The organism is Citrobacter sp. BIDMC107 (genome assembly GCF_001037575.1).
Taxonomy (GTDB): domain Bacteria; phylum Pseudomonadota; class Gammaproteobacteria; order Enterobacterales; family Enterobacteriaceae; genus Citrobacter; species Citrobacter freundii.
The window spans coordinates 629,976-733,545 of sequence record NZ_KQ089848.1 but is presented as its reverse complement, the minus strand read 5'-3'; the positions used below and the strand labels follow the sequence as shown (position 1 = coordinate 733,545).

Annotated in this window: 84 protein-coding genes, 2 tRNA genes and 1 pseudogene (1 of these 87 running past the window's edge); 47 read left to right on the top strand and 40 right to left on the bottom strand. The window is 51.8% G+C overall.

The genetic code is table 11. The annotated features are described in order from the left end of the window. Window positions 1-165 precede the first annotated feature (165 nt). From SK39_RS03545 to SK39_RS03535, 3 genes are all read right to left on the bottom strand, one after another. Window positions 166-253: transfer RNA gene (locus SK39_RS03545), tRNA-Ser, on the bottom strand. Between the two features lie 149 nt (window positions 254-402). Further along, entirely contained in the window at window positions 403-1,080 is a 678-nt protein-coding gene (locus SK39_RS03540) for an isochorismatase family protein (RefSeq protein ID WP_003035382.1), read from the bottom strand. A gap of 16 nt (window positions 1,081-1,096) precedes the next feature. Further along, on the bottom strand, window positions 1,097-1,957 hold the full coding sequence (locus SK39_RS03535; protein ID WP_003035384.1) for a pirin family protein: 861 nt from the start codon (window positions 1,955-1,957) through the stop codon (window positions 1,097-1,099). Window positions 1,958-2,065: 108 nt separating this feature from the next. Here SK39_RS03535 and SK39_RS03530 point away from each other — a divergent pair, with 108 nt between their 5' ends. Beyond that, on the top strand, window positions 2,066-2,977 hold the full coding sequence (locus SK39_RS03530; protein ID WP_003847025.1) for a LysR family transcriptional regulator: 912 nt from the start codon (window positions 2,066-2,068) through the stop codon (window positions 2,975-2,977). A 79-nt stretch (window positions 2,978-3,056) separates the two neighbouring features. On the opposite strand, the gene infA is transcribed toward SK39_RS03530, so the two are convergent. The 5 genes from infA to trxB all read right to left on the bottom strand — a co-directional run bounded on the left by infA (window position 3,057) and on the right by trxB (window position 8,881). Further along, entirely contained in the window at window positions 3,057-3,275 is a 219-nt protein-coding gene (infA, locus tag SK39_RS03525; RefSeq protein ID WP_002211347.1) for a translation initiation factor IF-1, read from the bottom strand. Between the two features lie 285 nt (window positions 3,276-3,560). Then, the gene (gene aat, locus SK39_RS03520) at window positions 3,561-4,265 is read right to left on the bottom strand and encodes a leucyl/phenylalanyl-tRNA--protein transferase (protein WP_048216656.1); all 705 of its coding nucleotides are present in this window, start codon (window positions 4,263-4,265) and stop codon (window positions 3,561-3,563) included. Window positions 4,266-4,309: 44 nt separating this feature from the next. Then, a complete protein-coding gene (cydC, locus tag SK39_RS03515) occupies window positions 4,310-6,031 on the bottom strand; it encodes a heme ABC transporter ATP-binding protein/permease CydC (RefSeq protein ID WP_048216655.1) in 1,722 nt (573 codons plus the stop codon). Further along, window positions 6,032-7,798 (bottom strand): heme ABC transporter permease/ATP-binding protein CydD, encoded by a 1,767-nt coding sequence (gene cydD / locus SK39_RS03510; protein WP_048216654.1) that lies wholly within the window; start codon window positions 7,796-7,798, stop codon window positions 6,032-6,034. A 114-nt stretch (window positions 7,799-7,912) separates the two neighbouring features. Further along, window positions 7,913-8,881 (bottom strand): thioredoxin-disulfide reductase, encoded by a 969-nt coding sequence (gene trxB, locus SK39_RS03505; protein ID WP_003035727.1) that lies wholly within the window; start codon window positions 8,879-8,881, stop codon window positions 7,913-7,915. Between the two features lie 547 nt (window positions 8,882-9,428). Between trxB and lrp the strand changes: the two genes are divergently transcribed. From lrp to SK39_RS03465, 8 genes and pseudogenes are all read left to right on the top strand, one after another. After that, window positions 9,429-9,923 (top strand): leucine-responsive transcriptional regulator Lrp, encoded by a 495-nt coding sequence (lrp, locus tag SK39_RS03500; RefSeq protein ID WP_002439523.1) that lies wholly within the window; start codon window positions 9,429-9,431, stop codon window positions 9,921-9,923. Between the two features lie 134 nt (window positions 9,924-10,057). After that, complete coding sequence (ftsK, locus tag SK39_RS03495; RefSeq protein WP_048216653.1) at window positions 10,058-14,080, top strand: DNA translocase FtsK; 4,023 nt, start codon at window positions 10,058-10,060, stop codon at window positions 14,078-14,080. A 111-nt stretch (window positions 14,081-14,191) separates the two neighbouring features. Continuing rightward, window positions 14,192-14,803: an outer membrane lipoprotein periplasmic chaperone LolA gene (gene lolA / locus SK39_RS03490; protein WP_003836912.1), complete on the top strand. Its 612-nt coding sequence runs from the start codon at window positions 14,192-14,194 to the stop codon at window positions 14,801-14,803. Between the two features lie 10 nt (window positions 14,804-14,813). Next, window positions 14,814-16,157, top strand: a complete 1,344-nt coding sequence (gene rarA, locus SK39_RS03485; RefSeq protein ID WP_003836910.1) for a replication-associated recombination protein RarA — start codon at window positions 14,814-14,816, stop codon at window positions 16,155-16,157. A gap of 92 nt (window positions 16,158-16,249) precedes the next feature. After that, window positions 16,250-17,542 carry a serine--tRNA ligase gene (gene serS, locus SK39_RS03480; protein WP_003836908.1) on the top strand — a complete coding sequence of 431 codons (1,293 nt, stop codon included), beginning with the start codon at window positions 16,250-16,252 and terminating at the stop codon, window positions 17,540-17,542. Between the two features lie 236 nt (window positions 17,543-17,778). Continuing rightward, complete coding sequence (gene dmsA, locus SK39_RS03475) at window positions 17,779-20,223, top strand: dimethylsulfoxide reductase subunit A (protein ID WP_032948932.1); 2,445 nt, start codon at window positions 17,779-17,781, stop codon at window positions 20,221-20,223. A gap of 10 nt (window positions 20,224-20,233) precedes the next feature. Beyond that, window positions 20,234-20,851: pseudogene (locus SK39_RS03470) on the top strand (DMSO/selenate family reductase complex B subunit). 1 nt (window position 20,852) lies between these two features. After that, window positions 20,853-21,716: a dimethyl sulfoxide reductase anchor subunit family protein gene (locus SK39_RS03465; RefSeq protein WP_046671306.1), complete on the top strand. Its 864-nt coding sequence runs from the start codon at window positions 20,853-20,855 to the stop codon at window positions 21,714-21,716. Window positions 21,717-21,825: 109 nt separating this feature from the next. On the opposite strand, the gene ycaC is transcribed toward SK39_RS03465, so the two are convergent. Further along, window positions 21,826-22,452, bottom strand: a complete 627-nt coding sequence (gene ycaC / locus SK39_RS03460; protein ID WP_003035746.1) for an isochorismate family cysteine hydrolase YcaC — start codon at window positions 22,450-22,452, stop codon at window positions 21,826-21,828. Between the two features lie 384 nt (window positions 22,453-22,836). Here ycaC and SK39_RS03455 point away from each other — a divergent pair, with 384 nt between their 5' ends. Together SK39_RS03455 and SK39_RS03450 are read left to right on the top strand one after the other, a co-directional pair. After that, complete coding sequence (locus SK39_RS03455) at window positions 22,837-23,985, top strand: MFS transporter (protein ID WP_003836902.1); 1,149 nt, start codon at window positions 22,837-22,839, stop codon at window positions 23,983-23,985. A gap of 213 nt (window positions 23,986-24,198) precedes the next feature. After that, window positions 24,199-25,620: an amino acid permease gene (locus SK39_RS03450; protein WP_032936350.1), complete on the top strand. Its 1,422-nt coding sequence runs from the start codon at window positions 24,199-24,201 to the stop codon at window positions 25,618-25,620. A gap of 43 nt (window positions 25,621-25,663) precedes the next feature. On the opposite strand, the gene pflA is transcribed toward SK39_RS03450, so the two are convergent. The 4 genes from pflA to ycaO all read right to left on the bottom strand — a co-directional run bounded on the left by pflA (window position 25,664) and on the right by ycaO (window position 31,955). Continuing rightward, a complete protein-coding gene (pflA, locus tag SK39_RS03445) occupies window positions 25,664-26,404 on the bottom strand; it encodes a pyruvate formate lyase 1-activating protein (RefSeq protein WP_003035751.1) in 741 nt (246 codons plus the stop codon). A 185-nt stretch (window positions 26,405-26,589) separates the two neighbouring features. Further along, complete coding sequence (pflB, locus tag SK39_RS03440) at window positions 26,590-28,872, bottom strand: formate C-acetyltransferase (RefSeq protein ID WP_003035753.1); 2,283 nt, start codon at window positions 28,870-28,872, stop codon at window positions 26,590-26,592. Window positions 28,873-28,931: 59 nt separating this feature from the next. After that, window positions 28,932-29,789, bottom strand: a complete 858-nt coding sequence (focA, locus tag SK39_RS03435) for a formate transporter FocA (RefSeq protein ID WP_003035756.1) — start codon at window positions 29,787-29,789, stop codon at window positions 28,932-28,934. Window positions 29,790-30,194: 405 nt separating this feature from the next. Beyond that, the gene (gene ycaO, locus SK39_RS03430) at window positions 30,195-31,955 is read right to left on the bottom strand and encodes a 30S ribosomal protein S12 methylthiotransferase accessory factor YcaO (RefSeq protein WP_016149860.1); all 1,761 of its coding nucleotides are present in this window, start codon (window positions 31,953-31,955) and stop codon (window positions 30,195-30,197) included. Window positions 31,956-32,091: 136 nt separating this feature from the next. Here ycaO and SK39_RS03425 point away from each other — a divergent pair, with 136 nt between their 5' ends. The 13 genes from SK39_RS03425 to SK39_RS03365 all read left to right on the top strand — a co-directional run bounded on the left by SK39_RS03425 (window position 32,092) and on the right by SK39_RS03365 (window position 47,063). Further along, a complete protein-coding gene (locus SK39_RS03425; RefSeq protein ID WP_003847009.1) occupies window positions 32,092-32,784 on the top strand; it encodes a DUF421 domain-containing protein in 693 nt (230 codons plus the stop codon). 212 nt (window positions 32,785-32,996) lie between these two features. Next, window positions 32,997-34,085, top strand: a complete 1,089-nt coding sequence (gene serC, locus SK39_RS03420) for a 3-phosphoserine/phosphohydroxythreonine transaminase (RefSeq protein ID WP_003847007.1) — start codon at window positions 32,997-32,999, stop codon at window positions 34,083-34,085. Between the two features lie 69 nt (window positions 34,086-34,154). After that, window positions 34,155-35,438, top strand: a complete 1,284-nt coding sequence (aroA, locus tag SK39_RS03415) for a 3-phosphoshikimate 1-carboxyvinyltransferase (RefSeq protein ID WP_016149864.1) — start codon at window positions 34,155-34,157, stop codon at window positions 35,436-35,438. 171 nt (window positions 35,439-35,609) lie between these two features. Next, a complete protein-coding gene (gene cmk, locus SK39_RS03410; protein WP_003035772.1) occupies window positions 35,610-36,293 on the top strand; it encodes a (d)CMP kinase in 684 nt (227 codons plus the stop codon). A 113-nt stretch (window positions 36,294-36,406) separates the two neighbouring features. Continuing rightward, window positions 36,407-38,080 (top strand): 30S ribosomal protein S1, encoded by a 1,674-nt coding sequence (rpsA, locus tag SK39_RS03405; protein ID WP_003035776.1) that lies wholly within the window; start codon window positions 36,407-36,409, stop codon window positions 38,078-38,080. A gap of 159 nt (window positions 38,081-38,239) precedes the next feature. Further along, window positions 38,240-38,524 carry an integration host factor subunit beta gene (ihfB, locus tag SK39_RS03400; protein ID WP_003035780.1) on the top strand — a complete coding sequence of 95 codons (285 nt, stop codon included), beginning with the start codon at window positions 38,240-38,242 and terminating at the stop codon, window positions 38,522-38,524. A gap of 206 nt (window positions 38,525-38,730) precedes the next feature. Next, window positions 38,731-40,995: a ComEC family protein gene (locus SK39_RS03395; RefSeq protein WP_048216652.1), complete on the top strand. Its 2,265-nt coding sequence runs from the start codon at window positions 38,731-38,733 to the stop codon at window positions 40,993-40,995. A gap of 36 nt (window positions 40,996-41,031) precedes the next feature. Then, a complete protein-coding gene (gene msbA / locus SK39_RS03390; RefSeq protein ID WP_003035784.1) occupies window positions 41,032-42,780 on the top strand; it encodes a lipid A ABC transporter ATP-binding protein/permease MsbA in 1,749 nt (582 codons plus the stop codon). Next, window positions 42,777-43,754, top strand: a complete 978-nt coding sequence (gene lpxK / locus SK39_RS03385) for a tetraacyldisaccharide 4'-kinase (RefSeq protein WP_048216651.1) — start codon at window positions 42,777-42,779, stop codon at window positions 43,752-43,754. The genes msbA and lpxK overlap by 4 nt, the downstream gene beginning before the upstream one ends. A gap of 41 nt (window positions 43,755-43,795) precedes the next feature. Then, window positions 43,796-45,028 (top strand): winged helix-turn-helix domain-containing protein, encoded by a 1,233-nt coding sequence (locus tag SK39_RS03380; RefSeq protein ID WP_003836884.1) that lies wholly within the window; start codon window positions 43,796-43,798, stop codon window positions 45,026-45,028. Between the two features lie 51 nt (window positions 45,029-45,079). Next, window positions 45,080-45,262: a protein YcaR gene (gene ycaR, locus SK39_RS03375; protein ID WP_003035793.1), complete on the top strand. Its 183-nt coding sequence runs from the start codon at window positions 45,080-45,082 to the stop codon at window positions 45,260-45,262. Then, entirely contained in the window at window positions 45,259-46,005 is a 747-nt protein-coding gene (kdsB, locus tag SK39_RS03370) for a 3-deoxy-manno-octulosonate cytidylyltransferase (protein ID WP_003035796.1), read from the top strand. The genes ycaR and kdsB overlap by 4 nt, the downstream gene beginning before the upstream one ends. Window positions 46,006-46,169: 164 nt before the next feature. Beyond that, a complete protein-coding gene (locus SK39_RS03365; RefSeq protein ID WP_003035798.1) occupies window positions 46,170-47,063 on the top strand; it encodes a YcbJ family phosphotransferase in 894 nt (297 codons plus the stop codon). A gap of 117 nt (window positions 47,064-47,180) precedes the next feature. On the opposite strand, the gene elyC is transcribed toward SK39_RS03365, so the two are convergent. Then, complete coding sequence (gene elyC / locus SK39_RS03360; protein WP_016149868.1) at window positions 47,181-47,945, bottom strand: envelope biogenesis factor ElyC; 765 nt, start codon at window positions 47,943-47,945, stop codon at window positions 47,181-47,183. A gap of 135 nt (window positions 47,946-48,080) precedes the next feature. Between elyC and cmoM the strand changes: the two genes are divergently transcribed. From cmoM to SK39_RS03325, 7 genes are all read left to right on the top strand, one after another. Beyond that, window positions 48,081-48,884, top strand: a complete 804-nt coding sequence (cmoM, locus tag SK39_RS03355) for a tRNA uridine 5-oxyacetic acid(34) methyltransferase CmoM (RefSeq protein ID WP_003035803.1) — start codon at window positions 48,081-48,083, stop codon at window positions 48,882-48,884. Then, window positions 48,877-50,199 (top strand): chromosome partition protein MukF, encoded by a 1,323-nt coding sequence (gene mukF, locus SK39_RS03350; protein ID WP_003836877.1) that lies wholly within the window; start codon window positions 48,877-48,879, stop codon window positions 50,197-50,199. The genes cmoM and mukF overlap by 8 nt, the downstream gene beginning before the upstream one ends. Beyond that, a complete protein-coding gene (gene mukE / locus SK39_RS03345) occupies window positions 50,180-50,884 on the top strand; it encodes a chromosome partition protein MukE (RefSeq protein WP_003035809.1) in 705 nt (234 codons plus the stop codon). The genes mukF and mukE overlap by 20 nt, the downstream gene beginning before the upstream one ends. Further along, window positions 50,884-55,344, top strand: a complete 4,461-nt coding sequence (gene mukB, locus SK39_RS03340; protein WP_048216650.1) for a chromosome partition protein MukB — start codon at window positions 50,884-50,886, stop codon at window positions 55,342-55,344. The genes mukE and mukB overlap by 1 nt, the downstream gene beginning before the upstream one ends. A gap of 245 nt (window positions 55,345-55,589) precedes the next feature. After that, window positions 55,590-57,341 carry a L,D-transpeptidase gene (gene ldtD / locus SK39_RS03335; RefSeq protein ID WP_003846982.1) on the top strand — a complete coding sequence of 584 codons (1,752 nt, stop codon included), beginning with the start codon at window positions 55,590-55,592 and terminating at the stop codon, window positions 57,339-57,341. Between the two features lie 177 nt (window positions 57,342-57,518). Next, window positions 57,519-58,067: a peptidoglycan L,D-endopeptidase MepK gene (gene mepK, locus SK39_RS03330; protein WP_003035820.1), complete on the top strand. Its 549-nt coding sequence runs from the start codon at window positions 57,519-57,521 to the stop codon at window positions 58,065-58,067. 28 nt (window positions 58,068-58,095) lie between these two features. Beyond that, a complete protein-coding gene (locus tag SK39_RS03325) occupies window positions 58,096-58,743 on the top strand; it encodes an MBL fold metallo-hydrolase (protein ID WP_003836868.1) in 648 nt (215 codons plus the stop codon). Between the two features lie 53 nt (window positions 58,744-58,796). On the opposite strand, the gene aspC is transcribed toward SK39_RS03325, so the two are convergent. The 4 genes from aspC to pncB all read right to left on the bottom strand — a co-directional run bounded on the left by aspC (window position 58,797) and on the right by pncB (window position 64,618). Next, a complete protein-coding gene (gene aspC / locus SK39_RS03320; protein WP_016149870.1) occupies window positions 58,797-59,987 on the bottom strand; it encodes an aspartate transaminase in 1,191 nt (396 codons plus the stop codon). Between the two features lie 183 nt (window positions 59,988-60,170). Then, a complete protein-coding gene (ompF, locus tag SK39_RS03315; RefSeq protein ID WP_016149871.1) occupies window positions 60,171-61,247 on the bottom strand; it encodes a porin OmpF in 1,077 nt (358 codons plus the stop codon). Between the two features lie 600 nt (window positions 61,248-61,847). Next, window positions 61,848-63,248, bottom strand: a complete 1,401-nt coding sequence (gene asnS / locus SK39_RS03310) for an asparagine--tRNA ligase (protein WP_032936329.1) — start codon at window positions 63,246-63,248, stop codon at window positions 61,848-61,850. Window positions 63,249-63,415: 167 nt separating this feature from the next. Continuing rightward, window positions 63,416-64,618 (bottom strand): nicotinate phosphoribosyltransferase, encoded by a 1,203-nt coding sequence (gene pncB, locus SK39_RS03305; RefSeq protein WP_003836860.1) that lies wholly within the window; start codon window positions 64,616-64,618, stop codon window positions 63,416-63,418. Between the two features lie 266 nt (window positions 64,619-64,884). Between pncB and pepN the strand changes: the two genes are divergently transcribed. Continuing rightward, window positions 64,885-67,497: an aminopeptidase N gene (gene pepN / locus SK39_RS03300; protein ID WP_032936314.1), complete on the top strand. Its 2,613-nt coding sequence runs from the start codon at window positions 64,885-64,887 to the stop codon at window positions 67,495-67,497. 71 nt (window positions 67,498-67,568) lie between these two features. Here the strand turns inward: pepN and ssuB are convergent, their stop codons facing one another. From ssuB to ssuE, 5 genes are read right to left on the bottom strand one after another with little or no spacing between them, the layout of a single operon-like run. Continuing rightward, window positions 67,569-68,336, bottom strand: a complete 768-nt coding sequence (gene ssuB / locus SK39_RS03295; RefSeq protein ID WP_032936311.1) for an aliphatic sulfonates ABC transporter ATP-binding protein — start codon at window positions 68,334-68,336, stop codon at window positions 67,569-67,571. Further along, complete coding sequence (gene ssuC, locus SK39_RS03290; protein ID WP_032936308.1) at window positions 68,333-69,124, bottom strand: aliphatic sulfonate ABC transporter permease SsuC; 792 nt, start codon at window positions 69,122-69,124, stop codon at window positions 68,333-68,335. Before ssuC ends, ssuB begins: the two co-directional genes overlap by 4 nt. Window positions 69,125-69,134: 10 nt before the next feature. Then, entirely contained in the window at window positions 69,135-70,280 is a 1,146-nt protein-coding gene (gene ssuD / locus SK39_RS03285) for an FMNH2-dependent alkanesulfonate monooxygenase (RefSeq protein ID WP_048216649.1), read from the bottom strand. Continuing rightward, window positions 70,277-71,251, bottom strand: coding sequence for a sulfonate ABC transporter substrate-binding protein (locus SK39_RS03280; protein WP_048216648.1), 975 nt, complete (start codon window positions 71,249-71,251; stop codon window positions 70,277-70,279). Before SK39_RS03280 ends, ssuD begins: the two co-directional genes overlap by 4 nt. Beyond that, the gene (gene ssuE / locus SK39_RS03275) at window positions 71,244-71,819 is read right to left on the bottom strand and encodes an NADPH-dependent FMN reductase (protein ID WP_048216647.1); all 576 of its coding nucleotides are present in this window, start codon (window positions 71,817-71,819) and stop codon (window positions 71,244-71,246) included. The genes SK39_RS03280 and ssuE overlap by 8 nt, the downstream gene beginning before the upstream one ends. Before the next feature lie 367 nt (window positions 71,820-72,186). Here ssuE and pyrD point away from each other — a divergent pair, with 367 nt between their 5' ends. Next, the gene (gene pyrD, locus SK39_RS03270) at window positions 72,187-73,206 is read left to right on the top strand and encodes a quinone-dependent dihydroorotate dehydrogenase (RefSeq protein WP_048216646.1); all 1,020 of its coding nucleotides are present in this window, start codon (window positions 72,187-72,189) and stop codon (window positions 73,204-73,206) included. Window positions 73,207-73,371: 165 nt separating this feature from the next. Then, entirely contained in the window at window positions 73,372-73,914 is a 543-nt protein-coding gene (gene zapC, locus SK39_RS03265; protein WP_003035852.1) for a cell division protein ZapC, read from the top strand. Here the strand turns inward: zapC and SK39_RS03260 are convergent. Further along, window positions 73,911-75,017 (bottom strand): YcbX family protein, encoded by a 1,107-nt coding sequence (locus SK39_RS03260; RefSeq protein ID WP_048216645.1) that lies wholly within the window; start codon window positions 75,015-75,017, stop codon window positions 73,911-73,913. The genes zapC and SK39_RS03260 overlap by 4 nt on opposite strands. Window positions 75,018-75,115: 98 nt before the next feature. Between SK39_RS03260 and rlmKL the strand changes: the two genes are divergently transcribed. From rlmKL to rmf, 6 genes are all read left to right on the top strand, one after another. Further along, window positions 75,116-77,224: a bifunctional 23S rRNA (guanine(2069)-N(7))-methyltransferase RlmK/23S rRNA (guanine(2445)-N(2))-methyltransferase RlmL gene (rlmKL, locus tag SK39_RS03255; protein ID WP_003035856.1), complete on the top strand. Its 2,109-nt coding sequence runs from the start codon at window positions 75,116-75,118 to the stop codon at window positions 77,222-77,224. Window positions 77,225-77,236: 12 nt separating this feature from the next. Continuing rightward, on the top strand, window positions 77,237-79,144 hold the full coding sequence (locus SK39_RS03250) for an ABC transporter ATP-binding protein (protein ID WP_003836846.1): 1,908 nt from the start codon (window positions 77,237-77,239) through the stop codon (window positions 79,142-79,144). 14 nt (window positions 79,145-79,158) lie between these two features. Then, window positions 79,159-80,412 (top strand): membrane integrity-associated transporter subunit PqiA, encoded by a 1,254-nt coding sequence (gene pqiA, locus SK39_RS03245; protein WP_048216644.1) that lies wholly within the window; start codon window positions 79,159-79,161, stop codon window positions 80,410-80,412. A gap of 4 nt (window positions 80,413-80,416) precedes the next feature. Continuing rightward, on the top strand, window positions 80,417-82,057 hold the full coding sequence (pqiB, locus tag SK39_RS03240) for an intermembrane transport protein PqiB (RefSeq protein WP_003836843.1): 1,641 nt from the start codon (window positions 80,417-80,419) through the stop codon (window positions 82,055-82,057). Next, entirely contained in the window at window positions 82,054-82,617 is a 564-nt protein-coding gene (gene pqiC, locus SK39_RS03235; RefSeq protein ID WP_032936292.1) for a membrane integrity-associated transporter subunit PqiC, read from the top strand. The genes pqiB and pqiC overlap by 4 nt, the downstream gene beginning before the upstream one ends. A 256-nt stretch (window positions 82,618-82,873) precedes the next feature. Then, window positions 82,874-83,041, top strand: a complete 168-nt coding sequence (rmf, locus tag SK39_RS25345) for a ribosome modulation factor (protein WP_003035871.1) — start codon at window positions 82,874-82,876, stop codon at window positions 83,039-83,041. A gap of 107 nt (window positions 83,042-83,148) precedes the next feature. Here the strand turns inward: rmf and fabA are convergent, their stop codons facing one another. Continuing rightward, complete coding sequence (gene fabA / locus SK39_RS03230; RefSeq protein ID WP_003035875.1) at window positions 83,149-83,667, bottom strand: bifunctional 3-hydroxydecanoyl-ACP dehydratase/trans-2-decenoyl-ACP isomerase; 519 nt, start codon at window positions 83,665-83,667, stop codon at window positions 83,149-83,151. Window positions 83,668-83,735: 68 nt separating this feature from the next. After that, the gene (locus tag SK39_RS03225; RefSeq protein ID WP_048216643.1) at window positions 83,736-85,496 is read right to left on the bottom strand and encodes an AAA family ATPase; all 1,761 of its coding nucleotides are present in this window, start codon (window positions 85,494-85,496) and stop codon (window positions 83,736-83,738) included. Between the two features lie 185 nt (window positions 85,497-85,681). On the opposite strand from SK39_RS03225, the gene matP reads away from it, so the two are divergent. Beyond that, the gene (gene matP / locus SK39_RS03220) at window positions 85,682-86,134 is read left to right on the top strand and encodes a macrodomain Ter protein MatP (RefSeq protein WP_003035881.1); all 453 of its coding nucleotides are present in this window, start codon (window positions 85,682-85,684) and stop codon (window positions 86,132-86,134) included. 91 nt (window positions 86,135-86,225) lie between these two features. Here matP and ompA read toward each other — a convergent pair whose 3' ends face one another. Continuing rightward, a complete protein-coding gene (gene ompA, locus SK39_RS03215; RefSeq protein ID WP_003836839.1) occupies window positions 86,226-87,284 on the bottom strand; it encodes a porin OmpA in 1,059 nt (352 codons plus the stop codon). A gap of 357 nt (window positions 87,285-87,641) precedes the next feature. Continuing rightward, on the bottom strand, window positions 87,642-88,151 hold the full coding sequence (gene sulA / locus SK39_RS03210; protein WP_003035886.1) for an SOS-induced cell division inhibitor SulA: 510 nt from the start codon (window positions 88,149-88,151) through the stop codon (window positions 87,642-87,644). Window positions 88,152-88,368: 217 nt separating this feature from the next. On the opposite strand from sulA, the gene SK39_RS03205 reads away from it, so the two are divergent. Beyond that, window positions 88,369-88,983, top strand: a complete 615-nt coding sequence (locus SK39_RS03205) for a TfoX/Sxy family DNA transformation protein (RefSeq protein ID WP_032936287.1) — start codon at window positions 88,369-88,371, stop codon at window positions 88,981-88,983. Here the strand turns inward: SK39_RS03205 and yccS are convergent. Both yccS and SK39_RS03195 read right to left on the bottom strand, forming a co-directional pair. Further along, on the bottom strand, window positions 88,961-91,114 hold the full coding sequence (gene yccS, locus SK39_RS03200; RefSeq protein ID WP_032936477.1) for a YccS family putative transporter: 2,154 nt from the start codon (window positions 91,112-91,114) through the stop codon (window positions 88,961-88,963). The genes SK39_RS03205 and yccS overlap by 23 nt on opposite strands. Window positions 91,115-91,132: 18 nt before the next feature. Then, window positions 91,133-91,579: a YccF domain-containing protein gene (locus SK39_RS03195; RefSeq protein WP_003035892.1), complete on the bottom strand. Its 447-nt coding sequence runs from the start codon at window positions 91,577-91,579 to the stop codon at window positions 91,133-91,135. A gap of 125 nt (window positions 91,580-91,704) precedes the next feature. On the opposite strand from SK39_RS03195, the gene helD reads away from it, so the two are divergent. Further along, window positions 91,705-93,759, top strand: a complete 2,055-nt coding sequence (gene helD, locus SK39_RS03190) for a DNA helicase IV (RefSeq protein WP_032936286.1) — start codon at window positions 91,705-91,707, stop codon at window positions 93,757-93,759. A gap of 32 nt (window positions 93,760-93,791) precedes the next feature. Here helD and mgsA read toward each other — a convergent pair whose 3' ends face one another. Next, window positions 93,792-94,250: a methylglyoxal synthase gene (mgsA, locus tag SK39_RS03185; protein ID WP_003035897.1), complete on the bottom strand. Its 459-nt coding sequence runs from the start codon at window positions 94,248-94,250 to the stop codon at window positions 93,792-93,794. Window positions 94,251-94,343: 93 nt separating this feature from the next. Continuing rightward, on the bottom strand, window positions 94,344-95,006 hold the full coding sequence (gene csgI, locus SK39_RS03180) for a curli synthesis inhibitor (RefSeq protein WP_003836835.1): 663 nt from the start codon (window positions 95,004-95,006) through the stop codon (window positions 94,344-94,346). 172 nt (window positions 95,007-95,178) lie between these two features. Between csgI and SK39_RS03175 the strand changes: the two genes are divergently transcribed. Beyond that, window positions 95,179-95,592 carry a CoA-binding protein gene (locus SK39_RS03175; RefSeq protein WP_003035903.1) on the top strand — a complete coding sequence of 138 codons (414 nt, stop codon included), beginning with the start codon at window positions 95,179-95,181 and terminating at the stop codon, window positions 95,590-95,592. 61 nt (window positions 95,593-95,653) lie between these two features. Here SK39_RS03175 and hspQ read toward each other — a convergent pair whose 3' ends face one another. Both hspQ and rlmI read right to left on the bottom strand, forming a co-directional pair. Then, the gene (hspQ, locus tag SK39_RS03170) at window positions 95,654-95,971 is read right to left on the bottom strand and encodes a heat shock protein HspQ (RefSeq protein WP_003035905.1); all 318 of its coding nucleotides are present in this window, start codon (window positions 95,969-95,971) and stop codon (window positions 95,654-95,656) included. Window positions 95,972-96,028: 57 nt separating this feature from the next. Next, window positions 96,029-97,219, bottom strand: coding sequence for a 23S rRNA (cytosine(1962)-C(5))-methyltransferase RlmI (gene rlmI, locus SK39_RS03165; RefSeq protein WP_032936284.1), 1,191 nt, complete (start codon window positions 97,217-97,219; stop codon window positions 96,029-96,031). Between the two features lie 94 nt (window positions 97,220-97,313). On the opposite strand from rlmI, the gene yccX reads away from it, so the two are divergent. Then, window positions 97,314-97,595 carry an acylphosphatase gene (yccX, locus tag SK39_RS03160; protein ID WP_003836833.1) on the top strand — a complete coding sequence of 94 codons (282 nt, stop codon included), beginning with the start codon at window positions 97,314-97,316 and terminating at the stop codon, window positions 97,593-97,595. On the opposite strand, the gene tusE is transcribed toward yccX, so the two are convergent. Both tusE and yccA read right to left on the bottom strand, forming a co-directional pair. Next, window positions 97,592-97,921, bottom strand: a complete 330-nt coding sequence (tusE, locus tag SK39_RS03155; protein WP_003035914.1) for a sulfurtransferase TusE — start codon at window positions 97,919-97,921, stop codon at window positions 97,592-97,594. The two genes, yccX and tusE, sit on opposite strands and share 4 nt — an antisense overlap. An 88-nt stretch (window positions 97,922-98,009) precedes the next feature. Beyond that, the gene (gene yccA / locus SK39_RS03150) at window positions 98,010-98,669 is read right to left on the bottom strand and encodes an FtsH protease modulator YccA (RefSeq protein WP_003035917.1); all 660 of its coding nucleotides are present in this window, start codon (window positions 98,667-98,669) and stop codon (window positions 98,010-98,012) included. 270 nt (window positions 98,670-98,939) lie between these two features. Between yccA and SK39_RS03145 the strand changes: the two genes are divergently transcribed. Both SK39_RS03145 and SK39_RS03140 read left to right on the top strand, forming a co-directional pair. Next, a complete protein-coding gene (locus SK39_RS03145) occupies window positions 98,940-100,568 on the top strand; it encodes an ABC transporter substrate-binding protein (protein ID WP_032936281.1) in 1,629 nt (542 codons plus the stop codon). Between the two features lie 142 nt (window positions 100,569-100,710). Continuing rightward, a tRNA-Ser gene (locus SK39_RS03140) sits at window positions 100,711-100,798 on the top strand. 153 nt (window positions 100,799-100,951) lie between these two features. Here the strand turns inward: SK39_RS03140 and SK39_RS03135 are convergent. The 4 genes in view from SK39_RS03135 to SK39_RS03120 are tightly spaced (at most 27 nt apart) and all read right to left on the bottom strand, a layout consistent with a single transcriptional unit that may run on beyond the window. After that, window positions 100,952-101,755: a cytochrome c1 gene (locus tag SK39_RS03135; protein WP_032936279.1), complete on the bottom strand. Its 804-nt coding sequence runs from the start codon at window positions 101,753-101,755 to the stop codon at window positions 100,952-100,954. 2 nt (window positions 101,756-101,757) lie between these two features. Further along, complete coding sequence (locus SK39_RS03130; protein ID WP_032936278.1) at window positions 101,758-102,918, bottom strand: cytochrome b; 1,161 nt, start codon at window positions 102,916-102,918, stop codon at window positions 101,758-101,760. Between the two features lies 1 nt (window position 102,919). Beyond that, window positions 102,920-103,471 (bottom strand): ubiquinol-cytochrome c reductase iron-sulfur subunit, encoded by a 552-nt coding sequence (gene petA, locus SK39_RS03125; RefSeq protein ID WP_003846882.1) that lies wholly within the window; start codon window positions 103,469-103,471, stop codon window positions 102,920-102,922. A 27-nt stretch (window positions 103,472-103,498) separates the two neighbouring features. Beyond that, window positions 103,499-103,570, bottom strand: partial view of a pseudoazurin gene (locus SK39_RS03120; protein WP_003035925.1) — the 3' portion only. It continues 369 nt past the right edge of the window; only the last 72 of its 441 coding nucleotides appear in the window; the start codon falls outside the window, past its right edge — the gene reads right to left on this strand; it ends in the stop codon at window positions 103,499-103,501.

Here is a 103,570-nt window from a genome sequence, read left to right as displayed (position 1 = left end):
ATTGACTCGCTTCGCTCGCCCTGCGGGCAGCCTGTTCGCTGCGCTCTCAGTCTGTCCAACTGGCTGCGCCAGTAGTCGAACCCCGGTCCGGGCTTCTCATCCCCGCCAGGCTATGCAATATGCGAAAAAAAAGCCCGTACTTGCGTACGAGCTCTTCTTAAAATATGGCGGTGAGGCGGGGATTCGAACCCCGGATACGTTGCCGTATACACACTTTCCAGGCGTGCTCCTTCAGCCACTCGGACACCTCACCATATTGTATTGCTGCCTGACCGCTTGGGGGGCAACGGGGCGCTACTATAGGGAGTTGCGCTAAAACGGTCAAGCAGAATTTACGTGTTAACTCTCGTTTGGTTACGCAATATACATATTCCTCCGTCCAGGCAGGCGCGGAGGATAGGATTAGCGCTGAGAGTCCAGTTTTTCGCCGTTGGTCACGACTTCCTGGGCTTTACTGTAGCTCTCGATCAGCAACTGATAAGCCGGGAAGACTTTGGTATACACTTCCGCCCATTCGGCGGCGTCTTCACGGTTCCATGTGCCCTGAATTTCAGAAGCGACGGCGGCGGTATCCATCGGCACGACGCCAGCCTGAACAACGCGAGCCAGGGTGATTTCCTGCGCCATTTTGCTGTAAGTACCGGAAGCGTCAATCACTGCGAAGACCTTATAGCCTTCCGCAACCGCGCTGATAGCAGGGAAAGCCATGCACACGCTGGTAATCGTACCGGCGATAATCAGCGTCTTACGACCTGTTGCTTTGACCGCCTTCACGAAGTCTTCGTTATCCCAGGCGTTGATTTCGCCTTTACGCGCCACGTATTGGGCATGCGGCGCATTGGCGTGGATCTCAGGGATCAGCGGGCCGTTAGGTCCCTGCGGTACGGATGCCGTGGTAATCACCGGTATCTTCGCCAGGGTCGCCATTTTAGCCAGTGCGGCGGCACGCGCACGTAGTTCTGGCATTGGCATGTCGCCGACGGTCTGGAACAACCCGCTCTGATGATCGATAAGCAGCATGACGGAATCATTTACATCGATGACCGGACGTGAACCATTAAAGTTTGCAGGACTGGACATATTCTTCTCCTTCGATTCAGATTTGGCCAAAGCGGCCGGAGTTAAAATCGCGTACGGCTTCAGCGATTTCTTGTTTCGTGTTCATTACAAACGGACCGTAACCTACAATCGGCTCGTTCAACGGTTCTCCAGAAAGCAGCAGCACGCTGGCGTCGCTGGAGGCTTCAATATGCAGCGTTTTCCCTTGCTGGCTCAGCACCACCAGTTGCGCTTCGCTGGCAGACGTAGTGCCGTTTACGGTGATATTCCCTTTCAATACCACCAGCGCAGTGCTCCATCCTTCCGGCTGGGACAACGTGAGCTGATGATTACGTTGTAAACGCATATCCCAAACGTTCAGCGGCGAGAAGGTATGTGCCGGGCCTTTTGTATCCTGATAGCTGCCCGCAATCACCCGAACGCTTCCTGCTTCATCAGGCAGGGCGACAGAGGGGATCACATCGCTGCTGATGCCCTGGTAACCCGGAACGGCCATTTTGTCTTTTGCTGGCAGATTGACCCACAGCTGTACCATTTCCAGTTCGCCGCCCTGACGGGTAAATTCTGGTGAATGGAACTCTTCGTGTAATATTCCTGCACCCGCAGTCATCCACTGCACGTCGCCGGGGCCGATAATGCCGCCGCGACCGGTTGAATCACGGTGTTCAACTTCGCCGCTGTAAACGATGGTCACCGTCTCAAAACCACGGTGAGGGTGCTCGCCTACGCCGCGTTTTTCGTTACCCGGCGTAAACGTATGTGGACCGGCGTAATCCAGCAGCAGGAACGGACTTAGTTGCTCAGCATGAGACTGGTAAGAAAACATCGAGCGAACCGGAAATCCATCGCCAACCCAGTGCGGGCGAGGTGCGGTGTAGACGCCTGTTACGTGTTTCATTTGTGTCTCCTCAGTGGCGTTATCTTGATGTGAATAAGCTTATATTCATGACAGCGAGCTGAGTAGTAGCTAAAATAGTTCTCACTGTCTCATAAATAGGACAATTAGATGACGAAGCCAGATCTCAATGATTTTGCATGGTTTGTGCATGTTGTAGAGGAAGGAGGATTCGCGGCGGCGGGTCGGGCGCTTGATGAACCGAAATCAAAACTAAGCCGACGGATAGCGCAACTGGAAGAGAGGCTGGGAGTTCGACTGATTCAGCGAACCACCCGCCAGTTTAACGTGACGGAAGTGGGGCAAACCTTTTACGAACACTGTAAGGCGATGCTGGTGGAAGCGCAGGCGGCGCAGGATGCCATTGCCGCGTTACAGGTTGAACCGCGTGGCGTGGTGAAGTTGACGTGCCCGGTCACGTTGCTGCATGTGCATATCGGGCCGATGCTTGCTCGTTTTATGGCGCGTTATCCTGACGTATCAGTGCAACTGGAGGCGACAAATCGTCGTGTTGACGTCGTTGGAGAAGGTCTGGACGTGGCGATTCGCGTCAGGCCCAGACCATTTGAGGATAGCGACCTGGTGATGCGTGTGCTGGCGGACAGGGGGCATCGTTTGTATGCCAGCCCGCAGTTAATCGAGCAAATGGGGGCGCTACACTCTCCGGCGGAGCTGACTCGCTGGCCTGGTTTGAGTCTCGCCTCGGGCAAACATGTACATCGTTGGGAGTTATTTGGCCCGCAGGGCGCGCGGGCAGAGGTGCATTTCACGCCGCGAATGATTACCACCGATATGCTGGCGCTACGTGAAGCCGCAGTTGCCGGTGTGGGGGTAGTGCAGCTTCCGCAACTGATGGTAAAAGATCAATTAGCCGCGGGTGAACTGGTGGCGTTGCTCGACGGTTGGGAACCGAAGCGAGAAATTATTCACGCAGTCTTTCCATCACGCAGGGGATTATTGCCGTCAGTGCGCGCTTTAGTAGATTTCTTAACGGAAGAATATGCGCGGATGATTGAGGATTAAATACATATCCTCAGCCCACAAAAAAGGCCGGTTAAACCGACCTTTTATTATCTGGACGCCATTCGGGCGTTAAAAACAATCAGCGACTACGGAAGACAATGCGGCCTTTGCTCAGGTCGTACGGGGTCAGCTCAACAGTCACTTTGTCGCCCGTCAGGATGCGGATATAGTTTTTGCGCATTTTACCGGAGATGTGTGCAGTAACCACGTGACCGTTTTCTAACTCTACGCGGAACATGGTATTAGGTAACGTATCGAGAACGGTACCCTGCATTTCAATATTGTCTTCTTTGGCCATCTAATCCTCTGGGGTATCACTACCGTAATTTGAACCGGCAAGATAATGCCGAAGTTCTTTTAATAAGTAAAGATTTGTGCGTTTAAAACACAGCAAATCGGGTTTGGCGCATTACTCTAACCACACACGGCAAAGCCGCACTTAAAGCGCAACGTGTAAGGGAACGAGGAGATAAACGATAGGCGTTGCCTGACGCGAACTGTTCCTTAACGGCGGCGGGGTAATGGGCTAAACCAACTCTGCGCGACAATTATAACACCCCGACAAAAAATGTGCCGAAAACATTCACCCCTGAGGCGAAAATAACGTCCTGGGAACCCAGAAATGGCTCGGTAGCCGCTGCTGACGCAGTCTGCTCAGGTGTTCAAGGTACTCCCGACGAGGGGTTTCGACGGCGCCCAGCGAAGCTGTGTGGCTATTTAATACCTGGCAGTCGATTAATTTTCCGCCCTGACGGATAAATTCAGCGCAAAAAACAAGCAGTGCTGTTTTGGACGCATTTTCCTGACGGCTGAACATTGATTCGCCACAAAATAGTGTACCTTGCGCTACGCCATACATACCGCCCACTAATTCATTTTTTCGCCACACTTCAATGGAGTGCGCATGGCCCAGTTCGTGCAGGCGATGGTAGGCGTCCACTACATCATGCGTTATCCAGGTGCCTTCTTCCCGGTCGTTCGCGCAGCCTTCAATCACCTGACCGAACGCGTAATTGAGCGTCACGCGATAAGGCGAGCTTTTATGAAAGCGTTTCATGCTGCGGCTGAGATGAAATTTCTCGGGCCAAAGAATGGCGCGTGGATCGGGCGACCACCAAAGGATGGGGTCGCCAGGTGAAAACCACGGGAAAATTCCGCGCTGATAGGCCATTAACAGTCGGGCTGGGCTGAGATCGCCGCCAAGCGCCAACAAACCGTTAGGCTCGCGTAAAGCGCCTTCCGGTGAAGGGAAGGCTATAGAATGGCGGGACAATTGCACCAGGCGCATGACAGCGAAACTCCACTACGCGAGTTTGATCGTTCAATAATAGCTTACAGACGTTGCTTAAACTGGTAATAACGTCCCTGCCGGGCTAACAAATCTGCGTGATTACCTTGCTCAATAATGTGTCCGTTGTCCATCACTATTATTTGATCAAAACGTGACAAGCCGCGCAGACGATGTGTCACCATCAATACGGTTTTATCACGCATGGCATCGCCAATTAATTCAAGCATTTGGCTTTCTGTTGTTGCATCAAGCCCTTCGGTCGGTTCGTCCAGCAGCATCAGTGGGGCATCGTGCAATAAGGCACGAGCGATAGCCAGACGACGAAGTTCGCCACCAGAAAGCTGTCGACCCCCTTCGCCTAACCAGGCGTTGAGTCCATCACCCTCAAGCAGTTTGTCCAGACCGACGCGGCACAGCATCGCGGATAATGTGTCATCACTGGCGTGCGGTGCCGCCAGTAGAAGATTGTCGCGAAGCGTCGCGCTGAACAGGTGCACGCGCTGTGGCACGACGCTGATGCTCTGGCGCAGCGTGGTTTCACTGAGGGCTGAAATCGGCTGCTCATTAATCAGAATTTCGCCGTGCTGCGGATCCCATGCACGGGTAAGCAATTGCAGTAACGTTGACTTACCGCATCCGGTGCGACCGAGAATCGCAATATGCTCACCGGGCTGAGCCTGCAGGGAAAGGGTGTCGAGCGCTTTTTGTGCTTGTCCCGGATAACTGAATGATACATCGCGTAGTGTGAGAGTGACCTGCTCAGAAACCGGGAAACCGGCATCCGGGAAGGTGACTTCTGGCTGCTGTTCAGTCAGTTCGGTGATGCGCAGCGCAGAGGCAATAACCTGTCCGAGATGCTGAAACGCGCCGGTGACGGGTGCTAATGCTTCAAATGCGGCCAGCGCACAGAAGACAAACAGCGCGATCAGCGCACCAGGCTGGGTATTGCCACCTACGCCACCTGAGGCCATCCATAACATCACAACCACTGCCAGTGCGCCGACTAACAGCATGACCGCCTGTGATAGCGCCGTTAATTCAGACTGACGTCGTTGAGCTTCATGCCACTGCAACTCGGTGGCTTCCATTTGGGCGCGGTAACGTTCACTGGCACCAAAGATGGTCAGTTCAGCCTGGCCCTGCAGCCAGGATGTTAACTGCTGACGATACTGCCCACGTAAATGCGTCAAGCTTTGCCCGGTGCTTTTACCTGCCTGATAAAAGAGTGGGGGCAAGATAAATAAGGTCAGCAGCATAATACCGCCGAGAGTAATAGCTAGCGTGAAATCGAGAACGCTTAGCCCCAGCGTGACCACCATGATGACGACAAAAGCGCCTACAAGCGGGGAGAGCACGCGTAAATAGAGATGATCGAGCGTGTCGACATCCGCCACCACGCGATTAAGCAATTCACCTTGTCCATAACGGGACAGGCCAGCAGGAGAGAGCGGCAGCAGTTTGCTGAAGGTATATATACGCAAATGTTGCAGCACGCGGAACGTCGCGTCGTGGCTGACCAGTCGCTCGAAATAGCGGCCCGCGGTGCGGGTGATTGCCGCACCGCGTACCCCGGCGGCAGGGAGCATATAGTTAAAACTGTAAATCCCGGTGACACCCACCACAGCAGAAGCCGACAGGAACCAACCGGAAAGCGTCAGCAAACCAATACTTGCCAACAGTGTGACGATCGCCAGAACGATCCCCAGGGTTAACATCCATTTGTGACGTTTATACAGCGTCAGATAAGGTAGCAAAGCGCGCATTTAGATGTCCTCCTGACGATGAGCCAGTAATGTCGCAAACGCCCCGTTGGCTGCGCTAAGTTCGGCATAAGTGCCTTGTTCAACGATCTGTCCTTCCTGCATCACCCAGATAGCATCCCAGTCGGCAAGGTCTTCAAGTTGGTGTGTCACCATCAGCGTAGTCTGGCGGCGTGACGCTGCGTTCAACGCTTGCATCACGCGTTGTTCGCTGTGTGCATCCAGGCTGGCGGCGGGTTCATCCAGCAGCAGCAACTGACACGGATTGAGTAAGGCGCGAGCCACGGCAACGCGCTGCGCTTGTCCGACAGAAAGTCGAGCCGCCTGATCGCCTACTGGTGTATCTACACCCTGCGGCAGTAGCGGTAAAAACTCACTGACCCAGGCGCTGTCGAGTGCGGCCTGCAGCTGTTCTTCGCTGGCATCGGGGCGAGCAAGCAGCACGTTATCGCGTAACGTGGCGGCAGGGAGCTGCGGATTTTGTCCAACCCAGGACAGCTGTTTGCGCCAGCAATCAGGCGACAGGTCGCGTAGTTCAAAGCCGTTAATTCGCAGCGATCCCTGATAAGAGAGAAATCCGGACAGGACATTGAGCAACGAACTTTTGCCGGAGCCGCTGCGGCCAACCAGCACCGCGCGTTGGCCCGCTGGCAGGGTAAAGTTGAGCGGGCCTGCAAGCACTTTACCTTCCGGCGAGGTGATGACCAGATCTCGTGCTTCAATTGAAACAGCTTCTTTTGTTGTCAGCTCAATGTCGCCACGCTCAGGATGTGCAAGCGGGGTTTCCATGAAGGTTTTCAGACTGTCTGCTGCACCAACGGCTTGTGCTTTGGCGTGATAAAACGTGCCCAGATCGCGCAGGGGCTGGAAAAATTCCGGCGCCAGAATGAGCGCGAGGAAGCCGGCAGCTAATGTGACACCTGTGCCGTAGTGTCCAAAATCGAGTTCGCCAAGGTAGGAAAAACCGAAGTAAACCGCGACCAGTGCGATGGACAGGGAGGTAAAGAACTCAAGGACACCGGATGACAGGAAAGCCAGGCGCAGGACTTCCATAGTGCGCTGGCGGAAATCCTGTGACGCAGCGCGGATGCTTTCCGTTTCGGCTTCACCGCGACCAAAGATTCTTAGCGTCTCCATGCCACGCAGGCGGTCGAGGAAATGGCCGCTGAGGCGAGCAAGAGCCTGAAAATTGCGGCGGTTAGCGTCGGCAGCACCCATACCAACCATCGCCATAAACAACGGGATCAGCGGGGCAGTTCCAAGCAGAATAAGGGCGGCCACCCAGTTTGACGGGAATACCGCCGCCACGATCAATAAGGGGACGCATACGGCCAACGCCATTTGCGGCAGATAACGTGCATAGTAATCATGCATATCGTCAATCTGCTCCAGGATCAACGTGGCCCAACTCCCGGCCGGTTTGCCTTGTATCCAGGCTGGACCTGCCTGTTGCAGACGGTCAAGCACCTGGCGGCGAATTTCAAAGCGAATATGCTGTCCTGCGTGAAACCCGACCCGTTCGCGTAACCAGACGACCCATGCCCGCAGGATGAAAATCAATACCAGCACGATGAAAGGAAGCAGAAGCGCCTCTCGGGGAATATTGGCCATGATCATATGGTCCAGAATTCGGGCCATGAGCCAGGCCTGAGCGACAATTAACAGGCCGCTCACGAACCCCAACAGGCGCGAAATGTTCAGCCATCGTTGGGAAATTACACTTTGCTGTTTTAACCAGCGGATCAGCTCTTTTTGACGGGTTTTATTCATTGCACGCTTAGCAGGTGAGTTATTGGAATTTTTGGGCAGGGCAATGTTACAACGAGGCAAAAATAAAGGCGACTTATAGTCGCCTTTTTTACTTTTGTTACTGATTTGTAAAACTTATTTGCAAGCGTCCGCCAGACCGTCGAGATAACGTTCTGCATCAAGCGCGGCCATACAGCCCGTGCCCGCAGAGGTAATCGCCTGGCGATAAATATGGTCCATCACGTCACCGGCTGCGAAGACACCCGGAATGCTGGTTTGAGTGGCATTGCCGTGAATACCGGACTGAACTTTGATGTAGCCGTTTTCCAGTTCAAGCTGACCGTCGAAAATAGCGGTATTCGGGCTGTGACCGATAGCGACAAATAACCCGGCAACGTCCAGTGATTCCACGTTGTCAGTGTTTTGCGTATCGCGCAGACGCAGTCCGGTTACGCCCATTTGATCGCCGGTCACTTCTTCCAGCGTGCGGTGGGTGTGAAGCACGATGTTGCCGTTTTCAACTTTATCCATCAAACGTTTGATGAGAATTTTCTCCGCGCGGAAGCTGTCGCGACGGTGAATCAAATGCACTTCAGATGCGATATTCGCCAGATATAGCGCTTCTTCAACAGCGGTGTTGCCGCCGCCGATCACCGCAACTTTTTGGTTACGGTAGAAGAAACCGTCGCAGGTCGCGCAGGCGGAAACGCCACGGCCTTTGAATGCTTCTTCTGAAGGCAGACCCAGGTAACGTGCTGAAGCGCCGGTGGCGATGATCAGTGCGTCACAGGTGTATTCACCGCTGTCGCCGGTCAGACGGAAAGGACGGTTTTGCAGATCAACTTTGCTGATGTGATCAAAAATGATTTCAGTGTCAAATTTGGACGCATGTTCGTGCATACGCTCCATCAGCAGCGGGCCAGTAAGATCGTGCGGATCGCCAGGCCAGTTTTCCACTTCTGTTGTTGTGGTCAACTGACCACCTTTTTCCATACCGGTAATCAGTACCGGTTGCAGGTTCGCGCGTGCAGCGTAGACCGCAGCGGTATATCCCGCAGGGCCAGAGCCCAGAATAAGAAGTTTACTGTGTTTGGTTGCGCCCATGAGATCCCCATAGTTGTTGGCAGGCAATGAGCAGGATTGTAGGGAATTTACAGACGTAAAAAAAGAGTATGGCGATTTTGTTAACAATATGTGTAATAGCAGAAACCGATGAACGGGGTGATCAGCCGTAATACTATAACGATTTCTACTTAAAATCGGTCAGTTATAAGGTGATAAAATGACGATTTTCCATCACTGCGAATGAATAACTGGCATGTTGTACTAAAAATCGATGTTTTGCTTTGACAATCCCCTGCTGTTTTGCGAAAACATTCAAGGAAGAAAAAAACTGTGTCATGTATGTGCTGCATAATCATGCATGTAGATACCATGTTTACCGTGTTAGCGAAATCTACGCATGGTGTGGACAGATGCCATTCGTGATGTCGATAGCCGCCGACAGGCAACGGTCTTCTCACCATAAACCCAGACATTGCGAACCGAAAATCCCTCTGGGTTGCGGTTTATTTTGATGGGTAGCGACTCTGAACAGTGATGTTGGTAGAGTCAGGCAGGAGTAGGGAAGGAATACAGAGAGACAATAATAATGGTAGATAGTAAGAAGCGCCCTGGCAAAGATCTCGACCGTATCGATCGTAACATTCTTAATGAGCTGCAAAAGGATGGGCGTATTTCTAACGTCGAGCTTTCTAAACGTGTGGGACTTTCACCAACGCCCTGCCTTGAGCGTGTGCGTCGGTTGGAAAGACAGGGTTTTATTCAGGGCTATACAGCGCTGTTAAACCCGCATTATCTGGATGCATCACTTCTGGTTTTTGTTGAGATTACTCTGAATCGTGGCGCCCCGGATGTGTTTGAACAATTCAACTCTGCAGTACAAAAACTTGAAGAAATTCAAGAGTGTCATTTGGTTTCCGGTGATTTCGACTATTTGCTGAAAACACGCGTACCGGATATGTCGGCATACCGTAAGCTGTTGGGGGAAACCCTGCTGCGTCTGCCTGGCGTGAATGACACACGTACTTATGTAGTCATGGAAGAAGTCAAACAGAGCAATCGTCTGGTAATTAAGACGCGCTAACACGGAACAGGTGCAAAATCGACGCAGTTTGATTACACTCCTGTTAATCCATACAGCAACAGTGCCGGGGTAACCCGGTGCTGTTGTCCGTTTTAGCATCGGGCAGGAAAAGCCTGAAACCTGGAGAGCCGTTTTTGAGCCAGGAATACACTGAAGACAAAGACGTCACATTGACGAAGTTAAGCAGCGGGCGCCGACTTCTGGAAGCGCTACTGATCCTTATTGCCCTTTTTGCCGTCTGGTTGATGGCTGCCTTACTCAGCTTTAACCCTTCGGATCCCAGTTGGTCACAAACCGCATGGCATGAACCTATCCATAATCTGGGGGGAATACCCGGAGCATGGTTGGCGGACACGCTGTTCTTTATTTTTGGCGTCATGGCCTACACCATTCCCGTCATCATTGTTGGCGGTTGTTGGTTTGCCTGGCGACACCAGGCCAGCGACGAATACGTCGATTATTTTGCCGTCTCGCTGCGCATTATTGGCGTTCTGGCGCTGATTCTCACTTCCTGCGGGCTGGCCGCAATTAACGCCGATGACATCTGGTATTTCGCCTCTGGCGGCGTGATCGGCAGTCTGCTCAGCACTACGCTACAACCTTTACTGCACAGCAGCGGCGGCACGCTGACGTTGTTGTGCATTTGGGCGGCGGGATTAACGCTGTTCACCGGTTGGTCATGGGTGAGCATTGCGGAAAAACTGGGCGGCTGGTTACTCAATATCCTGACGTTTGCCAGCAACCGTACCCGCCGCGACGATACCTGGGTCGATGACGAAGAATATGAAGATGAAGAAGAGTCTGTCGATGCCGCTGATGGCAAACCCCATGAATCGCGTCGGGCTCGTATTCTGCGCGGTGCGTTAGCGCGCCGTAAGCGTCTGGCAGAGAAATTTACCAACCCGCTTGGTCGTCACACCGATGCGGCGCTGTTCTCCGGCAAACGCATGGATGATGAAGACGAAATTGAATACAGCGCCCGTGGCGTGGTTGCCGATCCTAACGATGTGCTGTTTTCCGGCAATCGCGCGACGCTGCCTGAATATGACGAGCTTGACCCACTGCTTAACGGCCACTCGGTGACCGAGCCTGTGGCTGCAGCAGCTGCAGCTACAACGGCCGCTCAGGCCTGGAGCGCGCCGGTAGATCCGTTGCTGCAAACCTCGCCCGTGACCAACACTGTTATGGAGCAACCGGCCCCAGCCGTAGCCTGGCAATCCGCACCAGGCCCGCAAACCGGTGATGCCGCGATTGCACCAACGCCTGAAGGTTATCCGCAACCAGCCCAGTACGCGCAACCTCCGGTGCAGCAGCCGTATGAGCCATGGCAACAGCCGGTTGTGGAGGAGAGTCCGCAGCCGCAATATTACGCACCGCAGCCGGAACCTGTTTATGCGCAGCCAGTCGCACCGCAGCCGGAACCTGTTTATCAGCCAGAGCCTGTGCTGCAGCCTGTCTATCAACAGGATCCGACCTCTCAACAGAACGCCACATTCCAGCAGCCTACTTATCAGCCGGAGCCTGCGCCGCAACCTGTTTATCAGCAGGAATCAATCCCTCAACAGAGCACTACGTTTCAGCAGCCAGTGGTTGAACAACCGCTTGTGGTGGAACCTGAGCCCGTGGTTGAAGAAGTTAAACCGACTCGTCCGCCGCTCTATTACTTTGAAGAAGTCGAAGAGAAACGTGCGCGTGAGCGTGAGCAACTGGCCGCATGGTATCAGCCGATTCCAGAACCTGCTCAGGAGCCTGAGCGTATTAAACCGTCTACGCCATCTATGCCGACGACTGCATCCATACCGCCCGTTGAGTCTGTTGCTGCTGTTGCACCGCTGGCTGCCGGTGTAAAAAGCGCCGCGTTAGGGGCGGGGGCAGCGGCAGCTGCACCTGTCTTTAGCCTTGCGGGCAGCGGTGCGCCGCGTCCGCAGGTGAAAGAGGGGATTGGCCCGCAGTTACCGCGCCCAAATCGTGTGCGCGTGCCTACTCGCCGGGAATTGGCGTCGTATGGCATCAAACTGCCGTCACAGCGTATGGCTGAAGAGAAAGCGCGCGAAGAGCAGCTTGATACAGATGCGTACAATGACGATGAAATGGATGCAATGCAGCAGGACGAGCTGGCACGCCAGTTCGCTCAGTCGCAGCAGCATCGTTATGGCGAAGAGTATCAGGACGATACCCACCAGACTGATGACGAAGATTCAGCCGCAGAAGCGGAACTGGCTCGCCAGTTTGCTTCTTCTCAGCAGCAGCGTTATTCCGGTGAACAGCCTGCCGGAGCGAATCCGTTCTCGCTCGATGACTTTGAATTTTCGCCAATGAAAACGCTGGTAGATGAGGGGCCGCATGAGCCACTGTTTACGCCTGGCGTGATGCCGGAGCCTGCGCCGCAGTACCAGGAACCTGTTGCACCGCAGCAGCATTATCAGCAACCGGCGCAGCCTGTTGCACCGCAGCAGCATTATCAGCAACCGGCGCAGCCTGTCGCACCGCAGCAGCATTATCAGCAACCGGCGCAGCCTGTCGCACCGCAGCAGCATTATCAGCAGCCGGCGCAGCCTGTTGCACCGCAGCAGCATTATCAGCAGCCAGCGCAGCCTGTTACACCGCCGCCGCAGGATAGTCTGATCCATCCGCTGCTGATGCGTAATGGCGACAGCCGTCCGGCGCACCGTCCAAGCACGCCGCTGCCATCGTTAGATCTGCTTACACCGCCGCCGAGCGAGGTTGAGCCGATAGATACGTTCGCGCTGGAGCAAATGGCACGTCTGGTGGAAGCGCGTCTGGCGGATTTCCGCATTAAAGCCGATGTGGTGAACTACTCTCCAGGCCCGGTGATTACCCGCTTTGAGCTTAATCTGGCTCCTGGGGTTAAAGCGGCGCGTATTTCCAATCTGTCGCGAGATCTGGCGCGTTCATTGTCGACCGCAGCGGTACGTGTGGTCGAGGTTATTCCAGGCAAACCGTATGTCGGACTGGAGTTACCGAATAAAAAACGTCAAACCGTTTATCTGCGTGAAGTACTGGATAACGCTAAATTCCGTGATAACTCATCTCCGCTGACTGTGGTGCTGGGTAAAGATATTGCGGGCGAACCGGTGGTGGCCGATCTGGCAAAAATGCCGCACCTGCTGGTAGCAGGGACAACCGGATCCGGTAAGTCTGTTGGGGTGAACGCCATGATCCTCAGCATGCTCTACAAGGCGCAGCCGGAAGACGTTCGCTTTATCATGATTGACCCGAAAATGCTGGAACTGTCGGTTTATGAAGGCATTCCGCATCTGCTGACCGAAGTCGTGACCGACATGAAAGATGCTGCTAACGCCTTGCGCTGGAGCGTCAATGAAATGGAACGTCGCTACAAGCTGATGTCGGCGCTTGGCGTGCGTAACCTTGCCGGTTATAACGAGAAAATCGCCGAAGCCGCCCGCATGGGGCGTCCGATTCCGGACCCTTACTGGAAGCCGGGTGACAGTATGGATGTTCAGCATCCGGTGCTGGAAAAACTGCCGTATATTGTTGTGCTGGTGGATGAATTCGCCGACCTGATGATGACGGTTGGCAAAAAGGTGGAAGAACTGATTGCTCGTCTGGCGCAAAAAGCGCGTGCGGCGGGGATCCACCTGGTGCTGGCAACCCAGCGACCGTCGGTTGACGTTATCACCGGACTGATTAAAGCGAACATTCCAACGCGTATCGCCTTTACCGTGTCCAGTAAAATTGACTCGCGTACCATCCTTGACCAGGGCGGAGCGGAATCGCTGTTAGGTATGGGTGACATGCTCTATTCCGCACCGAACTCGACGATCCCTGTGCGTGTTCACGGCGCCTTTGTCCGCGACGAAGAAGTTCACGCAGTGGTACAGGACTGGAAAGCGCGCGGTCGTCCACAATACGTCGACGGCATTACTTCTGACAGCGAAAGCGAAGGAGGCGGTGGCGGTTTTGATGGTGGCGAAGAGTTGGATCCGCTGTTCGATCAGGCGGTAAACTTTGTGACCCAGAAACGCAAAGCCTCAATCTCCGGCGTCCAGCGTCAGTTCCGCATCGGCTACAACCGAGCGGCGCGCATCATCGAGCAGATGGAAGCGCAGGGTATTGTCAGCGAACAAGGGCATAATGGTAATCGTGAAGTGCTGGCTCCGCCGCCCTTCGAATGATTGCAAAGTTAAGTAATTCAGTATTTTCTACTTTCCTCATGCTGATTTTTGGCCTGAAATGGATAGCAGAGGGATCTCCCCGTTGGGAGTGACGTATTTTGAGGAATAACGATGAAAAGAATCGCAATCACCTGTGCATTACTGTCGAGCTTTGTGGTGAGCAGCGTCTGGGCTGACGCTGCCAGCGACCTGAAAAGCCGTCTGGATAAAGTCAGTAGCTTCCATGCCAGCTTTACTCAGAAGGTCACGGACGGCAGCGGCGCATCGGTGCAGGAAGGTCAGGGTGATTTATGGGTTAAACGTCCTAATCTGTTTAACTGGCATATGACTCAGCCTGATGAGAGCATCCTGGTTTCCGATGGGAAAACGCTGTGGTTCTTTAACCCGTTTGTTGAACAGGCGACCGCGACCTGGCTGAAAGACGCCACGGGCAATACGCCGTTCATGCTGATCGCGCGTAACCAGGCCAGTGACTGGCAGCAGTACAACATTAAGCAAAACGGCGATGATTTCGTGCTGACGCCAAAAACCAGCAGCGGTAACCTGAAGCAGTTTACGATCAATGTTGGGCGTGACGGGACGATCCATCAGTTTAGCGCCGTTGAGCAAGACGATCAGCGCAGCAGCTATCAGCTGAAATCTCAGCAGAATGGTGCGATTGAACCTTCCAAATTCACCTTTACCCCGCCGCAAGGTGTAACGGTTGACGATCAACGTAAGTAGAGGCGTGTGAGTGAGCAATCTGTCGCTCGACTTTTCTGATAATACCTTTCAGCCACTGGCCGCACGTATGCGGCCAGAAAATTTAGCGCAGTATATCGGCCAGCAGCATTTGCTGGCTGCGGGTAAACCCTTGCCGCGCGCTATCGAGGCGGGGCACCTGCACTCCATGATTTTATGGGGGCCGCCGGGGACGGGAAAAACTACGCTTGCCGAAGTCATTGCCCGTTACGCCAACGCCGATGTCGAACGCATTTCGGCGGTTACGTCTGGTGTAAAAGAGATTCGTGAAGCGATTGAGCGTGCGCGTCAGAACCGTAACGCTGGTCGGCGTACGATCCTGTTTGTTGACGAAGTTCACCGTTTTAATAAAAGCCAGCAGGATGCGTTTTTACCGCATATTGAAGACGGTACCATCACGTTTATTGGCGCCACCACCGAAAACCCCTCGTTTGAACTGAACTCGGCGCTGCTGTCACGCGCACGCGTTTACTTACTGAAATCGTTAACCACCGACGATATTGAACAGGTGCTGGACCAGGCGATGTCAGATAAAGCGCGGGGTTACGGCGGCCAGGATATCGTACTGCCGCCAGAGACGCGTCGGGCTATTGCCGAACTGGTTAATGGTGACGCGCGCCGGGCGCTGAATACGCTGGAAATGATGGCCGATATGGCCGAAGTTGATGATTCTGGCAAGCGTGTATTGAAACCAGAATTGCTCACTGAAATTGCCGGTGAGCGCAGCGCACGCTTCGATAATAAAGGCGATCGTTTTTACGATCTCATCTCCGCATTACATAAGTCGGTTCGCGGCAGTGCACCGGATGCAGCGCTTTATTGGTATGCGCGCATCATTAGTGCAGGCGGTGACCCGCTGTATGTTGCTCGTCGCTGCCTGGCAATTGCCTCTGAAGATGTGGGCAATGCCGATCCTCGCGCCATGCAGGTGGCAATTTCCGCATGGGACTGCTTTACCCGTGTGGGACCAGCGGAAGGCGAACGTGCGATTGCTCAGGCGATTGTTTATCTGGCCTGCGCGCCGAAAAGTAATGCAGTTTACACCGCCTTCAAAGCTGCGCTGGCTGATGCACGTGAACGTCCGGATTACGACGTGCCGGTTCACCTGCGCAATGCGCCGACGAAGCTGATGAAGGAGATGGGCTACGGTCAGGAGTATCGTTACGCCCATGATGAACCAAATGCCTATGCCGCCGGAGAAGAGTACTTCCCGCAGGAAATGGCACAAACGCGCTATTATCACCCCACAAACAGAGGTCTTGAAGGCAAGATTGGCGAAAAGCTCGCCTGGCTCGCCGGACAGGATCAAAATAGCCCTATAAAACGCTACCGTTAGTGTTATCGTTGCGGTAATGTTGTCTCTGTATCTCTGTGACCGCAGGCTGTGGTCACTTTCTCCTATTTTAATTCGATAAGCACAGGATAAGCATGCTCGATCCCAATCTGCTGCGTAATGAGCCAGACGCAGTCGCAGAAAAACTGGCAAGCCGGGGCTTTAAGCTGGATGTAGATAAGCTGCGCGCTCTTGAAGAGCGTCGTAAAGTTCTGCAGGTACAAACTGAAAACCTGCAGGCAGAGCGTAACTCTCGATCGAAATCCATCGGCCAGGCAAAAGCGCGCGGGGAAGATATCGAGTCTTTACGTCTGGAAGTGAACAAACTGGGCGAAGAGCTGGATGCCGCGAAAGCTGAACTTGATACCTTACAGGCCGAGATCCGCGATATTGCGCTGACCATTCCTAACCTGCCAGCGGACGAAGTTCCGGTGGGTAAAGATGAAAATGACAACGTCGAAGTCAGCCGCTGGGGTACACCACGTGAGTTTGATTTCGAAGTGCGCGATCACGTTACTCTGGGTGAAATGCACACGGGTCTTGATTTCGCCGCGGCGGTTAAGCTGACTGGCTCTCGTTTCGTTGTTATGAAAGGCCAGATCGCACGCATGCACCGTGCGCTGTCTCAGTTTATGCTGGATCTGCATACCGAACAGCATGGTTACAGCGAAAACTACGTTCCGTATCTGGTTAACCATGACACGCTGTACGGAACAGGCCAACTGCCGAAATTTGCTGGCGATCTGTTCCACACCCGTCCGCTGGATGAAGAAGCTGACAGCAGCAACTATGCGCTGATCCCAACTGCAGAAGTGCCGCTGACCAACCTGGTGCGTGACGAAATCATCGACGAAGATGCGCTGCCGATCAAAATGACTGCGCATACGCCGTGCTTCCGTTCTGAAGCAGGTTCTTACGGTCGTGATACCCGTGGTCTGATCCGTATGCACCAGTTCGATAAAGTTGAGATGGTGCAGATCGTTCGCCCGGAAGATTCGATGGATGCGCTGGAAGAGATGACCGGTCATGCTGAGAAGGTCCTGCAACTGTTGGGTCTGCCGTATCGCAAGATCATCCTGTGCACTGGCGACATGGGCTTCGGCGCATGCAAAACCTACGATCTGGAAGTGTGGATCCCGGCGCAGAACACCTATCGTGAAATCTCCTCTTGCTCCAACGTGTGGGATTTTCAGGCTCGTCGTATGCAGGCGCGTTGCCGCAGTAAATCCGACAAAAAGACCCGTTTAGTACATACGCTGAATGGTTCTGGTCTGGCGGTAGGACGTACGCTGGTTGCGGTAATGGAAAACTATCAGCAGGCTGATGGCCGCATTCAGGTTCCGGAAGTGTTGCGTCCGTACATGAATGGCCTGGAATTCATCGGCTAAGCTACCTTTCCCTGCTAAAAAAGCGCCTCCGGGCGCTTTTTTTATGCCTGTTTGACGCTGGACAATAACATCTACCTCCATAGGAGTAATACTGCCTTCAAATGAAAGTCAGTATTTATCTCTGTCTTTTCGCAAATTCAGTATCTACCAGTCTTTATATCGATAGTAACGTTATATAAAAATCTATACAACGGATATTTGCCTTTTGTTTATTGTGAGCAGCAGAGTGAGCCACTATGAAAACTAAGATCCCCGATGCCATGCTGGCAGCTGAGGTTAGTCGCCGAGGTTTGGTGAAAACGACGGCGATAGGCGGACTGGCGGTGGCCAGTAGCGCGTTTACCCTGCCATTTACCCGTATTGCAAATGCTGCAGAAGCCCTTAATCCAACACAGGCCAGTGAGAAAGTCATCTGGAGCGCGTGTACGGTGAACTGTGGTAGCCGCTGTCCTCTGCGTATGCACGTGGTAGATGGTGAAATAAAGTATGTTGAAACCGACAACACCGGTGATGACAACTACGACGGTTTGCATCAGGTACGCGCCTGTCTGCGAGGTCGCTCCATGCGTCGTCGCGTCTATAATCCCGATCGTCTGAAATACCCGATGAAACGCGTCGGCAAGCGTGGCGAAGGTAAATTTGAGCGTATCAGCTGGGATGAAGCCTACGACATCATTGCCAGCAATATGCAGCGTCTTATCAAAGACTACGGCAACGAGTCTATCTACCTGAACTACGGCACAGGTACGCTGGGCGGCACCCTGACACGCTCCTGGCCACCGGGCAAAACGCTGGTAGCACGTCTGATGAACTGCTGCGGTGGCTACCTGAACCACTACGGTGACTACTCTTCAGCGCAAATCGCTGCCGGGTTGAACTACACCTACGGCGGCTGGGCAGACGGTAACAGCCCGTCAGACATTGAAAACAGCAAGCTGGTGGTTCTGTTCGGGAATAACCCAGGTGAAACCCGTATGAGCGGGGGTGGGGTAACCTATTACCTTGAACAGGCGCGACAGAAATCCAATGCCCGCATGATCATTATCGATCCTCGCTACACGGATACTGGTGCGGGTCGTGAAGATGAGTGGATCCCCATCCGTCCTGGTACGGATGCCGCGCTGGTAAATGGGCTGGCGTATGTTCTGATCACCGAAAACATGGTTGATCAACCGTTCCTTGACAAATATTGCGTAGGTTACGACGAGAAAACCTTACCGGCAGATGCACCGAAAAACGGTCACTATAAGGCGTATATTCTTGGGCAGGGCAAAGACGGTATTGCCAAGACCCCGGAATGGGCAGCGCAAATTACCGGGATTCCTGCTGAACGAATCGTCAAACTGGCACGTGAAATCGGTAGCGCTAAACCGGCATACATCAGCCAGGGGTGGGGACCGCAGCGTCATGCTAATGGTGAAATAGCGACCCGCGCCATTTCTATGCTGGCTATTCTGACCGGTAACGTTGGGATTAACGGCGGCAACAGCGGGGCGCGTGAGGGCTCATACAGTTTGCCGTTTGAACGTATGCCTACGCTGGAAAACCCTGTAGAAACCAGTATCTCGATGTTTATGTGGACGGACGCCATTGAGCGAGGTCCGGAGATGACGGCGCTGCGTGACGGTGTTCGTGGTAAAGATAAACTCGATGTTCCGATTAAGATGATCTGGAACTATGCGGGTAACTGCCTGATTAACCAGCACTCCGACATCAACCGCACACACGAAATCCTACAGGATGATAAGAAGTGCGAGATGATCGTTGTCATCGACTGCCATATGACCTCCTCGGCGAAATACGCGGATATTTTGCTGCCGGACTGTACCGCTTCGGAGCAGATGGACTTCGCACTGGATGCCTCCTGCGGGAATATGTCGTATGTGATTTTCACCGATCAGGCGATCAAACCACGCTTCGAATGCAAGACTATCTACCAGATGACCAGCGAGCTTGCGAAACGCCTTGGCGTTGAGCAGCAGTTTACAGAAGGTCGCACTCAGGAAGAGTGGATGCGTCATCTGTACGAGCAGTCGCGCAAAGCGATTCCTGAACTGCCAACGTTTGAAGAATTCCGCAAGCAGGGGATCTTTAAACAGCGCGACCCACAAGGGCATCACGTGGCGTACAAGGCGTTCCGTGAGGATCCTGACGCCAATCCGCTGACTACTCCGTCAGGTAAGATCGAAATTTATTCGCAGCAACTTGCCGAGATCGCGGCGACCTGGGAACTGCCGGAAGGTGATGTGATTGATCCACTGCCGATTTATACCCCAGGATTTGAAAGCCTGAACGATCCGCTGGTGGAGAAATTCCCTCTGCAACTGACCGGTTTCCATTACAAGTCTCGTGTCCACTCGACCTATGGCAACGTGGATGTTCTGAAAGCATCCTGCCGTCAGGAAATGTGGATCAACCCGATGGATGCGCAGAGACGCGGCATTAACAACGGCGACAAGGTGCGCATCTTTAACGATCGTGGTGAAGTGCACATCGAGGCTAAAGTAACGCCGCGTATGATGCCTGGCGTGGTGGCACTAGGCGAAGGGGCGTGGTATGACCCGGACGCAAAACGCGTGGACCAGGGCGGTTGTATTAACGTCCTGACGACCCAGCGTCCGTCTCCTCTCGCGAAGGGGAACCCATCACACACGAACCTTGTTCAGGTTGAAAAGGTGTAAGGAGTAACCGATGACAACCCAGTATGGATTTTTTATTGATTCCAGCCGTTGCACCGGTTGCAAAACCTGCGAACTGGCCTGCAAAGACTTCAAAAATTTAACCCCGGAAGTCAGCTTCCGCCGCATTTATGAATACGCGGGCGGTGACTGGCAGTAGGATAACGGCGTCTGGCATCAGAACGTCTTTGCCTATTACCTCTCCATTGCGTGTAACCACTGCGAAGACCCAGCCTGTACCAAGGTGTGTCCGAGTGGCGCCATGCACAAACGTGAAGATGGCTTTGTCGTTGTCGATGAGGATGTGTGCATTGGCTGTCGGTATTGCCACATGGCCTGTCCTTACGGCGCGCCGCAGTACAATGCTGAAAAAGGGCATATGACTAAATGCGATGGCTGCCATGAGCGCGTCGCTGAAGGTAAGAAACCTATCTGCGTCGAGTCCTGTCCACTGCGTGCGCTGGATTTTGGCCCAATTGATGAACTGCGCAAAAAACACGGTGCTTTGGCTGCGGTTGCACCACTACCGGGCGCGCACTTTACCAAACCGAGTATTGTCATCAAACCTAACGCCAATAGCCGCCCGACCGGGGATACCACAGGTTATCTGGCCAATCCGAAGGAGGTGTAAGATGGGAAGTGGATGGCATGAATGGCCGCTGATGATCTTCACGGTCTTCGGACAGTGTGTGGTTGGTGGCTTTATCGTTCTGGCGCTGGCGTTGATGAAAGGTGACTTACGTCCAGAATCGCAGCAGCGCGTGATTGCCTGCATGTTTGGGCTGTGGGTATTAATGGGCATTGGCTTCATTGCTTCTATGCTCCACCTGGGCTCACCGATGCGCGCCTTTAACTCGCTCAATCGCGTAGGGTCTTCGGCGTTGAGTAACGAAATTGCCAGCGGTTCAATCTTCTTTGCCGTTGGTGGTATCGGCTGGCTGCTGGCCACGTTGAAAAAAATGTCGCCCGCATTACGCAATCTGTGGTTAGTTGTCACCATGGTGCTGGGTGTGATTTTTGTCTGGATGATGGTACGAGTTTATAACACCATTGATACTGTGCCGACCTGGTACAGCGTCTGGACTCCGCTGGGCTTCTTCCTGACGATGTTTATGGGCGGTCCGCTGCTGGGGTATCTGTTACTGAGAATTGCTGGCGTGGATGGTTGGGCGATGCGCCTGCTGCCGGCAATTTCAGTGCTTGCTCTGGTCGTAATCGCCATCATGTCTGTCATGCAGGGGGCTGAACTGGCGACGATCCACAGTTCTGTTCAACAGGCTTCTGCGCTGGTTCCGGATTACGGCTCGCTGATGGCGTGGCGGATTGTGGCGCTGGCATTAGCGTTGTGCTGCTGGATTGTACCGCAAGTGAAGGGCTACCAGCCTGCTGTTCCGCTGCTTTCCGTGGCGTTTATTTTGCTGTTAGTCGGCGAGCTGATTGGTCGTGGCGTGTTCTACGGGCTGCATATGACAGTCGGTATGGCGGTGGCGAGTTAATCCAAACTATGCCGGATGGCGGTTTGCGTCTTATCAGGCCTACAGATCTGTAGGTCTTAAAGCTGCGCGTCATCAGGCAATATGCCAGGCCAGGGCTTTCGCCCTGGTTTTACTTCTGCTTAGTTAACGTGTCGTAGCTGGTCATCAGATTGCGGTAGTCCGGAATGTGATTCGAGAACAGCGTTGCCAGACCTTCGATATCGTTGCGCCAGTCGCGGTGCAGCTCGCACGCTACTCCGAACCATGTCATCAACTGAGCGCCTGCTTGAGACATCCGATCCCAAGCTGAATGACGGGTAATTTCATTAAATGTGCCTGAAGCATCGGTTACCACAAAGACGTCAAAGCCTTCTTCAATAGCTGAGAGCGCAGGGAAGGCGACGCAAACTTCCGTCACGACACCAGCGATAATCAGCTGCTTTTTGCCGGTCGCTTTCACTGCCTTCACGAAATCTTCGTTATCCCATGCGTTAATGTTTCCTGGGCGAGCAATATAGGGCGCATCGGGAAATTGCGCTTTCAGTTCCGGTACCAGCGGCCCGTTTGGTCCTGTCTCAAAACTGGTTGTCAGAATGGTTGGGAGGTTGAAGTATTTTGCTAAGTCACCCAGGGCTAGCACGTTGTTTTTAAATTTATCGGGATCGATATCCCGAACCAGAGAGAGCAGGCCTGCCTGATGGTCGACCAGCAGTACTGCCGCATTATCTTTATCAAGTCTTACGTAAGGTTTAGTCATGATATTTCTCCTGTTCAGCTCAGTGGGGGAAATTTGATGAGTTTAAGTCTACGAAAAGAACGATATCTGGAGTAGATGCCTAAATAAGAACTCACTGTTCTATTTTGAAGACAATGCAGCTCAGCATCCCGCATTGAGTTTAGTAAGAAATAAAAGTAAGGGTAATCCATGAAATTTTTCGACTGAACGTAACGCGAGATTTTTGTTTTAGATCAATAAAAACAAGCAGATGTGATTTTGTATTTTTTATCTATTCACATTAAGAATCAGTAATGCAAATCGATCGACCAGAAAGCGCCTCAGCCCTCTGATTACGCCGATTGACAATGTTTTTAGCAGTGGCATGATGCGCATGAAATTTGAACTTCCTCACGGTTTTTATTCATGTCCACCTATACCCGTCCCGTCATGCTATTGCTGTGCGGGCTACTTCTGTTGACCCTGGCGATCGCCGTGTTAAACACGCTCGTCCCGCTTTGGCTCGCCCATGAAAATCTGCCCACCTGGCAGGTAGGCGTGGTGAGCTCGTCCTACTTTACCGGTAATCTGGTAGGGACGTTGTTGACAGGGTATTTAATAAAACACCTTGGTTTTAACCGCAGCTATTATATCGCCTCGCTTATTTTTGCCGCGGGCTGTGTCGGGCTGGGGATTATGGTGGGATTCTGGAGCTGGATGACCTGGCGTTTTATCGCTGGTGTTGGCTGCGCCATGATTTGGGTGGTGGTGGAAAGCGCGCTGATGTGCAGCGGGACTTCGCGTAATCGCGGACGTTTGCTTGCCGCCTATATGATGATCTATTACGTGGGGACGTTTTTAGGCCAACTGCTGGTGAGTAAAGTATCCACGGAATTGATGAATGTCCTGCCGTGGGTGACGGGTACTATCCTGGCGGGTGTTTTGCCACTGCTGTTTACGCGCATTGCCAATCAGCAGGGTGATGAGCAGCAGTCTACGCCTATTGTTTCCATGCTGAAACTCCGCCAGGCGCGTCTGGGCGTGAATGGCTGTATTATTTCCGGGATTGTGCTGGGGTCTTTGTATGGCCTGATGCCGCTGTATCTCAATCATCAGGGGGTGAGTAACGCCAGCATTGGTTTCTGGATGGCGGTCCTGGTAAGTGCAGGTATTCTGGGGCAATGGCCGATTGGCCGTCTGGCGGACAAGCTGGGACGTCTGTTGGTTTTACGCGTCCAGGTCTTCGTGGTGATCGTCGGGAGTATCGCCATGCTGAATCAGGCGGCGATGGCGCCAGCGTTGTTTATGTTGGGTGCGGCAGGCTTTACCCTCTACCCGGTCGCGATGGCCTGGGCCTGTGAAAAGGTGGAGCATCATCAGCTGGTCGCCATGAATCAGGCATTGTTATTGAGCTATACCGTGGGCAGTCTGCTGGGTCCTTCATTTACAGCGATGCTGATGCAGAATTATTCAGATAGCTTGCTGTTTATCATGATCGCCAGCGTATCGTTTATTTATTTACTGATGCTGTTGCGTAAAACGGGCCATACACCCAATTCTATTGCGCACATTTGACCTGATTTAACAGCATATGAACAGGTTCCCATACATACTGTTTATGTATGCTTTATGGGAACCTGCATTATTTAATCACACACTTCTTTCCTGAAAATAAAGTGTGCAGAAGGTTATAGTTTTACATCCTGCCGTTTCCGCTCGCTCATTTTACCGCGCATAATCCCACGCCTCATTTATTTATAATCATAAAGCTTCCACGAAGGATTGCGTATGGCTGGTGTGCAGGAAAAACAATTGCGATGGTACAACATTGCATTGATGTCTTTTATTACCGTTTGGGGTTTTGGCAACGTCGTTAACAACTATGCCAATCAGGGATTAGTTGTTGTCTCCTCTTGGATCTTTATTTTCGCGCTCTATTTTATACCTTATGCGTTGATCGTCGGGCAGCTTGGCTCAACTTTTAAAGAGGGTAAAGGCGGCGTCAGTACCTGGATTAAACATACCATGGGGCCAGGGCTGGCTTATCTTGCTGCATGGACCTATTGGGTTGTGCATATTCCTTATCTGGCGCAAAAACCGCAGGCTATTCTGATTGCGCTGGGATGGGCGCTGAAGGGCGATGGTTCGTTGATTAAAGAGTACACCGTCGTGGCGTTGCAGGGGCTGACACTGGCGCTGTTTGTCTTTTTCATGTGGGTTGCGTCCCGTGGCATGAAGTCGCTGAAAATTGTTGGGTCAGTTGCAGGCATCGCGATGTTTGTGATGTCCATTTTGTATGTCGTGATGGCGGTAACTGCGCCTGCAATTACGGATGTGCAGATAGCGACAACTAATATCACCTGGGAATCGTTTATCCCGCACATTGATTTTACCTACATTACCACGATCTCCATGCTGGTCTTTGCCGTGGGCGGCGCGGAGAAAATTTCGCCATACGTTAATCAGACACGTAATCCGGGCAAAGAATTTCCGAAAGGGATGCTCGTTCTGGCTGTTATGGTGGCGGTATGTGCGATTCTCGGATCGCTGGCTATGGGAATGATGTTTGACTCCCGGCATATTCCAGATGATCTGATGACGAATGGTCAATATTACGCCTTCCAGAAACTGGGTGAGTATTATGGTATGGGTAATTCGCTGATGGTTATTTACGCGATTGCCAATACGCTGGGACAGATTGCGGCATTGGTATTTTCTATTGATGCACCGCTTAAAGTTCTGCTGGGTGATGCTGATCGTAAATATATTCCCGAGAGCCTGTGTAAAACCAACGCTTCCGGTACGCCGGTAAATGGTTATATTCTGACGCTGGTGCTGGTAGCGATTCTGATTATGTTGCCAACACTGGGAATTGGCGACATGAACAATCTGTATAAATGGCTATTGAATCTTAACTCTGTCGTGATGCCATTGCGTTATTTATGGGTGTTTGTGGCATTCATTGCCGTTATTCGTCTGTCGCAAAAATATAAATCAGAATATGTCTTTATTCGCAACCGATCGCTTGCGATGACCGTGGGGATCTGGTGCTTTGCCTTTACCGCATTTGCCTGTCTGACCGGGATTTTCCCGAAAATGGAAGCCTTCACCCCTGAGTGGACATTCCAGCTCACGCTGAATATTGTGACGCCATTTGTGCTGGTTGGACTGGGATTGATTTTCCCGTTACTGGCGAGAAGAGGGCGTTAAGGCAGAGTCAGGTGGGTAACGTATCTGTTACCCACCATAAAACTCAATACATCACTTTATGTCCATATTGCTCGAGAATACCCTTCACGCGCTCCATGGTCTCTTTCTTCGGCGGTTTGACGCCATCCAGTTTGTACTCTTCGCCCATTGCCACCCATTTGTGTTTGCCTAGCTCGTGGTAAGGCAGCAGCTCGATTTTTTCAACGTTGCCCATATCGCGGGTAAATTCGCCAAGGCGGTGTGCGGAGTCGTCATCGTCAGACCAGCCAGGTACGACAACATAGCGGATCCACACTTTGATGTCTTTGTTGGACAGGTAACGCGCGAACTCGAGTGTACGATGGTTAGACACACCCACCAGATTCTGATGGATTTCATCGTTCATTTGTTTGAGATCGAGCATGACCAGGTCGGTGACTTCCAGCAACTCATCGATCACCGGATCGTAGCGGCGAACAAAACCGTTAGTATCCAGACAAGTATGAATACCTTCTTTTTTACAGGCCCGGAACCAGTCACGTACGAATTCAGCTTGCAAGATAGCTTCGCCGCCAGACGCTGTCACGCCGCCTCCGGAGGCGTTCATAAAGTGGCGGTAGGTCACCACCTCTTTCATTAATTCGTCAACGGTAACTTCTTTACCGCCGTGCGTATCCCACGTGTCGCGGTTATGGCAATACAGGCAGCGCATCAGGCAGCCCTGAAAGAAGGTAATAAAACGGATGCCCGGGCCATCAACAGTGCCACAGGATTCAAAGGAGTGAATGCGACCAATAACTGACATTGCGGTGTTTCTCCAGGTGTGGCCCATCCGGGGCCAGTGTTAGTGCACAGTTATTAACTGTGTCGAGTCTGTTTTGGCTGCTATCCATAAGTATAGATGGCTGACAAAGCAGGCTATTAAAAAGGCCCCACTTACGTGGAGCCTTTATTGTACGCTTTTTAAAGTACGATTTCAGTCAAAACCAATTACATGGTCTGAGTGAAGGTACGAGTGATAACGTCCTGCTGCTGTTCTTTAGTCAGGGAGTTAAAACGTACTGCGTAGCCAGAAACGCGGATGGTCAGCTGCGGATATTTTTCCGGATGTTCCATCGCATCCAGCAGCATTTCACGGTTCATGACGTTCACGTTCAGGTGCTGACCACCTTCGATGGACGCTTCGTGGTGGAAGTAACCATCCATCAGACCCGCCAGGTTGGTCTTACGAACTTCGTCGTCTTTACCCAGAGCGTTCGGAACGATAGAGAAGGTGTAAGAGATACCATCTTTAGCGTAAGCAAACGGCAGTTTAGCAACGGAGGTCAGAGAGGCAACAGCACCTTTCTGGTCACGGCCGTGCATTGGGTTAGCACCCGGTCCGAACGGCGCGCCAGCACGACGACCATCTGGGGTGTTACCAGTTTTCTTACCATAAACCACGTTAGAGGTGATGGTCAGAACAGACTGAGTCGGGATAGCGTTACGATAAGTAGTCAGTTTCTGAATTTTCTTCATGAAACGTTCTACCAGGTCAACCGCCATGTCATCAACGCGAGAGTCGTTGTTACCAAACTGCGGGTATTCGCCTTCGATTTCGAAGTCGATAGCCAGACCGTCTTCGTCACGAATCGGTTTAACTTTCGCATATTTGATTGCAGACAGGGAGTCAGCAGCAACGGACAGACCAGCGATACCACACGCCATGGTGCGGATAACGTCACGGTCGTGCAGCGCCATCAGAGAGGCTTCGTAGCTGTACTTGTCGTGCATGTAGTGGATAACGTTCAGTGCAGTGACGTACTGTTTAGCCAGCCAATCCATGAAGTGATCCATGCGGTCCATAACTTCGTCGAAGTTCAGAACGTCGCCTTTGATCGGTTCAGATTTAGGACCAACCTGCATTTTCAGTTTTTCATCAACGCCACCGTTGATTGCGTACAGCATGGTTTTCGCCAGGTTTGCACGCGCACCGAAGAACTGCATTTGTTTACCAACAACCATCGGGCTTACGCAGCAAGCGATAGCGTAGTCGTCGTTGTTGAAGTCCGGACGCATCAGGTCATCGTTCTCGTACTGCAGAGAAGAGGTGTCGATGGACACTTTAGCGGCGAATTTCTTGAAGTTCAGAGGCAGTTTTTCAGACCACAGAACAGTGATGTTCGGCTCCGGAGAAGGCCCCATGGTGTACAGGGTGTTCAGGAAGCGGAAGCTGTTTTTGGTAACCAGAGTACGGCCATCAACGCCCATACCACCGATAGATTCAGTTGCCCAAATCGGGTCACCGGAGAACAGTTCATCATATTCAGGAGTACGCAGGAAGCGAACCATACGCAGTTTCATGACCAGGTGGTCGATCATTTCCTGTGCGTCTTGCTCGGTGATTTTGCCTGCTTTCAGGTCACGTTCGATGTAAGCATCCAGGAAGGTGGATACGCGACCGAAGGACATTGCTGCACCGTTCTGAGATTTAACAGCGGCCAGGTAGCCGAAGTAAGTCCACTGGATAGCTTCCTGAGCGTTGGTAGCCGGACCAGAGATATCGCAGCCATATTTAGCAGCCATTTCTTTGATCTGACCCAGAGCGCGGTGCTGTTCAGCAATCTCTTCACGCAGACGGATAGTTGCTTCCAGGTTTACGCCGTTTTCCAGATCGGACTGCAGAGAGACGAACTGAGCGTATTTGTCTTTCATCAGGTAGTCGATACCGTACAGCGCAACGCGACGGTAGTCACCGATGATACGGCCACGGCCATACGCATCTGGCAGACCAGTCAGAACACCGGATTTACGGCAGTTCAGAATGTCTTTGGTGTAAACATCGAATACGCCCTGGTTGTGGGTTTTGCGGTATTCGGTGAAGATTTTTTTCAGCATCGGGTCCAGTTCGCGATTGTACGCTTTGCAGGAACCTTCAACCATTTTGATGCCGCCAAACGGAATGATCGCACGTTTCAGCGGAGCTTCAGTCTGCAGACCAACAATCTTCTCGAGCGCTTTGTTGATGTAGCCAGCGTCGTGAGAAGTGATGGTAGAAGCAACGGAGGTGTCAAAGTCAACAGGCGCGTGAGTGCGGTTTTCCTGTTTAACGCCTTCCATCACGCTGTCCCACAGTGCAGTGGTCGCATCAGTTGCGCCAGCCAGGAAGGACTCGTCACCCTCATATGGAGTGTAGTTTTTCTGAATGAAGTCACGTACGTTTACTTCATTCTGCCAGTCACCTTTGGTAAAACCTTCCCAGGCTGTGGCTAACTTTTCATTAAGCTCGGACATGTAACACCTACCTTCTTAAGTGGATTTTTTATTTACTGCGTGTAATGGGCATCATCAGATTAATGATGATCGTTACCACGCAGATAAATGACCCAGTATGTCAACCCGACCAACAAACCGCCGCCGATAATGTTACCGATCGTAACCGGAATCAGGTTATCGGTGATGAAATTCATCACGGTCAGGTGAGAAAAATTCTCCGGAGAAGACCCAACTGCGGTCCAGAATTCCGGGGTGGCGAAATCGCGTATTACAATACCCATAGGGATCATAAACATGTTTGCGATACTGTGCTCAAAACCGCTGGCAACAAACATTGCGACCGGTAATACCATGATAAACGCTTTGTCCATTAGGCTGCGGCCCGAGTAGCTCATCCATACGGCCAGACACACCATCAGGTTAGCCAGGATGCCAAGACTTACCGCCTCAACAAAAGTATGGTGCACTTTGTGGTCGGCTGTTTGTAGGACGTTGAGCCCCCACGCGCCGTTGGCGGTCATGTATTCGCCGGAAAGCCACATCAATAGCACGAAGAGCAAGCAACCCACCAGGTTACCGACATAAACGTTAAGCCAGTTTTTAGCCAATTGGCCCCAGGTAATACGACCACTGGCTTTTGCTACGACAATCAATACGGTTGAGGTGAAGAGGTCTGCGCCGCAGACAACACAAAGAATCAGCCCCAGGGAAAAGCAGATACCACCTACTAATTTTGCCATGCCGAAAGGCATAGTTCCGGTACCGGTTGTGGCGGTGATATAGAAAACAAAGGCAATTGAAATGAATACACCGGCAGTAATTGCCAGATAGAACGTCTTAAGCGGATGTTTCGTTGCTTTATAGACGCCTGCTTCTTCGGCAACTTTGGCCATTGCAGCAGGTAGAATAAGATCAAAAGGGTTGTCAGCTTTCACACTAACTCTCTCTTTATTAAGTCGGCGACGAGATACTAACAAAGCATTATAGATGAGAATTTGATATAGATCATATCTCGCCTGGCTTATAGGCCCGCAAGACGCATGGTTTTTATGCGATTACGGAGTAACTTGTTGATTATCCATATAAAAATAAATTTTAAAAATTATAAAGTGAGTTGAATTTTTTCTTTTTGTCTCCTGTCAGACGGTTAATTAAAATGGAGTAATTGAGATAAAAAACCACATTAATATGCTAATTTTTTTAATATCAACTACTAATATTTAACCTTGTTTTTACATTTATTTTCCGATTTGACCAAAATAAAAAAACAGGGCGCTTAAAGCGCCCCGTAATATATCCCAGACAATACTTTTAGCCTACTTAGCGCAGGCTGACTGTCATTATTTTGACCAATGTGCCGCTTTCGCGCGCTGCAGTTTTTCATAGGCTTTCAGCAGAGACTGATGCGCCGGGAAAGCTTGCAGATCGTTATCAACGGTTTGCAACCCGTAGAATGGCGCTTCGCCACTCAATGCCGCACTTGCCGCTTCAACCGCCTCTGCGCCGTACATGCGGACAAATGCGTTCAGATATTGCAGCGGCTGACGGTCCTCTTCCTGAGACAGCAGCAACAATGTTTGCAGGCAGCGATAGTAGTTTGCACGTTCCGCGCTAAAGACGGAGGCGTTAAATTCCATCGTCCATTCTGTCCACACCAGCGCCTGCTCCAGATCGCCACCGGCCAGCGCCAGCATCACTTTAAGCTCGCCAATACGCAGGGTGTACCAACCGTTATCCGCACCGGTCGCCAGACCGAGTAGCTCGCGTACGCGGGTGAAGTCGTCAAACCCTTCTTCATCCAGTTGTTCGATCAGATTGAGATAGTCTTCTTTATCCCATTCGCTGCCCGGCAGAGAGAGAATGGTGTCACGCAGATGGGCGCCCATAGCGTTGTTAGCTAACCACAGATCTTCTGCCGGATAGATGTCAGACATTCCCGGCACAATAATGCGGCACGCGTAAACGCTCAGGTGCTCATAGTCAGCGATATACACTTCTTTATCTTCAGCATTGAAGATGGCCATCAGAGTGGCGAACTCTTCTTCCGTGGTGCCAGAGAAATTCCAGTCAACGAACGGATAGTCGGCATCCTGCTTGAACAGATCCCATGAGATCAAACCGCTGGAATCGATGAAGTGAGTTTCAAGGTTGGTATGTTCTGCCACTTCCTCATCGTCGAAGGTCGGTGGGGTGAAGACATCAAGATCTTTCAGACCACGGCCCTGCAGCAGTTCAGTGACGGTACGCTCCAGCGCCACGCCGAAATCCGGGTGTGCGCCGAAGGAAGCGAAGCAGGTACCGTTGGTCGGGTTGAACAGGACAACGCAAATCACCGGATACTTGCCGCCCAGCGAGCCATCGTAGGCGAAAATTGGGAAACCTTCCGCTTCCAGTGTGGCGATGGACTCCACCACTGCCGGATAGCGCGCCATCACCTCGGCCGGGATTTCCGGCAGGCTGATGCTTTCGGCGATAATACGGTTCTTCACATGACGTTCAAAGACTTCAGACAGGCCCTGAACGCGCGCTTCGTTAGGCGTGTTACCCGCGGACATGCCGTTAGAAACATACAGGTTGCCGATAATATTCATCGGAATATAGACAGTCTGGTTATCCGACTGACGGGTAAACGGCAGGCCGCAGACGCCACGTTCTTCATTACCAGACTGCAGATCGATAAGCATGCTGCCAGTCAGTTCGTTATCTGGATCGTAAAACGCACGCAGACGTGCATCCAGTAAACCTTCTGGTACATCGTCTTCTTCTGTCAGCGGGAACCATTTTTCGTTCGGATAATGCACGAACGGGCCATTGGCGATAGTTTCGCCCAACCAGAAATCCGCAAAGAAATAGTTAGTCGACAGACGCTCAAAATATTCGCCCAGCGCGGAAGCCAACGCCGCTTTTTTCGTCGCGCCTTTACCGTTGGTGAAGCACAGCGCGCATTCTTTGTCGCGAATATGTACAGACCAGACGTTAGGGACGGGATTCAACCACGAGGCTTCTTCAATTTGAAAACCGAGGTCGAGCAATTTTTGCTGGAAGCGAGCGATGGAGTCTTCCAGAGCGGCATCTTTGCCGGGGATAAATGTTTGCGTCATGAAAATCACTTTTGTCGTACGGAAAGCGCGCAATGATACGGGTTTTCAATGAACGGCGCTATCGCCGCCGGAGCTCAGGCGTAAATAAAAGCATTGGCTATGCTTTCTTACAGCCAACTACGTTTAGAGCATATTAATGAAAGCTTTCGATTTGCACCGTATGGCGCTTGATAAGGTGCCCATGGATTTTCTGGGGGAAGTTGCGTTACGCAGCCTCTACACCTTTATATTGGTTTTTCTGTTTTTAAAAATCACCGGACGTCGCGGCGTACGCCAGATGTCGCTTTTTGAAGTGCTGATCATCCTTACGCTGGGTTCTGCAGCGGGAGACGTGGCATTCTATGACGATGTCCCGATGCTGCCAGTGCTGGTGGTTTTTATTACTCTTGCTGTGCTGTATCGGTTGGTGATGTGGCTAATGGCGCATAGTGAAAAAATGGAGGACCTGCTGGAGGGCAAACCCGTCGTGATCATTGAAGACGGCGAGCTGGCATGGTCAAAGCTCAATAGTGCCAATATGACGGAATTTGAATTCTTTATGGAACTGCGTTTGAACGGCGTGGAGCAATTGGGACAGGTGAAACTGGCTATTCTGGAGACGAATGGACAAATCAGCGTCTACTTCTTTGCCGATGAAGACGTAAAGCCGGGGCTCAGTATTTTACCTAAGCACTGTACGCAACGATTTAAAGTAATGCCTGAAGCAGGAGACTATGCCTGTATACGTTGTAGCGAAGTGGTGCAAATGAACGCCGGAGATCATCAATTATGTCCACGCTGTGCAAATCCAGAATGGTCGAAGGCCAGTCGGGCAAAACGGGTTACCTGACAGCAAAAATCTCGGTTTTTACCCGTCAATCCGATAGATTCTGTTGTGTGACCAATGACACATTTTTACCCTGGTCAGTTTTACCCATTGCGGCGCGTGTCACTGAATGATAAAACCGATATCCACAGGAATAACTTATACCAATGTCTGTCACCGGATTATCGTCAATGACAGGATGTTGATTGGACAACAACACAACGTGGTGAGGGGAAATGGCTCAGGTCTTTAATTTTAGTTCAGGTCCGGCAATGCTACCGGCAGAAGTACTTAAACTGGCTCAACAGGATCTTCGCGACTGGAACGGTCTTGGCACGTCGGTGATGGAAATTAGCCACCGTGGCAAAGAATTCATCCAGGTCGCCGAGGAAGCGGAGCAGGATTTTCGCGATCTTCTTAGCATCCCCTCCAACTATAAAGTGTTGTTCTGCCATGGCGGTGGTCGTGGGCAGTTCGCGGGTATCCCGTTAAATATTCTGGGTGATAAAACCACCGCGGATTACGTCGATGCCGGTTATTGGGCCGCCAGTGCAATTAAAGAAGCGAAAAAATACTGCACACCAAACGTTATTGATGCCAAAGTCACCGTGGACGGCCTGCGTGCTGTTAAGCCGATGAGTGAATGGCAGCTTTCTGATAACGCGGCGTACCTGCACTATTGTCCGAACGAAACTATCGATGGCATTGCGATCGATGAAACGCCGAATTTTGCCAGCAACGTTGTGGTCACGGCGGATCTGTCCTCTACCATTCTTTCCGCACCGCTTGACGTTAGCCGTTATGGCGTAATTTATGCCGGTGCACAGAAAAACATCGGCCCGGCCGGCCTGACGATTGTCATCGTCCGTGAAGATTTGCTGGGTAAAGCTCATGTATCATGCCCGTCAATCCTCGACTATACCGTGCTGAATGACAACGATTCCATGTTCAATACGCCGCCAACCTTTGCCTGGTATCTGTCTGGCCTGGTCTTTAAATGGCTGAAAAAGCAGGGCGGTGTTAATGCAATGGATAAGATTAACCAGCAAAAAGCGGAACTGCTGTACGGCGTAATTGATAACAGCGATTTCTACCGTAACGATGTGGCGAAATCCAACCGTTCACGCATGAACGTACCGTTCCAGCTGGCTGACAGCGCACTGGATAAACTGTTCCTGGAAGAGTCTTTTGCTGCGGGCCTGCATGCGCTGAAAGGGCATCGTGTGGTCGGCGGTATGCGTGCGTCCATCTACAATGCAATGCCGCTTGAAGGTGTAAAAGCACTGACCGATTTCATGGTCGATTTTGAACGCCGTCGCGGCTAATCTGCTGTACTTTTCATCCCCACAGCCCGTCTGTGGGGTTTTTATGTCTGTTTTTGAGAGTCGAGTTTCATGGAATCCCTGACGTTACAACCCATTGCGCGGGTGGATGGCACAATCAATCTGCCTGGATCCAAAAGTGTTTCTAACCGCGCTTTGCTGCTGGCCGCATTAGCCAATGGCACCACTGTCCTGACCAACCTGCTGGACAGCGATGATGTTCGCCATATGCTTAATGCTCTGAATGTGTTAGGGATTAGCTATACCCTTTCTGCTGATCGTACCCGCTGCGAGATTATTGGCAATGGTGGTGCATTACATGCGCAAGGCTCAGTGGAACTGTTCCTTGGTAATGCCGGAACCGCAATGCGCCCGCTGGCCGCAGCGCTATGTCTGGGCAGCAATGACATCGTGCTGACGGGCGAACCGCGCATGAAAGAGCGCCCGATTGGTCATCTGGTTGATGCGCTGCGCCAGGGCGGAGCCAAAATTGACTATCTGGAGCAGGAAAACTATCCACCTTTACGTCTGCGCGGTGGCTTTACCGGTGGCCAGGTTGAGGTAGACGGTAGCGTTTCCAGCCAGTTCCTCACTGCGCTGCTGATGACTGCGCCGCTTGCGCCGCAGGATACGACGATTGCAATTAAAGGTGACCTGGTATCCAAACCTTACATTGATATCACACTGAACCTGATGAAAACGTTTGGTGTTGAAATTGAAAATCAAAACTACCAGCGCTTTGTCGTGAAGGGGCAGCAGCAGTACCAGTCACCGGGTGCATACCTGGTTGAAGGCGATGCTTCTTCCGCTTCCTATTTCCTCGCGGCGGGTGCCATTAAAGGCGGTACGGTAAAAGTTACCGGGATTGGCCGTAACAGCATGCAGGGTGATATTCGTTTTGCCGATGTACTGGAAAAAATGGGTGCTACCATTACATGGGGCGACGATTTTATTGCCTGTACTCGCGGCGAGTTGAACGCAGTGGATATGGATATGAACCATATTCCTGATGCGGCGATGACCATTGCAACGGCGGCGCTGTTTGCGAAAGGCACCACAACATTACGTAATATCTACAACTGGCGCGTCAAAGAGACCGATCGTCTGTTCGCGATGGCGACGGAGTTACGCAAAGTGGGCGCGGAAGTGGAAGAGGGGCATGACTTTATCCGCATCACCCCGCCTGCAACATTGCAATTTGCGGACATCGCGACCTACAACGATCACCGCATGGCGATGTGTTTCTCGCTGGTGGCGCTGTCTGACACGCCTGTGACCATTCTTGATCCAAAATGTACCGCCAAAACTTTCCCGGATTATTTCGAACAGCTGGCGCGTATTAGTACTCCTGCCTGATTTCATTGCCGCACTTTCGGGTGCGGCACATTCTGACATCTCCGATTGCCTATTTATTCTACACTCAGCTTCAATGATTCTGCATTTTTCACACAAAGATAACGATCATTAGCGTTGGCGCGTATAATGCGCGGCGTTCACGTTAATGTACGTCCGTTTAAGGAGAAAAAGATGACGGCAATTGCCCCGGTTATTACCATTGATGGCCCAAGCGGTGCAGGAAAAGGCACCTTGTGCAAGGCAATGGCGGAAGCATTGCAGTGGCATCTGTTAGATTCAGGCGCGATCTACCGCGTACTGGCGCTCGCAGCGTTACATCACCATGTTGATGTCACTTCTGAAGATGCTCTGGTACCGCTTGCCTCACACCTGGATGTGCGTTTTATCTCAACAGACGGCAACCTTGAAGTCATTCTTGAAGGTGAGGATGTCAGCGGTGAAATCCGTACCCAGGAAGTGGCGAATGCCGCCTCTCAGGTCGCGGCGTTTCCTCGCGTGCGTGAAGCGCTTTTACGTCGTCAACGCGCATTTCGCGAAACCCCAGGTCTGATTGCTGATGGACGTGATATGGGGACCGTGGTGTTCCCGGATGCGCCGGTGAAAATTTTTCTGGACGCCTCCTCGCAAGAACGTGCGCATAGACGTATGCTACAGTTGCAGGAGAAGGGCTTTAGTGTTAACTTTGAACGCCTTTTGGCCGAGATCGAAGAACGCGATTATCGCGATCGTAACCGTGCTGTAGCGCCGCTGGTTCCTGCTGCTGATGCTTTAGTTTTGGATTCAACCCGATTAAGCATTGAGCAAGTGATTGAAAAAGCGTTACAATACGCGCGCCAAAAACTGGCTCTCGCTTAAGTGCGACCGAATTTGCAGTACCCCCGTTGCAATGGATTGACAGCGGGTATGTTAAACAACCCCATCCGGCATGGAGCCAGGTGGACGTTAAATATGAAACCTGAAGATTAAACATGACTGAATCTTTTGCTCAACTGTTTGAAGAATCCTTAAAAGAAATCGAAACCCGTCCGGGTTCCATCGTTCGTGGTGTTGTTGTTGCTATCGACAAAGACGTAGTACTGGTTGACGCTGGTCTGAAATCTGAGTCCGCCATTCCGGCAGAGCAGTTCAAAAACGCCCAGGGCGAGCTGGAAATCCAGGTTGGTGACGAAGTTGACGTTGCTCTGGATGCAGTAGAAGACGGCTTCGGTGAAACCCTGCTGTCCCGTGAAAAAGCTAAACGTCACGAAGCTTGGATCACGCTGGAAAAAGCTTACGAAGAAGCTGCAACCGTTACTGGTGTTATCAATGGCAAAGTCAAGGGTGGCTTCACTGTTGAGCTGAATGGTATTCGCGCGTTCCTGCCGGGTTCCCTGGTAGACGTTCGTCCGGTCCGCGACACGCTGCACCTGGAAGGCAAAGAGCTTGAATTCAAAGTAATCAAGCTGGATCAGAAGCGTAACAACGTTGTTGTTTCCCGTCGTGCCGTTATCGAATCCGAAAACAGCGCAGAACGCGATCAGCTGCTGGAAAACCTGCAGGAAGGCATGGAAGTTAAAGGTATCGTTAAGAACCTCACTGACTACGGTGCATTCGTTGATCTGGGTGGCGTTGACGGCCTGCTGCACATCACCGACATGGCATGGAAACGCGTTAAGCATCCGAGCGAAATCGTAAACGTTGGCGACGAAATCACTGTTAAAGTGCTGAAGTTCGACCGCGAGCGTACTCGTGTATCTCTGGGCCTGAAACAGCTGGGCGAAGATCCATGGGTAGCTATCGCTAAGCGTTATCCAGAAGGTACCAAACTGACTGGTCGCGTGACCAACCTGACCGACTACGGCTGCTTCGTTGAAATCGAAGAAGGCGTTGAAGGCCTGGTTCACGTTTCCGAAATGGATTGGACCAACAAAAACATCCACCCGTCCAAAGTTGTTAACGTTGGCGACGTAGTGGAAGTTATGGTTCTGGATATCGACGAAGAACGTCGTCGTATCTCCCTGGGTCTGAAGCAGTGCAAAAACAACCCATGGCAGCAGTTCGCGGAAACCCACAACAAGGGCGACCGTGTTGAAGGTAAAATCAAGTCTATCACTGACTTCGGTATCTTCATCGGCCTGGACGGCGGCATCGACGGCCTGGTTCACCTGTCTGACATCTCCTGGAACGTTGCAGGCGAAGAAGCAGTTCGTGAATACAAAAAAGGCGACGAAATCGCAGCAGTTGTTCTGCAGGTTGACGCAGAGCGTGAGCGTATCTCTCTGGGCGTTAAACAGCTCGCAGAAGATCCGTTCAACAACTGGGTTGCACTGAACAAGAAAGGCGCAATCGTAAACGGTAAAGTCACTGCAGTTGACGCTAAAGGCGCAACCGTAGAACTGGCTGACGGCGTTGAAGGTTACCTGCGCGCTTCTGAAGCTTCACGTGACCGCGTTGAAGATGCAACTCTGGTTCTGAGCGTAGGCGACGACGTTGAAGCTAAATTCACCGGCGTTGATCGTAAGAACCGTGCAATCAGCCTGTCTGTTCGTGCTAAAGACGAAGCTGATGAGAAAGATGCAATCGCAACTGTTAACAAACAGGAAGATGCTAACTTCTCTAACAACGCAATGGCTGAAGCTTTCAAAGCAGCTAAAGGCGAGTAATATCGAGTGCTCTAAATCCTTTGTGCTGTTAACGGCACAAAGGATGACGAGTAGCTTGACAGATTACAGGATTCGTCCTGTAATCAATGACAAAGGGCGGCTACGGCCGCCCTTAATCAATGCAGCAGCTAATTATGCCTTTAAGGAACCGGAGGAATCATGACCAAGTCAGAATTGATTGAAAGACTTGCAACCCAGCAACCTCATATTCCCGCGAAAGCGGTTGAAGATGCAGTTAAAGAGATGCTGGAACATATGGCCTCGACTCTTGCGCAGGGCGAGCGTATTGAAATCCGCGGTTTCGGCAGCTTCTCTTTGCATTACCGCGCACCACGCACCGGACGTAATCCGAAGACCGGCGATAAAGTGGATCTGGAAGGGAAATACGTTCCGCACTTTAAACCAGGTAAAGAACTGCGCGACCGCGCCAATATTTACGGTTAAGTTTTTAGCGAGACTTAACGCCGAGAAAAGCACCCACATGGGTGCTTTTTTCATTTCTGTGCGCCTATCCTGGAATCCTCATCCCAGTTAATTTGTACGTTACAACCCCCACTAAATGTCTGCGGAACTCAGGTCGTATAACGATAAATTGATGCCAGACAATCGTCGAAGAGTACTGCACACTCCCTGTAACAGGGAGGTTATTGATGAAAATAACAACGGTGAGTACGTGTGCATTATTCGGCATTCTCCCACTCATGCTATTACCTACGCTGCCAGGCATGTTGTGTATCAGCATTGTATTTTGTCTGGCATGTCTGCTCTGTTTTCTCTCCCACAAATATATACGTTCCGCCGGACTAACCCTGCTGTTTTTTCTTTGGGGAATCCTGGCTGCGAAAGAGGCTCTGTGGGCCGGTAATACGCTGCCTGAGAAAAACCAGCAAGCCATTGTGCGGATAACCGGAACTGACAATATGACAACGCACTACGGCCAAATCACTCACCTTCAGGGGAGACGAATCTTTCCTGCACAAGGAATCGTCTTGTACGGACAGTATTTACCCGGTGATGTTTGTGCGGGTCAGACATGGGCGATGACGTTGAAAGTCCGCGCCGTACACGGTCAATTAAACGAAGGCGGATTTGATAGCCAGCGTTACGCATTGGCGCAGCATCAACCGTTGACGGGGCGATTCTTACAGGCTTCGGTTATCACACCACAATGCAGTTTGCGTTCGCGATTTCTCGACTCGTTGAAAACGGTACTCGCCGATTATCCCTGGCAGCAGGTCATACTGGGTCTGGGAATGGGTGAGCGCTTGTCCGTGTCACAAGAGGTGAAAACGATTATGCGTGATACCGGCACGGCTCATTTGATGGCTATCTCCGGGCTGCATATTGCGTTTGCTGCACTTCTGGCTGGCGGAATAATTCGCGCGGGACAATTTTTTATGCCCGCCAGATGGATTTGCTGGCAGGTTCCATTAGTGGGTGGGATTGTCTGCGCCACATTATATGCCTGGCTGACAGGGCTGCAACCCCCGGCATTACGAACGGTTGTTGCGCTGCTAGTCTGGGGGGCGCTAAGACTTAGCAGCAGGCAGTGGAGCGGATGGTCGGTATGGATCTGCTGTCTGGCAGCCATTCTGGTGGTGGATCCTGTTGCCGTTCTTTCGCAAAGTCTATGGTTGTCTGCATCCGCCGTTGCGGCACTGCTGTTCTGGTACCAATGGGTACCGCTCCCGGACTGGCCGCTGTCGCGTGCTGGTCGTCAATTTCTGGCGCTGGCTCATCTGCAATTGGGTATTACGCTTCTGCTTCTTCCCGTACAAATCGCAATGTTTCACGGTTTTAGTCTGACCTCGTTTCCGGCTAATTTGTTTGCCGTCCCTTTGGTCACGTTTGTTTCCGTACCCTTGATATTAGCAGGCATGATCGTGCATTTAGCCGGACTGGTGATGATTGAATCGAATCTGTGGTATTTAGCGGATCGCTCTCTGGCGCTACTATTTTGGGGGCTCAGGAGCCTGCCTGAAGGGTGGATCAATATTGATGCACGCTGGCAATGGCTCGCATTTTTACCCGGAATGATGATTATCGCATGGCGACTAAATATCTTGCTTACGCTACCGGTGGTCTGTTTCTCTGCGCTACTTTTGCTGAGTGGGCCGCTTTGGCGTGCACCGCGTACAGATGTGTGGCAAGTGCATATGCTGGATGTCGGGCAGGGGTTGGCGATGGTGATTGTGCGTAATGGAAAAGCGCTGCTTTACGATACCGGTCTGGCATGGCCTGAAGGCGATAGCGCGCAACAGCTGATTATTCCCTGGTTGCGTTGGCATAATCTGGAGCCGGAAGGGGTCATTTTAAGCCATGAACATATGGATCACCGGGGCGGGTTGCACTCCTTACAACAAGCCTGGCCATCACTATGGATAAGAAGTCCGCTAGGCTGGAAAGGACACCTCCCGTGTTTTCGCGGAGAACGTTGGCAATGGCAAGGGTTAACCTTCAGTGCGCACTGGCCTGTGCTTGGAAATACAGGGCAGGGAAATAACCACTCCTGCGTGGTTAAAGTTGATGATGGGTATCAGAGTGTTCTGCTGACCGGCGATATTGAGTCTCCCGCTGAACAAAAAATGCTAAGTCACTACTGGCAGCATCTGCAGTCTACGGTGATGCAGGTTCCGCATCATGGCAGCAATACTTCATCATCACTGGCACTCATTCAGAGAGTTGACGGGCAGGCCGCACTAGCCTCTGCATCCCGTTACAACGCCTGGCGTCTGCCATCCTGGAAAGTGAAGCAACGTTATCGGAAACAAAATTATCAATGGCTGGATACACCACATCAGGGGCAGATTACGCTGGATTTTTACCAAAAAAACTGGCGAATACACAGCTTGCGGGATCAGATTTTACCTCGTTGGTATCATCAGTGGTTTGGCGTGTCGGAGGATAACGGGTAGAATATGCGGCTATTCTAACAAATGCTGGTTTTTTGAATGCATAACGATAAAGATCTCTCTACGTGGCAGACGTTTCGCCGACTATGGCCAACCATAGCGCCTTTTAAATCGGGTCTGATCGTGGCGGGTATAGCGTTAGTCCTTAACGCGGCCAGCGATACCTTCATGTTATCGCTCCTTAAACCATTACTGGATGATGGTTTTGGTAAAACGGATCGTTCGGTGCTGCTGTGGATGCCGCTGGTGGTCATTGGGCTGATGATAGTTCGTGGCTTAACCAGTTATGTCTCCAGCTACTGTATCTCATGGGTGTCAGGCAAAGTGGTCATGACCATGCGTCGCCGCCTGTTTGGTCATATGATGGGCATGCCAGTCTCCTTTTTTGATAAACAGTCTACAGGTACGCTGTTGTCACGTATTACCTATGATTCAGAGCAGGTCGCGTCATCGTCTTCCGGCGCGCTGATCACCGTGGTACGTGAAGGGGCATCAATCATTGGTCTGTTTATCATGATGTTCTATTACAGCTGGCAGCTGTCACTGATCCTGATTGTACTGGCGCCAATTGTGTCAGTGGCGATCCGTGTGGTTTCCAAGCGCTTTCGTAGCATCAGTAAAAACATGCAAAACACTATGGGGCAGGTTACGACCAGTGCGGAGCAGATGCTGAAAGGCCACAAAGAAGTTCTGATTTTTGGTGGTCAGGAAGTCGAAACCAAGCGCTTTGATAAGGTCAGCAACAAGATGCGTTTGCAGGGTATGAAGATGGTTTCCGCTTCTTCTATCTCCGACCCTATCATCCAGTTGATTGCGTCCCTGGCTCTGGCCTTCGTGTTATATGCGGCCAGCTTCCCAAGCGTAATGGAAAACCTGACGGCAGGGACAATTACGGTTGTCTTCTCCTCAATGATCGCGCTGATGCGTCCGTTGAAATCGCTGACCAACGTCAACGCGCAGTTCCAGCGCGGTATGGCGGCATGCCAGACCTTATTTACGATTCTGGATAGCGAACAGGAGAAAGATGAAGGTAAACGTGTTATCGAGCGTGCTACCGGCGATCTCGAGTTCCGCAACGTGACTTTCACTTATCCGGGACGTGAAGTACCGGCTCTGCGCAACATCAACCTGAATATTCCCGCGGGTAAAACCGTTGCTCTGGTTGGCCGTTCGGGCTCAGGAAAATCCACCATCGCCAGCCTGATTACGCGCTTCTACGATATTGATGAAGGGCAGATTCTGATGGACGGACACGATCTGCGCGAATATACCCTGGCATCCCTGCGCGATCAGGTTGCGTTGGTTTCGCAGAATGTGCACCTGTTTAACGATACGGTTGCCAACAACATCGCCTACGCGCGTACCGATATGTACAGCCGTGAGCAGATCGAAAAAGCGGCACAGATGGCCTACGCCATGGATTTCATCAACAAGATGGATAATGGCCTGGATACGGTGATTGGTGAAAACGGCGTCCTGCTTTCCGGCGGACAACGTCAGCGTATCGCTATCGCCCGTGCCTTGTTGCGTGACAGCCCAATTCTGATCCTTGATGAAGCAACATCAGCTCTTGATACCGAATCTGAACGTGCGATTCAGTCTGCGCTGGATGAGCTACAGAAAAACCGTACTTCTCTGGTCATTGCTCACCGTCTTTCAACCATTGAACAAGCCGACGAAATCATCGTGGTGGAGGATGGTCTGATTGTCGAACGCGGAACCCATAGCGACCTGATTGAGCAGCGCGGGGTCTATGCGCAATTACACAAAATGCAATTCGGTCAATGATCTCACGTATCTGGTCTGGTGAATCGCCGCTGTGGCGATTGTTACTTCCACTCTCCTGGCTTTATGGCCTGGTGAGTGGCGGGATCCGCCTATGCTACAAGCTTGGGCTTAAACGCGCTTGGCGCGCGCCAGTACCGGTTGTGGTGGTCGGAAACCTTACTGCCGGCGGCAATGGCAAAACACCGGTGGTGATTTGGCTGGTTGAACAACTGCAGCAACGCGGGATTCGCGTGGGCGTGGTGTCGCGTGGTTACGGCGGGAAAGCGGCTGCTTACCCGTTGCTATTGACCGCAGAGACCACTACCGCAGAAGCGGGTGATGAACCTGTGCTGATCGCCCAACGTACCGGCGTGCCGGTAGCGGTATCCCCGGTAAGATCGGATGCGGTAAAAGCCATTTTGGCCCAACATGACGTGCAGATTATTGTGACCGACGATGGGCTACAGCACTATCGTCTGGCGCGAGATGTTGAAATCGTGGTTATTGACGGCGAACGTCGGTTTGGCAACGGCTGGTGGCTTCCCGCTGGTCCAATGCGGGAACGCGCAGGTCGCCTAAAATCGGTGGATGCGACTATTGTTAACGGTGGCGTTGCGCAACCAGGGGAAATCCCTATGCGACTTGAACCGGGGCTGGCCGTTAATTTACGTACAGGTGAACGCCGTAATGTAGCGCAATTGCCCAATATTGTCGCCATGGCGGGCATTGGTCACCCACCGCGTTTTTTTGCCACGCTGAAAGCATGCGGTGCCAGCGTGCAAAAAAGCATTGCGCTGGCAGACCATCAGTCTCTGACCTACAGTGACGTCAGTGCGTTTGTAAACGCCGGGCAAACGCTGGTGATGACGGAAAAAGATGCGGTTAAGTGCCGGGCATTTGCCGATGAAAACTGGTGGTATTTACCTGTTGACGCACATTTGTCAGGCGATCGGCCTGACATGTTGCTGGATAGCTTAATCTCGCTGACTCGCTAACTGATTCACGCTGCGGCAGCGAATCATTTATGAGGCCATAGATGTCGTTGCCGCACCTTTCTCTGACGGATGCCCGTCATCTTCACCTTGCCGCTCAAGGTCTGCTGAAAAAAACACGCCGTCGGGCAACCCCGGCAGATATTCTCGCGACTATTTCGCGCATGTCGTTACTGCAAATCGATACCATCAATATTGTGGCGCGAAGTCCTTACCTGGTGCTGTTTAGTCGTTTAGGCGATTATTCACCCCAATGGCTGGACGACTCGTTACAGCAGGGCGAACTGATGGAATACTGGGCGCACGAGGCCTGCTTTTTGCCGCGCAGCGATTTTATGCTGATACGTCACCGCATGCTGGCCCCGGAGAATATGGGCTGGAAGTATAAAGCGGCGTGGATGAAAGAACATGCTCATGAAATTGAGCAACTGCTCCAGCACATCCAGCATAACGGACCGGTACGATCTGCTGATTTTGAGCATCCACGCAAGGGGAGCAGCGGCTGGTGGGAATGGAAACCGCAAAAGCGTCATCTTGAAGGGCTGTTCACTGCCGGGAAAGTGATGGTGGTGGAACGGCGTAATTTCCAGCGCGTGTATGATTTAACCCATCGCGTCATGCCACACTGGGACGATGAACGCGACCCACTTTCACAGGAAGATGCTGAAAGCGTCATGCTGGATAACAGCGCCCGTAGTCTGGGGATTTTCCGCGAACAATGGCTGGCAGACTACTATCGCCTGAAGCGCCCGGCGCTAAAAAACTGGTGCAACGAACGGGCGGAACAGCAACAGATTATTCCTGTCGACGTTGAAGGGCTGGGAACGCTGTGGCTGCATAGCCACCTTCAGCCGCTACTCGAACAGGCGCTGGCGGGCAAATTAACGGCGACCCACAGCGCAGTGTTATCGCCTTTTGATCCGGTGGTTTGGGATCGTAAACGGGCAGAGCAGCTATTCGATTTTAGCTACCGGCTGGAGTGTTACACGCCAGCACCAAAACGTCAGTACGGTTATTTCGTCTTGCCGTTGCTGCACCGCGGGCAGTTGGTTGGGCGAATGGATGCCAAAATGCACCGTAAAACGGGCGTGCTGGACGTGATTTCGCTGTGGTTACAGGATGGGGTTAAGCCTGGGGTGACTTTGCAAAAAGGATTGTTTCAGGCGATTGACGATTTTGCCCGCTGGCAACTGGCAACACGCGTGACGCTGGGACGTTATCCTGAAGGTTTATTTGCTGATGCACGCCGTGGTTGGGAAATAGACCCAGCCCATTAAGCGATTATGTTAATATTTACGGATTCACAATCCGGTCCATCTGGAGGAACTATGGATCATCGTCTGCTTGAAATCATTGCCTGCCCGGTATGCAATGGCAAACTCTGGTTTAACCAGGAAAAACAGGAACTGATTTGTAAACTGGATAACCTTGCTTTCCCACTGCGTGATGGCATTCCTGTGTTACTGGAAACCGAAGCCCGCGTTCTGACTGCTGATGAGAGTAAATCATGAGTTTTGTGGTCATTATTCCTGCGCGTTATGCGTCCACTCGTCTGCCGGGCAAGCCGCTACTGGATATCAACGGCAAGCCTATGATCGTGCATGTCCTGGAGCGTGCGCGTGAATCTGGCGCTGAACGTATCATCGTGGCCACCGATCACGAGGATGTTGCTCGCGCGGTAGAAGCGGTGGGGGGGGAAGTGTGCATGACCCGCGCCGATCACCAGTCTGGTACGGAGCGCCTGGCGGAAGTCGTCGAGAAATGTGGTTTTAGCGATGATACCGTTATTGTGAACGTACAGGGTGATGAGCCGATGATTCCGGCGGTCATTATTCGCCAGGTGGCTGAGAATCTGGCGCAACGTCAGGTCGGCATGGCGACTCTTGCGGCTCCGATTCACAGTGCGGAAGAGGCATTTAATCCGAATGCGGTAAAAGTCGTTTTGGACGCTGAAGGATATGCGCTCTATTTTTCACGCGCGACCATCCCATGGGATCGCGATCGTTTCGCCAAAAGTCTGGAAACGGTGGGGGACACCTTCCTGCGCCATCTGGGCATTTACGGCTATCGCGCCGGTTTTATTCGCCGCTATGTTAACTGGCAGCCTAGCCCGCTTGAGCATATCGAAATGCTGGAGCAGCTGCGAGTGCTGTGGTACGGCGAAAAAATTCACGTTGCCGTCGCAAAAGAAGTCCCGGGTACCGGCGTAGACACTACCGAAGATCTCGAGCGCGTTCGCGCCGAAATGCCTTAGTTTTTCTCACGGCGCTCCCCCATATTGATGCGTATTTTTGGGAGGAGTGTCGTATCGTTGCGCTTTCCCTCCACTTTTCTTTTCATCAATTGATCTCATCCGGGTGACATCTGTCTGCCCGACGCTCATTATGAAAGCAGTAGCATTTATGAGGGCAATCTGAAATGGAACAGTTGCGTGCCGAACTCAGCCACCTGCTGGGCGAAAAACTCAGTCGTATAGAATGCGTGAATGAAAAAGTGGATACGGCCCTGTGGTCACTGTACGACAGCCAGGGAAATCCGATGCCGCTGATGGCGAGAAGTTTCACCACGCCAGGTATGGCGCAGCAACTGGCATGGAAAACCTCCATGTTAGCGCGCAGCGGTACGGTGCGTATGCCCGTCATTTACGGGGTCTTAACCCACGAAGAGCATCCCGGCCCCGATGTGTTACTGCTTGAGCGTTTACGGGGTGTGCCGGTGGAAGCGCCAGCCCGAACGCCCGAACGCTGGGAACATTTAAAAGATCAGATCGTAGAAGGTCTGCTGTCATGGCATCGGCAGGATAGCCGTGGCTGCGTGGGCATGGTGGATAACACGCAAGAGAATATCTGGCCATCCTGGTATCGCCAGCGTGTTGAGGTGCTGTGGACCACGTTAAATCAGTTCAACAATACTGGCTTGACGATGCAGGATAAGCGGATCCTGTTTCGTACCCGTGAGTGTTTACCCGCTTTATTTGAAGGATTCAATGATAACTGCGTACTAATCCACGGTAATTTCAGTTTGCGTAGCATGCTCAAAGACGCCCGTAGCGATCAGCTACTGGCCATGGTGGGACCGGGGTTGATGCTGTGGGCGCCCAGAGAGTATGAATTGTTCCGTTTAATGGATAACGCGCTGGCGGAAAGTCTGCTTTGGCAATACCTGCAACGCGCGCCCGTGGCGGAGTCCTTCATCTGGCGGCGCTGGCTGTATGTGTTATGGGATGAGGTGGCGCAACTGGTCAACACCGGACGTTTTAATCGCACCAACTTTGACCTGGCAACGAAATCACTGCTGCCGTGGCTCGCCTGACTATCCCGTTACGGCATTGCCGGATGGCGGCGTGAGCGCCTTATCCGGCCTACAATTCTGCGCTGAACGCCTGGGGCTGATAAGCCGCGTTAGCGTCGCCGTCAGGCAATATTTCTGTCAGTGCTCCGATCCCTTTAACCACTGCCAGATGCGACCCAATGTTTCGTAACCAACACGATCGCTATGCATCAACCAGACGGGAGAGGGGATCGCGCGTTCCCACGGATTTAGCGGTGAATCAATTGCTAACTGATTAGCCGGCGCGGGCAACGGGTGTAGTCCAGCCTGTTGGAAGAAAATCATTGCTCGTGGTAAGTGCGATGCGGAGGTCACCAGCAGGAACGGCGCGCTGCCGATGGCCTGCTTAACTGCAGCGGCTTCTTCTTCAGTATCTTTAGGTTTATCCAGCGTGATGATATCACCGGGTGGCACACCCAGTGACTGCGCTACGCGGGCTCCCGCTTCTGCAGTACTGACGTTATTGCTCTTTGCCGCAGCACCGGTAAAGATAAGCTTCGATCCCGGATTAGCACGCCAGAGGCGAATACCTTCATTCAGACGCGGAAGACTGTTGCTGATTAGGTTTGAACTTGGTGCCCACTGAGGATTCCAGGTATACCCTCCGCCCAGCACCACAATGTATTCCACTTTTTGTGTATCCTGCCAGGTTGGATAGCTGTCCTCAATCGGTTTCAGTAGGCTATCAGCGACGGGTTGCAAGCTAAGAAGTAACAGCGCCAGCCAACTCAGGCTAATGCACACTTTCCCTGTTTTTTGAAAGCGACTAAACCAGAGCAGCACCAGGCCTGTACCCATGATAATGAGCATTAGCGGAAGTGGCAGCATCATACCGCCAATCACTTTCTTCAGCGTAAAAAGCATCCTTTTTGGTTCCTTTTTTAACCATACAGCAGGGGATCTGCAGCGATATTACACCAGGAAGGTTCATTCTCGGCGTGGGTGTGACAAAATAGCGGTTTTACTTAGTCACCCTAAAGCCAGCATGTGGAGAGCCTGATGCGGGATCGCAATTTTGATGACATTGCAGAGAAGTTTTCCCGTAACATTTACGGCACCACTAAAGGTCAGCTTCGCCAGACGATCCTCTGGCAGGATCTGGACAAACTTCTTGCCGACTACGCGGGCCAGACATTGCGTGTGCTTGATGCGGGAGGCGGAGAAGGGCAGACAGCCATTCTGATGGCGCAGCGGGGCCATCACGTTACCTTGTGCGATCTTTCTGCTGAGATGGTGGCGCGAGCGCAACGGGCGGCAGAAGAGCAAGGTGTGAGCGACAACATGCATTTTATACATTGTGCCGCTCAGGACATCCCACAGCATTTGGATTCTCAGGTTGATCTGATATTGTTTCATGCTGTGCTGGAATGGGTGGCCGATCCGCAAGCCGTCTTAAAAACATTGTGGTCGATGTTACGCCCGGGCGGTGCTTTATCGCTGATGTTCTACAATGCAAATGGCCTGTTGATGCGTAATGTGTTGGTCGGTAATTTCGGCTATGTACAGCAGGGAATGTATAAAAAGAAACGGCGCACGTTGTCTCCCGATTTCCCGCGCGACCCTCAGCAGGTCTATGGCTGGCTGGAGGAGATTGGCTGGGAGATAACCGGTAAAACGGGCGTGAGGGTGTTTCATGATTATCTGCGTGATAAACAAAAACAGCATGACTGTTTTGATGCTTTAACAGAAATAGAAACGCGCTATTGCCGCCAGGAACCGTATATCAGCCTTGGGCGCTATATTCATGTCACCGCGATTAAACGTCCGGCCCGAGCCGCAGATGCAAGGATAACCTATGAGTGAATTTTCCCAGACAGTCCCCGAACTGGTTGCCTGGGCCAGAAAAAATGACTTCTCCATCTCTCTGCCGGTAGACAGACTTTCGTTCCTGCTGGCGGTCGCCACATTGAACGGTGAGCGACTTGACGGTGAGATGAGTGAAGGTGAACTGGTGGATGCGTTCCGCCATGTGAGTGATGCGTTTGAGCAAACCAGCGAAACCATCGGCGTCCGCGCCAACAACGCGATCAACGACATGGTGCGTCAACGTCTGCTGAACCGCTTTACCAGCGAGCAGGCTGAAGGCAACGCCATTTACCGTTTAACGCCGCTCGGGATTGGCATCACAGATTACTATATTCGTCAGCGCGAGTTCTCTACGCTGCGTCTTTCCATGCAACTGTCGATTGTTGCAGGCGAACTGAAGCGCGCGGCGGATGCGGCAGCGGAAGGTGGCGATGAGTTCCACTGGCACCGCAACGTCTATGCGCCATTGAAATACTCGGTGGCGGAGATTTTCGACAGTATCGATCTGACCCAGCGCATCATGGATGAACAGCAGCAGCAGGTAAAAGACGACATCGCACAGTTGCTAAACAAAGACTGGCGGGCGGCGATTTCCAGCTGTGAACTGTTGCTTTCTGAAACGTCTGGTACGCTGCGTGAACTGCAGGATACGCTGGAAGCGGCGGGGGATAAGCTGCAGGCTAACCTGTTACGCATCCAGGACGCCACAATGACGCATGATGATTTGCATTTTGTTGATCGGCTGGTGTTTGATTTACAAAGCAAGCTCGACCGCATTATTAGCTGGGGTCAGCAGTCCATTGACTTGTGGATCGGCTACGATCGTCATGTGCATAAATTTATCCGTACCGCGATCGATATGGATAAAAACCGCGTCTTCGCCCAGCGTCTGCGTCAGTCCGTGCAGACCTACTTTGACGACCCATGGGCGCTGACCTATGCCAACGCCGATCGTCTGTTGGATATGCGTGACGAGGAGATGGTGCTGCGTGACGAAGAGGTCACCGGTGAACTTCCGGAAGATCTGGAATATGAAGAATTTAACGAGATCCGTGAACAACTGGCGGCGATCATCGAAGAACAGCTGGCTATCTACAAATCCAGACAAACACCACTGGATCTCGGTTTGGTAGTGCGCGAGTATCTGGCGCAATACCCACGTGCGCGTCATTTCGACGTCGCGCGTATTGTTATCGATCAGGCGGTACGCCTTGGCGTAGCGCAAGCAGACTTCACCGGACTGCCAGCCAAATGGCAGCCGATTAATGATTACGGAGCCAAGGTACAGGCGCATGTCATTGACAAATATTGAACAAGTGATGCCGGTAAAGCTGGCGCAGGCGCTGGCGAATCCGTTATTTCCGGCGCTGGATAGCGCCTTACGTTCGGGCCGCCATATCGGTCTGGATGAACTGGATAATCATGCCTTCCTGATGGATTTTCAGGAATATTTTGAAGAGTTTTACAGCCGCTATAACGTGGAATTGATCCGTGCGCCGGAAGGGTTCTTTTACCTTCGTCCGCGTTCAACGACGCTCATTCCGCGTTCGGTCCTGTCTGAACTGGACATGATGGTGGGTAAAATTCTTTGCTATCTCTATCTCAGCCCGGAACGCCTGGCGAACGAAGGGATTTTTACCCAGCAAGAGCTGTATGACGAGCTGTTAACGCTGGCGGATGAAGCCAAACTGCTGAAGCTGGTGAACAACCGTTCAACCGGTTCTGACGTTGACCGCCAGAAGCTACAGGAAAAAGTGCGTTCTTCGCTCAACCGTTTGCGCCGCTTAGGCATGGTGTGGTTTCTGGGCCACGACAGCAGCAAATTCCGTATTACAGAATCTGTCTTCCGCTTTGGCGCGGATGTGCGTAGCGGTGACGATCCGCGTGAAGCACAACGTCGCTTAATTCGTGATGGTGAAGCGATGGCGGTCGAGAACCGTCTGCAGCTCAACGATGAGCCCGAAGAGAATCAGCCGGACAGTGGAGAAGAAGAATAATGATTGAACGCGGTAAATTTCGCTCACTTACGCTGATTAACTGGAATGGTTTTTTTGCCCGTACGTTTGATCTCGATGAGCTGGTCACCACGCTGTCCGGTGGTAACGGTGCGGGTAAATCCACCACCATGGCGGCATTTGTTACGGCGCTCATTCCGGACTTAACCCTGCTGCATTTCCGTAACACCACCGAAGCTGGTGCAACCAGCGGTTCACGTGATAAAGGTCTGCACGGTAAGCTGAAAGCAGGGGTCTGTTACTCAATGCTCGACGTCCTCAACTCGCGTCATCAGCGCGTGGTCGTGGGTGTGCGTCTGCAACAGGTTGCGGGTCGTGATCGCAAAGTGGATATCAAACCGTTTGCCATTCAGGGGCTGCCGATGTCGGTACAGCCAACCCAACTGGTGACGGAAACGCTGAACGAACGCCAGGCGCGCGTACTGTCTCTACCTGAGCTGAAAGAGAAGCTTGATGAGATGGAAGGTGTGCAGTTTAAGCAGTTCAACTCAATAACCGATTATCATTCGCTGATGTTCGATCTGGGCATCATTGCTCGCCGTCTGCGCTCCGCGTCTGATCGTAGTAAATTCTACCGTTTGATTGAAGCCTCGCTGTACGGCGGGATCTCCAGCGCCATTACCCGTTCACTGCGTGACTACCTGCTGCCGGAAAACGGCGGCGTCCGTAAAGCGTTCCAGGATATGGAAGCCGCGCTGCGTGAAAACCGCATGACGCTTGAAGCGATTCGCGTAACCCAGTCTGACCGCGACCTGTTTAAGCATTTGATCAGCGAAGCGACCAACTATGTGGCTGCGGATTATATGCGCCATGCCAACGAACGTCGTATCCATCTGGATAAAGCACTGGAATATCGTCGTGAACTGTATACCTCACGTAAGCAGCTGGCGGCAGAGCAGTACAAGCACGTGGATATGGCGCGTGAACTGGCCGAGCATAACGGCGCCGAAGGCGATCTGGAAGCCGATTATCAGGCCGCGAGCGATCACCTGAATCTGGTGCAAACCGCGCTGCGTCAGCAGGAAAAAATTGAACGCTACGAAGCGGATCTCGAAGAACTGCAGATCCGTCTTGAAGAACAAAATGAGGTGGTTGCGGAAGCCGTTGACCGCCAGGATGAAAACGAAGCCCGCGCGGAAGCCGCCGAACTGGAAGTGGATGAGCTGAAAAGCCAGCTTGCCGATTACCAGCAGGCGCTGGACGTCCAGCAGACGCGAGCCATCCAGTATACCCAGGCGATTCAGGCCCTAAATCGGGCGAAAGAGCTCTGCCACCTACCGGATCTGACAGCCGACAGCGCCGCAGAATGGCTGGAGACTTTCCAGGCCAAAGAGCAGGAAGCCACTGAAAAGCTGCTAACGCTTGAACAAAAAATGAGCGTGGCGCAAACCGCGCATAGCCAGTTCGAACAGGCTTATCAGCTGGTGGCGACTATCAACGGCCCGCTGGCACGTAGTGAAGCCTGGAGCGTGGCGCGTGAACTGCTGCGCGAAGGCGTTGAACAGCGCCACCTGGCGGAACAGGTTCAGCCATTGCGTATGCGACTGAGCGAACTGGAGCAGCGTCTGCGCGAACAGCAGGATGCCGAGCGTCTGCTGGCCGAATTCTGCAAGCGTCAGGGTAAACAGTTTGATATCGATGAGCTGGAAGCGCTGCACCAGGAACTGGAAGCGCGCATCGCCGCCTTGTCGGACAGCGTCTCGTCTGCCAGCGAACAGCGTATGACGCTGCGTCAGGAACAGGAACAGCTACAATCCCGTATTCAGCATTTAATGAAGCGGGCACCTGTCTGGCTGGCTGCGCAAAATAGCCTGAATCAGCTTAGCGAGCAGTGTGGCGAAGAGTTTACCTCCAGCCAGGATGTGACCGAGTATCTGCAACAATTGCTGGAGCGCGAGCGTGAGGCCATTGTTGAGCGTGATGAAGTCGGTGCACGTAAAAATGCGGTTGATGAAGAGATTGAACGTTTAAGTCAGCCGGGCGGTGCGGAAGATCAGCGTCTGAACGCGCTGGCTGAACGCTTTGGCGGCGTGCTGCTGTCAGAAATTTATGATGACGTTAGCCTTGAAGATGCCCCGTACTTCTCTGCGCTGTACGGTCCTTCGCGCCATGCCATCGTGGTACCAGATCTATCACTAATTACCGAACAGCTTGAAGGGCTGACGGATTGCCCGGAAGATCTCTATTTCATCGAAGGGGATCCGCAGTCGTTTGATGATAGCGTCTTCAGCGTTGATGAACTGGAAAATGCGGTGGTGGTGAAAACCGCCGAGCGTCAATGGCGTTATTCCCGCTTCCCGAAGGTGCCTATTTTTGGTCGTGCCGCGCGTGAAAGCCGTATCGAAACCCTGCATGCCGAGCGTGAAGGGCTGTCTGAACGTTTCGCCACGCTCTCCTTTGATGTCCAGAAAACCCAGCGTCTGCATCAGGCGTTCAGCCGCTTTATCGGCAGCCATCTGTCGGTGGCGTTTGAAGCCGATCCAGAAGCGGAAATTCGCCAACTGAATAGCCGTCGCGTTGAACTGGAACGTGCGCTGACTAATCATGAAAATGATAATCAGCAAAGCCGTATGCAGTTTGAACAGGCGAAAGAGGGCGTCTCCGCGCTGAACCGCCTGCTGCCGCGCTTGAATCTGCTGGCCGATGACACGCTGGCCGATCGCGTGGACGAAATTCGCGAGCGTCTGGATGAAGCTCAGGAAGCCGCGCGTTTTGTACAGCAACATGGCAATCAGTTAGCGAAACTGGAACCTATCGTTTCAGTTCTGCAAAATGACCCTGAGCAGTTTGAACAACTGAAGGAAGACTATACGTATTCCCAGCAGATGCAGCGCGACGCACGTCAGCAGGCTTTTGCGCTGACTGAAGTCGTACAGCGTCGGGCGCACTTTAGTTATTCCGACTCAGCCGAAATGCTGAGCGGTAATAGCGATCTGAACGAAAAATTGCGTGAACGCCTGGAACAGGCGGAAGCCGAACGTACCCGCGCTCGTGAGGCGCTGCGCAGTCATGCTGCACAGTTAAGCCAGTACAACCAGGTCATGGCATCGCTAAAAAGCTCTTATGACACCAAAAAAGAGCTGCTTAACGATTTACAACGTGAACTGCAGGATATTGGTGTCCGTGCGGACAGCGGTGCCGAAGAGCGCGCGCGTATCCGTCGTGACGAACTGCATGCGCAGCTCAGCAACAACCGTGCACGGCGCAACCAACTTGAGAAAGCACTGACCTTCTGCGAAGCGGAGATGGAAAACCTGACCCGCAGACTGCGCAAGCTGGAACGTGATTATCATGAAATGCGTGAGCAGGTAGTCACCGCCAAAGCCGGCTGGTGTGCAGTCATGCGGATGGTGAAAGATAACGGTGTGGAACGTCGTCTGCACCGTCGCGAGTTGGCCTATCTTTCCGGTGACGAACTGCGTTCGATGTCGGATAAGGCGCTCGGTGCGCTACGTCTGGCGGTTGCGGATAACGAACACCTGCGCGATGTGTTGCGTATGTCTGAAGATCCAAAACGCCCAGAGCGCAAAATCCAGTTCTTCGTCGCGGTTTACCAGCATCTGCGTGAACGTATTCGCCAGGATATTATCCGTACCGACGATCCGGTTGAAGCCATCGAACAGATGGAGATTGAGCTGAGCCGTCTGACGGAAGAGCTAACCTCTCGTGAACAGAAACTGGCGATCAGCTCACGCAGCGTGGCGAACATTATTCGTAAGACCATTCAGCGTGAACAGAACCGTATTCGCATGCTGAACCAGGGGCTGCAAAGTGTGTCGTTTGGCCAGGTTAACAGCGTTCGCCTGAACGTCAATGTGCGTGAAACGCATGCGACCTTGCTGGACGTACTTTCAGAGCAGCATGAGCAGCATCAGGATCTGTTTAACAGCAATCGTCTGACCTTCTCTGAAGCGCTGGCGAAGCTGTATCAACGTCTGAATCCGCAGATTGACATGGGACAGCGTACGCCGCAAACCATAGGTGAAGAGCTGTTGGACTACCGTAACTATCTGGAGATGGAAGTTGAGGTAAACCGAGGTTCTGACGGCTGGCTGCGTGCTGAATCTGGCGCGCTGTCAACGGGTGAAGCGATCGGGACCGGGATGTCTATTCTGGTGATGGTGGTGCAAAGCTGGGAAGATGAAGGTCGCAGATTGCGCGGGAAAGACATCTCTCCTTGCCGCCTGCTGTTCCTTGATGAAGCAGCACGACTCGATGCGCGTTCTATTGCGACTCTGTTTGAGCTGTGTGAGCGTTTGCAGATGCAGCTGATTATCGCTGCGCCGGAAAACATCAGCCCAGAGAAAGGCACGACCTACAAACTGGTGCGTAAAGTCTTCCAGAACACCGAGCACGTTCATGTGGTGGGGCTGCGCGGATTTGCGCCTCAGTTACCGGAACCACTGCCGGGGACTGAAGATGCCTCCTCGCAGGCAAGCTAAATAGAAAGGCGGTCATTTGACCGCCTTTCTTCTTTTCCGAAAAGTCTCAATTGCAGGTGCAATTTCTTTTAACTTCTTTACATTATACCAGGTAAAACATTGGCGAAGTTTATATACTGAAGATAAGCCTGACGGGTATGCAGGCTTACTCGTCATACTTCAGTTGTATTGGCGTCTACAGGCGTTGCACACCCGATTTATGGTGCCTGGCTATAGAGTATGATAAAGAAAACAGGGGGCAAGGGATGTTGCTTAATAAAATGTGTGGTCGTCGGCTGTCGGCAATCAGTTTGTGCCTGGCCGTAACATTCGCTCCACTGTTCAATGCGCAGGCCGATGAGCCTGAAATGATCCCTGGCGATAGCTCTGCGAGCGTCAGTGAACAGCCAACAGCATTATCGCAGCCGCAGGTACAATCTTCCGCGACGGCTATTATGGCGGGGATTCAACCGTTACCGCAGGGCGTGTCAGTTGATCAAGCCCGCGCCGAATTACAATCTCAACTTCCAGCGGGCTTCACGCCAGTGTATATGAGCCAGCTGGAATTGCTGTATGCCGCACGCGAAATGAAACCGATGTGGGAAAATCGCGATGCGGTAAAAGCCTTTCAGCAACAGTTAGCCGAGGTGGCGATTGCCGGTTTTCAGCCGCAGTTTACTACCTGGGTTGCACTTCTGACTGATCCGGCAGTGTCCGGCCAGGCGCGAGATATCGTGCTCTCTGATGCGATGTTGGGATACCTGCACTTTATTGCCAATATTCCCGTTAAAGGGAATCGCTGGCTTTATAGCGATAAGCCCTATGCGCTAACAACGCCGCCGATTTCCGTCATCAACCAGTGGCAGGTCGCACTGGATAACGGTCAACTAACTTCGTTTGTTGCCAGCCTGGCACCGCAGCATCCGCAGTACGCCGCAATGCATGAATCACTACTCAAGCTGGTGAGCGATACGCGGCCCTGGCCTCAGCTCACCAGTACCGCGACGCTGCGTCCGGGAGAGTGGAGTAACGACATCCCCGCGCTGCGTGAAATTTTGCGCCGTACGGGAATGCTGGAGTCCACCGTCAGTACATCTGCTAAAGAAGGACGTAGCGCTTACGATCGTGAACTTGTCGATGCGGTAAAGCGTTTTCAGACGTGGCAAGGGCTTGGGGCTGATGGCGCGATTGGCCCTGCCACGCGTGACTGGCTGAACGTAACGCCTGCTCAGCGTGCGGGCGTGCTGGCGTTAAATATTCAGCGCTTGCGCCTGCTGCCGAGTGAGCTGTCTACCGGTATCATGGTGAACATTCCTGCCTATTCGCTGGTTTATTATCAGAATGGCAATCAGGTGCTGGCCTCGCGCGTTATTGTCGGGCGTCCAGATCGCAAAACGCCGATGATGAGTAGTGCGCTGAATAACGTGGTCGTTAACCCACCGTGGAACGTTCCGCCGACGCTGGCCCGAAAAGATATTCTGCCTAAGTTATGGAATGATCCGGGATATCTTGAACGTCACGGCTATACCGTGATGCGCGGTTGGAACAGTAAAGAGACGATAGATCCGTGGCAGGTTGACTGGGCCACCATCACTGCGTCCAATCTGCCGTTCCGCTTTCAGCAGGCTCCGGGCGCACGCAACTCGCTCGGACGCTATAAATTCAATATGCCGAGTTCGGACGCTATTTATCTGCACGATACGCCGAACCACAATCTGTTCCAGAAAGATACGCGGGCGTTAAGTTCCGGCTGTGTGCGTGTGAATAAGGCATCTGAGCTGGCGAATATGCTGCTACAGGACGCGGGTTGGAATGATACCCGCATCTCGGATGCCCTGAAGCAAGGGGATACGCGGTACGTGAATATTCGCCAGAATATTCCGGTTAACCTCTACTATCTGACCGCATTTGTTGGCCCGGATGGTCGCACGCAGTATCGTACAGATATTTACAATTACGATCTGACAGCGCGATCCAGCGCACAAATTGTGTCAAAAGCCGAGCAATTAATCAGATAAATGAAGCAGTTCGAGGAAAATGATTGTCGTAAGTTATGCTGGAAACGGGGCAAAATGGCTGTGAGCCCCGTATTTCCTGGGGTTGGGAGCCTTGACGTGGACTACTTAGCCAGATAAGGTTTCCCGCGTGCGCTAGAGCATACATACGATAACATTGACCTTGTAGACCTTAATACCATGGACAAATTTGACGCTAATCGCCGCAAACTGCTGGCGCTTGGTGGTATTGCCCTCGGCGCTGCCATCCTGCCTACGCCTGCGTTTGCAACACTCTCTACCCCACGTCCGCGTATATTGACTCTGAATAACCTGCATACCGGTGAGTCAATAAAAGCAGAGTTTTTTGATGGCAGGGGCTATATTCAGGACGAATTAGCAAAACTTAACCACTTTTTCCGTGATTTTCGGGCCAATAAAGTGAAATCCATTGACCCCGGACTGTTTGATCAACTCTTCCGTCTGCAGGGCCTGCTGGGTACGCGTAAACCCGTACAGCTGATCTCCGGTTATCGTTCCGTCGATACCAATAATGAACTACGTGCGCGCAGTCGCGGTGTGGCCAAGAAAAGCTACCACACCAAAGGCCAGGCCATGGATTTCCATATTGAAGGCATCGCATTAAGTAATATTCGCAAAGCTGCGTTATCTATGCGCGCAGGTGGTGTAGGATACTACCCCAGCAGTAACTTTGTGCATATCGACACCGGCCCTGCACGGCACTGGTGATCCATAAGCTTAATGAAACAGGAGCTGTATGAACTATCGTATTATTCCGGTCACTGCATTCGCCCAGAACTGCTCGCTAATCTGGTGTGAGCAGACTCGTCTGGCCGCGTTGGTCGATCCCGGCGGCGATGCCGAGAAAATCAAACAGGAAGTGGATGCCAGCGGTCTGACGCTAATGCAGATCCTGCTTACTCACGGTCATCTTGATCATGTTGGGGCGGCAGCTGAACTGGCACAGCATTATGGTGTACCGGTTATTGGTCCGGAAAAAGAAGATGAGTTCTGGCTACAGGGGCTCCCTGCGCAGAGCCGCATGTTTGGCCTGGGCGATTGTGAGCCGCTGACGCCCGATCGCTGGCTGAACGAAGGTGATCGGGTCAGCGTTGGCAACGTGACGTTGCAGGTGTTGCATTGTCCGGGTCATACACCGGGACATGTGGTCTTCTTTGATGAGCAATCAAAGTTACTGATTTCGGGTGACGTGATTTTCAAAGGTGGCGTAGGGCGCAGCGATTTTCCGCGCGGAGATCACAGCCAACTGATCGATTCGATTAAAGGTAAACTGTTGCCGCTGGGCGATGACGTGACGTTTATTCCGGGTCACGGCCCACTTTCTACGCTGGGTAACGAACGGCTTCATAACCCGTTCCTGCAGGACGAAATGCCTGTCTGGTAATACCGCAGATAAATAAAAAGGCCGCTATTGCGGCCTTTTTTGTACGCGATAGATTACAGTACTGCGACAATCGCTTCGCACAGCGGCGCCATGTTATCTGGCGTCATTCCAGCTACGTTTACACGTCCGGAAGCGACAGCGTAGACACCAAACTCTTCACGCAGACGCAGAACCTGCTCTTTTGTCAGGCCGCTGAATGAGAACATGCCGTTCTGTTTGATGATAAAGCTGAAGTCGCGGTTCGCACCTTTCTCCTGCAGCGTATTCACGAACAGTAAACGCATGCGCTGAATGCGTTGGCGCATATCGGTCAGTTCCTGTTCCCAGATGGCACGCAGCGCGTCATTGCTCAGAATCGTGGCAACTACGGATGCGCCGTGTGCTGGCGGGTTGGAATAGTTAGCGCGAATGGCTGATTTCATCTGACTAAACGCACGGTCGACGGTTTCAGCATCAGCAGCAACCAGCGTACAGGCACCTACGCGCTCATTGTACAGACCAAAGTTCTTGGAGTAGGAACTGGCAACGATCAGCTCTTTGTGCAGCGCGGCGAATGCGCGCAGACCTTCTGCATCTTCTTCCAGACCGCGGGCAAAGCCCTGGTATGCGAAGTCAAACAGCGGTAACCATCCTTTCTCGACAGAAAGCTGAGCCAGCGTTTGCCACTGCTCAAGCGTAGGATCGATACCGGTTGGGTTATGACAGCAGCCGTGGAACAGTACCACATCGCCAGACTGAGCTTCGCTGAGGCTTGCCAGCAGCGCATCAAAGTCTAATGAGTGGTTCGCCGCATCGTAATAGTTGTATTCACGAACTTCCAGACCGGCAGAGTTAAAGACGCTCTTATGGTTCGGCCAGCTTGGGTTGCTCACCCATACGCGTTTAGCCGACGTATTTCTTGCGAGAAAATCAGCTGCCACGCGCAGTGCGCCAGTGCCGCCAGGGGTCTGTGCTGTACGTGCGCGTTTATCGTTGATAAGCGAACTCGTTTTACCAAACAGTAATTCCTGAGTACAACGACCAAACTCTGGAATACCGTCAATGCCAAGATAGTTTTTGGTGGTTTCATTTTCCAGTATATATTGCTCGGCTTTTTTAACGCTGGTCAGCACCGGCGTTTTGCCTGTCTCATCTTTATATACACCGATCCCGAGGTTTATTTTTCCAGGGCGGTCATCGGCACGAAACAAATCAGCCAGACCCAAAATGGGGTCGGCAGGAGCGGCGGTAATGTTCTCAAACATGACGAGGTTCCATAGTGATTACAGAAGGGAAGTCCGCTATCAGGTTAACGGTAGATTTACAAAATGCCAACCGTTACTGACGAAAAGCTGAGGTGTTTTTTTAAGACGCAAGAATCCGCTGGCAGATATAAAAAAACAGGACCGAAGTCCTGTTTTTAAGGCATTTAACAAAGAGGTCTGCTATTAGAACTGGTAAACGATACCAACTGCAACGATGTCGTCAGAGTTCACGCCCAGTTTGTTGTCAGAATCGATTTGGTTAATCTTGTAGTCAACATAGGTGGACATGTTTTTGTTGAAGTAGTAGGTTGCGCCTACTTCGAAGTAATCGACCAGATCCACATCACCGATACCTTCTACGTCTTTCGCTTTAGACTTGTTGTAGGAGAGGGACGGACGCAGGCCGAAATCGAACTGGTACTGAGCAACGACGAATACGTCTTCAGTTTTGTTCGCAAAACCGCTGTTACCAGCACCTGAGATGCGGGTCGCGTTACGGGTTTCACCGTAGTTCGCTGCCAGGTAGATGTTGTTAGCATCGTATTTCACGCCGGTCGCCCACTGCTCAGCTTTTTTACCGCCATTGCCGTAGAAAGAGTTTTCCTGCGCGTTGGTGCGGTCAGCTGCGCCGTAAGCACCCACGATACCGAAACCATCCATTTCGTAGCTTACAGAACCGCCAACGCCGTCGCCGTTAGAGCGACCGGTATTGCCATCACGTTCGTTTTTACCCAGATACTGGATACCGAAGTTCAGACCGTCAACCAGACCGAAGAAGTTGGAGTTACGGTAGGTTGCAACACCACCAACACGACCAACGAAGAAGTTGTCGCTGTATGCGGTATCACCACCAAATTCTGGCAGCATATCGGTGTAACCCAGAGCATCGTAAACGATACCGTAGTTACGACCGTAGTCGAAAGAACCCAGATCGGCATATTTCAGACCAGCAAATGCCAGACGGGTTTTGTTGCCGTTCTGAGCGTCACTGCCGCCTTCAGAGTTGTTACCGGCAAAGTTGTATTCCCACTGACCGTAACCGGACAGCTCGGAATTAATCTGAGTTTCCCCTTTGAAACCAAGACGAGCATAAGTCTGATCGCCATCGTCAGCAGCGCTGTCAGAAAAATAATGCAGACCAACGGTTTTACCGTAGATATCCAGCTTGTTACCATCTTTGTTGTAAACTTCTGCAGCGTTAGCTGCCCCGGCTACCAGCAGAGCAGGGATAACCACTGCCAGAATATTGCGCTTCATCATTATTTATTACCCTCATCGGTTTTTATATGACACCTGCCACTGCCGCCAATAAATTCCGTCAATGAAAATTTACGGAACTATTGATGAGAGTTTGGTGTCTTTATGTGTCTGACAGGCATCTTTCCATTCAAACTACCGTTTCGCTACCGTCAAAGTGCTACAAATATAAAGATTTGGTTTCAAAAAGAAAAAATGTGTAACAAAATGTTATTTTTGTGCAACTTTGTGAACAGCGTCAAACTTCGGATACCCCTGAGCTGAAAATTCTCGTTTTTATTTCTATTTATATGATTTTCTTATATTTAATTTTGCTAAGGTTATTTTTTCTCCGTAATACCGGAAAGTTTGGATTTTACAGATAACGATTTTTGGACGTCTGGAGTGCCGTGCGAAAGGCTAAAAAATGTACTATTTAATCAGAAAATGCTAATCCACAATAAAATTACTGGTTATTTTTTGTGCAAATGTATTGCGATGAAATATTACGTAACAGGTGGAGGGGATTGAATGGTTGTGTTTAACGTGAGGTGGGTATCCAGATAACATGAAAAGGGTATAAAAAAGGCCAGCAATGCTGGCCTTTGAAACAATAACGCACGTTTAGAAGGTGGCGTTACGCGGAGTACGCGGGAACGGAATAACATCACGGACGTTTTGCACGCCGGTGACGTAAGCGATCAGACGCTCGAAGCCCAATCCGAAGCCGGAATGCGGAACGGTACCGTAGCGACGCAGGTCGCGATACCACCAGTAATCCTCTTTGTTCAGACCCATTTCCAGCATACGGGCATCCAGCACGTCCAGACGCTCTTCACGCTGAGAACCACCGATGATTTCGCCGATTCCTGGAGCCAGAACGTCCATTGCAGCAACGGTTTTACCGTCTTCGTTAAGGCGCATATAAAACGCTTTGATATCTTTCGGGTAGTTTTTCACCACCACCGGCGCTTTAAAGTGCTCTTCAGCAAGATAACGTTCATGCTCGGAAGACAGATCCACACCCCAGTAAACCGGGTTTTCAAACTGTTTTCCGCATTTTTCCAGAATGCTTACCGCGTCGGTGTAATCCACCTGCGCGAAGTCAGCGTCAATGAAACGTTCCAGGCGTGAAATCGCGTCCTTGTCGACACGTTCAGCGAAGAATTTCATATCATCCGCACGCTCTGCCAGTACGGCTTTGAACGCGTATTTCAGCATCGCTTCAGCCAGGCCTGCAACATCGTTCAGGTCAGCGAACGCCACTTCTGGTTCCAGCATCCAGAACTCTGCCAGGTGACGACTGGTGTTAGAGTTTTCTGCACGGAACGTCGGGCCAAAGGTATAAATTTTGGACAGAGCGCAGGCGTAGGTTTCACCGTTCAACTGACCGGAAACGGTCAGGAACGCTTCCTTACCAAAGAAGTCTTTGTCGAAATCGACTTTACCCTGATCGTTACGCGGCAGGTTTTCCAGATCCAGTGTAGAAACACGGAACATTTCACCGGCACCTTCCGTATCGGAAGCGGTGATCAGCGGAGTCGATACCCAAAAGAAACCCTGCTCGTGGAAGAAGCGATGCAGCGCTTGCGCCAGCGTATGACGTACGCGCGCTACCGCACCAATCATATTGGTGCGCGGACGCATATGCGCCACTTCACGCAGATACTCGATGCTGTGACGCTTAGCCGCCATTGGGTAGGTATCAGGATCTTCAACCCAGCCCGCGACTTCAACTTCAGTGGCCTGAATTTCAAAGCTCTGTCCTTGTCCAGGTGATGCAACGACTTTACCCGTTACGATAACTGAACAACCCGTCGTCAGGTGCAGTACGTCCTGATTGTAATTGGGCAGAGAATTATTGATGACGGCCTGTACAGGATCAAAGCAGGAACCGTCATAAACGGCGAGGAAGGAGATGCCAGCTTTTGAATCTCGGCGGGTACGCACCCATCCGCGCACGGTGACTTCGCTGTCAACGGCTACGCGGCCCTGGAGTACGTCGGCTACAGGCACAACGCTCATAATATTCTCTCTGTTAATAGTCGGATATATAAACACATGTCCACCCATAATGGGGGGGATACCTATGTTACCTGGCATCTGCAATCAGACAAGCAGAATTCGTAGCTGGAGTGAAAGATTTCGGAAATAAACGCGAATAAGGGAGCCAAAATGGCTCCCTGGAAGGATTAACTGGCTTTTTTAATATGCGGGAGATCGAAGGCTTTGCGCAGTGCACGAACAAATGCTTTATCGTGGCAGATGGTTTTACCCGGGCTGTCAGATAACTTCGCCACTGGTTTGCCGTTACATTCCACCAGCTTAATTACGATATTAAGCGGCTTAACCTGTGGAATGTCGCATGTTAGCCGTGTCCCAATACCAAAACTCAACTGTACGCGGGAAGAGAAGTGGCGGTAGAGTTCAATCGCTTTTTTCAGATCGAGGTTATCTGAAAAGACCAACGTTTTGCTCAGCGGATCAATACCCAGTTTTTCATAATGGGCGATGGCTTTTTCACCCCATTCCACCGGATCGCCTGAGTCATGGCGTAATCCCTGGTAGCGGGTCGCAAACTCAACGCCAAAGTCGCGTAAAAATGCGTCCATGGTGATGCAATCGGTCAATGCAATGCCGAGTTGATCAGGATACTCATTTAACCAGGCGGCCAGGGCTACACGTTGGCTGGTGGCAAGTTCAGGACTGATTTGCTGATGAGCCTGGAACCACTCATGCGCCTGCGTACCCATTGGGGTTAATGACAGGCGGCGGGCCAGATCGTAGTTACTGGTGCCGACAAACCAGGGCTCTTGCTGCAGGCGTTTAACGATAGCCTGCTGTACTTCGCGCGAAAAACGACGACGCGTACCGAAATCCATCAAATGGAAGCGGGACATATCGACATCTTTTGTTAAAGCAGAGAATTCTACTAGTTTGCTTTCCAGCTCATCGAGTGCCTGCGGGACGCCTGATTCAGGTGAGCGGTAACGGTGTACCAGTTCGCTAATCACCGCTAACAGCGGGACTTCCCACATGATCACTTCACGCCACGGACCGGTTAAGCGGATGTTTAGCTTACCGTTATCATTGGTGACGCAAACCTGTTCCGGGTTATAGCGGAAATCACGTAACCAGGTGAGGTAATCAGCTTTAAAGAAAGGCAGGCCGGAGAGCCACTGGTACTCATCCTCCTGCAGTCGCAGGTGCTGCATAGCATTCACCTGCTCACGAATAGAATCGGCATAAATACCGAGCAGGTCATCGCCACGGCAACGAAATTCAGCCGCTACTTGTACGTCATAGTAGTGGTGAAAAACGGCTTGCTGCATATGCAACTTATAAGCGTCTGTATCCAGCAGCGAGTGCAGAACAGGAGAAGCGAATTGTGTCATAGGTGCGCAGTAGCATCCTCTCACGGGAGCGTTTAGTACAATAAACAACTAAGAAAACCGCTGGAGTATACCCTGTTTAGCGATTTATTGAACCCCGATCACACCATAAGCTCTCTTTCTGGTCGAGGGCAATTCGTGCCACGTGTTATAAAAATGTAGCAAAAAGGGTGTTTGTGCCTGAAAAGATGAACATTCTGCGTAGCGCGATTTACGCAACAGGAATAGACTGAAGCCGAGACTCTATTAAAGATGCTAAAGGTTTTTTTATGACACAACAGCCACAAGCCAAATACCGTCACGACTATCGTGCGCCGGATTACCAGATTACTGATATTGATTTGACCTTTGACCTGGATGCTGAAAAAACCGTGGTCACCGCAGTGAGCCAGGTTGTCCGTCATGGCGCGTCCGACGCGCCCCTGCGCCTGAATGGCGAAGATCTGACCCTGGTGTCGATCCACGTAAACGACGAGCTGTGGACAGAGTATAGAGAAGAAGAGGGCGCTCTGGTCATCAATCAACTGCCGGAACGTTTTACGCTGCGTATCGTGAATGAAATTAGCCCAGCGGCGAATACCGCGCTGGAAGGGCTGTACAAGTCAGGCGATGCGCTGTGTACCCAGTGCGAAGCAGAAGGTTTCCGCCATATTACCTGGTATCTTGATCGCCCGGACGTGCTGGCGCGTTTTACTACCAAAATAATCGCCGATAAAACGCAATATCCGTTCCTGCTCTCCAACGGTAACCGCGTGGCGCAGGGTGAACTGGAAAATGGTCGCCACTGGGTTCAGTGGCAGGATCCATTCCCGAAACCGTGCTATTTATTTGCGCTGGTGGCCGGTGATTTTGACGTCCTGCGCGATACTTTTACTACCCGCTCAGGGCGTGAAGTGGCACTGGAACTGTACGTCGATCGCGGTAACCTGGACCGCGCGCCATGGGCGATGACCTCGCTGAAAAACTCCATGAAATGGGATGAAGAGCGCTTTGGCCTCGAGTATGACCTCGACATCTATATGATTGTCGCTGTGGATTTCTTCAACATGGGCGCGATGGAGAATAAAGGTCTGAACATCTTTAACTCCAAATACGTGCTGGCGCGTACCGATACCGCCACCGACAAAGATTACCTCGATATTGAGCGCGTCATCGGTCACGAATATTTCCATAACTGGACCGGCAACCGCGTGACCTGTCGCGACTGGTTCCAGTTGAGCCTGAAAGAGGGTTTAACTGTGTTCCGCGATCAGGAGTTCAGTTCCGATCTCGGCTCACGTGCGGTAAACCGCATCAGCAATGTGCGTACCATGCGCGGTCTGCAGTTTGCTGAGGACGCCAGCCCGATGGCGCATCCTATCCGCCCGGATATGGTCATCGAAATGAACAACTTCTATACCCTGACCGTGTACGAGAAGGGTGCGGAAGTGATTCGTATGATCCACACCCTGCTGGGTGAGGCTAACTTCCAGAAAGGGATGCAGCTGTACTTTGAGCGTCACGACGGTAGCGCTGCAACCTGTGATGATTTTGTGCAGGCGATGGAAGATGCGTCTAACGTTGATCTCTCCCATTTCCGCCGCTGGTACAGTCAGTCCGGTACGCCGATTCTGACCGTGCGTGATGACTATAACCCATCAACTGAACAGTACACGCTGACCATTAGCCAGCGCACGCCGGCCACGCCGGATCAGGCTGAAAAACAACCGCTGCATATTCCATTCGCTCTCGAGTTGTATGACAACGAAGGGAAAGTGATCCCGCTACAAAAAGGCGGGCACCCGGTGAATTCCGTACTCAACGTCACCCAGGCAGAGCAGACGTTTGTCTTTGATAACGTCTACTTCCAGCCGGTTCCGGCGCTGCTGTGCGAATTCTCCGCGCCGGTAAAACTGGAATATAAATGGAGCGATCAGCAACTGACCTTCCTGATGCGTCACGCGCGTAATGATTTCTCTCGTTGGGACGCGGCGCAAAGCCTGCTGGCGACCTACATTAAGCTCAACGTTGCCCGCCATCAGCAGGGACAGCCGCTGTCGCTGCCGGTACACGTGGCCGATGCATTCCGCGCAGTTTTGCTGGATGAGAAAATCGATCCGGCGCTGGCGGCAGAGATCCTGACGCTGCCTTCAGTAAATGAAATTGCCGAACTGTTCGACATCATTGATCCGGTGGCGATAACCGAAGTTCGCGAAGCGTTAACCCGCACGCTGGCGGCCGAGCTGGCGGATGAATTCCTCGCCATCTATAACGCTAATCATCTTGATGAGTACCGCGTTGAGCATGCCGATATTGGCAAGCGTACGCTGCGTAACGCCTGCCTGCGATTCCTGGCTTTTGGCGAAACCCATCTGGCTGACACGCTGGTAAGCAAGCAGTACCGTGAAGCGAACAATATGACCGATGCGCTGGCGGCGATATCCGCGGCAGTCGCTGCGCAGCTTCCTTGTCGTGACGCGTTGATGCAGGAGTATGACAATAAGTGGCACCATGACGGTCTGGTGATGGATAAATGGTTTATCCTGCAATCCACCAGCCCGGCTAGAAACGTGCTGGAAACGGTACGCGGCCTGTTGAAGCATCGCTCTTTTAGCATGAGTAACCCAAACCGCATCCGTTCGCTGATCGGTGCCTTCGCGGGCAGCAACCCGGCAGCATTCCATGCGGAAGATGGTAGCGGTTATCAGTTCCTGGTTGACATGCTGACTGAGCTCAACAGCCGTAACCCGCAGGTGGCGTCACGCCTGATTGAGCCGCTGATTCGCTTAAAACGTTATGATGCAAAACGTCAGGCGAAGATGCGTGCGGCGCTGGAACAGCTGAAAGGTCTGGAGAATCTCTCCGGCGATCTGTTCGAAAAGATCTCTAAAGCGTTAGCCTGATAATATTGCCGGATGGGTCCGGCCTACCATTCACGCGTAGGCCGGATAAGCGGTAGCGCCATCCGGCATTTTTAACCTTGCTTGCGTAGCTGAACTTCATTGTCGCTGCGCTGCATCACCCGGTTCAACACCTCGGCTTCCAGTTCTGTCAGACGCACGGAACCAATCCGGCGAGGTCGTGCAATATCCACCGTTAAATCCAGCCCGATTTTTCCGTCTTCAATCAGCAAAACGCGATCGGCCATTGCTACCGCTTCGCTGACGTCATGGGTGACCAACAGTACGGTAAAGCCGTGCTCTTGCCATAAAGAGACGATCAGCTCCTGCATTTCAAGGCGGGTTAAGGCATCCAGTGCGCCGAGGGGTTCATCCAGCAGCAGCAGACCAGGGCGATGAATTAATGCCCGGGCCAGGGCCACGCGCTGTTTTTGTCCGCCAGAAAGCGCTGCGGGCCACTCCTGAGCACGATTCTCCAGTCCAACGGCGGCCAGCGCATCTCGGGCCGCATTGTGCCAGTGACCTTTCAGACCCAGACCGACGTTATCGATAACCGTCTTCCATGGCAGCAAACGCGCATCCTGAAACATCATACGCGTATCATCCTGAATTTCCGCCAGTGGGGTGGTTCCGGCAAGTAATGCGCCTGAGGTGGGCGACTCCAACCCTGCCAGCAGACGCAGCAACGTGCTTTTACCACCACCGCTGCGGCCAACCACGGCAACGAACTGCCCGGCCTGTATATGCAAATCTAACTGATTGAGCACCGTATTGGCGGCGTATTGTTTTGTCACGGCGCTCAGCAACAGCGGCGTACCCTGGTTCAAGCGAGCGGTATTCATACGGTAGCCTCCTTTATATGGTAAGCCGGGTGCCAGCGCAGCCAGACTCGCTCCAGCAATTGGGCGCTGACGTCGGCAAGTTTGCCGAGTAAGGCGTAGAGAATAATGGCCACCACGACCACATCGGTTTGCAGAAATTCGCGGGCGTTCATCGCCAGGTAGCCAATACCGGCATTGGCTGAAATGGTTTCTGCGACGATAAGCGTCAGCCACATCAGCCCGAGAGCGAAACGCACGCCGACCATAATTGAGGGCAGGGCGCCAGGGAGGATGACATGAACAAACAGTGAAAAGCCGGACAACCCATAGCTACGCGCCATTTCTACCAGCCCACGATCGATATTACGGATCCCATGCCAGGTGTTGATGTAAATCGGGAACAGCGTGCCTAACGCAACGAGAAAGATCTTGGCGGATTCATCAATGCCGAACCACAAAATCACCAGCGGGATCAGCGCCAGATGCGGTACGTTACGCAGCATCTGCACCGAGGTATCCAGCAAGCGTTCTCCCCAACGCGAAAGACCGCTGATCAGTCCCAGCGTCAGGCCAATCGATCCACCGATGGAGAATCCGATCAGCGCGCGCCAGGAACTGATGGCCAGATGCTGCCAAAGCTCGCCGCTGGCGGAAAGCGTCCAGAAGGCTTCGATAACACCCTCCGGAGAGGGTAGTATGCGGTTGGACAGCCAGCCCATTGATGATGCGAGCTGCCAGAGCGCCACCAGACCTACCGGTAAAAACCAGGGCGCGAGGCGCAATAACCATATGTTTTTCGTCGTTGCCATTAGCCGCTCCTTAGCTTTGTGCGACTTTGCGCGGGATGAATTCGTTTGCAATCGCTTCTCCTTGCTGTTGCAGGCGCTGCGGTTGCGGAATTTCTGGTATCGCGACATCCAGATGCGGGAACAGCAGCTCACCAACCTTGTACGCTTCTTCCAGATGCGGATAGCCGGACAGCACAAAGCTGTCGATGCCCAGCGCGGCATACTCGTTAATACGTGCTGCGACCGTAGGACCGTCTCCAACCAGTGCGGTCCCTGCGCCACCGCGTACCAGTCCTACCCCTGCCCACAGGTTCGGGCTAATTTCCAGTTTGTCGCGTTTACCGTTGTGCAGTGCAGCCATTCGATGCTGACCAACCGAATCCGTTTTTGAGAAGGCGGCCTGGGCTTTGGCGATGGTGTCGTCATCCAGATGGGCTATCAGACGATCCGCTGCCTGCCATGCCTCGTGCGTTGTCTCTCGTACGATCACATGCAGACGAATACCGAAGCGAATCTTGCGCCCGAGCGCCGCTGCTTTGGCCCGCACCTGTTCAATCTTCGCTTTCACCTGTTCGGGCGGCTCGCCCCAGGTCAGGTAGAGATCAACCTGTTCTGCAGCAAGATCTTGTGCGACATCAGACGAGCCGCCGAAATAAAGCGGTGGTCGGGGTTGTTGTACGGGAGGGAAAAACAGCTTCGCGCCGCGGACGTGAATATGTTTGCCGTTGAAATCCACCGTTTCACCTTGCAGCAAGCGCCGCCAGACCTGAGTAAATTCAGCAGAGGCTTCATAGCGCTCGGTGTGATCGAGGAACACGCCGTCGCCTGCCAGTTCCTGTGGATCGCTGCCGGTCACCAGGTTAAATAACGCCCGGCCATTTGAGAGTCTGTCGAGCGTTGCAGCCTGACGTGCGGCAACCGTTGGCGAGGTAACGCTTGGACGCAGCGCGACCAGAAACTTTAATCGCTGGGTGACCGGGATCATCGAGGCGGCGACCAGCCAGGCATCTTCGCAAGAGCGACCAGTTGGGATCAGAACGCCGGTAAACCCAAGACGATCGGCCGTTTGCGCGATTTGTTGCAGATAACCGTGATCGACAGGGCGCGAACCCTCTTCCGTTCCAAGATAATGACCGTCACCATGGGTGGGTAAAAACCAAAACATGTTCAGACTCATAATTTTTCTCCTGCCTGCTGAGTGGGTTGCCAGATACGCTGGCGAATATCGATTTTTTTCGGCACCAGACGGTTGTCATAAAACAGATCGGCGGTTTGTTGTTGCAGGGCTGCAACAGAGGCGTTGACTGGCACAATGGTGGTTGGCGGACGGTGATCCAGATAAGACGCAATCACCGGTTCTGATAGTCCCATGGTTTTGGCCAGCAGGGTAATACTTTGCTGGCGCTGGCTGAGGGTTAACGCATCGGCCTGGCTAAAGGTATCCAGTACGCCAATAACAAATGCGCCATTTTTCTCGGCATAGGGACGGGCGGCGAGATAAAACGAACCGGTTTGCTTGAGGTCTGAGCCGTCTTTTAGCACGCGTACATCACCTTGCAGTAACGCGGCGGAATAATAGGGGTCCCAGATAGCCCATGCATCAACGTTTCCTTGCTGAAAGGCTGCTCGCGCGTCGGCGGGAGTCAGATAGGTCGGTTGAATATCGGTGAATTTCAGTCCAGCCTGTTGCAGCGCCCGGAGTAGTAAATTGTGGGCGCTGGAACCTTTCTGGAAAGCGACTTTATGTCCTTTAAGCTGCGCGACGCTCTGGATCGGGCTATTTTTCGGCACCAGAATCACTTCGGCTTTCGGCTTGGGCGGCTCGACGCCCACGTAAACCAGATCGGCTCCGGCAGCCTGGGCGAAAATTGGCGGAATATCACCGGTGCTGCCGAGATCGATACTGCCGATGTTGAGCGCTTCCAGCATTTGCGGCCCAGCCGGGAATTCAATCCACGAGATTTTAGTCTGCGGATAGCGTTTCTCCAGTAGCTGATGGCTTTTGGCCAGTACCATACTGACGCTTCCTTTCTGGTAACCAATACGCAAGGCATCGGGGGCCGATTCTGCGGCATGCCCCAGAGTTGATAGCGACAACAACCCACTCAGTGCCAGCCATGACGTGTGACGCTTGAGAAGATCAAGCATGGGCGGCACCTCGCAGGGTGTTCAGTTGAGGAAGTTGGACATCGCGACGATGCAACGCCAGCCAGAAGGTATCGAGCGCACTGTCCAGACGCTGCTGAAGGTTGGGCGTAAACTGAGGTTTATGTTGATAATCAATTACCTGCGAATCATCGGCAAACACACCGTGCAGGATCTCCTGGGCCTTTAATACGCTCAGTACCGGTTTCAGCGCGTAATCGACGGCAAGCAAATGCGCCACGCTGCCGCCGGTAGCCAACGGCAAAACTACTTTCCCTTCCAGCGCTCGCTCGGGGAGCAGATCGAGCAGGGTTTTCAGGGCGCCAGAGTAAGCGGCTTTGTAGACCGGCGTGGCGACAATCAGCCCGTCTGCATCCTGCAATTGTTCGCTAAATGTCTTCAGCGCCGGACTGTCGAAACGGGCATAGATCAGGTCTTCTGGGGCAAAGTTGTGCAGATTCCAGTGAAAAACTTCCACATCCTGACCGTTTAGTTTTTCTCGAGCATATTCCAGTAACGCGCTGGAGCGAGAGGGAAAGCGTGGGCTTCCCGCCAGAGTAATGACGCGCATAATTTTAATCTCCCCTTATAACTAATTGTTTGCTTTTGCTTAACATTGATAACAATTTATGCAGTCTGGCAGAGAGATTTTGTTTATCGAAATGATTTATACGGGATAGAAAAGTCGAAAAATAAATATACCTGTCATACTTCAAGTTGCATGTGCGTTGGCTTTCCTCGCTCACCCCAGTCACGTACTGGTGTACGTTCCTGGGGATTTGCTGCGTCGCCGCCTTCCTGCAACTCGAATTATTTAGGGTGTAAAAAGCAGGGGCGAGGAAAACGATTGCTATTTATTGCCGCAGGTCAATTCCCTTTTTACTCGCGATCGCACATAATACGCCCCCGGTTTGCACACCGGGAATCCAGGAGAGTTCATGTACTACCCCTTCGTTCGTAAAGCCCTTTTTCAGCTCGATCCAGAGCGCGCTCATGAATTGACATTCCAGCAATTACGTCGCATTACCGGCACACCGCTTGAAGCGCTTGAAGCGCTTGTGCGCCAGAAAGTACCGGCAAAACCGGTTACCTGTATGGGGTTGACGTTTAAAAATCCGCTCGGGCTTGCTGCCGGACTGGATAAAGACGGGGAGTGCATTGATGCGCTCGGCGCGATGGGATTTGGTTCCATTGAGATTGGTACCGTGACGCCACGCCCTCAGCCGGGTAACGATAAACCGCGTCTGTTCCGTCTGGTCGATGCAGAAGGTTTGATCAACCGTATGGGGTTTAATAACCACGGGGTTGATAACCTGGTTGAGAATGTTAAAAAATCGCATTTTGACGGTATTCTGGGGATTAATATTGGTAAGAATAAAGATACCCCAGTAGAGAACGGCAAAGATGACTATCTGATTTGTATGGAAAAAGTCTATGCTTATGCGGGTTATATCGCTATTAATATCTCTTCACCGAATACGCCGGGATTACGTACGCTGCAATACGGCGAGGCGCTAGACGATCTCCTGACGGCAATTAAAAATAAGCAAAATGATCTGCAAACGATCCACCATAAATATGTTCCAGTGGCGGTAAAGATCGCGCCGGATCTTTCTGTGGAAGAACTGATCCAGGTTGCTGACAGTTTAGTTCGTCATAATATTGATGGCGTAATTGCGACTAACACCACGCTCGATCGTTCTCTCGTTCAAGGAATGAAAAATTGCGATCAAATGGGTGGCCTGAGCGGTCGACCGTTACAATTAAAAAGTACAGAAATTATTCGCCAGTTGTCTCAGGAATTAAAAGGCCAACTGCCGATTATTGGTGTTGGTGGTATCGACTCGGTGATTGCTGCACGTGAGAAAATAGCTGCTGGTGCAACCCTCGTACAGATTTATTCGGGCTTTATTTTTAAAGGTCCGCCGTTGATAAAAGAAATCGTCAGCAATATCTGAATGCTACCTTAATCACAAACCAGGGCTTTATTTCTAGCCCTGGTTGTTTTATATTCCTTTACTGTTGCTTATTTAAACATTCTGAGCTTTTATTATTAGGGCAATAAACGAAGCGGCAAAAGGATACTGTCGTAACGGTGATGATTAAGGAAAGGAGAGAAACTGATGCGAATTAAACCCGACGATAACTGGCGCTGGTATTATGATGAAGAGCATGATCGTATGATGCTCGATTTAGCCAATGGCATGTTATTCCGCTCGCGTTTTGCTCGTAAAATGCTCACTCCTGATGCATTTTCTCCGTCAGGTTTTTGTGTTGATGACGCCGCGCTTTATTTTTCCTTTGAAGAAAAATGTCGCTACCTGGATTTAGCCAAAGAACAAAAAGCGGAACTGGTGCTCAATGCGCTGGTGGCGATTCGTTATCTCAAACCGCAAATGCCGAAAAGCTGGCACTTTGTTGCGCACGGTATTAACTGGTCGCCGGTCGTGGGTGACGCTGCCTGTGTTGATTTAAGCGATACCGATGAACAGGTAAACCTGTTAGTGGTTGAGCCGGGTGAAAACGCCGCGCTTTGTCTGCTTGCGCAACCTGGTGTGGTTATCGCCGGGCGCACGATGCAGCTTGGCGATGCGATTAAAATAATGAATGACAGACTGAAACCGCAAGCAGTAGTTGACAGTTTCAGCCTTGAGCAGGCGGTTTAGCTCTCCAGCCTGATTGCCGTTTTGGGAATACAGCTGCAGCACAGAATCGTTCCGTCGTCCCCTATCGCTGATTTCTTCAACGGGCTAACTTCGCCATCTACCAGTCGAATTCGACAGCATCCGCAAATGCCTGCCCGGCATGAATAGGGAACCCGGATACCCTGGTTTTCCAGCTGCTCAAGCAATACCTGCTGATTATTTCCGCGAAAGGTCTGTCCCTGCCAGTCAATAAGCACCGTGGCATCAGGTTGTTGTTCGGGTGCAGTGTCGTCTAATTCCGCTGCGCCGTACGCCCTGGCGGGGCCGGTTGCCAAAATCTCTACCTCATCGCCGACGCGAATAACGCCACTGTTGCGTGCGATAAGATTCTGGCCGAAATCGACATCGCCATTATCTACCGCAGTACGGAAGGTTTGCAGTGTTGCGAGCGGTTCGCCGGATGGATGTTTCTGGCCTTTTTCCGGGCTAACGGTAGTGAAAATACAGCGGCTACAGGGTTTTGCAACATCAAAAATGACGTCGCCAATACGAATCACTTTCCAGGTATCTTCTTCCCAGGCGCCAGCTCCCGAAACCACCAGATTGGGGCGGAACTGTTCCATTTTGACGCTTGCCGGACAGCGCTGTTGCACATCGCGCAGGGATGCTTCGTTGGCCAGCAGATAGGGATAACCATCAGCGAAGGATAAAGGAACATCAACATGTCGTTTTACACGGCGCGTCAGCTGCGGACCGACCCAGCGTAGCTGCACGTCACGGGAGAAAAAACTGCTAAGCCACTGGTTAATAGCCACTGGCGCAATGCGCGCGGTAAAATGATTTCCCCATACTTCAGTTGGCGCATCCTGGGTGGCGAAGTCGGCAAATCGTACGAGCGCACTGCTGCCGTCTGGAGCCGTAAGATGCAGCCCATCGTGGAATGGGGAAGGCGTAAAACGGACCATTTGTGGGAACTGGCGGGCGGTTATGAACGTTCCGTCAGGTTCAGTGATCATAAATATGCGATCAAAGGCGAGACCGCTAATATCTGCCAGGGCATGCGTAAGCCCAATGCCGCGCATTGATTTAACCGGATGAATAAAAAGTCGGGTTAACGTGACCACTGTACAGCCCCTCGAATGAAAATAAGCCTTCAACTTTATGACATACAGCCCATATTAGCTATAATGCGCAGCAATTTTCTCGGAGTAAAAGTGACATTATGAATTCTCTGTTTGCCAGTACGGCCCGCGGGCTGGAAGAGCTGTTAAAAACTGAACTGGAAAACCTCGGCGCGCTGGAGTGTCAGGTCGTTCAGGGTGGGGTCCATTTTAAGGGCGACACGCGGCTTGTTTACCAGAGCCTGATGTGGAGTCGCCTGGCCTCGCGCATTATCCTGCCGATGGGAGAGTGCAAGGTCTACAGCGATCTTGATCTGTACCTCGGCGTTCAGGCAATCGACTGGACAGAGATATTTAACCCTGGTGCTACGTTTGCCGTTCATTTTAGCGGCCTGAACGAAACCATTCGTAACAGCCAGTACGGCGCGCTAAAGGTCAAGGATGCGATTGTCGATGCATTTACCCGTAAAAATATGCCGCGTCCGAATGTGGATCGTGAATCTCCGGATCTGCGCATCAACGTCTGGTTGAATAAAGATACCGCCAGCATTGCGCTCGATCTGAGCGGTGATGGTTTGCACCAGCGTGGCTATCGCGATCGCGCGGGTCAGGCACCGATTAAAGAAACGCTGGCCGCCGCTATTGTTATGCGTTCTGGCTGGCAACCGGGAACCCCGTTACTCGATCCGATGTGTGGTTCCGGCACACTGCTGATTGAAGCGGCGATGTGGGCAACCGATCGCGCGCCGGGTCTGCACCGCGGGTACTGGGGCTTCAGCGGTTGGGCGCAGCACGACGAAGCCGTCTGGCAAGAAGTTAAAGCCGAAGCGCAGGTGCGTGCGCGTAAGGGACTGGCTGACTATACCTCGCATTTTTATGGATCCGACAGCGATGCGCGAGTGATTGAAAAAGCGCGCAGTAACGCTCGCCGCGCCGGTATCGCCGATCTGATGACGTTTGACGTTAAAGATGTCGCCAAACTGAGCAATCCGTTGCCGAAAGGACCGTATGGGACAGTTATCAGTAACCCGCCTTACGGCGAACGTCTGGATAGCGAACCGGCGCTGATTGCCCTGCACAGCCTGCTGGGCCGTACGATGAAAAACCAGTTTGGCGGCTGGAATTTGTCGCTGTTCAGCGCCTCTCCGGATCTGCTCAGCAGCCTGCAATTACGTGCCGACAAGCAGTTCAAGGCGAAAAACGGCCCGCTGGATTGTGTGCAGAAAAACTATCACGTTGCAGAGACCACCGCGGACAGCAAGCCTGCCACGGTCGCGGAAGATTATGCTAACCGCCTGCGCAAGAACATCAAGAAACTGGAAAAATGGGCGCGTCAGGAAGGCATTGAATGTTATCGCCTGTATGACGCTGACCTGCCGGAATACAACGTTGCTGTGGATCGTTACGGTGAGTGGGTCGTGGTTCAGGAATATGCTCCACCGAAGACAGTTGATGCACAAAAAGCGCGTCAACGCCTGTTTGACATTATTGCCGCAACGCTGTCAGTACTGGAAATCGCGCCCAATAAACTGGTGCTGAAAACCCGTGAACGCCAGAAAGGCAAGAATCAGTATCAGAAGATGAATGAGAAGGGTGAATTCATTGAGGTAAGCGAGTACAACGCGCGCCTGTGGGTGAACCTGACTGACTACCTTGATACGGGTTTATTCCTCGATCACCGTATTGCGCGCCGTATGCTGGGGCAGATGAGTAAAGGTAAGGACTTCCTTAACCTGTTCTCCTACACCGGCAGCGCCAGCGTACATGCAGGATTGGGCGGTGCGCGTAGCACCACGACGGTTGATATGTCGCGTACCTATCTGGAATGGGCGGAACGCAACCTGCGTCTGAACGGCCTGAGCGGTCGCGCTCACCGTTTAATTCAGGCCGATTGCCTGGGCTGGTTGCGTGATGCCAATGAACAGTTTGATCTGATTTTCATCGATCCACCGACGTTCTCTAACTCAAAACGTATGGAAGACTCGTTTGATGTGCAGCGCGATCATCTGGCGCTGATGAAAGATCTGAAACGTCTGCTGCGTAAAGACGGCACGATCATGTTCTCCAACAACAAACGTGGGTTCCGTATGGATCTCGACGGTTTGGCTGAACTGGGATTGAAAGCACAAGAAATCACCCAAAAAACGCTTTCCCAGGACTTTGCCCGTAACCGTCAGATCCACAATTGCTGGCTGATTACCGCAGCCTGAAAGGAAAATTAAATGTCATTAATCAGTATGCATGGTGCATGGCTGTCGTTCAGCGATGCGCCGCTTCTTGATAATGCTGAACTGCATATCGAAGATAACGAGCGGGTCTGTCTGGTTGGCCGTAATGGCGCGGGCAAATCGACGCTGATGAAGATCCTGAACCGTGAACAGGGTCTTGACGATGGGCGTATTATTTATGAGCAGGATCTGGTTGTGGCGCGTCTGCAGCAGGATCCGCCGCGCAACGTGCAGGGTAGCGTCTACGATTTTGTCGCCGAAGGGATTGCAGAACAGGCGGTTTACCTCAAGCGTTATCACGATATCTCGCATCTGGTGATCGCCGATCCGAGTGATAAAAACCTCCAGGAACTGGCGAAGGTTCAGGAACAGCTGGATCACCACAATCTGTGGCAGCTGGAAAACCGTATTAATGAAGTACTGGAACAGCTTGGCCTGGAAGCAGACATGGAGCTGGCATCGCTTTCCGGCGGCTGGCTACGTAAGGCGGCGCTGGGCCGCGCGTTAGTGAGCAACCCGCGCGTGCTGCTGTTGGATGAACCGACGAACCACCTGGATATTGAAACCATCGACTGGCTGGAAGGGTTCCTGAAAACCTTCAATGGGACAATTATTTTCATTTCCCATGACCGTTCATTTATCCGCAATATGGCAACGCGTATTGTCGATCTTGACCGCGGCAAGCTGGTGACCTATCCGGGGAGTTACGATCAGTATCTGCTGGATAAAGAAGAAGCGTTGCGCGTAGAAGAGTTACAAAACGCGGAATTTGACCGCAAGTTGGCGCAGGAAGAAGTCTGGATCCGTCAGGGTATCAAAGCGCGTCGTACGCGTAACGAAGGTCGCGTGCGCGCACTGAAAGCCATGCGTCGCGAGCGTGGCGAACGTCGCGAAGTGATGGGCACAGCGAAGATGCAAGTCGAAGAGGCTAGCCGTTCAGGCAAGATTGTTTTCGAAATGGAGAATGTGGATTACCAGGTTGACGGAAAGCAGCTGGTGAAAGATTTCTCCGCGCAGGTGCAGCGTAGCGACAAGATCGCGCTAATCGGACCTAACGGCTGCGGCAAAACAACGCTGCTGAAGTTGATGTTAGGTCAGCTTCAGGCTGACAGCGGACGCATTCACGTCGGTACCAAACTGGAAGTGGCCTATTTCGATCAGCACCGCGCCGAACTGGATCCCGATAAAACCGTGATGGACAACCTGGCTGAAGGTAAGCAAGAGGTGATGGTTAACGGTAAACCTCGCCATGTGTTGGGTTACCTGCAGGACTTCCTGTTCCATCCGAAACGTGCGATGACGCCAGTACGTGCGCTCTCTGGCGGGGAACGTAATCGCCTGTTATTGGCGCGTTTGTTCCTGAAACCCAGCAATCTGTTGATTCTCGATGAACCAACTAACGATCTTGACGTCGAAACGCTGGAACTGCTCGAAGAATTGATTGATAGCTACCAGGGCACCGTGCTGCTGGTGAGCCACGACCGTCAGTTTGTCGATAATACCGTGACCGAATGCTGGATCTTCGAAGGCGGCGGTAAAATTGGTCGTTATGTCGGCGGTTATCATGATGCGCGCAGTCAGCAATCGCAGTATGTGGCGTTTAAGCAGCCAGTTGCGAAAAAAACAGAGGAGCCAGCCGCTCCTAAAGCAGAAATTGTCAAACGCGGCACCAGCAAACTAAGCTATAAACTGCAGCGCGAACTGGAGCAGCTCCCCGCGTTGCTTGAAGAACTGGAAGCTAAGCTGGAAGCCTTACAGGCTCAGGTTGCTGACGCCGCGTTTTTCAGTCAGCCTCACGAGCAAACGCAACAGGTGTTAGCTAATTTGAACGAAGCGGAACAAGAACTTGAGCAAGCCTTTGAGCGCTGGGAGTATCTTGAGTCTTTGAAGAATGGCGCATAATTAAAGGAGCACCTATGTGCGAACATCACCATGCCGCGAAGCATATTTTGTGCTCGCAGTGTGACATGCTGGTGGCGTTACCTCGCCTTGAGCATGGTCAGAAAGCGGCATGTCCACGATGTGGCACTACGTTAACCGTTGAGTGGGACGCGCCCCGGCAGCGTCCCACTGCCTATGTTTTAGCCGCACTATTTATGCTGCTGCTGTCAAACCTCTTTCCCTTTGTGAATATGAACGTCGCAGGGGTGAGTAGTGAAGTGACGTTGCTGCAAATTCCCAGCGTGCTCTTTTCTGAAGATTACGCCAGTCTCGGCACCTTCTTTATCTTATTCGTTCAGCTGGTTCCGGCCTTTTGCCTGCTGACGATCCTGCTACTGGTAAACCGGGTTCAGATGCCCGAGCGGCTTAAAGCATGGCTGGCGCGCATTTTGTTTCAGTTAAAAAGCTGGGGAATGGCAGAAATCTTCCTCGCCGGCGTGCTGGTGAGCTTTGTTAAGCTGATGGCCTACGGCGATATCGGCGTGGGCAGCAGCTTTATTCCGTGGTGCTTCTTTTGCGTTTTACAGTTGCGTGCATTTCAGTGCGTTGACCGTCGCTGGCTATGGGATGATATTGCGCCAATGCCTGTCATAAAGCAGGCCTTAAAACCTGGCGTGCCTGGTATTCGACAGGGACTGCGTTCCTGCTCTTGCTGCACTGCAATACTTCCCGCTGATGAACGGGTGTGCCCACGCTGTCAGACGAAAGGCTATGTGCGGCGTAAAAACAGTCTGCAATGGACGTTGGCATTACTGTTTACGTCGATCATGCTTTATCTTCCTGCCAATATTCTGCCGATTATGATTACCGATTTGCTCGGGTCAAAGCTGCCGTCAACGATACTTGAGGGGGTGGTTTTAATCTGGAGCGAAGGCTCGTATCCGGTGGCTGCGGTTATCTTTATCGCCAGTATTATGGTGCCGACGTTGAAAATGATCGCCATTGCCTGGCTATGCTGGGACGCCAAAGGGCACGGCAAACGCGACAGTGAACGTATGCACCTGATTTATGAAGTTGTGGAATTTGTCGGTCGCTGGTCAATGATCGACGTCTTTGTGATTGCGGTACTCTCTGCGCTGGTGCGCATGGGAGGGTTAATGAACATTTATCCTGCAATGGGTGCTTTGATGTTTGCTTTAGTCGTCATTATGACAATGTTTTCTGCGCTGACATTTGATCCGCGTCTGTCGTGGGATCGTGAACCAGAACCAGGCCATGAGGAGTCCTGACAGCATGGAATCTAAAAGTGGGGAAGCCAAAGTGCAAAAGGTAAAAAACTGGTCGCCCGTGTGGATATTTCCTATCGTCACTGCACTCATTGGCGCGTGGGTTCTGTTTTATCACTACAGTCATCAGGGGCCACAGGTCACGCTTATTACCACCAATGCCGAAGGTATTGAAGGGGGCAAAACGACGATTAAGAGCCGCAGTGTGGACGTCGGCATCGTTGAGAGCGCAACCCTGACGGATGATCTGACCCATGTGGAGATTAAAGCGCGTCTTAACTCCGGAATGGAAAAGCTGCTGCATAAAGATTCTGTCTTTTGGGTGGTGAAGCCGCAGGTTGGACGTGAAGGTATAAGTGGGCTCGGCACGCTATTGTCCGGGGCTTATATTGAACTGCAGCCTGGCAATAAAGGCAGTAAGCTGGAAAATTACCAACTGCTGGATTCACCGCCGCTGGCCCCGCCAGATGCAAAAGGGATCCGTGTGATTCTGGACAGCAAAAAAGCCGGTCAGTTGAGTCCGGGCGATCCGGTGCTTTTTCGCGGCTATCGTGTAGGTTCGGTTGAAACCAGCACATTTGATGCGCAAAAGCGTACGATCAGCTATCAGCTTTTCATTAATGCGCCTAACGATCGTCTGGTGACCAGTAATGTGCGTTTCTGGAAAGACAGCGGGATCGCCGTAGATCTTACCTCAGCAGGTATGCGCGTAGAAATGGGTTCGCTCTCCACGCTGTTTGGCGGTGGTGTAAGTTTTGATGTGCCAGAAGGTTTAGAGCAGGGCGAGCCGGTCGCACAACAGTCAGCGTTTAATCTTTATGACGATCAAAAAAGTATTCAGGATTCACTGTATACCGATCATATCGATTATCTGATGTTCTTTAAAGATTCGATTCGTGGCCTGCAGCCTGGTGCGCCGCTGGAATTCCGTGGCATCCGCTTGGGTACGGTGAGTAAAGTACCTTTCTTCTCACCGAATATGCGCCAGGTATTCAACAATGATTACCGCATTCCGGTGCTGGTACGCATCGAACCAGAACGTCTGAAGGCGCAGCTGGGCGAAGATACTGATGTTGGTGCTCATCTGGCGGAATTGCTTAAACGCGGATTACGGGCATCGCTCAAAACCGGGAACCTGGTGACCGGCGCGCTGTATGTCGATCTCGACTTCTACCCGAAAGAGCCGCCGATTACTGGTGTGCGTGAATTTAATGGTTATCAAATTATTCCGACCGTGAGCGGTGGTCTGGCGCAGATCCAACAGCGTCTGATGGAAGCGTTGGATAAGATAAATAATCTGCCGTTGAACCCGATGATTGAGCAGGCAACCAATACGCTGTCGGAAAGCCAGCGCACGATGAAGCATCTGCAAACCACGCTGGATAACATGAACAAGATCACGTCCAGCCAGTCGATGCAGGATCTTCCGGCGGATATGCAGAACACGCTGCGTGAACTAAATCGTAGCATGCAGGGCTTCCAGCCTGGTTCTGCGGCCTACAACAAGATGGTGGCAGATATGCAGCGTCTTGATCAGGTGCTACGTGAACTGCAACCGGTACTGAAAACGCTGAACGATAAGAGTAATGCGCTGGTATTTGAAGCGAAGGACAAGAAAGATCCAGAGCCGAAGAGGGCGAAACAATGAAAAAGTGGCTAGTGGTGATGATGGCGGTCTGGTTGACGTCATGCAGCTCCAGCGGAGAGAATAAAAGCTATTACCAGCTCCCTATCGCACAAGGCGGTGTGCAGAGCTCCGCCAATCAGGGAAACCGTCTGCTGTGGGTTGAACAGATTGCGGTACCTGATTATCTGGCCGGTAATGGGGTGGTTTACCAGACCAGCGATGTGCAATATGTTATAGCCAATAATAATCTCTGGGCCAGCCCATTAGATCAGCAATTGCGCAATACGCTGGTTGCTAACCTCAGCATGCAGTTGCCTGGCTGGGTTGTTGCTTCGCAGCCGCTGGGAAGCACTCAGGACACGCTGAACGTCACCGTAACCGGCTTCCACGGTCGTTACGATGGTAAGGTTATCGTGAGTGGAGAATGGTTGCTGAATCATCAGGGACAACTGATCAAACGTCCATTCCACATCGAAGCTGTACAGACTAAAGACGGCTACGATGAGATGGTGAAGGTTCTTGCTAACGCCTGGAGTCAGGAAGCGGCGGCTATTGCTCAAGAGCTGAAACGCATCCCATAAGCTTAAATAATTGTAAATTATGCCGCCCCTGGCTCACCGCCCGGGGCGGTTTTTTTTATTTTTTTAGCCGTGGAGATAGCTGTTCTGACTGACTATTTTTGTACAAATGATTTAGAGGCTAGCTCACAAATATGACACTGGCGTGAATTTTGCGCATTGACGAGCCTAATGTTTAGGGGTATTCGTTTAGTGTGATTGCACACTTAGTAATCACTGTTTTCTTTTCCACCAGACCAAAAAATGAGGGAAACGAGGCATGAAGAGACAAAAACGAGATCGCCTGGAACGGGCACATCAACGTGGATATCAGGCCGGCATTGCCGGACGCTCAAAAGAAATGTGTCCCTATCAGACGCTGAATCAGAGGTCATACTGGCTGGGAGGCTGGCGAGAAGCCATGGGGGATAGGGTTTTAATGGCCTGATTCTGTCTCTTTAGATAAAAGAAACCTCCGCAGAGCGGAGGTTTCGCCTTTTTGCACACCAGATAAAACGGAGAAACGTTAATGTCTGGCTGCTACGCAGTCCTGGATTAGAACGCGGAAGTGTCCTGGAACAGACCCACTTTCAGATCGTTTGCGGTGTAGATCAGACGACCATCAACCAGCACTTCACCATCAGCCAGGCCCATGATCAGGCGACGGTTAACGATACGTTTGAAGTGAATGCGGTAAGTGACTTTCTTCGCAGTCGGCAGAACCTGGCCGGTGAATTTAACTTCACCTACGCCCAGCGCACGGCCTTTACCTTCGCCGCCCAGCCAGCCGAGATAGAATCCAACCAGCTGCCACATGGCGTCGAGACCCAGGCAGCCCGGCATCACCGGATCGCCGATAAAGTGACAACCGAAGAACCACAGGTCTGGGTTGATATCCAGTTCAGCTTCAACATAACCTTTGTCAAAGTTGCCACCGGTTTCGGTCATCTTGATGACACGGTCCATCATCAGCATGCTTGGTGCTGGCAGTTGTGGCCCTTTTGCGCCAAACAGTTCACCGCGACCAGAGGCAAGAAGGTCTTCTTTCGTATAGGATTCGCGTTTATCTACCATGTTCTCTGTAAGCCTTATTTTATTGAAGCACGCAGGATAGCTAACACGTGTACGCTGAACAAGTCCGATCAGTTCGGAATAATCCAGTTCAGCCAACGTAGCGGCCATGGAAAACGGTGACGACCTTCCTGTTGCGTAGCCGTGGCAATACGCTCCTGAATGGTTTGCATCAGCGTTGTCTGGCCTTCGCCATCCCACACCAGATTTAACAACAGTGGCAGCGCATCAGTTACGTCGTCCACCGCCCAGATAGTGAATTTTTCTTCTTCTATGGCCTGCAGCAGCGCGGGATGCAGGCTGAGGTGTCTGACGTTAGCCGAAGGAATGATAACGCCCTGCGTGCCCGTCAGCTCACGCTGCTGGCAGATGGCGAAGAAACCTTCAATTTTCTCATTCAGACCACCGACAGGTTGCGCCCGACCAAACTGATCGACAGAACCGGTAATGGCGATACTTTGATTAACAGGCACGTCGGCGAGGGCGCTGATCAATGCGCACAGTTCTGCCATAGACGCGCTGTCACCGTCCACTTCGCTGTAAGATTGCTCAAAGGTCAGCGAGGCAGAGAAGGGGATTTGCTGCTCAAGCTGGAGTTCCGACATCAGGAACGCCTGCATAATCATCATACCCTTGGCATGAATATTTCCGCCGAGCTCGGCTTTGCGCTCAATGTCCGTAAACTCGCCGTCGCCAATATGCACGACGCAACTGATACGAGAAGGCTCGCCAAATGCGCGTGGGTGGCCTGGAAACTCAATCACCGACAAGGCGTTGATCTGGCCAATACGCTCGCCTTCTGTCTCGATAAGGATCTGCTCTTGCAGAATTTCGTCCTGCATGCGTTCGGCCAGGAATCCCTCACGCCATTCACGCTGAGCCAGCATCAGGCTGAACTGCTCAGCGTTGCAGGTTTCGCTCTCGCATAACGGGGCCACCTCTTTGAACTGTCTGGTGATCCACAGCGGGTTAAGAGGCAATGTATCCTGTTCACCGGTATAGCGAACGGCTTCACGGATCAAAACCTGCCAGGCATCAGGAGCGGGGTAAGGCAAATTATTGCGCATGGCAGTATGCGTGACCCACTGACACCACTGCGTCATGGTTTCGGCATCCACGATCTGCAGATTATCTTCAAATTCGCTGTAAATGGCCTGTTCAGCCAACTCTGGTTCCATGTCCTGGAAATCCGCCAGCGATTCACGCTCACCCACCAAAATCACTTTCAGTTTAAGCGGCATAGGCGGAACAGAGACAGGCAGCGGGCGAGACTCATCAAAAGCCACCCAATCAAAACGCTCGTGGCTGACAATGGCTTTCAGACGCATCCACAACAGAGGTTGGGCCAACAGCGTGCGCAATGAGATAACCAGCACACCCCCATTGGCCTGATGTACCAGACCTGGCTGCAGCGTAATTTCGCCATTGAACTGACGTAGACAGCCAAACAGTTGTTCAGCTTCGGCCCAGTCAGCGCTGACCACCTGCGTCAACGTCGCAAAATTGTCTTCCGCTTTTTCAGCTGTACGATAACGAATAGTGTGACTGGAGATGTCGTAATGGCCGCCAGTCAGGCTTCCTGCATCCGTGTGCAGGGGACGTGCAGCCTTTGCAATAAGGTTGAGATACTCAAGCTCCTCCGGTGCTTTCACCAACATGAACGAGGATGTTGTCCAGTGCTGAAGAAGCTGCTCTAGCGCGAATTGTAAACGTGGCTGAGTATCACTAAGTAAGGTGTCGGTGTCGTCAGTGACGTGAGGCTGTGCAAATACTTCCTGATAACTGTCGGTATCAGGAACCAGATCACGCCATGCAAGTTTCGTAATGGTCAAAGTTGATGTTTTTTAGTCTGTTGTAAAAAACGAGATTATACCGTAACCCTCACCACTAAACACCTGGAAAGCGCCGCGAAACGGTTGTGATGACGCGCGGCAGTTCACAGGCTGGATATTCTTTTCTTCAGATGCCGAAAAAGCTGATATTCTGATAAGAGTTACACGGTAACATTGAGATCGCAATGAAATATCAACAACTTGAAAATCTTGAAAGCGGATGGAAATGGAAGTACCTGGTGAAGAAGCATCGCGAGGGGGAGTTGATTACCCGCTATGTGGAAGCCAGCGCTGCCAAAGAAGCCGTTGATTTGTTGCTAACCCTCGAAAATGAACCGGTTCGGGTCAACGCCTGGATTGAAGAATACATGAACCCTGCACTGCTCAATCGTATGAAGCAAACGATCCGGGCGAGGCGTAAGCGGCACTTTAATGCAGAACATCAACATACGCGTAAGAAATCGATCGATCTGGAGTTTATGGTCTGGCAGCGTCTGGCTGGTCTTGCGCAGCGGCGTGGAAAAACGCTTTCTGAAACTATAGTGCAGCTGATTGAAGACGCAGAGCATAAAGAGAAGTACGCGAACAAAATGTCGACATTGAAGCAGGATTTACAGGCGTTGCTGGGAAAAGACTAGCGGTTGGCTGGTGTAACAAGAGGCTTGTTTTGAGTGGAAACAGATGAAAAAAAACCCCGCATAGCGCGGGGTTTTTTTATAAGACGATAACTTAAGCCTGAGGCTGAGTTACAACGTCTTTGATGCCTTTAACTTCGATCTCAACACGACGATCCGGAGCCAGGCAGTCGATCAGTGCAGCGCGAGCTTTCACGTTGTCACAGGTGTTGCCAGTAACTGGGTTGGATTCACCCATGCCACGTGCAGAGATTTTGTCAGAAGGAATACCTTTAGAGATCAGGTAATCAACAACGGACTGAGCACGTTTCTCGGACAGACCCTGGTTGTAAGCGTCAGAACCGATGCGGTCAGTGAAGCCCAGAACCACTACGGAACCGTCTTTCGGATCCAGGTTGCTCAGCTGGCTGTACATCTGGTCCAGAGCCTGCTGGCCTTCTGGTTTCAGAGTTGCTTTGTTGAAGTTGAACAGAACGTCAGACTTCAGAGTGAAGTGCTTGGTCTGTACTTCTGGAGCCGGAGCCGGAGCAACAACTACTGGAGCTGCTTCTTCCTGCTGGCCGAAACGGTAAGAAACACCAACGCTCAACAGGCCGTTATCCGGACGACCACCAACGGTGTTCGCGTCACCGATGTTGTTGGTCCACTGGTATTCCAGACGGGTAGCGATTTCAGGAGTAATTGCATACTCTACGCCACCAGCGAATACTGGGGATACACCAGTGTCGTGGTCTTTGAAGCCTTCGTTGTTTTTAGCGTCTGCACGCCAAACCATACCACCCAGACGGGTATAAACGTCCAGATCGTCAGTGATTGGGTAACCCAGTTTAGCGGTCAGCTGAACGCCCTGAGCTTTGAAAGCGCCGTTTTGATGAGTCTGGTCGGTGTAGCCTTTGTACGGCATACGGCCTAACCAGTCGTAACCCATTTCAAAACCAACGTACGGGTTAACCTGATAACCACCGAACGCACCGGCACCCAGTTGGCTTTCGTGGGTCGGACCGGCGTTGTTGATCTGGTTGTTGCCAATATCATGGTACTGAGACCAGCCCATTTTAGCACCAGCGTACCAGGTGTTATCTTTCGGAGCGGCCTGCGCCACGGTAGCGAAACCAGCCAGTGCCACTGCAATTGCGATAGCTGTCTTTTTCATTTTTTGCGCCTCGTTATCATCCAAAATTCGCCATGAATATCTCCGAAGAGAGATAACACGGTTAAATCCTTCACCCGGGGACCAGTTCAATAGTTGCTCTACCGATATCTGCGGCTTACGCCGAGCACCCCTGGCGATGTAAAGTCTACAACGTAGTTGAAAACTTACAAGTGTGAAGTCCGTCAGGCATATGAAAAAAAAAGGCTTGTATACATAATATTTAACATTTATTGATGACTAAATGCACTGAGGATTTCCTGAAAACCGCTTGAGACAGGCGTTCGGACGAAAAACGCGTTAAAGCTCAAAGGCAAATTGAAGCATGAAAAAAAATTCCAGGATAAATCCTAATTTTACTCAATGATACAAATTCGAGTGAATTTTTAGCCCGGAATGCTGTCTCCCCGCAAGTGACTGTGCGCAAACAGGACGCATGATAAAACCCATCGCATTTCCTTCATCAGCCGCTTTGACTAGTTCGGCATGTTCATCTTCCGTTAATTCTTCCGCCAGCCAGCCAATGACAACACTGTAATTACCTGTGCGCAGCGCACGGATCATCGATTCCAGCGTATTGCAGGGGGAGAGTTGACTAATCTGCATTACTTTTGTCAATGGAAGTCCGGCTGACTGCACCCACTCCCGGCTTAATTTTTGCTGAGGCGTCAGCCACAGCTGCCAGCGTGATTGCTGCCCTAACTGTTGCAGCAGAGGAAGCAGCAGTAGTTGCGTCATCATGGGCTGGTCCTCGCGATAGACTACTTCACTGATAAGCCCAGCGGTTGCGTTCTCTGATGAAACGCGCGCAATGTTGCTTGATGCGGAAGAGAACGACGAAGAACGATTTGCATAGCCTGAAGTGTACATAATCAATCCAGCCCTGTGAGTTACTGTATGAATATACAGTAACCCTGCCATCAACAAAGATCAACCTTATTTTCGGAAACAGGTTCGCAATTTTTAGTTGTCGTCACGGGAAAAATAAAATTCATCTTGCCCCATACGCATAAGTTGCCTATTTTCGTCATTAACGGATCCGCTATTGAAAATCATTTGCTTACGTTATGATTTAAAAAGGATTTTTATGAAAGAGCTTTCTTATGCAAGGATCTATAAATCGCAGGAATATCTGGCTTCTCTGGGGACAATTCACTATCGCTCACTGTTTGGTGGCTACAGTCTGACGGTTGGCGATACGGTCTTTGCCATGGTCGCCAATGGTGAGTTGTATCTTCGCGCCTGTGAACAGAGCGCCCAGTATTGTGTACAAAATTCTCCTGTCTGGCTGACATTTATTAAGCGGGGACGTCCTCTTGTACTTAATTATTACCAGGTGAACGATGCCCTGTGGCAAAACCAGCAGCAACTGGTGTCGTTATCGCGATATTCGTTGGATGCAGCGGTTAAGGAAAAACAGAGTCGCTTTACCCAGCATCGTCTGCGGGAATTGCCAAATATGACGTTTCATCTGGAGACTCTGCTGAATGAAGTTGGAATTAAAGATGAGGGGACCATGCGGTCGTTGGGAGCACAAATGTGCTGGCTGAAACTTCGGCAAAATAACCCGGCTCTGACGGTAAAAGTACTCTATGCCCTTGAAGGCGCGGTAGGGGGGATACATGAAGCCGCGCTCCCGGCGACGCGTCGCCAGGAGCTGGTGGAGTGGGTAAGTTCTCTTACGCCGGAATCGGGGTATTAGAAGGTAGTACGGCAATTTGCTGCTGTAATCGCCGGATTTCCGGGAGCAGAGCGATCAATAACCCAACTTGCTGAACGACCAGAGGCTCTTTACTGTCCGGGCGTGGTTCCAGGTGCTGAATTCGCTGCTTCAGCCCTTCTAACGCCTGGTATACGCGTTGCTCGTCAGCGGGTTGATGGTGAAGGGCATCATCAACATAGCAAACAGCGTCATCCAGCAATGCCAGAACGTCTGGATTGGTCAACTGTTCGCGATGTGCGCCAAGCGCAGAAATATAGCTGGTAAACGTATGGTTGAGACACAGTAAACGGAACGCCGTTTCGCGGGTTTGGGTCGTCACATCCGGCTCGCTCGACATGTTTGACACCACGGAGGCGAGTTCAGCATCACGGTTATGCGCGTCACGGCGAGCGATACGGTAGGCCAGACGATTATCACGACCCTGATGGTATTGTTCGAGAATTGCATCAAGGTAGCGGCAGTTAGCGTCAGTCGCCCGCTCAATTACCCGTGGTAGATTACGAAAACGCCAGTCTGGCCAGATGAAACTGACAGCCGCCCAGGCGATAGCACAGCCAATTAGCGTATCGATGACACGCGGCAGTGCAACCTCAAAACCTTCGCCGAGCAGGTTAAAGCACAGTAATACCAGCAGCGTGATAAACATGGTGGCGTGCGCATACTGGACGTTGCGAAAGGCAAAAAACAGTACACCAGTGATCACTAAAAGTATTAGCTGCCCTTCTAAAGAGGGCACAAACCACAGGATCGGTAAACCGATGGCAATACCAACCAACGTGCCGATAATCCTGAGCGCCAGGCGATGTCGGGTGGCATTGTAGTTTGGTTGACAGACAAACAGGCTGGTCAGCAAGATCCAGTATCCGTGATTCATGCCAGTTACCTGGATAATGGCATAACCAACACAGAGCACTAACGACATGCGGACGGCATGGCGAAACAGTGCGGACTCTGGGGTGAAATTACGGCTCAGGCGTAACCAGATATCACTGAATCCATGGGGACTGTCATCAGCAAGCTGATTTTCAGACTCATTGCGCGAGAGTACCTGAGCCTGTTCAGACTCAATGGTGGCCAGTTGCGCATCGATAGCCCGCAGGTTCGATAGTAAGAATCCCAGCGTATTGAGCAGATCTGCAGGCTCACCACTGGCACGCATGCGCTCAAGTGCGGCATCTATATGGGTGAAGACGCGCTCAAAGTGCGGATCGTGCTGGTAAGGCGTGCGCAATAAAATACAACGAGACAATTGTGAACAGGCTTGTCCTTGCATCGACATCAACCGCTGGAAGCGGAACATCACATCGCTATGACGGAAATGATCGCGTAGCGTTTGATATTGAATATGTGAGGAGCTTGCGCGTTCATGAATATCCTGCGCCACAAAATAGTAATGTAGCGTGCGACGTGTTCCCCGTTGTCCACGGTCACCGCGCAGGCGAGTCAGCAGCGACACTTTGGTCTGGTTTAGCGTTGCCATCAGTTGCCCATTAGCGAGGGCTAAATCATACAACGGCGCCTGGCTTTCATCTTCGATGTCGGGATCAAAAAGACGCGACTTCAGTTCCAGGTAGTGCGCTAATTGTTCGTAGCTGCGGGCCAGATTGTCCTGTAAGGGGCGGATGGGGAACAGAAGATGTCCGGTGAGCGTCAGCAGGTTATACCAGATAGCGCCAGCGAGCAGCAGGATTGGTTGTTGATACCACTGATCGTAAAGCGAGGTGCCCAGCATCGTGTAAATGGCGATGAGCAACGCGCCAAAAGCGATGGTTGCATAGCGCTGGCCTAATCCCCCCAGCAGAATAAAACCGCTGGTGGAAAGCGTTAACCCAATAGCAAACAGCCAGGGCCATGGGAAGAGCAGTTCAACGGAGGCTGAGGCAATAAAAAAGCACACCAGCGTGATGATTAAATTGCGCAGTCGGCCCGCGAGACGATCATCGAGATCGGTAAGTGCGGCAGCGACCATACCTAGCGTGAGAGGGATGGTCAGCTTGACGTCACCCAGCCACCAGGGCAGCGCCGTTGTACCGCATAGCGCGATAAAAATCCGCACGTAGTACAGCCAGGTGCTGTTCCAGGTATAGCGTTTGAGCAGAGGACTTAACATAAAGGCCATTGGTCCTGATTATTCAAAGCGACGACGTGCATTGGCTTCACGCGCTGCACGGGCAACTTCTACTGAAACTACCCGGCGACCCACCGGCCAGAGCGCAATGGCAGCGATTTTAAAGTTCGCAATGCCAACCGGAATACCAATAATCGTTATGCACTGAGCAATACCAGAGACAATGTGCATCAGACACAACCACCAGCCGAAGAAAATTAGCCAGAAAATATTGAGCACGGTGCCGCCGGTATTCAACAGGACGCTTTTACCGGCAGGATTCAGTTCATCGACATGTATCGCTTCGTTGCCATAGGGAAACAGTGAAAGTCGGGTTATCTCCCAGCATGAACGGGTCAAGGGTAAAGTAAAAATAAGCACGATACTGACCAGCGTTGCCAGTAACCAGGCCAGGGTGGTGGCGAACCCCCCAAGCACAAAATTTAAAATATTCAGAACAGTACGCATAAACCCTCGGTTAACTCTGGTTTTCTGTGAATTCGGCAATTGTAACGTTTTTTTGGGCTGGAGCACGTTTTCTCTGGCGGTTACACTGATAAGCAAACCTCTTCGTGTGGATCCGCTTGAGTCTTATGGAACTGAAAGCTACTTCTCTTGGAAAACGTCTGGCACAACACCCTTACGATCGGGCCGTTATTCTCAATGCCGGGATTAAAGTTTCCGGCGATCGTCACGAGTATCTTATTCCCTTCAATCAGTTACTGGCTATTCATTGCAAACGTGGTCTGGTGTGGGGCGAGCTGGAGTTTGTACTCCCGGATGAGAAGGTGGTTCGTCTTCACGGTACAGAGTGGGCGGAAACCCAGCGCTTCCATCATCATTTGAATGCACTCTGGCAGCAGTGGAGCCAGGAAATGAGTGACGTTGCTGCGGGGGTTTTACAGCAGCAGTTGGATGCGATAGCGGCGCGTACTAGTGAAAGTAAATGGCTGACGCGCGAACAAACGTCAGGGCTGCAGCAGCAGATTCGCCGTGCCTTTGCCGCGTTACCGCTCCCGGTTAATCGGCTGGAAGAATTTGAAAATTGCCGGGAGGCGTTACGTCAATGCCAGGCGTGGTTGAAGGACATTGAAGCCTGCCGCTTACAGCACAATCAGGCGTACACCGAGGCAATGCTGGAAGAGTATGCTGAGTTTTTCCAGCATATTGAATCTTCGCCGTTGAACCCTGCTCAGGCGCGCGCGGTAGTGAACGGTGAGCAATCATTGTTGGTACTTGCAGGGGCTGGAAGCGGTAAAACATCCGTATTGGTCGCCCGTGCGGGCTGGCTGCTTGCACGAGGAGAAGCCGCGCCAGAACAGATCCTGTTGCTGGCGTTTGGACGCAAAGCAGCCCAGGAGATGGATGACCGCATTCGTGAGCGTCTGCATACGGACGAGGTCACTGCACGGACGTTCCATTCACTGGCGTTGTACATTATTTCGCAAGGTAGCAAAAAAGTTCCAACAGTGAGCAAGCTGGAAAATGATGCCGCCGCTCGCAGTAAACTCTTTATAACGACCTGGCGTCAGCAGTGCAGTGAGAAAAAGGCTCAGGCTAAAGGCTGGCGACAATGGTTAGAAGAAGAAATGCAGTGGTCTGTACCCGAAGGTAACTTCTGGGATGACGAAAAATTACAGCACCGTCTGGCCTCCCGGTTGGATCGCTGGGTTAGTTTGATGCGGATGCATGGTGGAGCACAGGCGGAGATGATTGCTAATGCTCCGGAGGAGATCCGCGATCTGTTCAGTAAACGCATAAAGCTAATGGCGCCGCTGCTCAAGGTCTGGAAGAGTGCCCTGAAGGATGAGAATGCCGTCGATTTCTCCGGGTTGATCCATCAGGCTATTGTCATTCTGGAGAAGGGGCGGTTTATCAGTCCGTGGAAACATATTCTGGTCGATGAATTTCAGGATATTTCCCCTCAGCGCGCCGCCCTGTTAGCCGCCTTGCGAAAGCAAAACTCGCAGACCACACTGTTTGCCGTGGGAGATGACTGGCAGGCCATTTACCGGTTCAGCGGAGCACAGCTTTCTCTGACGACCGCATTCCAGCAAAATTTTGGTGAGGGCGATAGCTGTAATCTGGATACGACTTACCGTTTTAATAGCCGGATTGGCGAAGTCGCAAACCAGTTTATCCAGCAAAACCCACATCAGCTCACGAAACCGCTGAACAGTCTGACGACCGGTGATAAAAAAGCAGTCACGTTGCTCGATGAAAGTCAGTTAGATCTGTTGCTGGATAAGTTGTCGGGTTTTGTGAAAGCTGAAGAGAGAATTCTGGTGCTGGCGCGGTACCATCATCTGAAGCCAGCCAGCCTGGACAAAGCGGCCACCCGCTGGCCCAAGCTGCAGTTGGATTTTATGACTATTCATGCCAGCAAAGGGCAGCAGGCGGATTACGTCATTGTTATGGGGCTTCATGACGGGAATGACGGTTTTCCGGCTCCGGCTCGTGAGTCGATTATGGAAGAGGCGTTACTCCCGGCTGTTGAAGATTTTCCTGATGCTGAAGAGCGGCGGTTGCTGTATGTGGCGCTAACGCGTGCACGACATCGGGTATGGCTACTGTTTAGCAAAGACGCGCCATCATGTTTTGTTGATGAGCTTAAGCAATTAGACGTTCCGGTGACCCGGAAACCCTGAAAAGCAGGCGGCAGTTGCCGCCTGCTTAGCGTTTATTTGAGGCGTTCTGCAAGATAACGGGCGTAATCCGGGATCAAGATATCCGTTGCGTCGTTGAAGTTTGGCGACTGGATAATAAAATCAGCCGTTGACACGTTGGTGGCGACCGGAATGTTCCAGACTGTGGCCAGGCGTAGCAGGGCTTTGACATCAGGATCGTGGGGAACGGCGTTGAGCGGATCCCAGAAGAAAATCAGCACATCAATTTTCCCTTCTGAAATTAGCGCACCCACCTGCTGGTCACCCCCCATCGGGCCGCTCAGCATGGCGTTGACATCCATTCCTGTCGCGCGTTGAATTAGATTTCCTGTTGTTCCTGTAGCATACAGAACGTGTTTTTCCAGTAATGGCTGGTGGCGTTCAACCCAGCTCATCAACATCTTTTTGCAGTGATCGTGTGCGACCAACGCAATATGTTTCTGCGCTGGTAATGTGCGAGTCGTTAATTCCATAGTACAGCTCCCAAGTTAACCTTGTTACAGAGTACTGGAAGCACTTGACGCTGCAAGAGAAAGACAAAAAAAATGCGTATACGAACATAAATGTCACGATGGGGGCTGTTTCTCAGCCCATTGTAAGAAGTTACTTCGCGTTTGTGCGTCGGCCTGTTGAAACCAATATTTTAAGCGCTGCTCGGTCAGCGTTTGCGACTGAGGCGGCACGCGATCCAGTTCAGATACCCCGGAAAGCAGCGAACTGTCATCGGCCATCATCGTGGCAAATTGCGGTAAAGACGCATGCTTAGCCGCTTTGTTATAGCGCTCTGTTTCCATTTCATAATCTACGATTTTTGCGGTGGATGTGATTGACAGAATATCCAGCTTAACCGGTATAGGCATGGAATCCCCATCCAGCAGTTCTACGCGTGGTGCATCATCAAAATGCGTTGCATCTCGCTCGTTGCTCAGACGTGGCAGGTGAAAATTAACCTGACTGACGAGTTGGGTATCAAAGCTGATGACCAGCGGGGGCGAAATATACAGACGTTCTTCGTGGCTGGACAGGCGAATGGTTTTTTCTACGCGAAACACGAGCTGGTGCCGACCATTTTCCAGCTCAATACTTTCGGCACCACGCAGTAATGAGCTGGAGACTTTTTTTCCGTCCAGCACCAGAAGGTCAATATCATTAGACAGACGTAGAGAGGTAGCAAAAACGGTTACCGGCAAACACAGGGCAATTAAGGCTGTCACAATGCCGGCTTTCATAAGTTTCTCCTGTCCAGAAAAAATCTGTATAAGATGTATCTAAATTTTTCGATAATCATGTTTACTAACATATAGACATATTTTTGAGTTTAGCTCTCATGCGCCAGTATGGGATGAATGGTCGCAAAGTCAGGTTTGTCGTAAACTTTGCTAAACAGCCTGGAGGAAAACGATGAAAGAGACCGATATTGCTGGCATTTTGACAACGACCCGCACGATTGCACTGGTGGGTGCAAGCGATAAACCCGATCGCCCAAGCTATCGGGTTATGAAATATTTACTCGATCAGGGCTATCACGTTATTCCTGTTTCACCGAAAGTTGCCGGAAAAACACTGCTGGGGCAGCAGGGCTATGCGACGCTGGCAGATGTACCAGAGAAAGTGGATATGGTAGATGTCTTCCGTAATTCCGAAGCGGCGTGGGGTGTTGCTCAGGAGGCAATTGCCATCGGCGCGAAGACCCTATGGATGCAGCTCGGCGTGATTAACGAGCAAGCAGCCGTACTGGCTCGTGATGCAGGGTTGACGGTGGTGATGGATCGTTGCCCGGCGATTGAGATCCCGCGGCTGGGACTGGCTAAGTAAGGTTGATCTGTAGCCGAACAAAACGCACAGACCCGATTAGCTAATCGGGTCTGTGTTTGCATCAATTGCGCAGGCGCGGGGCCTGAAGCTGTTTTCGAATTGTTCGCGCCAGTTCATCCATCGACGGTTGCTCCGGATGTTCTTCCTGTAGCTCGCTACTCAGTTGTGCTTCGGCCAGATACGTATGTACTGGCAGACCATTATCGTCTTCCATCACCACGTGATACCAGGGAGCGGCGCGAAGTTCGTCGTTAACCGCCAACTCATCGGCTGACGGTTGATCAAGCGAATATTCCGGGTCGATATCCACGACCACTCCGAGGTAACCTAACAGAGAATGGCGGACCTGCTGGCCGATACCGAATTTGCTGGCAATCATAGTCACCTCCCGGGAAATAGATACCCTCTATGTAAGGGTAATATTCCACTTTTCAAGTTACATGATGCGACAGGCAAACCCTTTCAGATACAGCCCTTCCGGGTAGGTAGCGATCACCGGGTGATCGGCGGCCTGACGGAACTGCTCTATAAATTGTACATCACGACCAGCATCTATTGCGGCATCAGCGATGATTTTCTGAAATAAATCGGTGGTCATAAGCCCAGAGCAGGAGAAAGTCAGCAGTACGCCGCCCGGATTGAGTAACTGAATAGCCAGCATATTGATGTCCTTATAGCCGCGGCAGGCGCCCATCAACTGGCTTTTGTTTTCGACAAATTTCGGCGGATCCATCACGATGACGTCGAATTTCTCACCACGATCGCGATAAGCTCGCAGAAGTTTGAACACATCATCACGCACGAACTCAGCTTTGCTCAGATCCAGCTTGTTCAGTTCCACGTTCTGGCGGGCAATATCGAGCGCTTCCTGAGAGGTGTCAACGCTGACGACCTGACGGCATCCACCCATTAATGCTGAAACCGCAAATCCACCGGTATAAGAGAAACAGTTCAGCACACGCTGATTTTCCACATAACGACGCGTGGCCAGGCGGCTATCGCGTTGATCGAGGTAGTAACCGGTTTTGTGACCATGCTGAATATCAACCAGTAGCTTCATGCCGTGCTCTTCAATTGGCAGCAGTGCTGGCGGAAGCTCGCCCGTTACTGGCCCTTGAGTCAGCTCCATACCTTCTTTTTTACGCACCGCAACATCGCTACGGTCATAAATGGCGCAGTCCGGGAAAACAATTTGCAAAGCGCTAATCAGCGCTGCGCGTTGGTATTCAGCCCCCGCACTAAGCAACTGCAACACCAGGAAGTTGCCGAAGCGGTCAATGGTGACACCCGGCAGACCATCGGATTCGCCGGCGATCAGACGGTAGCTGTCCAGACCGTCTTTTTTCGCCAGCCAGTCACGCCATGTCTGCGCCTGCTGCAGACGACGGGTGAAGAAATCAATATCGATGGACTCAGACTTGTCAAATGTCCAGACGCGTGCACGGATCTGCGACGCGGGTGAGTACGCGCCGCGTGCTAACCATTTACCCTGATGATCAACAATATCGATGGTTTCACCGAGGTTGGCTTTACCTTCCATACGTGCGACAGCACCGGAAAATACCCACGGATGGCGGCGCAGTAATGATTTTTCGCGCCCTTTGGCTAACACTAAACGTACACTCATAATTTACTATTCTGTCAATTCAAAGAAATGGGCGCCATTGTCCTGAGTTTTACGCATATTTGCAACGCGCGCTGTGATGATAAGGAGAACCGCAATGTCGAAAGTCTGCATAATCGCCTGGGTCTATGGCCGGGTTCAGGGGGTAGGATTTCGCTACACCACCCAGCATGAAGCACAACGGCTGGGATTGACCGGATACGCGAAGAATATGGATGACGGCAGCGTAGAGGTTGTCGCCTGCGGTGAAGGTGACCGGGTGGAACAACTGATGAAGTGGTTGAAAGCCGGGGGGCCGCGAAGCGCCAGGGTAGACAGAGTTCTCAGCGAACCCCATCGTCCTGGCGACGAACTAAAGGGATTTAGTATCCGTTATTAAATACATTTCACCGGTTTCGGCAGGCCGGCAATTTTAGTCGCCTGCTTGGCCGGACCTTTTGGGAACAGGCGGTAGAGATAACGGCTGTTGCCTTTCTCTTCGCCAAACTTGTTGGCCATCGCTTTTACCAGCATGCGGATAGCGGGGGAGGTATTAAATTCCAGATAAAAATCGCGGACAAAACGCACCACTTCCCAGTGTTCTGCGGAGAGCGTAATGCCTTCGTTTTCGGCGATTTTCTCGGCCAGCGGCTCGCTCCACAGCGTGGTATCTTTCAGATAGCCTTCGCTATCGGTACTGATTTCTTTACCTTCAAAGATCAACATAATTTGTCACTACGTTAGTCAAACTGGCGGCAGTTTACCAAAAAAGAAAGCCCCGCATAAGCGGGGCTGGATAGTGCGAGTTGACAACTTAGTCGCGGCTGGCGAAGCCCAGAATGCTCAGCAGGCTGACGAAGATGTTGTACAGCGAAACATACAGGCTGACCGTTGCACGGATGTAGTTGGTTTCACCGCCACGGATGATATTGCTGGTTTCAAACAGGATAGCGCCTGAAGAAATCAGAATAAACACCGCGCTGATGGCCAGATGCAGAGCTGGCAGTTGCAGGAAGATATTCGCAACCATACCAATCAGCACCACCACGATACCTGCCATCAGCATACCGCCGAGGAAGGACATGTCTTTACGGGTGGTCAGCACATAGGCAGAACAGCTGAAGAAGACCAGAGCAGTGCCGCCCAGCGCCATACCGATAACATCACCCATGCCTGCAGACAGGTAGGTGTTCAGAATCGGTCCCAGAATGTAGCCCAGGAAGCCGGTGAATGCGAAAGCAGACAGAATTCCGACCGGCTTATCCGCAGTTTTATATGTCAGGAACATCAGACCATACATTCCCACCAGCGTCAGGATTAGACCCGGGGATGGCAGCATCAGCACGGTGCTTGCCGTTGCGGTGATGGCAGAAAACGCCAGCGTCAGGCTGAGCAGAAAATAGGTATTGCGCAGCACTTTATGCGTGCTGAGTAGCGATGTACGGTCGCGCGAAGAACTAATAATACGATCCATGAGTCACTCTCTTATGACAGATGTAATTAATGATGGAGGATAATGAAATCAAGGGGAATGACACAGCGGTTTTACCCATCTTTACGCATTTTAACCCGCCAGACTTAAGCATATTATTTCAGCAAAAGTGTCTAAATTAGATGTTACCACTTATTGTTTGAAAATGTCAGATCGACATCTTATAGGTCACTGAAAAATATTGCGTTATTCCTGAATCTCTCTGACAGTGAAAGCGGTGTCTACATAAAACAGAACAATAAGGTGCAGGGAATGACTCAACACAAATCGAAGGTATTTACGTTTACGCTGTTGGCCGCCTGTATGATATCAATAAACGGCGCGGCATGGGCAGCTCATGTTCCCGCAGGAACAGCATTGGCTGAAAAGCAGGAACTGGTGAGAAATAACGGCAGTGAGCCGGCATCGCTGGATCCGCATAAAGTCGAAAGCAACGTTGAGTTTAATTTAATCAGCGATATGTTCGACGGTCTGGTTGCTGTCAAGCAGGATGGGTCTATCGAGCCCCGCCTTGCGGCATCCTGGGAGAATAAAGACAATACTATCTGGACCTTTCATTTACGTCCGGGCATTACCTGGTCTGATGGCTCTGCGATTACCGCACAGGATGTTGTCTGGAGTTGGCAGCGTCTGGTCTCGCCGCAAACGGCTTCACCTTATGCTTCGTATCTGGGCAATATGCATGTTGCGAACGCGGTTGATATTGCCCAAGGGAATAAAGATCCCGCTACACTAGGGGTCAAAGCCCTGGATGATACCACGCTGGAAATTACCCTGACGCAACCGACGGCGGCGTTTCTGGCGATGCTGGCGCATCCATCGCTGGTGCCGCTGGATAAAGTTCTGATTGGGCGTTTTGGCGACAAGTGGACCCGACCAGAACATTTTGTCAGCAGTGGGCCGTACAAACTATCGCAATGGGTGGTCAATGAGCGCATCGTTGCCGAGCGTAACCCACATTACTGGGACGATCGGCATACGGTTATTAATAAAGTTACTTATTTGCCCATCAGCTCAGAGTCGGCTGACGTAAACCGCTATAAGGCCGGTGAAATCGACATTGTTTATAGCGTACCGGTCAATCAGTTCGCCCAACTGAAAAAAACGATGGGCGATGAACTGCATGTCTCTCCCCAGCTTTCAACGTATTACTATCAGTTCAATACAACCCGCGCGCCGTTTAATGATCCGCGCGTGCGCCGGGCGCTGAATATGGCGCTGGATAAAGACATCATTGCGCAAAAGGTGATGGGGCAGGGGCAGCGAGCAGCGTGGGTTATCAGCCAGCCGGAAATAGGTGGGGTGAAACTGCATGCACCGGAGTATGCGTCATGGCCGCTCGAAAAACGTATTGCTGAAGCCAAAAAACTGCTTGCTGAAGCCGGTTTTGGTCCTGAGCATCCGCTTAGCTTGAATTTGCTCTACAACACCTTCGAAACGCACCAGCGTATTGCGATTGCCGCATCGTCGATGTGGAAGAAAAACCTTGGCGTCGAGGCGAAGCTGCAAAACCAGGAATGGAAAACCATGCTGGACACTATGCACACCGGTAATTTTGACGTCGTGCGCTATGCGTGGATAGCCGATTATGATGATGCTTCAAGTTTCCTCAATATTTTCCGTACCGGTGATAGCGAGAATACTACCAAGTACAGCAACCCCGCCTTTGATGAAGCGATGCGTAATGCGGCGAAAGCAAATTCACTGGAAGAACGAGGCAAATACTATCAGCAGGCTGAAGATCTTTTAGGTGATGATGTCCCTGCGATTCCGGTTTACCACTATGTCCGCACGCATCTGGTGAAGCCGTGGGTGGGGGGATTTGCGCCGGATAACCGGGGAAATTACTACACCAAAGATATGTACATCAAAAAACATTAAGCGTTGTAGCTGGTATTTGTGCTGATTAAATGGTCAATCTGTTGTTATTTCAGTCGATTAACAACATTTTGGCTGTTTTTCAGGCAAACGAACACATTGGTGCTTTACAGGTCCGTTCGGGATGTTTATAGTGCGCCTCATTGGAAGCGTGGCCGAGCGGTTGAAGGCACCGGTCTTGAAAACCGGCGACCCGAAAGGGTTCTAGAGTTCGAATCTCTACGCTTCCGCCAAACATGAACCCCAAGCTATCAAATAGCTTGGGGTTTTTTCATTTTGCTTGATTTATATTTTTCCTTCCTTTACTTGTCTTAGTCGCGCGAGGGCAACAGCGCAGCTGACCGGTTGAATGCTGGTGAACTGAGTAATCCCCCGCCTCGCAAGACCTACATGAGCGAACGTCTCTTCATTCGTCGTAATATCCATAGCAGCCCCAGCATAATAGCCAGATAGCCCATAACGTAATTCCCTTGCTGTTTTCGTTCAGAGAGCGCCGGATCGGCTGCCCATGCCAGAAAGGCGGTAACATCCCTGGCGTATTGCTCCTCAGTTTCAGCTTTCTGTGACGCCGGACTCCATTGGATCTCTCCGCTATTCAGCGGTTTCGGCATGTTAATCACGCCGCCCGGAAAATAGCGGTTAGCCTTCAGTTCGGGATCGTCAGGCAGATAGCCGGTGAGTAGTGCGTAGACGTAATCAGCTCCCTGGTCCGTGTAGGGCAGAAAAGCATCTAACAGGAATTGCGGAAATCCACGATCGTATGAGCGGGCGCGGACGATATAGCTCAGGTCAACAGGTTCTGCGCCATTATTAAGGTATCGAGCTTCCCGCTCGTTTAAATATGGCGATATAAAGCTGTCATTTAGCGTCCCGTCCCGCTCACCCATCTGGCCGTCATCCTGAATCTCAGGAAACTGATAGCCGTTAGCGATACTTCTTGCTTCTTCTTCCGTGAGTTCCGGGCCGCCGGATCTGGTCAAGGTTCGAAAGGTAAGGTGCTTCATGCCGTGACAAGCGCGACACTTCTCTTCATAAACCTGCAGACCACGCCGAAGCTGCTCTTTATCATACTGGCCATTGATGCCGCTGAAACTCCATTCCTGTCGTTCAGGCGTGGTTTCTTGCGCATAGGTGGAGCCCAGTCCCAATAGAGAAAAACACAGAACACTGAATTTCAATAGTCGTTTCATTATCAGTCCTGTTTTTCCAGAAAACGACGGCAAGGTAATACGATTAAAAACCAGGCAAACCAAATCAGCGTCGAAAGCTGGGACGCGGCACGTATCCAACCTTCTTCGTTACGAAAACCGTCAAGAAGGTCGGGGCCAACCAGCGCTTTCGATCCTAACCAGCCTAAAAAGCAGGCATTGATGACCCACAGCCAGAATCCGCATTTGACCAGCTTGCTGTAATGGCGAAAACGAGCCCGGGAGGTATCAAGCCAGGGAAGAAAATAGAAAATCAGTATCGAACCGCACATCGCGGCTAGTCCCACGAATTCATTCGGGAAACAGCGCAAGATGGAGAAGAAGGGAAGGAAATACCATTCTGGCGCAACAATCGCCGGTGTAATCGTTGGGTCTGCGGGAATAAAGTTATCGGCGCTGCTCAGATAGTGCGGAGCAAAGAATAAAAACCAGGCGAAGAGCATCAAAAAAAGGGTGATTTTGATGGCATCGAGATCGGTAATTTTGTAATCGAACAACAGGCTCCTGGACTCTTTCTCGCTGAACTTCTTTTTCATCGCCTGGGCAAACGCTGACTGTACGGTTCGAATATGAAAAACCGTTGCCACGACAATCACAAAAGGAAGAATAAAGTGGATAACAAAAAAGCGGCCAAGCATCGGTGTTCCCGGCGTATGGCTACCGACTAAATATGCGTATAACGTATCACCCACTAGCGGAATGGCCTGGGCAAAGCGAGTAATGACCGTTGCCGCCCAGTAGCTTTTTTGCCCCCAAATAAGACTATAACCAAGAAATGCGGTTATCATCAGGAGGATATACAGCGTGACGCTAATTAACCACATTGTTGTCCAGGGCTTGCGGTACACGTTGTAGTACATACCGCGAAAAATATGCAGATAACAGGCAAAGAAAAAGAGCGATGCGCCAATAGCATGCATATTACGTATCAGTTCTCCGTGGCGAACCGCACGCATAATATGAATAATGGAGTCAAATGCCAGCCCGGCTGTCGGCACGTAAAACATCGCCAGTACGATACCTGTCAGGATCTGCACGCCGAGCATAACCAGCAGGATTGCGCCGATAGCGAACAGCCAGAGTCCGGCAATCGAACGAGGAAAAGGAATTCGCCAGCGAAGCGAATAGACGCGCTCACTCATCATGTCAGGCTTCCTTAGTGCCGATACGCACGATCTGACCATCAGAATGAAAGGCGTAATCCGGGATTGCCAGGTTGGCCGTTGCGGGGCCGCGCGTCACGCGCCCGGAGGTATCAAATTCCGAGCCGTGGCACGGACAAATCCAGCCCAGCCCTCCCGGCTGGGCGTTGGGGACACATCCGGCATGTGGACAGTACCCTTGAACCACCAGCCATTGGGGATGAACCGCAGAGACCCTCTCGCTGTCAGACTGTGGGTCAATAAGCGTATGCCAGTCGGTATTTCTGGCGGCGACAATCTCTTCCTGCGTGCGGTGGTGAATAAGAATCAGCTTTCCCTGCCATATGCGCCTGATGGTTTGTCCAGCAGCAACACCCGCAAGAGAAACATCAATCGGTTCATTTTCCCCTAGCGTTTTCTCATCCGGGCTTAAGGCCGAAACCAGCGGCCACACGGCAGCCGCGACGCCCGCCGCGCCGACGAATTTCGTCAGTTTACACAGGCATTCCCGACGCTGTTCCTGGATTTCGCCATCTGCAAGTTTTTTATCTGCCACCTTGTATTTCTCCCAGAGTAATGCGGATTATTGTTTGTCGATACGCGCGTAAATTTCCTGAAAGCGCTTATCAGCAATACCTGGCGCTTTGAATGCCCG

Excerpts from the sequence above, each read along its gene's own strand:
- SK39_RS03540 (WP_003035382.1), bottom strand. The coding sequence starts at position 1,080 with ATGTCCAGTCCTGCAAACTTTAATGGTTCACGTCCGGTCATCGATGTA.
- SK39_RS03535 (WP_003035384.1), bottom strand. The coding sequence starts at position 1,957 with ATGAAACACGTAACAGGCGTCTACACCGCACCTCGCCCGCACTGGGTT.
- SK39_RS03530 (WP_003847025.1), top strand. The coding sequence starts at position 2,066 with ATGACGAAGCCAGATCTCAATGATTTTGCATGGTTTGTGCATGTTGTA.
- infA (WP_002211347.1), bottom strand. The coding sequence starts at position 3,275 with ATGGCCAAAGAAGACAATATTGAAATGCAGGGTACCGTTCTCGATACG.
- aat (WP_048216656.1), bottom strand. The coding sequence starts at position 4,265 with ATGCGCCTGGTGCAATTGTCCCGCCATTCTATAGCCTTCCCTTCACCG.
- cydC (WP_048216655.1), bottom strand. The coding sequence starts at position 6,031 with ATGCGCGCTTTGCTACCTTATCTGACGCTGTATAAACGTCACAAATGG.
- cydD (WP_048216654.1), bottom strand. The coding sequence starts at position 7,798 with ATGAATAAAACCCGTCAAAAAGAGCTGATCCGCTGGTTAAAACAGCAA.
- trxB (WP_003035727.1), bottom strand. The coding sequence starts at position 8,881 with ATGGGCGCAACCAAACACAGTAAACTTCTTATTCTGGGCTCTGGCCCT.
- lrp (WP_002439523.1), top strand. The coding sequence starts at position 9,429 with ATGGTAGATAGTAAGAAGCGCCCTGGCAAAGATCTCGACCGTATCGAT.
- lolA (WP_003836912.1), top strand. The coding sequence starts at position 14,192 with ATGAAAAGAATCGCAATCACCTGTGCATTACTGTCGAGCTTTGTGGTG.
- serS (WP_003836908.1), top strand. The coding sequence starts at position 16,250 with ATGCTCGATCCCAATCTGCTGCGTAATGAGCCAGACGCAGTCGCAGAA.
- dmsA (WP_032948932.1), top strand. The coding sequence starts at position 17,779 with ATGAAAACTAAGATCCCCGATGCCATGCTGGCAGCTGAGGTTAGTCGC.
- SK39_RS03465 (WP_046671306.1), top strand. The coding sequence starts at position 20,853 with ATGGGAAGTGGATGGCATGAATGGCCGCTGATGATCTTCACGGTCTTC.
- ycaC (WP_003035746.1), bottom strand. The coding sequence starts at position 22,452 with ATGACTAAACCTTACGTAAGACTTGATAAAGATAATGCGGCAGTACTG.
- SK39_RS03455 (WP_003836902.1), top strand. The coding sequence starts at position 22,837 with ATGTCCACCTATACCCGTCCCGTCATGCTATTGCTGTGCGGGCTACTT.
- SK39_RS03450 (WP_032936350.1), top strand. The coding sequence starts at position 24,199 with ATGGCTGGTGTGCAGGAAAAACAATTGCGATGGTACAACATTGCATTG.
- pflA (WP_003035751.1), bottom strand. The coding sequence starts at position 26,404 with ATGTCAGTTATTGGTCGCATTCACTCCTTTGAATCCTGTGGCACTGTT.
- pflB (WP_003035753.1), bottom strand. The coding sequence starts at position 28,872 with ATGTCCGAGCTTAATGAAAAGTTAGCCACAGCCTGGGAAGGTTTTACC.
- ycaO (WP_016149860.1), bottom strand. The coding sequence starts at position 31,955 with ATGACGCAAACATTTATCCCCGGCAAAGATGCCGCTCTGGAAGACTCC.
- SK39_RS03425 (WP_003847009.1), top strand. The coding sequence starts at position 32,092 with ATGAAAGCTTTCGATTTGCACCGTATGGCGCTTGATAAGGTGCCCATG.
- serC (WP_003847007.1), top strand. The coding sequence starts at position 32,997 with ATGGCTCAGGTCTTTAATTTTAGTTCAGGTCCGGCAATGCTACCGGCA.
- aroA (WP_016149864.1), top strand. The coding sequence starts at position 34,155 with ATGGAATCCCTGACGTTACAACCCATTGCGCGGGTGGATGGCACAATC.
- cmk (WP_003035772.1), top strand. The coding sequence starts at position 35,610 with ATGACGGCAATTGCCCCGGTTATTACCATTGATGGCCCAAGCGGTGCA.
- rpsA (WP_003035776.1), top strand. The coding sequence starts at position 36,407 with ATGACTGAATCTTTTGCTCAACTGTTTGAAGAATCCTTAAAAGAAATC.
- ihfB (WP_003035780.1), top strand. The coding sequence starts at position 38,240 with ATGACCAAGTCAGAATTGATTGAAAGACTTGCAACCCAGCAACCTCAT.
- SK39_RS03395 (WP_048216652.1), top strand. The coding sequence starts at position 38,731 with ATGAAAATAACAACGGTGAGTACGTGTGCATTATTCGGCATTCTCCCA.
- msbA (WP_003035784.1), top strand. The coding sequence starts at position 41,032 with ATGCATAACGATAAAGATCTCTCTACGTGGCAGACGTTTCGCCGACTA.
- lpxK (WP_048216651.1), top strand. The coding sequence starts at position 42,777 with ATGATCTCACGTATCTGGTCTGGTGAATCGCCGCTGTGGCGATTGTTA.
- SK39_RS03380 (WP_003836884.1), top strand. The coding sequence starts at position 43,796 with ATGTCGTTGCCGCACCTTTCTCTGACGGATGCCCGTCATCTTCACCTT.
- ycaR (WP_003035793.1), top strand. The coding sequence starts at position 45,080 with ATGGATCATCGTCTGCTTGAAATCATTGCCTGCCCGGTATGCAATGGC.
- kdsB (WP_003035796.1), top strand. The coding sequence starts at position 45,259 with ATGAGTTTTGTGGTCATTATTCCTGCGCGTTATGCGTCCACTCGTCTG.
- SK39_RS03365 (WP_003035798.1), top strand. The coding sequence starts at position 46,170 with ATGGAACAGTTGCGTGCCGAACTCAGCCACCTGCTGGGCGAAAAACTC.
- elyC (WP_016149868.1), bottom strand. The coding sequence starts at position 47,945 with ATGCTTTTTACGCTGAAGAAAGTGATTGGCGGTATGATGCTGCCACTT.
- cmoM (WP_003035803.1), top strand. The coding sequence starts at position 48,081 with ATGCGGGATCGCAATTTTGATGACATTGCAGAGAAGTTTTCCCGTAAC.
- mukF (WP_003836877.1), top strand. The coding sequence starts at position 48,877 with ATGAGTGAATTTTCCCAGACAGTCCCCGAACTGGTTGCCTGGGCCAGA.
- mukE (WP_003035809.1), top strand. The coding sequence starts at position 50,180 with ATGTCATTGACAAATATTGAACAAGTGATGCCGGTAAAGCTGGCGCAG.
- mukB (WP_048216650.1), top strand. The coding sequence starts at position 50,884 with ATGATTGAACGCGGTAAATTTCGCTCACTTACGCTGATTAACTGGAAT.
- ldtD (WP_003846982.1), top strand. The coding sequence starts at position 55,590 with ATGTTGCTTAATAAAATGTGTGGTCGTCGGCTGTCGGCAATCAGTTTG.
- mepK (WP_003035820.1), top strand. The coding sequence starts at position 57,519 with ATGGACAAATTTGACGCTAATCGCCGCAAACTGCTGGCGCTTGGTGGT.
- SK39_RS03325 (WP_003836868.1), top strand. The coding sequence starts at position 58,096 with ATGAACTATCGTATTATTCCGGTCACTGCATTCGCCCAGAACTGCTCG.
- aspC (WP_016149870.1), bottom strand. The coding sequence starts at position 59,987 with ATGTTTGAGAACATTACCGCCGCTCCTGCCGACCCCATTTTGGGTCTG.
- ompF (WP_016149871.1), bottom strand. The coding sequence starts at position 61,247 with ATGATGAAGCGCAATATTCTGGCAGTGGTTATCCCTGCTCTGCTGGTA.
- asnS (WP_032936329.1), bottom strand. The coding sequence starts at position 63,248 with ATGAGCGTTGTGCCTGTAGCCGACGTACTCCAGGGCCGCGTAGCCGTT.
- pncB (WP_003836860.1), bottom strand. The coding sequence starts at position 64,618 with ATGACACAATTCGCTTCTCCTGTTCTGCACTCGCTGCTGGATACAGAC.
- pepN (WP_032936314.1), top strand. The coding sequence starts at position 64,885 with ATGACACAACAGCCACAAGCCAAATACCGTCACGACTATCGTGCGCCG.
- ssuB (WP_032936311.1), bottom strand. The coding sequence starts at position 68,336 with ATGAATACCGCTCGCTTGAACCAGGGTACGCCGCTGTTGCTGAGCGCC.
- ssuC (WP_032936308.1), bottom strand. The coding sequence starts at position 69,124 with ATGGCAACGACGAAAAACATATGGTTATTGCGCCTCGCGCCCTGGTTT.
- ssuD (WP_048216649.1), bottom strand. The coding sequence starts at position 70,280 with ATGAGTCTGAACATGTTTTGGTTTTTACCCACCCATGGTGACGGTCAT.
- SK39_RS03280 (WP_048216648.1), bottom strand. The coding sequence starts at position 71,251 with ATGCTTGATCTTCTCAAGCGTCACACGTCATGGCTGGCACTGAGTGGG.
- ssuE (WP_048216647.1), bottom strand. The coding sequence starts at position 71,819 with ATGCGCGTCATTACTCTGGCGGGAAGCCCACGCTTTCCCTCTCGCTCC.
- pyrD (WP_048216646.1), top strand. The coding sequence starts at position 72,187 with ATGTACTACCCCTTCGTTCGTAAAGCCCTTTTTCAGCTCGATCCAGAG.
- zapC (WP_003035852.1), top strand. The coding sequence starts at position 73,372 with ATGCGAATTAAACCCGACGATAACTGGCGCTGGTATTATGATGAAGAG.
- rlmKL (WP_003035856.1), top strand. The coding sequence starts at position 75,116 with ATGAATTCTCTGTTTGCCAGTACGGCCCGCGGGCTGGAAGAGCTGTTA.
- SK39_RS03250 (WP_003836846.1), top strand. The coding sequence starts at position 77,237 with ATGTCATTAATCAGTATGCATGGTGCATGGCTGTCGTTCAGCGATGCG.
- pqiA (WP_048216644.1), top strand. The coding sequence starts at position 79,159 with ATGTGCGAACATCACCATGCCGCGAAGCATATTTTGTGCTCGCAGTGT.
- pqiB (WP_003836843.1), top strand. The coding sequence starts at position 80,417 with ATGGAATCTAAAAGTGGGGAAGCCAAAGTGCAAAAGGTAAAAAACTGG.
- pqiC (WP_032936292.1), top strand. The coding sequence starts at position 82,054 with ATGAAAAAGTGGCTAGTGGTGATGATGGCGGTCTGGTTGACGTCATGC.
- rmf (WP_003035871.1), top strand. The coding sequence starts at position 82,874 with ATGAAGAGACAAAAACGAGATCGCCTGGAACGGGCACATCAACGTGGA.
- fabA (WP_003035875.1), bottom strand. The coding sequence starts at position 83,667 with ATGGTAGATAAACGCGAATCCTATACGAAAGAAGACCTTCTTGCCTCT.
- matP (WP_003035881.1), top strand. The coding sequence starts at position 85,682 with ATGAAATATCAACAACTTGAAAATCTTGAAAGCGGATGGAAATGGAAG.
- ompA (WP_003836839.1), bottom strand. The coding sequence starts at position 87,284 with ATGAAAAAGACAGCTATCGCAATTGCAGTGGCACTGGCTGGTTTCGCT.
- sulA (WP_003035886.1), bottom strand. The coding sequence starts at position 88,151 with ATGTACACTTCAGGCTATGCAAATCGTTCTTCGTCGTTCTCTTCCGCA.
- SK39_RS03205 (WP_032936287.1), top strand. The coding sequence starts at position 88,369 with ATGAAAGAGCTTTCTTATGCAAGGATCTATAAATCGCAGGAATATCTG.
- yccS (WP_032936477.1), bottom strand. The coding sequence starts at position 91,114 with ATGTTAAGTCCTCTGCTCAAACGCTATACCTGGAACAGCACCTGGCTG.
- SK39_RS03195 (WP_003035892.1), bottom strand. The coding sequence starts at position 91,579 with ATGCGTACTGTTCTGAATATTTTAAATTTTGTGCTTGGGGGGTTCGCC.
- helD (WP_032936286.1), top strand. The coding sequence starts at position 91,705 with ATGGAACTGAAAGCTACTTCTCTTGGAAAACGTCTGGCACAACACCCT.
- mgsA (WP_003035897.1), bottom strand. The coding sequence starts at position 94,250 with ATGGAATTAACGACTCGCACATTACCAGCGCAGAAACATATTGCGTTG.
- csgI (WP_003836835.1), bottom strand. The coding sequence starts at position 95,006 with ATGAAAGCCGGCATTGTGACAGCCTTAATTGCCCTGTGTTTGCCGGTA.
- SK39_RS03175 (WP_003035903.1), top strand. The coding sequence starts at position 95,179 with ATGAAAGAGACCGATATTGCTGGCATTTTGACAACGACCCGCACGATT.
- hspQ (WP_003035905.1), bottom strand. The coding sequence starts at position 95,971 with ATGATTGCCAGCAAATTCGGTATCGGCCAGCAGGTCCGCCATTCTCTG.
- rlmI (WP_032936284.1), bottom strand. The coding sequence starts at position 97,219 with ATGAGTGTACGTTTAGTGTTAGCCAAAGGGCGCGAAAAATCATTACTG.
- yccX (WP_003836833.1), top strand. The coding sequence starts at position 97,314 with ATGTCGAAAGTCTGCATAATCGCCTGGGTCTATGGCCGGGTTCAGGGG.
- tusE (WP_003035914.1), bottom strand. The coding sequence starts at position 97,921 with ATGTTGATCTTTGAAGGTAAAGAAATCAGTACCGATAGCGAAGGCTAT.
- yccA (WP_003035917.1), bottom strand. The coding sequence starts at position 98,669 with ATGGATCGTATTATTAGTTCTTCGCGCGACCGTACATCGCTACTCAGC.
- SK39_RS03145 (WP_032936281.1), top strand. The coding sequence starts at position 98,940 with ATGACTCAACACAAATCGAAGGTATTTACGTTTACGCTGTTGGCCGCC.
- SK39_RS03135 (WP_032936279.1), bottom strand. The coding sequence starts at position 101,755 with ATGAAACGACTATTGAAATTCAGTGTTCTGTGTTTTTCTCTATTGGGA.
- SK39_RS03130 (WP_032936278.1), bottom strand. The coding sequence starts at position 102,918 with ATGATGAGTGAGCGCGTCTATTCGCTTCGCTGGCGAATTCCTTTTCCT.